The organism is Leisingera aquimarina DSM 24565 (genome assembly GCF_000473165.1).
Taxonomy (GTDB): domain Bacteria; phylum Pseudomonadota; class Alphaproteobacteria; order Rhodobacterales; family Rhodobacteraceae; genus Leisingera; species Leisingera aquimarina.
Genome location: NZ_KI421504.1, coordinates 1,850,055 through 1,959,491, shown reverse-complemented (window position 1 = coordinate 1,959,491; position 109,437 = coordinate 1,850,055). Strand labels below are relative to the sequence as shown.

The window sequence follows — 109,437 nt, the reverse complement described above, 5'->3', positions numbered from 1 at the left end:
CAGATAGCTCAGCCGTTCAAAGGCAGCCACGGCATTGATCCACGCCTGCCGGGTCTGCCCGGCCAGCGCCAGGGTGTCATTCACCGCAGTCAGCTGGGCCTGCTGGAACTGCGCCTCAGCCACGGCGATGCGCTGCTTGCGGGTTTTCACATCCAGAAGATTGACCGCGATGGTGGATTCCAGCGCCCGGTACAGGCCCAGTTCCGGAGCGCCGATCCCCAACAAGCCGATCGACACCACGGGGTTCTCCGGCGTCATCTGCTGCCAGGCCTCCGCTGCCGACAGCCCGACTGCGGCATAAGACGCCTGCAATCCCTTGTTGTTCAAAAGCGCCGCCTGCACCGCGGTATCAGCGGAGATTGTCCTGCCCTGCACAAGGCTGCGGACTTCCTTGGACAAGGCCTCGTTTTCCGCCTGGGTCTGTGCAAAGGCCGTTCGCTTGCCGATAGCTGCCGAGGTCTGGTTGACAACCTCCTGGAACCCGGCCTTGGGGCCGGTGTATTTCTCCGGCACCGCAGCCGAGCAGGCGGCAAGCACCACGGGCGACGCCAGCACGGCGCGCCAAATTCTAGCTGTCATCAGTGGTTCTCCTGCTGCTCATCGTTGACGCCGCGCCAAGAGCCGGGGTCGCTGGGCTCTTGGGCTTCAAAGCCACTAAAGGGAGGTTGATAATTCAGTTTTCGGTAGGGGCCGGATTGCGCGGCGGTACGCTCCAGCGCTGCGATTTCGGGCAGCGCCGCAGGCGTGCTGGCGCATGCTCCCAGCAGCAGGGCTGCTGCCCCGGCCAGAAAAAGTGGTTTCATCTGTTTTTTCCTGAGAATAATCTGCTCGGATCCCGCACAGGGGTGCGGGACGGTGCCTGGGACCGTTACAACGGTTTCAGAAACTCAGGTTCTCGGGGGACGCAGCAGCGCAAGCCTGGGATGGGAGGGCAGCTGAGCATGCGCCAGCTTCCAACGGACAGGGCGCTTCAGGACAAACTCACCCGGCTGCAAAGACAGCACGGCAAGCGCCATGCAGGCACCTGCGCAGCAATTCCCTGCATCGGCGGCGCTCCCGGGGTCGCCCGGGGAATCGTGTGCGCTGGTCTGGGAAGCGCCATGCGCTGCGTCTGAGATGGCAGCATCGGCATGGCCGTGCCCATTCTGCGAAACCGCAGCATTGCCGTGATGGTCAGCGAGGGAATGCGCAGCGGATGGCAATGAAAATCCCAGCGCAAGGATCACTGCAAATACAGCAGCCACCCTGATCAGCCGGAAGATATGTGCCAAACACGCCATGCGGATATTTCTCATCGCGGGAACGGCGCGCGTCAAGACGGAAATGATGCATCCACTGCATAAATTTACTTGGTTCTGAGGAAATTCTGAATTTTGCGCAGCATTCCGCCGAAGCATGCATTGCTTCCAGCAAACCTTCCCGCACGGGAGGGATGACCAAAACCGGAAGCATTTGAGAATCAACAGTTAAGTGAAAGGCACGTGAAATGGCCCGTAGATACCCGCCAATTCCTGGAAACAGTGCGCTCCAAAAAACATCGGCTCTAATGTCGCTCGTAATTTGGCCAAACCCGGCTTGTTTCAAGTTGGCTCCCGGGTGGTAAGCCTTGTCTGCCAGCGACTGGAAGCAAGGCCGGTTATAATTGCTAGGCTACAGAAAATCAGCCGGAGTGTGCTGCGCAGCAAAATCGACAAGCATTTCGAGGCCTAGATGTTTGATCCCATGGTTTGATGGTGCGATCTGTTCTTTGGAATGGAAGGAAGCACTATGGGACAAGTTCGTCACGGGAGCGCCACGACCACGCACGCTGTCAGAGCAGCAATACAGCGATCGCAAGCTTCGATCGCGGCGCTGAGCAAGGAACTCGGGATCAACCCGAAGACTGTTGCCAAGTGGCGAAAGCGCGAGACCGTTGAGGATCGCAAAACAGGGCCGAAAGAGCCTCGCTCAACCATTCTCAGTCAAGCCGAGGAGGCCATGATCGTCGCATTTCGGCGGCATACGCTACTGCCGTTGGATGATTGCCTCTATGCGCTCCAGCCCTCGATCCCGCATCTGACGCGGTCAGCGCTGCATCGGTGCCTTCAGCGACATGGCATCTCGCGCTTGCCGGATGTCGAGGGCGACAAGCCTAAGCGGCAGAAGTTCAAGCGCTACCCCATCGGCTTTTTTCATATCGATATTGCCGAGGTGCAGACTGCGGAGGGCAAGCTGTATCTTTTCGTCGGCATTGACCGGACCAGCAAGTTTGCAGTCACCCGCCTCGTCGACAAGGCAGATCGCAAGACCGCCTGGGAGTTCCTCGAACATTTGCTCAAGGCGGTCCCTTATCGCATCCATACGATCCTGACCGATAACGGTATCCAGTTCGCCGAACAGCCCCGAAACCGGAACAGAGTATACTCCCGGCAGATGCGCTTCGACATGATCTGTGAGGCCAACGGGATCGAGCATCGCCTGACCAAACCGAACCATCCGTGGACCAATGGCCAAGTCGAGCGGATGAACCGCACGATCAAAGAGGCGACAGTGAAGCGGTACCACTACGACAGCCACGATCAGTTGCGAACACATCTCGGCGACTTCATGGCTGCCTACAACTTTGCCCGCAGACTCAAAAATCTCAGCGGCCTCACGCCCTACGAATACATCTGCAAAATCTGGACTTCAGAGCCAGATCGATTCATCATCAATCCGATCCACCAGATGCCGGGACTGAACACCTAATGCCGGATGTACCCGAGGCTAGCTTGATTGCGACGGCAGGACCGAAGTAATTTCTACACTGAACACAGGCCTAAGACCGTTAGGCGGTAGCCTGGCGGATGACAGGCTTTTATACCATTGCGGCCCTGTGGCCCCTTCCCTCATGCCCGCGGTTTAGCGCGGGGCGCCCTTTGATTTTGTTCATGAGTTGTGAGCGGGGCCGTTGCTGAGCGTTTCCGGGATCGGGCGATCGCCGATGGTCGCCAGAGTATTCCTCAACAAGGTACCTGAGCGTGTCACGCATGGCTTTCAGACCTGATATTCTTGCGTCGTTCTCTTGCAGATTTTGTTCCGCAACGCACTTTACTTCGACGTTGGCGCGGGACTTGTCATCATAAAGCGCCAATAGGTCCGGCAGTCCTCAATCGTGAACCCAAGTGACCGGGCCCGACCGGCAAAGGCCAGACGGTGCAGCTCGCTCTCTTCGATTTTGCGACATCCGTTGCGACCGCGCTTGGGTTTGATGAATCCGATATCCTCGTAACATCGGATGGTTTTGGCCGGCACGCCCGACCGTTCTGCAACATCCCCGATATTCATGCTATTTCTCCCTTCGGTCAGCCTCATTCAGCTGGCGCGGACTGCAATGCGGCCTTCGGTCTTCTGATGGCAGCCTCGTGCGTTCCTGCCGCTGGTTTGATCCAGCGCAGGCGCAACGCATTGGTCAGAACAAATACGCTGGACAGTGCCATAGCGCCTGCTGCTAGCACCGGTGACAACAACGGCCCACCGAATGGGTATAGCACCCCCGCTGCGACAGGGATCAGCAGAGTATTGTAGCCGAACGCCCAGAACAGGTTTTCCCGGATGTTGCGCATGGTGCGCTGGCTTACTGCAAAGGCGTTGACAACTCCGTTGAGGTCACCAGACATCAGCACCACATCCGCAGTCTCAATGGCCACATCGGTTCCTGTGCCGATAGCGATACCTACATCCGCAGCGGCAAGGGCCGGTGCATCATTGATACCGTCCCCGACAAAGGCCAGCTTGCCGCCATCCGCACGCAGGTTGTCAAGCGCCGCAACCTTCCCTTCGGGCAGCACTTCGGCAACCACATGGTCAATCCCCAGATCGCTTGCGATTGCTTGAGCCGTCACGGCGTTATCGCCGGTGATCATGGCAACCTTGAGGCCCAGCCTGTGCAGCGCGTCAATGGCACCAGGCGTTGTCGGCTTGACCGGGTCGGCCACGGCAATCACGGCGGCAATCCGTCCGTCAATAGCAGCGTAAAGCGGTGTCTTGCCCTTGCTGGCCAGCGCATCGCTTTGTCCGGCCAGCGCATCAAGATCCACGCCTTCGCGTTCCATAAACCGGTCCGCGCCGATCAGCACCTGACGGCCTCCGACCGATGCCTGGACGCCAAAGCCGGTGATCGAGTCAAAGCTGTCGGCGTCCGGCAGCTTGATCCCTCGCGCTTCCGCTGCCGCAACGATAGCCTTGGCAATTGGATGCTCCGAACTTTTTTCTACGGCGGCGACCAGCCGCAGCACCTCATCTTCGACCTGGCCGCCGGCCAGGATCAGGTCGGTCAGCTCCGGCCGGCCAGCGGTAAGTGTGCCGGTCTTGTCGAGCGCAACCACAGTGCTTTCCTGCAGCAGCTGCAGCGCGTCCCCCTTGCGGAACAGAACCCCCATTTCGGCGGCACGGCCGGTCCCGACCATGATCGAGGTCGGTGTTGCAAGACCCATGGCACAGGGGCAGGCAATGATCAGTACAGCTACCCCTGCGACCAGAGCGAGGCTGAGCGCGGGATCCGGGCCGAACAGAAACCAGACAGCAACCGTCAGCACTGCAACCGCCATCACGGCGGGCACGAACCAGGCGGTAATCCGGTCCACCAGCCCCTGGATCGGGAGCTTTGCGCCTTGCGCCTGCTCGACCATCCGGATGATCTGCGCCAGCATGGTGTCGCTGCCCACTTTCGCCGCCTGGAAGGTCAAGGCGCCGGTGCCGTTCACAGTGGCACCCACGACCTCGGAGCCTGCGGATTTCTGCACTGGGACGGGCTCACCTGTGATCATGCTTTCATCGACATAAGAGGAGCCGCTCAGAACCACCCCATCGACCGCGATTTTTTCGCCCGGCCGCACGTGGATGATATCACCCACCACGATGTCCTCGACCGCGCGCTCCGCAATTTCGCCGCCACGCTCAACCCGCGCGGTTTTCGCCTGCAGCCCGACAAGTTTGCGGATCGCCTCGCCCGTGCGGCCCTTGGCCCGGGCTTCCAGCAGCCGGCCCAGCAGAATCAGAACGACGATCACCGCGGCGGCCTCGTAATAGACATTGGCCGTCCCCGCAGGCAGCAAAGAGGGCGCGAAGGTCGACACCAGCGAGAACCCGTAGGCCGCCGATGTGCCCAGTGCCACCAGCGAATTCATGTCAGGCGCGCCTTTGAGGAGAGCCGGAAAGCCCTTGGTGTAGAATTGCAGGCCCGGCCCGAACAGGACGAACGTGGTCAGCAGGAATTGCAGGAAATAGCTGGTCTGCATCCCGACCGCGCCCGCTACGAATTCATGCATGCCTGGAATCACATGGCTGCCCATCTCGATCAGGAACACCGGCAGGGCAAGAACGGCTGCAAAGAGCGTCCGCCGAGCCAGCTGCCGGGCTTCCTCCACTTTGCGCTCTTCTGCGTTGTTCTGCACACTGGATTTCGGCTGCGCGGGATACCCAGCTGCCGTAGCCAGCGCTGCAAGTTCGGCAGGTGTTGTGGCGCCCGCTGCAAACCGCACCGTCGCGGTTTCTGTAGCCAGGTTGACGGCGGCGTCCAAAACCCCCGCTCCCGCCTTGAGCGCCCGTTCCACACGGCCGACGCAAGAGGCGCAGGTCATGTTTTGGACTTCCAGTGTGGCTTCATCGGTCACAGCGGGATACCCGGCCTCCTTCAGCACTGCAGCCAGGCCAGCGGCAGAGAGCGACCCGTCGTGGCTGACCTGCGCAGTCTCGTTCGCGAGATTGACCGTGGCACCGGTGACTTCGGGCAAGGCCTGCAGCGCGCGTTCCACGCGTCCCACGCAGGATGCGCAGCTCATGCCTTCAACTTGGAACCGGACTGTTTCGTTCTGTGTCATTTCATCACCAAAGTTGGTTGTTTGCAGCTATATGGGGCTTCCAGTGACTGGAAGGTCAATGATAATTCCCCTGCCTGCTTGCAAAAATTTCATCCGGTGATTGACAGTGCATTGCCCGCTTGACCTTCCCGTGCGGTAATCCGGTAGCGGCTGGCATGGAACCAAGGAGAACCAAGCATGATCACATTCAAGATCAACGACATGAGCTGCGGCCATTGCAAAGCGGCAATTGAGAAAGCAGTCACCAACCTGGACAGCAGCGCGACACTGGAGTTTGATATGGGTGCGCGGAAAGTCCGGATCGAAAGCAAAGCTGCTCGTGAGAGCATCCAGGCAGCGCTCAAGGAGGAAGGCTACGCTTCCGAAGTTTGCTGACACTGTTCAAGGGTGCCGCTAACTGCGGCACCCTTGTTTTTGGCTAGGGATACATTTCTTCCGCGTTCTCTCTGCCGGACAAGCTGCCGGACAAGCCATGGGTTCGCCAGTGGCTTCCGGATCGCCATCAGACCTTCGGCGGTTCCGTTACCATTCGTGCAACCGGCAAAAGCACCCCACCAGAATTACGTGGCGTGCATTGCCGCACTGCCTTGAGGATACGTCCACAAGACTGCCCCCATCAAAGCCGCCTGCACACCGGCCGTGGCTTCCTCGGCATCAGCCGATCTTCACCAGCGTGTCGGTAACAAATTCGTAAGGCGGCACATCCAGGTTGCGCGGAGCCGGGCCCTTACGGATACGGCCGGAAGTATCATAGTGCGAGCCGTGACAGGGGCAAAACCATCCCCCGTATCCGCCAGTCGGATCGCCACTTCCCTGGCCTAACGGGATACAGCCCAAGTGAGTACACACGCCGACCACTATCAGCCACTCGGGCTTCTGTACCCGCTTGGCGTCCAATTCCGGATCTATCAGCGTCTCTGCGTCATCCGCGCGCGCCTGAGCAATCCGGACTTCGGTCCGGTGGTCGATGAAGACGGGTTTGCCTTTCCATTTCAACGTGATCCGGCTGCCTGGCTCGACACCCTCAAGGTCGACCTGCACAACCGAAAGTGCCGAAACATCTGCGCTCGGGTTCATGCTGTCGATCAGTGGCCAAATGGCGGCTCCAGCGGCCACGGCTGCGGCACCTCCCGTAGCATAGTAGAGGATGTCTCGCCGGGTCTCAGGTCCAGCATTTTCTTGATAGGCATTGGTCTGTATCATGGTCAATCTCCCTTCCCGGGAATTGCAGCAGGGTAACTTTAGGCGGCCTCGCCCAACAGCCCTAGTGATCGTCATCAGCTTCATCAGCGTGGTGATCGGCTTCGCCCTGGTGATGCATCATGCTCATCACATGATTGGGTATGGCATCCTGCGAAAAATGCTTCTGTTCCTCGGCATGATGTACAAAGGCGATAATATCGGCCAATTCCTGGCCTGAGAGCTCAATCTGGCCGCCTAGCTCCTCCTCCTGCAGCGTGATCATCGCTGGCGCCCCGCGCCACATACGGGCGGCGAATTCAAAGGGGTTCATTTTTTCCTTCATGGTATCAGCATCCAGCGCTCGAGCATCAGTTCCACCGACCCCATTGACTGAGTGGCACACGACACAACCCTTCTCGGCAAAGAGTTCCCGCCCTCGCGCCGCATTCATCTCGGGCATCATCAGACCATTCGCCAACATGGACTGCGGCTCCAAGGCGGGCTTGTTATTGTTCCCTGCCAGTGCGGAAGACGCCGCCGCCACCGCGGCATAAAGCAGAACTGCAAAACTGCGAGTTTTCATGATCCTCTCCTTTCTTGATAGGGTCTTGATACTGTTACGAACTTACTCCGTTTCTGTTGGCGTCCTGTTGCCTGCCTTCCAGCGATACAGCCACCAGCCTAAAAGCCAGCCGCCAAGGAAGGGCGGCAACAAGCCGGAAGCGAGGAAAAGAACCCGGTTGCCGGATCCGCCGAAATAGTTGAACCGGGCATCGAGGACGCTGCACATGACAGCGCAATAGCTGCCAACAATCACGACAATGGCTGCTGCACGCCACAACGCGGAGCGGCTGTTGCGCAGGGGTTCGGCCCACAACAGAATCCCTGCGCCAATCGCCGCGCCCATCGCAACAGCACATGTGAGCGTCCAAACAACCTTCCCCATCCAGCTGCCATCCGGGAACAGCCAGAAGCCCCAGACGACCAGATAAACTAGTTCAGCCAGTGTGGTTAGCAGAAGCGAGCTGCCAAAAATCCGGCTGATGCGATGCTCTGAAACGGCAGTCACGATGGGCCGCCTGACCCATCCGCACTCTCTCCATCATTTTCCTGCCTCCCGGCAGCCCGGTGGCCACGGTGCATCAAGAAATGCATTGCCAGGCAGGCAACCAAAAGTGAGGCCGGCGACCAGATAAGCGGCAATACGAACTCACGGTATTCCCATCCCAGTACAAGTGCGCCAAGGGCAAGTGACCCAGCCAATGGCCCCCATTTGCGCCAGGTGGATGGCTTCGGAGTGTTTCGAACGATGCTTTCCTGTGCGGTTTCGCTACTCATTGCAGGTTCCTTTCTTTCTTATGTTCAGATGGCTGGGGGTGCTGGCTGTGTGTGCCGGCTGCATTGTCGCGCTGCCCGTTGCGGGCAAGAAACAACCGCTCAGCCAGCAGCACCAAGGCGATGGCCGCCAGGGCAATCACCACAATCAATGGATCCGATTGCCACTTGATCGCCGAAAATGCCGCCAGAACCGCCGCGTCGAGAGCCAATGCAGTCAGCAGGATCCAGCCGCGCACTTCGATCTTGTCCCGCAGGTTCCGCCAGACGCCCCAATGCACCGCCATATCCATGACCAGATAGAAGAACGCCCCAAGCGAGGCGATGCGCCCCAGGTCAAACAGAACGGTCAATGCACCGGCAACAAACACGGTATAAATCAGCATATGGGAACGGATGGAGCCGGACATGCCGAAATGGCTGTGCGGGATCATCTTCATGTCGGTCAGCATAGTGAGCATGCGGGAAACGGCGAATATGCTGGCGATCAGCCCCGACGCGGTTGCCACCAGCGCCAGCGCCACGGTCAGATAGAATCCAACCTGCCCGAGCACCGGGCCCGCCGCTTCCGCAAGGGCATAATCCTGCGCTGCGCGGATCTGTTCCGTGCTGAGGCTGGTGGCGACGGCCAAGGCCACCAGCAGATATACAGCGGTACAGATCGCGATTGAGATCAGGATGGTCTTGCCGACATTGCGGTGCGGATCGGTGATTTCCGCGCCGCTGTTGGTTATCGTGGTGAAACCTTTGAACGCCAGGATCGACAGGGCCACAGAGCCGGCAAAGCCCAGCGCGCCGGTCTCTGCACCGCCGTTCCCGGATTGCCATTCCCCGCCGCTGGCCCAGAGTGCCGCAATACCGAACAACGCGATGCCCGCGATCTTTACGGCGGACATCACGATCGACCAGCGCCCGACCGAGCGGTTTCCGGAAACATTGACCATGTAGGCGAAGATGATCAGCGCCACGCCGATCAGCGGCACCAACGGTCCGCCATCGATACCGAAAGGCCGAAGCGCATAAGTCGCAAAGGTACGCGCCACCAGGCTCTCATTGATCACCATCGACAGCGCCATGAGAACCGAGGCCGCAGCCGCCACCGTGCCCGGACCATATGCCTTGGTCAGGATCATCGCGATCCCGCCGGCAGAAGGCCAGGCATTGGACATCGCGATATAACTGTAGGCGCTGAACAACGTGACCAGGGCACCTGCGGCAAACGACAGAGGGAACCAGGGTCCTGCCAGTCCAGCAATCTGCCCCGTCAGCGCAAAGATACCGGCCCCGATCATCACGCCGGTGCCCATGGCGACAGCCCCGGTCAGGGAGATCGAGCCGGACTTGTACTCCGCAGCCTGGGTGCGTCCTTCACTTTCCTCGCTCATCGCGGGCTCCTATGAACTAATTGCCTGGTTTCTGTGCTGTTTGCTGTGGCGTCTGCGATCCGGCGCGGGCCTGCTCGACGTCCTGCACCGACACGCTCTCCGCTCGCGGCCCGGCCCCGGTTTTTCACTTGCCGAGTGCTACAACAACTGCCGGCGGCCGTCTGGCCCTGAACACAGCGGCCACGTCCGGCAGCGCCTTTAACGCCGGGGAGAGAGGCGCGGGAAATGAGAATATGTCCGGTCATATCTTCACCCCACGCAGGCGCAGGGAATTGAGCACCACGGAAACTGATGACGCGCTCATTGCAAAAGCGGCGAACATCGGACTGATCAGAATGCCGAAGACCGGAAACAGTATCCCCGCCGCGACCGGCACCCCGGAAGCGTTGTAGATCAAGGCGAAGAACAGGTTCTGCCGGATGTTGCGCATGGTGGCCCGCGCCAGCCGGCGGGCCCGCACGATGCCGTCCAGGTTGCCCTGAACCAGCGTGAAACCCGCACTTTCGATGGCCACATCGGCGCCGGTGCCCATGGCAATACCGACATCCGCCTGCGCCAGCGCGGGCGCATCATTTACGCCGTCTCCGGCCATGGCGACGCTGCGCCCCTGTTCCTGCAACTCGCGGATGATGCGGGCTTTGTCCTGCGGCAGCACATCGGCGCGAATCTCGTCGATGCCCAGCTTCCCGGCCACGGCGCGGGCCGTGCGTTCATTGTCGCCGGTGGCCATGATGATGCGGAAGCCCAGGTCATGCAGCGCCTTCAGCGCGGCGGGGGTGGTTTCCTTCACCGGATCGGCAACGGCCACCAGGCCGGCCACGGCGCCATCCAGCACCACGAACATTACGGTTTCACCCTGATCCCGGCGGGCATCAGCCGTGGCCGTCAGACCGGCAGCCTCCAGCCCCAGGTCCGCCACCAGGCGCAGGTTGCCGAGCGCCACAGCATGACCGTCCACACGCCCTTGCACCCCCTTCCCGGTGACTGCATCAAATTCCGTGGTATCACCAAGTCCGATACCCCGCTCCAGCGCGCCGGTCACGATGGCCTCGGCCAAAGGATGTTCCGAGCCTTTCTCCAGCGTCGCCGCCAGCCGCAGCACTTCCGCTTCGTCATGGCCCGGCTCCGGCAGAACCGCGATCAGCCGCGGCTTGCCCTCGGTCAGGGTGCCGGTCTTGTCGACGATCAGCGTGTCCACCTTTTCGAACCGCTCAAGCGCCTCGGCGTTCTTGATCAGCACCCCGGCCTGTGCCCCCCGGCCGGTCGCAGTCATGATCGACATCGGCGTTGCCAAGCCAAGCGCACAGGGACAGGCGATGATCAGCACGGCAACCGCGGCGATCAGCCCATAGCTCAGCGCAGGAGCCGGGCCCCAGATCGCCCATCCAGCAAAAGCCAGAACCGCAACAGCAATCACGGCCGGCACAAACCAGCCTGCCACCTTGTCGGCATATTTCTGGATGGGTGCGCGGCTTTTCTGGGCCTTGGCGACCATATCGACGATCTGGGACAGCATCGTGTCGGCCCCTACCCTCGTCGCTTCAATTACCAATGACCCGGTGCCATTGATCGTCGCACCGGTAACACTGGAGCTCTCGACCTTCTCGACCGGGACAGGCTCTCCGGAAATCATGCTTTCGTCGACCGAGGAGCGTCCCTCCAACACCGTGCCGTCCACTGGCACCTTGTCTCCCGGCCTCACCCTCAGCCGGTCTCCCACCTGCACCTCATCCAGGGGGATCTCTTCTTCCTGTCCGCCGATGCGGATCACCCGTGCGGTCTTGGGCGCCATATCCAGCAGCGCGCGGATCGCCCGCCCGGTACCTTCCCGGGCCCGCAATTCCATTACCTGCCCCAACAGAACAAGCGTGACAATCACTGCCGCAGCCTCGAAATAGACGCCCACATGCCCTTCGGCGTCACGGAAGCCGTCAGGGAACATGCCCGGTGCAAGCACTGCTGCAACGCTGAACAGCCAAGCCGCCGCCACCCCCATGCTGATCAAGCTGAACATATTGAGGTTCATGGTGCGGAAAGAGTTCCAGCCGCGAACAAGAAACGGCCAGCCGCTCCACCAGACAACCGGCGTGCCAAGCAGAAGCTCGATCCACAGCGTGGTGCGTTCCCCGAATATTTCCCGGACACCTGCCAGGCCGGTATAAGGCCCCATGGTTAGAACCAGCAGCGGAGCGGTCAACATTGCACCGACCCAGAACCGCCGGGTGAAATCGGCCAGCTCGGGGTTGACGCCCTCTTCCGCCACCGATCCGGCCTCAAGCTCCAGCCCCATCCCGCAAAGAGGGCATGCCCCAGGTTCGGTTTGCCGCACCTCCGGATGCATCGGGCAGGTATACACAGGGTCGGCCCAGCCCGCTGGCACCTTGTCAAAAACCCCGCCCGGAGCGGCTTCACCGTGCCCTGAGGCTGCGTGCCCATGATGGTCAGATTGCCCGGTGACTTCCTTGCCAGCCTCTGGAACAAGGTGCATCCCGCAAACCGGGCAGTCCCCGGCTTCGGCATTCCGGATGTGCGGATGCATCGGGCAAACGAACATCGCTTCCTGTGCTGAATCAGAGGCCATCTTGGTAGAGAGTTCACTCATCTCATTGCTCTTCCATTTGGGAAATGCCGTCTGTGTTATCCTTCTGGCGACCAGAGGGCCCCGTATCGGCGGGCGCAGGGTCGTGCCGATGGCGTTGACCCCGAGCGGATCGCCTCGGTAGTACGATCTGGCGCACCCCGGCGGCTAGGCTTCCAGCGTGGGCTTGCACGGCAAAAGCCGCGTGGCTCACAGCCAGCAAGAAGCCCATAGCCCAGTCCGTGAGGCGTGACGCTCAATTGGACTGGACGTGCAGTTCAGAAAAATTTCGGAGGGTGCGGAGGTGGCGAAAAGGCAATACCGCTCAGGATCAGCCAGCGTCCGGGGGCGGCAACAGATGCTGCCGGCTCCCACTCCGGCATCCGGAAGAATGGGAACGTTGCTAAGGCGTGACAGATGCTATGCGGCCCGCAGTCGCCGATTGGTGCAGGCACTCCTACTGTGTTCCGCTGGTCCTGAACGCTCGCGCTCTGCCAGTGATCCCAACCGGTCGCCAGAACGTGTTCCTCAGCAGGAATGGTCAGTTCCGGTTCAACCGTTCGGTCAACCAGCACAGTGATCACCAGAATTACAGTCAGCAGCAAGACAAGAGACAGGCGCAGCGCCGAGCGCAGCTGCCGCAGCCCAATTCTCTTATATGTTGCCCCAGCAACGACCACGATCAGGTTCTCCAAATGACTACTCAAGTCTACACTTTTTTCGATTGGCGGTCTTGATCTGCCTCAACCGGTTTCTTCTCGCTTCCAAGCAGCCCAAAGAACGGGAACTCCGGTCAGCAGCCCTAACCCCAGTACTGCCCAAATGGCTCCAGGCCCCTCGGAGTTGGCCAGCTCACTGCCAAGATGCGCGAGGATGAAACTCGCTGGCAGAATGCCAGCCGCGGTTGCGAGTGCGAAGCGCCAGAACCGCAATGCTGTCAGCCCTGCCGCATAGCTGATCAGGTCGAATGAAACGAAGGGCAAAAGGCGGCTGCCAAACACGGTCAGCATCAGTGCATTCTGCGATCCCAAGAGGCCTATCTCAAGCTTGGCGCCCAGATGGCGCTGGATAGCCGAGCGCCCCAACCGCCGGGCAATCAGAAAAGCAATGACCGCTCCCAACTCGGCCCCCAGTGCAACAAGACCGGTGCCCAGCACATGCCCGTAGGCCGCCCCGGCTGCCACCGCTACGGGAGCAGAGGGCAAAGGGCTGGCAACAATCGCCAAAGTCATGAGCGCTACGATCACCAGCGGCCCCCAGAAGCCCGCCGCATTGACCCAGGCGGCTATGTTTTCACGCGTCATTGCAGGCGGTAAAGCACCAGCCGTCCAAAGAACAAGCAACAGCAACAGAGCAACGGCCAGAACGGCTAGTACCGCCCTGTGGCGGCGACGGATTTCCGGCGATGTTCCTGTGCGCAGCATGTGCCTTCCTTGCCGAAATAGTTGGCTGCTCTTATTGATGTATCGCCACTTTCCACACATTAGGACATTCAGCCTTGACTGATCCACCTTGCCCGGATGGGCAAGTGTATCGCTCGGTCGTAACGGTACGCATTGCGACAGTTGGATACAAATTGTGTGAGCTTTCCTAGCAGAATTGCACCGAGCCTGATTGCTGTTAACGGCAAAAGAGCAATGGCATCACTCCGCAGCTTTGCGTGCCTGGTTTACTAATTCGTGCAGTTGCGGTTGCTCGACAAAACCGGGAACTAAATTGCCGCCAATCACGAAAGATGGCGTGCCGTTGAAGCCCAATTGGCGCGACAACTCCATCGACGTTGCGATATGCTCCTCCACCTCTGGTGCGTCCATGTCCCGGCGCAGCCGCTCCACGTCCAGCCCGGTTTCACGCGCGATACGGATGACCGACGCCTCCGTGGCCTTGCCCTGCATTCCCATCAGTGCCCAATGAAATTCTTCGTACTTGCCTTGTTTGCGCGAAGCCAGAGCGGCACGTGCTGCAAAGACGGACCCGTCGCCCAGGATCGGCCATTCGCGGTAGACCAGCCGCACATTGTCATCATCCTTCAGCAGCCCCTGCACCGGAGCCATCGCACGGCGGCAATAGGGGCAGTTGTAGTCGAAGAATTCGACAACCGTCACATCCCCTTCGGGATTGCCCAGAACCGGGGCGTTGAGATCGCGTTCCAGCGTGGCGCGGTTGTTGTCAAGAACCGCCTGAGCAGCTTCAGCTTTGGCGGCGTCCTGGTCACGCTGCAGCATTTCGACCGCCTGCATAATGATTTCGGGCCGCTCCAGGATAGCCTCATAAACCAGCTTCTTGATCTCCGCCTCTGTCAATTCTTCGGCCAGACCGGGCAAAGGCAAAACAGCAAGGCAAAGGGCCAGCATTATACGTTTCGGAGGGATCATTGGCTTTTTCCTTCTTGCTGGGCTTCTACTTCTGTTCTTTCTGCTTGGTACCGCTGCTCGCGCTCGGGCCAAGCTGATTTTATGAAATGCAGGATACCGCGAATTTGCGCATCACTAAGCTGGCTGCCAAAGCCTGGCATACCGCTGTCCAAGGCGACTCCGCTGTTTGCTAGCGCAGCCTGCCCCCCCAATTTGGTATATTCGAACAGCATTCGGTCAGAATGGTGCCAAGTGTGGCCCGTCTCATCATGCGGAGGCGCCGGCAGGCGGCCATCCTCCCCTGGGCTGCGCCAATTTGGTTGGCCCTCCAGATTTGCCCCGTGGCAGGACGCGCAATACTCCGCATAAAGCGCCTTTCCCTGTGCAATGGGCACAGCTTCCGTTTCCGCGGGCGGAGCCGTCGGGCTACCCGCCCGCATAACCCACGCCGCCCCCATCCCGGCGACAGCCAGCACCGCAGCTGCACTGATGGCCGCCCGTGTCATGCTTGCACCCGGATCCAGGTCATCATGCCAGAGGCTGCATGCGAAAGCATGTGACAGTGGAAAGCCCAGTCGCCGGGGTTATCGGCAACAAAAGCAATCTCGTGGCTTTCGCCCGCAAAGCTGAGAAGCGTGTCGCGCAGATGGCCCATCGAGCCATCGGCATGGACGGTGCGGAAATGCATCCCATGCAGATGCATAGCGTGCGGGAACGCTGTGTCGTTGGACACTGTGACCCGGACAGTCTCGCCCCGTGCCACCGTGGCCAGCGGAGTCTGCGTCATGCCAACAGTACCGTTGAAGGCCCAGAATTGATTGGCCTCCGCCATCTGCCGGAAGCCTGCCTTCCGCCCTTGGAGCACAGCACTGCGCAGCGACCCCATCGCCCCGCCAGCCATGTCCAGCCGCAGCTGATTCGCGGTCTCCAGACCCGTCACCTCCATCGCCGGGTTCGGCGGGAGCGGCTCCGGGGTGCCACGCCGGGAAGTGCTGGACACGCCCCGCACCGGGAAGACAGCCTGGGCATAGCCCCGGTTGCCGTCGATCCGCGCGAGAAACGCCTCTTCGCCTTCTCCGGCAGTAACATCAACAATGAGATCAGCACGCTGACCAGGGCCAAGCAGCAATTCTTCCGTAACAGCCTTGGGGGCTGGCAGCGGCATCCCGTCCAGTGCCATCACCCAGCCCTCGAAGTTGACCAGCGCCAGTATGAAAATCCTGGCGTTGGAGGCATTGATCAGCCGGAGCCGAAGCCGCTCGTGCCGCTTCACCGTCTGGGTCCAAGCTGACTGTCCGTTGGTCGAAATGAAATTGCCCAACCGGCCAGCATGTGACCGGTCGTGGCGCGTCTCGAAGTCTGGAAATAGCTGCCCACCATCCGGCTCCAGCAGCCAGTCATCGAGTACCAATGTGACATCCCGGTCAATATCCGGAGGTGCCTTTTCGTCAACAATGAGCGAGCCGTGCAGCCCGCGCGCCACCTGCTCGGCCGACCGGTTGTGCGCGTGATACCAATAGGTGCCTGCATCCCGAACGGTGAAATCATAATCGAAGCTGCCACCCGGCGGTACCGGCGCCTGGGTCAGCCCTGCCACCCCATCCATCGAATTCGCCGCACGGATGCCGTGCCAATGGACTGTGCTTGCTTGCGGCAGGCCGTTGACAAATCGTCGCTGCACCCGGCCGCCTTGGGGCACCCGGACTTCCGGCCCCGGCGTGCCGCCTGCATAGCCCCAAATCTGTGTTTTCGGGTAGTCCGGTGGCAGTAGCTGCACCGCCTTGACGGTGGCGTGCAATTCCATCAGATCCGGTTCCAGAGCATCCCCCCGGACCGGCAGTTCCGCCAGGATACCAGCAGCGCCCGCTGCTGTGAGAAACCTTCGTCGTGAGAACATTTCTATTTCCTCTTAGGCAGGCGAACTACAAGGGGCGGTTCACTGATGTACGGATTACCGCAATAGTCAAACCATTCGGTCAGTTGGCAGAAGGCTGATTATGGCGTTTATAAGTTTGGCGAAATGGCGCAGCAGCACTCACCTGCGCGCCTCCAACCAGGACTTGCTTGCCATGCCTGCCTCCAAACCGTTTTTTATTTGGCTTTGAACTGCCACCTTCCAGCATGGGAAGGTCAATACCCGCTCACAGTCGATATTGTATCCGAATGTATCCTTGGCGTGATCGCGCAGCTTCACAGAGCGGCCACAAGTGCCTGTATTTTCAATTTTGATTTACCGAATGCCCGCACCGCATCCGGGCCGAAGGTTTGGTGCGCTCAGAAAGAGGAATTGAGACGCGTTATTCTGCAATACCATCTTGAACTTACCGTCTTGAATTTCGACGCCCGCAAAAGCTGCTGTTGCAGCAAACAGAAGATCCTGAGCGCCACCTCAGGCAGGCAGGTCCACCACTGGGTGAAGCACAACCCGGGTGTCCAACGGCACCCTATCGTAGAGGTCGATCATCTGATCGTTCACAAGCCTTGCACAACCATTCGACACGCGCCGTCCAATTGTATCCGGTTCGTTGGTGCCGTGAACACGCAGAAATGTATCCCCGCGCCCCGGCTGAAACAGGTAGAGCGCACGTGCGCCAAGAGGATTGCCGAGACCGCCAGGCATGCCATCGGCAAACCTGGCATAGCGGTGCGGTTCGCGCCGTATCATATCCGGGGTCGGCGTCCAGCTGGGCCACACCTTTTTCGCGCCGACATAGAATTCACCCGCCTCATATAGGCCAGGCCGGCCAATTCCGACTGCATAACGGATCGCGCGCCCCTCAGGCAGCGTCCAGTACAGCGCGAACTGTCCTGGATCCACATGCAACACGTATGGCGCGAGATCGTTCTGGATGCGCACCTCGCGCGGTAAGAACTCTTCGGGCATGTTGTACACCGGAAGCGTTGGCGTATGCGCGCTGCCCTGTGAGCCCAGCACAGTCAACGCTCCTGCTCCAGCAATAAAATCCCGTCGGTGCATATCTCCTCCGATTGTTTTCTCCGGTGCCGTATCGCCCGCTTCGCCTCTGCCAGAGTCTAATACTAGCTTTGCTCCATGGATAATCACTGCTTGGGCTACTTTTCATTTTGCCAAGGGCTGCGGTCCCTGGTCAGCCCTTGGCCGGTAGATTAGACTTCTGAGCAAAAAGATCATTCGTCGAGGGCAGCCTTGCGGCGCTTGAATTCCTCCTCGTCGATTTCGCCGCTGGCAAATCTGCTGCGCAGAACCTGCAGCGCGTCGCTGGAGGCGTCGGGGCTTGCCTGGCCTTTGTCGGTCAGCCATCGCACCCCCACCACGACCAGCGCGATAAGGCCTCCCCAAAACAACAGCATCATCAGAGCTCCGAGCATGCCGAAGCCACCTGACCACATCATGTGGCCATATCCCCCGTCCCAGTCGCCATTGGTGTCAGCCCAAGCCAATGCGGCGGACATGGGCAAAATCGCAATCGCCAATGGTGCAATCAGTCGTTTCATATCGGTCTCCGTCTCAAGTTTCTACTGTGTGCCCCCGCCGGAAAGCGGGATTACTAGGGTGGCCAGCAGCCCTCCGTCTGCCCGATTTGCAAGGGTGATGTCACCGCCATGAGCCCGCAGGATCGTGCGGGCGATGGACAGCCCCAACCCGTAGCCGCCGGTCTCCAGCGAGCGGGATGTCTCCAGCCGCAGGAACGGATCGAAGACCCGCTCCAAGTCTTCTTCCGGGATACCGGGTCCCGTATCCGCCACGGTGATCAATGCGTGTTGATTGTCATGGCCGTATCCGACCCGGGCCCAGCCACCATAGCGCAGCGCGTTCTCAATGATGTTGCGCAAAGCCCGCCGCATTGCGTTTGGCCGCAAGCGAACATCTGTAGGAGCGCCGGGATGCAGATCAAACCGTTCCAACATGTCGGCGCGCAACTGTTCGAGGAAACTGCCCAGTTCACACATTTCAAGCGGCTCGGATACTGCCAGCCCGCCGGCAAAAGCCAATGCCGAGTCAACCATACTCTGCATTTCCTCGATCGAGGAAATGAGACTGTCCCGGGTTTCATCCTCGTCGACGAACTCCGCCCTGACCCGCATGGCTGTCAAAGGCGAGCGAAGGTCGTGGCTCAAGGCCGCCAGCAGCCGTGTGCGGTCTGCAACGAAACGTGTCAGCCGCTCTTGCATCCGGTTGAACGCGCCGGTCAGATCCTGCATTTCACATGGCCCTACTGCAGGCAGTGTGGCCACATTTTCTCCCCTGCCCAACCGGTCAGCAGCAACCGAAAGCCTGCGCAGCGGTCCAGTTACCCGGCTCATCAGGAACCAGAATACAACAATCAGAATGAAGCCGGCGCTGAGTGCAAAAGTCAGTGTCGAATAAAGCGGCCATTGCAGGGGGGGCCGTTCGAACCGGGTCCCGACATTCAGCCATTGGCTGCCAGACAAAGCGATGGACAGCTTCAATTCAATCGCCGACATGTGACCGCGCATCATTTCCCGGTGCATGGCGGCCATTTCCTGATCGAGATGCGGCAGCGGCAGCTCTGCGCCATCAACCTCATGCAGCTCAACCCGGATCTCCCGGCCGTAATTGCCGTCCAGCAGTGCGCGCACGCGCTCTTCGACAATCCCGTTTCCGTTATGCGACGTATGTTTGACTTCGGGCTCCGGTGCGATTCCGAATCGTACCAGCGGCGAATTCGCAGCCCGCAGGATCGAGGCGTGCAAACTCGCAGGCGCTTCTTCGATCAGCCTGGCCACATTAGCCGCACGCCCGGCAGTTTCCGCTCCGAGAGCCGCGCGTACCGCCAAACCGCGCTCGTCGACAAAAAGCCACAGACTGACCGCCTGGGCGGCGGCCAGCGCCAGGATCACCAGCAGCACCAGCTGGCCGCGCAGACTGTTGAGGACATGCCTCATCCGTCCGTCACCTCCACATCTGCCGCCAGGCTGTAGCCGCCGTTGCGAACAGTGACGATCAGGCGCGGCTGCATGGGGTCCTGCTCAATCTTGCGGCGCAAGCGGCTGATCTGGTTATCTATCGTCCGGTCCAGCGGCGGCGCCCGCCGGCCCGCGGTTAGATCCATAAGCTGATCCCGGCTCAGAACCAGGCGCGCACGCTCCAGCAAAACCGTCAGCAGCTTGAAGTCGGCACCGGTCAGGGCAGTTTCCTGCCCGGTGCCGTCAATGAGAACACGACGATCACTGTCCAGTACCCACTGGGCAAACCGGACCTTTTTGCCGGCCAAGCGGCCTGCCAGCGGTTCGGAGCGGCCGGCTCGTCGCAAGATCGCTTTGATGCGTGCCAAAAGCTCGCGCGGATTGAAAGGCTTTGGCAAATAGTCGTCGGCACCGATCTCAAGGCCGACTATCCGGTCGGTATCCTGCCCAAGGGCCGTCAGCATCAGGATTGGAGTACCGCCTTCGCCAGACAATCTCCTGCAGACCGACAATCCGTCCTCGCCCGGCATCATCACGTCCAGAACGATCAGATCGAAATGGCCGGTTGCCAGTTTCGCATCCATCTCTGCTGCGTCTTGCGCTGCAGTTGCGCGCATGCCGTTCTTTTCCAGGTAGCGTGTTACCGCGGCCCGGATTTCACGGTGATCGTCAACGACGAGAATATGCGGCATTTCATTCATTTGCACCAATTATAGGTTATTGCTGCAAGTGGTCCTGCAGAGTTTTGTCGCGGAATGTATCAACTGCTTCGGCTGTGACAGAGCGATACACTTCCCGGGGCCCGGAACACTGGCAAGACCACCCCTGACATCCCAGATTGGCTGCATCCAAACATCCCTTGGAAAGGTCTGGACATGACGAACTTGAAACTTCTTGCGCTCACTCTCACGGTATCCGGCACAATGGCGGGTGCGGCACTGGCAGAGGCCAGCCACGGCCACGGCGGCAAATCCGGCGCCAATACATCAGGCATGATGCAACAAAATGCAGATTCGCAGATGTTGGGCCGCGGTATGATGCCTGACATGAAGCGAATGCATGACATGATGATGCAGATGCACGGGCGGCACGCCATGGGCAGCGCCATGATGGACCGCCAGATGTTAGGCATGGGCAAACCCGGCATGTTGGCGGAAAAACTTCAATCCGCTCTGAAGGAGTACGACACGGACAGCAATGGCACGCTTTCGATCGATGAGTTCGAAACCTTCCACAGCGCTATGATCCGCGAACAAATGGTGGACCGATTTCAACATCTCGATGCGGACGGTAACGGCGCGGTGACTGAGGAAGAAATCTCAACCCAGACGGCACGCATGAAGCAGAAGATGGAAGGGTCCGGCATGGGCAATGGCGGCCAGCCAACCAAAAGCAATCAGCCTGGTGATGGCATGATGGACCAGCCACAAGATAATTGATCCTCAAGGTACCTGTCTGGATGCCACCTGGCACCGCCTGATGGCATCCTTTCCAGGGGCCAGTATCTCGAGCTACTCCCCAATCGCTGGACAGTTTCCGGCGTAGATTGAGCTACTCTCTGCCCCTGCTGACCGGGTTGGGTTTCGTCTTTTCTCAGCCAATGGACCACGGCTGGCGGTCTGCTGCCAAGGGCGGAATGCGGGCGCTTCCGATTGTAGAATTCCACCCACTTTCCGACGCCCGCCCTTGCCTCAGATCCGGTTTCCCAAGCCTGCAGGTAGACGCATTCTGTGAACTCACGGTGAAGTGCAGTTTCTGATATTCTGTTTTATTCCAATTGGTTCTGAATTTCTATCAGGTGGTATTCAAACACCTCCGCGGGGGTCCGGCATCCGATGCATTTGCGCGGCGTGGAATTGAGGCGGTGGCAAATCGACCTTAAATATCGATTTGTCAGCGCCGTCGGTTCGGTTGATCGGGGCAGGTATCTTCGCAGCCTGTTGTTGGTGTTCTCGACGGTGCCTTTCTGCCAAGGCGCCTGTGGGTCGCAGAACGGTGTTTCCAGGAACTGCTCATCGACTTGCCGCATCAGCATCAGGTTCAGAGCCGTTTCGCCCTTGGGCGTGCAATAGAACGACGGCCGCGGGATCGACAGCAGCCTGCATTGCTTGCCGGTAGACAGCTCAGGATTGGCAGGTTCGACCATTTTGCGTCTCACTTGCCGATCCGCGGCTTGCGCTTTCGTGGCAAAAAATCGTTAGCAACTGCCAGCTCCCCGATCTTGGCGTGCAGTTCTTTACCCTGCTCTTCGTCGATCTCCGGGCCTTTCTTGCGGCCACGCTCGAACACACCGGATGCCCCTCCAGTAGCGCCCGCTTCCAGCTGTGGATCATCGTTGGGTGAACGCCAAACTGGCTTGCCAGCTCAGCGACAGTCCGTTCGCCTTTCAAAGCCTCAAGCGCGACCTTGGCCTTAAACTCAGGCGAATGGTGCTTCCGTTTCGACATCTCTGATCTCCTCTTCGTCGAAGTTCAGCAGACAGCAAATCGTAGCTCACGTCAGTGTCCGAAATTCGGGGGTAGCTCAGATCCCTTTTCTCGCCCCATAGCTGTACCTATGTCGGTTAAGCAAATAATGCAGTCGCGCCGATTCCGCCCACAGGCAAACACGCAGCTGCTGTGCGTGCTCCCGGTGGACCTCGGAGCAGATTACCAGCCGCCACGTCTTTTCGGATGGCTCAGCCGCACTGCCGGCGCAACAGCTCCGAAAGTACTCCGTTTGTTGAGCAATCTGGCACCTACCTGCGGCATCTGGCTCCAGCGCGGGCGCACGTGAAATAGGAATAGCTCCTTAAGTTTCGAATTTATGAATCGTGCGCAGCGGCAGTTTGTGCTATTGTTGCCATGAGGCGAGCGCTGCGGGAGTTTGGATATGTATATCCTTCCAATAGTGGTTGGCCTTCTTCTTGTTGCTGCGCCTAGTGCGGCCCAACAGATAATCTTCCACACTGCCAGTTTCCCGGACGCCACCATGGTTCGATTGAGCGCGACCCAGTATCAGGTCGCCAGAGAGGAAGATTTCGACTTTGAAGTGGTCATCAAACTGGTTGAAACAGATGCGAACGGAACAGTTCTCTACAACGACACCGGGAAACACCCGGTTCGGGTCAAATGTCGAGAACCAGCTTATGTCGACACAGGTCTGAAAAGATACATGATCAACACAGCTACACCCAACGGCGATTGGCAGCACGACCTTTGGTATATGTTCTGCACATCAGCAACATCCTGAATGCCAGTAAAGCATCAGCTCAGCCCTGAAATTGGCTCGAAAACTCTGTCTCTAGCCATACTAAAGCACCTAGGCTTCGGCACAGAGCGACGAAATCAACCCGCGCTTTTTCTTGACGACCACCTTTGGCATGGTAATCCCCCCATTTTTGCGGGGGCTTGGTCATAGAATTTTACGCGGCCAATCTTAGTTTCTGTGCAGGTGTCATCCCTCCGTTGCCCATGTTGGGGCGTTCGTTGTTGCAGGACCACAGCCACTCGGTGGCAATCTGCCGCACCTCCTCGATGCTTTCGAAGATGTAGAGACCAAGCCATTCGTGCCGGACCGTCCGGTTGCAGCGCTCGACATAGGCGTTGTGCTGGGGCTTGCCAGGCTGGATATAGGCCAGGGTGATGCCCCTGTTCTCAGCCCACTCCATGAGCGTTCCGCTGACATGCTCCGGGCCGTTATCGACTCGAATTGTCCTGGGTGCGCCGCGCCATTCGATGAACTGGTTCAGCGCGCGTATCCAATTCACAGGTTGGGCTCTCGTCGGCATTCTCCGTGCAAGAGACGAACGACAGCTCTACAGAAATCACCTGGACAAAGAGCGTTCCGATATCTGAGGTCTTCACGCTCCTTGCCCAGGCTCAAGGTGTGCAAGGTATTGACCGAAGCAACACGGTAGATATTTGCAGCCAGAAGAAGCAGGCTTCTTTCTGGTTTCAAATACTCTGGGGGTGAGCGCCCAAGGCGCGAGGGGGCGAAGCCCCATTCCTTCCTGCTCTAGATCTGCCCCGACCACCTCATCCAGCTCTCCTGGCTGCCGCGGAAGGTATTGAGGTCCACGTCGCCCGCAACCCCCGGCACCTCTCCGGTGCCGGAGTATTGCCAGAAACTCCAGTTTTCGCCCGGGTAGACCTTGCGCGGATGGCTCGCCACGGAGCGCAGCCAGAATTCGGTGCCGCTGAGACGGCCGATGCCGGTGTCGCGGTAGAAATCCACCGTCGTATAGACCACCGGGCGCTTGCCATAATAGCGCTCCAGGATGTTCAGGAACTTGCGTGCCTCGGCCCGCACCTTAGCGCCGTCAGGGCGCAGCTTGCAGGTGCGGGAGCGGTGATTCCACTCCATGTCCAGCACCGGCGGCAGCGCGTTCGGATCCCTTGGCACATTGCGGATGAACCAGCGGGCCTGCTCCGCTGCCGGGCGGCAGAAGTAATAGTAATGATAGGCGCCGCGTTTGAGCCCCGCTGCAAGTGCCCCGCGCCAGTTATCTCGGAACCTGGCGTCCGTATGATCGCCGCCTTCGGTTGCCTTGATATAGACAAAGGACACCCCTGACCGGCGCACCTTGCGCCAGTCGATCTCTCCCTGATAGCGCGAGACATCGATGCCGTGAACAGGATAAGACCAAGGCTTGCGCCCCTCCCAATCATGCGGATCACGGTCGCCGAACCGGGGGTAGGTCCGCACCCCGGACAACCGCGCATTGGCAGGCTCAGTGCGGGTGACTTCGGGCGTGCTGACGGCCCTGTCCGGCGGGCGCCCGCACCCTGTTGCCAGTGCCAGTGCCAATACCCCCAGAACCAGTCTGCGCATGTGATGTGCTCCCTGCCGCGATGTGTTGTCAACTGCTCTTGTTTCTTGCCTGTTGCCTTTCACTCTAGCGCAGGCGGGTGCAAAGTCGCGTCCAGCGGCAGCGGATCAGCATAAATCCGCCGACAAAAAATGCGCCACTGTTGGGGGGGCTGCGCGTTCAGAGTGTCACGTTTGCGGGCTGTTCAGACCCATTTGGCCAAGGGCGGCAAGCTCATCAGCACCGCGTTGGCGTCGTGGCCGGTCTCCAGGCCGAATTTGGTGCCGCGGTCATAGACCAGATTGTATTCCGCATAGAGGCCCCGGTGGATCAGCTGGGCGTCCTTGTCGGCCTCATCGAAGTTTTGCACCCGGCGTTTTTCGACCAGCGGCACAAAGGCCGGCAGGAAGGCACGGCCGATATCCTGAGTCAGAGCAAAATCCGCAGCCCAGTCGCCGGAGTTGCGGTCATCCATGAAGATGCCACCCACCCCGCGGGCGCGCTTGCGGTGCGGGATGTAGAAATACTCATCCGCCCATTCTTTCAGCCGCGGGTACTGGTCTTCCCCATGCGGATCCAGATGCTGCTTCTGAGTTCGGTGAAAATGCGCAGTGTCCTCATCGTACTCAATACAAGGGTTCAGGTCGGAACCGCCGCCGAACCACCAGGCGTGCGGGGTCCAAAACATGCGGGTGTTCATATGCACCGCAGGCACATGCGGATTGCGCATATGCGCCACCAGCGAAATGCCCGAGGCCCAGAACCGCGGATCATCTTTCATCCCCGGAATGCCCTTGCGCGCCGCCATCGCGTTTTGCGCACGTTCGCCCAGGGTGCCGTAAACCACGGAGATATTGACCCCGACCTTTTCGAACACCCGGCCGCCGCGCATCACGCTCATCAGCCCGCCGCCTGCATCCGAGCCGTCATCCGAGCTGCGCGCGGTCTCTGTCACCTCGAACCGGCCCGGCGCCATGTCCGAAAACGGGCCGTCGCTGTGGCCGTCCTCCAGGCCCTCGAACGCCGCAACGATCTGGTTGCGCAGGTCCCGGAACCAGGCGGCAGCCTGGGCCTTCTCAGTCTTCATCTCAGCAGTCATGCGGGGTCTTTCTGATCAGTGGACCGGTGCCGCCACCGGGTCCAGCAGCGTGCGGCCACCGTCCAGCGTCAGAACCTGGCCGGTCATGAAACCGGAGGCGTCGGAAGCCAGATACTGTGCCGTCTCGGTCAGTTCAGTGGGCGAGGCAATACGGCCCAGCGGCGTGTGCGCCTCGATGTCATGGCGATAGCTGCGGTTGTCCTTGAGGGTGGTCCGCATGGACGCGCTCATCACCGAGCCGAAGGCAATCGAGTTCACCCGGATCTTGTGCGGCGCCAGCGCCACAGACAAGGACCGGGTGGCCTGATCCAGCGCGGCGGATGCAACCGAATAGGCCATCAGCTCGGGGTGGGTGCGGCGCGCGGCAATGGAGGACAGATTGATGATGCTGCCCAGCGGGCCGCTGCTGTCCTCGTCTTCCTCACCCTGCCGGATCATCCGTTTGGCCACCTGCTGCGACAGGCGCACGGCGGGCAGCAGGCTTTGCATCAGCAGCTGGTCCAGGGTGTCATCGGCGGGATCCAGCGGATCGGTTGCCACCATTTGGCGCGCACCGTTTACCAGGATGTCCACCCCGTCAAAGGCGTCAATGGTAGCAGACAGCAGATTGGCAATGGTCAGCCGCTCGCGCAGATCGCCTGCGAAATAGCGGATATTGCTTTCCTCGGCCTGTTCGCCCAGCTCGGCAACCAGCTGCGCCTCCTGGGTGTCGGCAAACATCACATTGGCACCGGCATCGGCAAACTGCTTGCCGATCGCCAGGCCGATGCCGCTGGAGGCACCGGTCACGATGGCGGTTTTACCGGAGATCGAAAAGGACATGTAAGGGCACTCCCTTGTGGCAGTCTGGCCTGTGGCAATCTGGACCGCACGTTAGACCGCGCCCGCCGGTTTGGAAACCGGCATTGCACCTGTCCGCGGTTACTTGCGCCGGCGCTTTGGCCGGGACGCATGCAGGATCTTAAAGCGGTTGTCGCCGCCCTCCTCACGCACCTGGGCAAAGCGTTCGCCCAGCGCCACCTCATAAGGAAGATGCCGGTTGGCCACCATCCACAGGCTGCCCGACGGCGCCAGCATTGCCGCCGCCGCACCGATGAACGCCTGCCCCAGCGACGGTTCCGCCGTGCGGCCGGTGTGGAACGGCGGGTTCATCACCACGGTGTTCACGGTGCCCGGCGCCTTCCATGTCCGGGCGTCTGCCCAATGAAACTGCGCCCGGCTGTCCGCAACATTCTGCCGCGCGCAGGCCAGCGCGTTGTAATCGGCCTCGGCCAGATGCAGCTCCTCGACGCTTTCGCGTTTCAGAACCTCCGCCGACAGATACCCCCAGCCCGCACCCAGATCGGCGACGCTACGGCCCAGCTTCTGCGGCAGCGCCGCTGCCAGCATCCGGGAAGCCGGGTCGATACCATCCGCCGAAAACACGCCCGGCGCTGTGGTGAAGCCTTCAACCTGCTGCGGCTGCGCGGGCAGCCACTCGGACAGATCGGTGCCGCCGTCGATCCAGAACACCTTGCCATGCGCCTTGGAGACCGGCGCCGAGGGCTCACAGCGCTTGCGCAGGTCCTTCAGAACCGAATCAATGCCCTCGACCTTGGCGCCATCAATCAGCACCTGCCCCTGCGTTGCCGCCGCTGCCTGTGCGATCAGCATCCGTGCCAGCGCCTTGGCCCGCGGGATGAACACGACGGCAGCGGCCAGCGCCTCATCTGCCTGCAGTACCGGGGTGCAGGCATAACCCTGTGCGGAAAAGTGATCGTGGTCAGGGCGCAGCGGCTGGACGATCAGCAGCTGATCCTTGGGCAGCGCCGAAAGATCGTGATCGGCGCGCGGATGGAACACGGCAATGCGGCCCTCTGACGGAACAGCAAAGCCGCCCGATTGGGCGGCCAATGACAGGCGAACGGACATCTAAGGGCCTCTTTATTCTTCTTTTTCCATGGTGCATTGCAGCGGGTGCTGCTGGCGGCGGGCGAAGTCCATCACTTGTCCCACCTTGGTCTCAGCCACCTCATGGCTGAACACGCCAACCACGGCAACGCCTTTCTTATGCACTGTCAGCATGATCTCAAACGCCTGCGCGTGGGTCATGCCAAAGAACCGTTCCAGCACCATCACCACGAATTCCATCGGCGTGTAGTCGTCATTCAGCAGCAGCACCTTATAGCGCGGCGGACGTTTGGTTTTCGGCCGCGTCTTGGTCAGGACGCCAGATTCGATATCGTCGTCTGAATGGTCGGTCATCATGATGTGCTGCAGCGGCATAAGCAATTTGATCCGTTGATACGTGGAATTTCCTGTGAGGCTTATATAGCCTCTATACAGTTTAGGAAAAGAGACTGAGACCCGCAGATTGATACGTAATTTGACAACAATCGGCTTTGATGCCGACGATACCCTTTGGCACAACGAACGGTTCTTCCGCGTCACCCAGGAAAGATTCGCCGAATTGCTGATGGATCACACCCCTGCCGACATCGGTCCGGAGCAGCTGGAACGGCTGCTGCTGGACGCCGAAAAGCGCAATCTGGGGCGCTATGGCTACGGGGTGAAGGGGTTCACGCTCTCGATGATTGAAACCGCGATCGAGGTGACACAAGAACAGGTTCCTGCCTCTGTGATCAAGGAACTGATCACTGCAGGCCAGATGATGCTGTCGTATCCCATCGAACTGCTGCCCCATGCGCGCGAAGCGGTAGAGGCGGTGGCGGGCCGATACAAGGTCGTGCTGATCACCAAGGGGGATCTTCTGGACCAGGAACGCAAGCTGGCGCAATCGGGCCTGGGCGATTTGTTCGACGGCGTCGAGGTTGTCTCCGAGAAAACACCAGAAGTCTATCTGGACATCTTCACCCGCCACGGCGACGGTGCTGTGCGCGCGATGATGGTCGGCAACTCGATGCGCTCGGACGTGGTTCCGGTGATCGAGGCCGGCGGCTGGGGCACCTATGTGCCGCACGGGCTGGTCTGGGAGGTCGAACACGCCGAAGCCCCTGAGCACAGCCCCCGCTATACCGAGATTCCCGATCTGAGCGGACTGGCAGATTTGGTGAACAGTCTTTGCTGACAGTCGAGGGCATTGGATGCTGGACGGGCCTGCCCCGGCCAGCTATCGCTTTGCCGACCCAAAGCGGAGACGCCGGAAGATGCCGCATGCCGAACTGAAATACTCCAGCGATCTGGACATCGACGCCAAATCCATCCTGGCCGAGATCGAAGCCGTGATCCTGGACCACGACAGCGGTGCCGGCGCCTGCAAGGGCCGGGCCTATCCGGTGGCACAGTTCCATCACAGCCACATTGCCATCACTGTCGCCCTGCTGACCAAGCCGCACCGGGACGAGGCATTTTCCCGCGCCTTGCTTGCGGACCTCGAATCCCGCATCAAGGCGCGGCTCGGCCAACCTTGCGAATTCTCGCTCGGCCTCAGCTATTCCACACCCTTCTACGTGACCAATTTTCACGCGGGTTAACGGTCCGAACCCGCTCTATGCGGCCTGCAGGGCTGGAAATCAGCTGCACAGCGATCTGGAAAACACAACTTTTTCCGGTAACCTTCTGTTAGCATTTACCGCATCTAGAGGGGCCGCCGGACATCCCCACAAGATGCCGGCAGAATGGCGCACATAGCGCCTAACACCCCTTTTCGCCGCGGTTTATTCCTTATCAACCCTGTGTTAGGCTTTTGCTCACAGGCAAAAACGTCAGCCGGAAAACCGGCGGCATGAGGCAAACATGGCAGTGATCACGCAGGTCAATCCGGCGTCAGGCCGGGATTCTTGTACCCGGTTCCTGAGGGCAGCCGCGGTATTTCTTATCGCAGCAATTGTGCTGGCGCTCCAGCCGCACCGGGCCGCTGCGGCGCCCTATGCTGCGATGGTCATCGATTCCCGCACCGGCGAGGTACTGCATTCGCGCAATGCCGACACCCGGCTGCACCCGGCCTCCCTGACCAAGATGATGACCCTCTACATCGCATTTGAGGCGGTGCGGAACGGAGAAATCTCGCTTGAGACCAAGGTCAAGATCAGCCGCAATGCTGCTGCCGAGCCGCCCTCGAAACTGGGGCTGCGCTCCGGCCAGCGGATTGCTTTTCGCTACCTGATCCGAGCCGCAGCTGTAAAATCCGCCAATGACGCGGCCACCGCCATCGGCGAGACGCTGTCTGGCTCCGAGGCTGCCTTTGCCCGGCGGATGAACCGCACCGCCAAAGCACTGGGGATGAGCCGCACAACCTTCAAGAATGCCCATGGCCTGACGGCCAGCGGGCATCTGTCGACGGCGCGCGATATGACCACCCTGGGCCGCCATCTGCTCTATGACTACCCGGAATACTACAACCTGTTCTCTCGCCGCACGACCCATGCCGGCGTGCGCGAAGTGCCCAACACCAACCGCCGCCTGCTGGCCAGTTACCGCGGCGCCGACGGCATCAAGACCGGCTATACCCGTGCTGCAGGCTCCAACCTGGTGGCCTCGGCCAAGCGCGGCAATGAACGCATCATCGCCACGGTGTTCGGCGGAAAATCCTCTACCGCACGCAATGCCAAGGTGGCGGAACTGCTGGATCTCGGCTTCCGCCGCGCCCCTTCGCGTGCCGCCCTGCGCAAACCGCGCCGGCCCGCGTACCAAGGCGCCGGCGTCGTGATAGCGGACGCCGGGGACAGCGGCGGCAGCGCAGGTGCTGCCGGCAAGACCATCCGGGTCAGCGGCCAGGTGAACACCAGCCTGCGGCCCAAAACGCGCCCCGGCCGCAGCGAGTCGCCGGTGCTGGTGGCCGCACTTGAGGAAGCACTGCAGACACCGCCCGCCGAAGCTGTTGAGGACACTGCACAAACCGCACCGCCAGCGGAGCAGATCGAAAATGTCCAGTCCGTCAGTGCCGAAGGTGCGCTGCGGGGGGATGCCATCCGCAACAGCATAGCCGTCGCCCTCGCCGAAGCCGAGGCGGAACCCGCGCCGGCAGCACAGACCGCAACAGCCACGGTCATCGCTGCAGTGCAAAAGGTGCCCTTCACCGGCCTGCGGCCCGTTGCCCGCCCGGCCAGCCTGGCCCTTGCAAACGCTTCACCCGAACCGGAACCAGTGGTTGTGACCCGGCTTTCCACTTCCGGCGGGCGTTATTGGGGAGTCAATGTCGGCCTCTACACCAGCCGTTACCAGGCCGAAAAGGTTCTGTTGCGCACGGCCTTGTCTGAGCTGGAAACGCTGGACGGCTCCTTGCGCAAGGTGGCCAAGACCCGGCGCGGGTTCGAAGCCAATTTCCTCGGTATGAGCCAAGATCAGGCGGAACTGGCCTGCCGCCGCCTGAACGCCCGCAACGTGACCTGCAAGCCGATCGGCCCATCCTGAGCCAAGTGTTTTCCGAACCAGAACAAGAGGCGCCCCAGCGGCGCCTTTTTCATGACCGCCTCCAGGACCCGGCCAGGACCCGGCCAGGACCCGATCAAACGCTCCCGCCCGTCGTCAGCCTTTTCTGCGAAAAGACTTCCTTCCGTTGGGCGTGGCACCGCGCTTTGCGCGGTGCCACGCCCAACGCTGCCAAGGGGCTCTGGCGCCAGCCAGGGCAACTGCAGGGGCGGGAGGGATAGGCATTTTCACACAGGCGCAGGCCGCCCGCATCACGGCTTGGGCTTGTCGTCCCACTCATCGCTCAGGATCCGGCGGGAATCGCCTTCCGGGTCGTCGTACTGGTTGCTGCGCAGCGTATAGAAAAACGCCGCCAGTCCGACCGAGCCGAGGATCAGTGAAATCGGGATCAGATAGGCAAGGACACTCATGGCTTCAGGTCCGGTGTGGCTGGCGCCGGCTTATCGCAGCCGCAGCGCGTTGAGGGAGACTGTGATGGAAGAGGTAGACATCGCCAGCGCCGCAATCAAGGGCGTCGCCAGCCCGGCTATCGCCAGGGGCACCGCGATCACGTTGTACAGCGTGGCAATGCGGAAGTTTTCGCGGATCCGGCGGGTTGCCTTCTGCGCCACGGCACAGGCCTCTGCAATCGGGGAAAGATCTTGCCCCAGCAGCACGATATCCGAGGCCACCCGCGCGGCATCCAGCGCCGAGGCTGGTGAGATTGACACATGCGCCGCTGCCAGCGCCGCTGTGTCATTGAGGCCATCACCGACCATCAGAACCTTTTTGCCTTGCTCCGTCAGCATCTGCACCCGGGCGGATTTGTCCGCTGGCAGCGCCTCGGCCACCCACTTGGCGATGCCCAGCCGTCCGGCCAGATCCTCCACCGCGCCAGTGCTGTCGCCGGAGATCAACAGCACATCCTTGCCTGCGTCCTTCAGCGCCTGCACCGCTTCCGCAGCACCGGGACGCAAGGCATCGGTGAACAGGAACGCCTGCGCCTCCCCCGACCCGCTGTCCAGCCAAGCGGCTGTCTGGCTGTCCTGCTCGGCGCCGACCCAGGCTGCACGTCCCAGCCGCACCCGCTGGCCGCGGAACAGTCCTTCTGCGCCATAACCCGGCACCTCGGTGATGTCCTGCACGCCGGCCGGTTTGACCCCGGCTGTGCGCGCGGCGCGTGTCAGCGCCACTGACAACGGATGCGAAGACCCTTCGGCCAGCGCCAGTGCAATCTCCAAATCGCCCCGGGCATGATCCCCCAGGTTGGTCACCTGCGGCGCGCCGGCAGTCAGCGTGCCGGTTTTGTCGAACACCACGGTATCGACCTCCGCCAGACGCTCCAGCGCAGTGGCATGTTTGATCAGCATACCGCGTTTGAACAGCCTGCCTGAGGCCGCGGTGGTCACCGCAGGCACCGCAAGGCCCAGCGCGCAGGGACAGGTGATGATCAACACCGCCGCGGCGATGTTCAGCGCCATGCGGAGGTCGAAAGTGTAAAGATACCAGCCCGCGAATGCGAGAGCCGACAAGATATGAACGCCGGGCGCATAAAGCTTGGCAGCGCTGTCTGCCAGCGAGGTGTAGCGGGAGCGGCCGGATTCGGCGATGGCGACCAGATCGGTCATCCGGTGCAGCGAGGTATCCTCCCCCACCGCAGTCGCCCGGATGGTGAGCGGGCCGGTCAGGTTCACTTCGCCGGCTGACACCGCCAGGCCGGGTTCCGCAAACACCGGCAGCGTCTCGCCGGTCAGCAGCGACCGGTCCAGTTCCGACCGCCCCTCAATAATCTCGCCGTCCACCGGCATCCGTCCGCCGGGGCGCACAAGGATCAGGTCGCCAATCGCCAGATCCGCCACCGGCACTTCGTACTCATCCCCGTCCAGCAACCGGATCGCGCGAGGCACCTCCAGTGCGGCCAGCTCCTCGGCGGCGGAACGCGCCACAGCGCGGGTGCGGTAGTCCAGATAACGGCCTGCCAGCAGGAAAAAGGTCAGCGTCAGCGCGGCATCAAAATAGGCGTGCTCACCCGACAGCGAGGTCTCCCATAGCGAGGTGGCCAGCGCCAACACAAGCGCCAGCACAATCGGCACATCCATGTTCAGGCGCCCGACCCGCAACGCCGTCCAGGCATTGGCAAAAAACGGCTGTGCCGCAAAGATGATCGCGGGGAAGGTGATCGCGGCAGAAATCCAGTGGAACATGTCCCGTGTCGCATCCGATGCCCCGGACCAGACGGAAACCGACAGCAGCATCACATTCATGGAGGCAAAGAAAGCCACCGCCAGCCGCATCAAGAGATCGCGTCCCGCCTTGTCGTTCTGGGTGGCAGCCAGCGCTGCCAGATCCAGTTCGTGCGCCTCGTAGCCAATGCTTTCCAGCACCGGGATCAGATCGGCAGCGCGCAAATCCGGCTCCGCCTCGATCAACGCCCGCTTAAGTGTCAGATTGACCCGTGCGGAATGAATGCCGGGATGTGCGCTCAGCTCGCGCTCCACCGCTGAAATACAGGCCTGGCAGTGAATGCCCGGCAAGGACAGCGCCAGCCGTGCCTCTGTCGGGGCCTGTTCAGCGCTGTCATGCGGGGCTGCGACACAGGCCGGGCAAGCCGCAAGCGAAGGGCGGAGCTGGGCAGTCATGGCAATCAGCCTTTCACATGCAGGATCACGCGCTGGGTGAATTCGGTGCCGTCCTTGGCCCGCGCAACCATGCGGATGTTCCAATTGCCCGGCCCCAGCTCGGCCGGCGCCACATAGGCCTGGCCGTCAAAGGTGAACTCCGGCTGCTGGTCATCCTGCACATGGGTGGCCCGGCCCAGCGTTGCGCTCAACTTGGCGACCTCCACCGGGGCGCCGCCGGCATCGGTGATCTCCAGCTTGACCTGATCACCCTGCGAAGACGCATAGACCGACCAGCCCAAGGCCTCCTGCGCAGAACGGCGCAGATCGAACTCCTGGCTGGCAACATAGGAGTTCTTCACCTCCAGCCCTGGAAAGGTCTTCACCGCATTGACCGCCAGGGCGATGTTCACCCCGATGATCACCGCAAAGGCGCCGCAGAACAGCATCAAGGCATGCTTACCGGTGAATTCGCGTTCGCGCTTGGCCATGGCTCAGTTCCCCTTGCCGTTAAAGCTGGTGTCCTTATGGGCCCGTTCCCCGTTTATCAGATCCTCGGCCCAGATGCGAACCGGGCTGGAGGCGGCCTGCGACGGTGCCGACCCCTTGGCAGAGACGATATAAACCCGCTGCAGCAGCGCGGTATCGGCAGGCACATTGACTGAGTGATACACCGTGCCTTCCAGTTGCAGCCGCATCGCCGGGTCGCCCTTGATTGACAGTTTGAACACCCGGTCCTCGCCGTGCTTGTTACGCAGCCGCACGTCATAAGTGTTGCGGATGGCGCCATCGGACAGTGTCACAAAGGTCGGGTTGCGTTCGGGCGCGACGGTCAATTCGATGTCCGAGCGGATGAACAGGGCAAACAGCAGCCCCACACCGACCAGCGACCACAGGCTGGTGTACATGATGGTGCGCGGCCGCAGGATATGCTTCCAGATGTTCTTGGGCGGTTTGCCTGCACGCTCCTCTGCCTCATCCGACAGCGCCATATAGTCGATCAGCCCGCGCGGCTTGCCGATCTTGGCCATCACGTCGTCGCAGGCGTCGATGCACAGCGCACAGGTGATGCATTCCATCTGCTGTCCGTCACGGATATCAATCCCCATCGGGCAGACGTTGACACAGGCCATGCAGTCGATGCAGTCGCCATGCACGGTCCCCGGTTCGTCGGTCTTGCGCGGTTTGCCGCGCGGCTCGCCCCGCCACTCGCGGTAACCGACGGTCAGCGTGTCCTCGTCCATCATTGCCGCCTGAATGCGCGGCCAGGGGCAGGCGTAGATGCAGATCTGCTCGCGTGCGAAACCGCCGAACAGAAAGGTCGTGCCGGTCAGCACCAGCATGGTGGTATAGGCAACGGGATGCGCGTTCAATGTCACCAGATCATAGGCCAGCGTCGGCGCATCGGCGAAATAGAACACCCAGGCGCCGCCGGTCGCCAGGCCGATCAGGAACCAGGACACCCATTTGGTCAGCCGCAGCCGCGCCTTGCGGAAATCCATCTTTTTCTGCCGGTGCAGGCGCAGACGCGCGTTGCGGTCGCCCTCGATCCAGCGCTCCACCAGGATGAACAGGTCGGTCCAGACCGTCTGCGGACAGGTATAGCCGCACCAGACCCGGCCCAAGGCAGAGGTGAACAGGAACAGCCCCAGCCCGGCCATGATCAGCAATCCGGCCACGAAGTAAAACTCATGCGGCCAGATTTCGATCCAGAAGAAATAGAACCGCCGTCCTGCCAGATCCAAAAGCACCGCCTGATCCGGCAATGACGGCCCGCGGTCCCAGCGGATCCACGGCGTCAGATAGTAGATCCCCAGCGTCACCACCATGATGTACCATTTCAGGTTCCGGAACGGGCCGGACACGCGCCGCGGATAAATCGGCTCCCGGGCGGCGTACAGGCTGGGGGCTGGGTTGGAATCGCTCACGGACTCTCTCCGTCTTGTGGCTGTCTCGCGCCGTTGTCACAGATGCATAGTGCAAGAACATTGACGTGGATCAAAAAGCGCATCGCACAATCATGTTTTTAGGCACCGTCTCCGCGCATTGTGAAGGCAAAACGCCAACTATGCCTGCCCGCCCAACGCCGCCAGAGGCAAGTTGCCGCAGCGCAGCGATTGCGGCGCTGCAAAGATGAACTCTGTCAGAAAGCCAGCGGCTTCACCGCTCCTTCTGCTGCTGCCGCAGCAGCCAGCCAATCAGCTTGCGTGCCTCCGGACGCAGCACGCCGGGGCGGGTCACGATGTGATATCCCCGGTCTGCGCCTTCGGTGAACAATTCCAGCAACCGCCCGCTGTGCAGATCCTCGACAACAAATTCCCGCACGCTGACGGCCACCCCCTGGCCTGCCCGCACCGCTTGCATCAGCAAATTTCCAGGCAGCCGGGTGCGCGGCCCGCGCAAAGCCTCGGTGACACCGCGCGATTCCAGCCAGCGCGAGGCCTCCGAGGTGCCCAGTTCCTCCAGCCAGGGCAGATCCAGCAGGTCCTCCGGGACCGTCACCTGCCGCCCGTCCAGAAGACTGCCGGCCGCGATGACCACCATCGGCGACTGAAGCAGCATCCCGGTCTCCAGGCCCGGCCAGTTGCCGTCTCCGTACCGGATGGCGATATCCACACCGCCCGGCTTCAGCTCGACAATCTCGCCCCGCGGGTCCAGAACCAGATCAATCTCCGGATGCTCCGCCTGAAACCCGGCCAGCCGCGGCATCAGCCAGTGCGCGGCAAACATCGGCGTACAGGTCACATGCAGCGGCCGGGTGGCACCTGCAGCAGATATCTCCTGCACCGCCGCCTCGATCGCCCCGAACCCCAGCTGCAGTGCTCGGGCCAGATGTTCGCCGTCCGCAGTCAGGGCCAGCGCCCTGCCGCTGCGGTCCAGCAATGCCGCGCCCAGATGCGCTTCCAGTGCGCGCAGCTGCTGGCTGATGGCAGCGTGGCTGACATTCAAAGCCGCCCCCGCCTGCACTACATTTCCTGCCTCAGCAAAGGCACTAAACGCCCTCAGCGCGGCAAGCGGCGGCATGTGCAACCAATCCATATGTAACCCTGCCTTACATAGTGTCATTCGTATTAACTCGCAGGAATCACCGTTTCAGGCAAGCATCGGTATCAGACGCCAGGATAGGAGGCACTGAAATGCTGATTGATATCTATGCCCGATCGATGATGACCGCCACGCGGCAGGACTGTTTAAGGCTGCGGGATCTGCCCACACCCAAGCCCTTGCCACGCCCTGCAGGCAGGTTCACCCGGCTGCTGCGCTGGCTGGCTTCTAAGCCGCCGAAAACGCGCTGCATTCATCCGCAGAACATCTGACCTGAGACCCTGACATTGGGGAAGAAAGAAAAAGCGCCGGTTTTCCAGGAAACGCGCGAACAGATCGGAAAACCGGCGCATGACCCGTTCAGCCTGCACGTCGGCCTTGCGGGATATCATGCTGCCCAGGAGGGCTGTTAAGCCAAGCAGCAATCTCTTTCACCTGCGGTTTTACCCGGTTTGCGGCCCTCAGAGTTTGACACGGATCAAAAAGGCGCAAATTAATTGCCCGGTCCCGGGAAAAAATCTACGCTCGTTTTTATGGCAAAAAACGAGACCGAGCAGACAGCCGCCAAAGACCGCGCACCGTTGACGGCAGCCGAAATCGGCGCACTGGCGCATTTGTACAGGGGCGAGATCTACCGCAGCACCGTCTGGCGCACCCGGCTGGACACCACCACCAACTGGTCGGTAGTCACGCTGGGCGTGGCACTGTCGATTTCCTTTTCCTCGCCCGGCGCCTCGCCCCTGCCGCTGATCCTGGTGGGGGTGCTGATCATTTTCTTCCTGATGCTTGAGGCACGCCGCTACCGGTATTTCAACGTGTTTCGCGCCCGCGCCCGTTGGATGGAGACGCATTTTTACACCCCCATGCTGAAAGAGGGCGACCTGCATCTGGAGGAACACTGGCAGGATGTGCTGGCCGCCGACTATTTGCGGCCGGAGTACCATGTCGGCGTGATGACCGCGATCGGGCGGCGGATCCGGCGAAACTACTTTTGGATCCTGCTGATCCAATCCCTCGCCTATGCGGGCAAGATCGCGGTGCACCCCACTGGCGTCACCTCATTGCAGCAAGCGGTCGCCCGCGCCGACATCGGCCCGTTCCCGGGCGAGCTGGTGCTTGGAACCGGTCTTTTCTATGTGCTGCTTTGGGGCGGCATCGCCTGGTGGAGCACCAGAACCGACGCCGCCCGCGCCCGCAAACGCAGTTCGATGACTTCGATGGGTTAGGGTCAGGTGGAAAATGACCACAACAGCCGATTTTGCGCAGGAAGCTGAGCCTCACGAGGCGGCAGGGTTTCAGAACCCCGGGCCAGCAGCCGCACCCTTCGCTTTCTTGCGTTCCTGTTCTTCTTTGTTCCGCAGGCGGCTGGCACTCTTCGCCAGATCCACAGCTGTTTGAAGAAAGATCTCAACCAGCTGTAGCCGCTCACCCTTGTTTTCCCAGAGATCAATGGTGGCCCAAAGCACCCCGAGCGTCGTCTTGGAGAGCTCGCGGAGATTGTACGTCATGTCGTCGGGACCAGTCAGGTAGCCTTCACCGGTTGCATACATCAGTATGTTTCGTCCGTTAGCCATATCTTGAAGATATCTGAGTGCCGCGCCCTCATTTGCATAGTTCGCATAAATGTCTTCGACGAACGACTTGGTCCGTTCACCGTCTGCATTTTTCATATTCAGAAGTTTCAAGGACGCAGGTGCGTAATTAGTTTTGCCTTCGTCAACAAATCGGGCAATGATCTGATCATGGTCCTTGGAGTACGTCAGTGCGAGTGCGAATTCGTCACTTACTAGATTGGTAATCTCCGTTATTACCCAGCTCAGTGCGGACTTGTATCTGTGGTTGCCGATGCTGAATTTGTCGGTGAGGCTTTTGTATTCACCAACGGACGCGCAGCCAACAAATGCCACCACCGCCTCTTCGAGCGCATGTGACAGGCAGAACGTGGCCGGAACGCTGAACCTGTATTTTCTATCCAATGAAGAGTGGAGCGTCGAAATGCCGCCCGCCCAATACAACGCACTCAAAGCGTTGTTTGCACGAAACTTAGCTTCATCTGGCAGGTCGCCGATCCTGGCCCGTATCCACAATGCCATCTCGCCCTCCAAGATGCGAAGCAGTTCATGGTGAATATTCTCGGACATTGTGCCGGCCTTCTGAATTTGGAACTCCGGCGCCATCGTCCAAGAACACAGCGGCATCAATGCTGTGAAACGGACAAATTCAACTCTGTCCCCGAAAGCCAGACTAGTACCAGCCAAGCACTTTCTACAATAATGCACTCTTCGCCTGCAGGCACGGCCAGCCAAGTCGGGAGTGTTCAACCGCCGAACAACACAACCAGCCGTTCTTGCAGTTTCATCGCCTAGGAACCGCTGTAAATCTGCTTCTTCTCCAGTCTTGTCTAGGACCCCGAGTACGGCACCTTTGCAACCGACAGAAACTGGCTAGGTTTTAGCGAACGATGCTCCTAGCTTGAGGAGCGGCTTCGGGCTAGCTCCCCCCTCATCCGCAAAAAAGGGCCGCCCGAGGGCAGCCCTTTCGCTATTCTTGCAAAACCGGATCCGGCTTATTCGCCGCCGCCAAGCTGGTGAACATAGGACGAAACCGCCCGGATCTGCGCCTCGGTGAGGCGGGTGTTCCAGGCCGGCATCACACCATAGCGCGAGTTGGTCACGGTCTCGCTCAGGGTGGCGTAGTCGCCGCCGTAAAGCCAGATTGCATCCGCCAGGTTCGGCGCGCCTTGTTCACGGTCGCCGGTGCCGTCCTCGGCGTGGCAGGAAGCGCAGTTGTCAGCAAAGACAACCGATCCGGCCTCAACCTTCGACGCATCCTGCGCCTCGCCCGACAGCGACATCACGTAGTTGACCACCTGGGAAATCTCTTCTTTCTCAAGCAGCTCGTCGCGGCCGAATGCAGGCATCTCGGAATAGCGCGCATCATCGCTGTCCTCATTGCGGATGCCGTGGGCGACGGTGGCGTGGATATCCTCCACCGAGCCGCCCCACAGCCAATCGTCATCCAACAGGTTCGGATAGCCCTTGGCGCCCGCAGCACCAGAGCCGTGGCACTGGGCGCACCAGGTCTTGAACACCGCGGACCCGGCGGACACCGCGTAGGAGTTCAGCTCAGGATCTGCCGCAATGGCGGTCAGCTCGGTTGCCTCCAGCTTGGCGTTGACCGGCGCGTTGGCTTCTTCCACCGCGGTGATCTCAGCCGCCACATCGGCGCGGGTCGACCAGCCCAGCACCCCGGCAGTGGCGCCGTTGATCAACGGCCAGGCCGGATAGGCGATGGTATAGAGCACGCCCCAGATGATGGTGGCGTAGAAGGTCCACAGCCACCAGCGCGGCATAGGGTTGTCGAATTCCTCGATCCCGTCCCACTCATGGCCGGTGGTGTTCGGATCGCCTTCGAACTTTTGCGATTTTTTGCTCATGCCCTCGCCTCCTTGGTCTCGGCGGGTTCGTCAGCACCTGCGGCAGGCGCCGGTGCATCATCATGCCGGAACGGGATGTCTGCGGTATCCTTGTAAACCTTGGTGCTGCCCGGGCGGAACGCCCAGACCACAACACCGATGAAGAAGGTGAACAGGAACAGCAGCATCCAGCTGTCCGCGAATTGCCTGAGGAGCGTGTAGAATTCCATCTTTCCCTCCTTAACGGCTTGCGTCCGGGGTGAAGGTCGAGAAGTCGACCAGCGTGCCCATCATCTGCAAGTAGGCGATCAGCGCATCGGCCTCGGACACACCCGGCTGGCCGTCGAAGTTGCGCACATTGACCTTCTCGCCGTAACGCTCCAGCAGCCCGTCAAAGTCGCTGTCGGGATCTGCCTGGGCGCGGAAGTCGGCCTGCGCGGCCTCGATCATCCCGTCCGTATAGGGGGTGCCCAGCATCGCATTGGTGGCCATCACGTCGCCGATGTATTTGCCATCGACCCGCTTCTCCTCGAGGAAGCCGTATTTCGGCATCACCGATTCCGGCACCACGGCCTGCGGGTTGCGCAAGTGATCGACGTGCCACTCGTCCGAGTAGCGGCCGCCAACACGGGCCAGATCCGGCCCGGTCCGCTTGGAGCCCCACTGGAACGGACGGTCGTACATCGACTCTGCCGCCAGCGAGTAGTGGCCGTAGCGTTCGACCTCATCGCGCATCGGGCGGATCATCTGGCTGTGGCAGACATAGCAACCCTCACGGATGTAGATATCCCGGCCCGCCAGTTCGAGAGGGGTGTAAGGGCGCATGCCCTCCACCTTCTCAATGGTGTTTTCCAGGTAGAACAGCGGTGCGATCTGCACCAGGCCGCCGATGGTCACGACCAGGAAGCTGCACACCAGCAAAAGGGTCGCGTTGGTCTCGAGGATCTTATGTTTGTCGAGAATGGACATAGCTGCCTGGCTCCTTATTCAGCCGGGACCGGAACCGTCAGGCTGGCTTCTTTTGCCGGGGCCTTACGGACAGTCATCCACAGGTTGTAGCACATGACAAGCGCACCAGCGAGGAACATGACCCCACCCAGACCGCGCACCACATACATCGGGAACTTCGCTGCCACGGTGTCGGCAAAGGAGTTCACCAGGAAGCCGTTGGCGTCCACTTCGCGCCACATCAGGCCTTCCATGATACCGGTCACCCACATCGACGCGGCATAGAGAACGATGCCGATGGTGGCGAGCCAGAAATGCCAGGAGACCAGCGACAGCGAATACAGACGCTCACGCTTCCACAGCACCGGTACCAGATAATAGAGGGCGCCAAAGGTGATCATGCCGTTCCAGCCGAGTGCGCCGGAGTGCACGTGGCCAATGGTCCAGTCGGTGTAATGCGACAGCGAGTTCACCGCGCGGATCGACATCATCGGACCCTCGAATGTGGACATGCCGTAAAAGCCGACCGAGATCACCATCATCCGGATCACCGGATCGGTGCGCAGCTTGTCCCAGGCGCCCGAGAGCGTCATCAGACCGTTGATCATGCCGCCCCAGCTGGGCATCCACAGGATGATCGACATCACCATGCCCAGGGTCGATGCCCAATCCGGCAGCGCGGTGTAATGCAGGTGGTGCGGACCGGCCCAGATATAGAGGAAGATCAGCGCCCAGAAGTGGATGATCGACAGCTTGTAGGAGAACACTGGACGCTCAGCCTGCTTTGGAATGAAGTAGTACATCATCCCAAGGAAGCCCGCAGTCAGGAAGAAGCCCACGGCGTTATGGCCGTACCACCACTGGATCATCGCATCCTGCACACCCGGCCAGACGATCACCGACTTGGAGCCCCAGATGGAGACCGGAATGGTCATGTTGTTGACCAGGTGCAGCATCGCCACGGTGACGATGAACGCCAGGTAGAACCAGTTGGCCACATAGATATGCGGCTCCTTGCGCTTGATCACAGTGCCCAGGAACACGGCCAGATAAGCCACCCAGACCACCGTCAGCCACAGATCGACGTGCCATTCGGGTTCCGCATATTCCTTGGACTGGGTCGAGCCGAACAGATAGCCGGTCGCCGCCAGCACGATGAACAGCTGATAGCCCCAGAACACGAACCACGCCAGGTTGCCGCCCCACAACCGCGCCGCGGAAGTCCGCTGCACCACATAAAAGGAGGTTGCGATCAGCGCGTTGCCGCCAAAGGCAAAGATCACTGCCGAGGTGTGCAGCGGGCGCAGGCGGCCGAAATTGGCAAACCCTTGCGCCCACTCGAAATTCAACGCCGGAAAGGCCAGCTGGAACGCAATGAAAGTCCCCGCCAGAAATCCGACCACGCCCCAAAAGGCGGTTGCAATTGTGCCAGCGCGCACGACGCTGTCGAAATACTCATTTTCCAGACCAACAACTGCCGGTTTCGGCTCGTTGGTGTGGCGCAAAGTATAAAGGAACAGGCCGCCAGCCACGATCATCACGATGATCGCATGCACCTGGTAAGCCAGATCCCGCGCGTAATTGGAACCGATCATCGCAAACAGCGTGACCAGACCAAGCGCTATCAGCTTGATATAGTTAGACATCTTGCGTCCCTTTGCCATGCCCCCGCGAATCCTGCGAATACGGGGACGTTATTAGACCGCGCCCTTCATGCAAAAGGCGCATCTTTGCTGCCTTGATCTGCATCAAGACATTTCCAAGCAACATGTGACACTTCTGCCCGTGTCACGAAATTCTTCGCACCGCAGCTATCCGGGCTGCGCCGCATCATCCGCCGAGAGGTGCCAATGTCCTACAAGTCCTTGCTTACGATTCTCACAGCTGCAGAAACCGCAGCGGCGCCTTTGGCGCAGATTACGGCCCTGGCCGAAGACTTTGGCGCCCACGCCAATGCGCTCTGCCTGGGTGTCGACCGCACCCAGACTGGATACTACTATGCCGGCGCCAATGCGATGGTGCTGCAGGAAACCCTGGCCCGCGCCCAGGAAGAAGCAGAACAGGTCGAAGCCCTGGCCGAAACCGCGCTGCAGCAGGCCGGCGTGCCGTTTGCCACCGACAGCGGTGTTGCCCAGATCGCGGACCTCGGCCGCCATGTGGCGCGTCAGGCACGGTTTTCGGACTTGGTGGTGCTGGGCAAACCTTATGGCCCGGGCACTCGCGCCGAAGCCGAACCGATTGTCGAAGCCGCGCTGTTCGAGGGCCGTGCGCCGGTGCTGGTCGTGCCCGGCAAGGCCGCGCCGATGCGCCAGCCCAAAACCGTTCTGGTGGCCTGGAACGAAAGCATCGAGGCAATGACCGCGATTCGCAGGGCACTGCCGTTTATGAAGGGCGCCGACCTGGTGCGCATCGCGGTGATCGACCCGCCGCAGCACGGGCCGGAGCGTTCGGATCCCGGCGGATTGCTGGCACAGATGCTGTCCCGGCACGGCGTGACCTGCGAAATCGATGTGCTCAGCAAGACGCTGACCCGGGTGTCGGATGTGCTGAACCGCCATGCCGCCGATACCGCCGCCGATCTGATCGTGATGGGCGCCTACGGGCATTCCCGCTTCCGCGAAGCAATCCTTGGCGGTGCCACCCGCAACATGCTGGAGCAAGCCAAAGTGCCGGTGCTGATGGCGCATTGACAACCCGGTCAGGCAGCAACTCTGCCGGATAGTAAAAAGGGCGCCCAGCAAGGCGCCTTTTTCGTGTCTTGCTCTGTGCCCTATCCCGCCTTGCGGATCAGGCCGATCAGGAACAGCAGGATCACCGCACCGATAGTGGCGTGGATCAGCGACCAGAAGAAGCCTCCGCCCGCAGCAAAGCCCAGCGCCGGAAAGATTGTTCCGGCCAGAAAGGCGCCAACCACGCCGACGATGATATTGCCGAGGATGCCGAAGCCGCGCCCCTGCATGATCTTGCCTGACAGCCAACCCGCCAGCGCCCCGACGATCAGCATCCCGATCAAGCTTCCAAACTGCATTCCAGCCTCCGAGTGTTATTGTTGCGCCAGTAGACCACAACCGCCGCACGGGGTCACCCGCAAGCCCCGCGGGGTCACCCGCAAGCCCCGCGGGACCTGACGGCGAGCATTGCAAACCGGCGCCGCTCCCGCCCGTCGTCCACCCTTCTTGCAGAAGGGCATCCTCCCGTTGGGCGTGGCACCGCTTTGCGGTGCCACGCCCAAGTCTGCCAGCGGGTCCGGCCCAGCCGGGCACGCGCTGGCGCGGGAGAGCGCCGCCCCTGCTTTCCACTCTTAAATCTGGCGGACGTAGTGCATCCCTTGGAAAGCTGCGCGGAATTCTGCGGTTTCCGCCGCCAGCTCCGCCGGGTCCTCTGCCCGCAGGCCACGAGCAATCAGCTCTGCAAGCCGCGGTGCGTGCTTAGGCTCCACCCCGCGGCGCACCAGCTCCGGGGTTCCGATGCGCAGCCCGTTCATGTCGCCAGGCACCTGCGCGAGCGGCAGGCCGATGCCGCAAGCCAGAAACCCGGCCTTGCGCAGATGTTTTGAGGCCGCCTGACCGCCGCCGAACGCTGCCGCCTCCAGCGCGAACTGATGCGATTGTGTCATGCCGTGCTCAGCTGCAAAGACAGGCAGGCCCAGCCTTGCCAGTTCCTGCGCCAGCACCAGCGAAAGCTCCGCCATCGCGCGGGCATACTGCGCGCCGTGCTCCACCCAGTCCAGCAGGCTCGATGCCAGCGCTGCCGATTTGGCGGCGTCGAAATTCGCCGTCATGCCGGGAAAGGCAATGGCATCCAGCCGCTCGGCAATCTCCGCGTCATTGGTGACGATCAGCCCGCCTGCGGGGCCGCCCAGGCTTTTGTAGGTGCTCATCGTCATCAGATGCGCGCCCTGCTGCAGCGGGTTGGCCCAATGCCCGCCCGCGATCATGCCGCATTGGTGGGCGGCATCGAACAGCACCTTGGCACCAACCCCATCGGCAATTTCCCGGATTTCCGGCACCGGATGCGGGAACAGGTTGAGGCTGCCGCCAATGGTGATCAGTTTGGGACGCACCTCCTGCGCCAATGCACGAAGCGCGCCTAGATCCACCGTATAGCCATCCGCATCAACTGGCGCCGCGTGGGTCTGCAGCCCATAAAGCCCGGCACAGCCATCCGCGTGATGGGTGACATGGCCGCCCACCGCGGCGGGCGGCGCGATGATCGCATCGCCCGGCCTAGTCAGCGCCATGAAACCATAAAGGTTGGCCAGCGCGCCGGACCCGACCCGGATCTCGGCATAACGTGCTTTGAACACCTGCGCGGCCAGCTCGGCGGCGATGACCTCGATCTCTTCGATTGCTTCCAGCCCCATCTCGTATTTATCACCAGGATAGCCCAGCGACGGACGGCTGCCGAGGCCGCTTGCCATCAGCGCTTCCGCCGCCGGGTTCATAACATTGGTGGCGGGGTTCAGGTTGAAGCAGTCGCGGTCGTGGATCTCTGTATTGCGTGCAGCCAGCGCGCTCAGCCGTGCGGCGGTCTCTGCGCTGCTGGCAGCGGCGGTTTCGGCGGCCACCGTTTGCACGTAATCCTCGCAAGCGGCGGGCACCCAATTGCGGCGGGCAAGCTCTGTCATCTCTGTCTCCTTCACGCTGAGGCGGGTTTCTCTGCCCTATCAAAGCGTCCCTGCCCCCTTGCCCGCAAATCAGTTTTACAGAAAACTAGGGCTAGAAAAATTGAGGCTAAGCCATGGCAGTTTCCCCGCCCCCCGCCAAATCCCTGCCGCCGACCGCCTTGCGCGCCTTTGAGGCCGCCGCGCGTCTGGGCGGATTTGCCGCCGCCGCGCAGGAGCTGGGCGTGACGCCCGGCGCGGTCTCGGCCCATGTCAAGGCGCTGGAAGACGCGCTGCAGGCGCCACTGTTCGACCGCCGCCCCAAGCAGGTAGCACTCACGGCCCTGGGCGCGCGGGTGCTGCCGGAGTTCACGGATGCCTTTGACCAGCTCAACGCCGCTGTCCGCCACCTGCGGGCAGAGGCACAGCCCGGCACCGTGCATATCGCCACCCTGCCCGCAATTGCGCAGTTCTGGCTGTCCCCGCGGCTGCCCGCCCTGCGCGCCGCGATACCGGATATGGCAGTATCGGTCACCGCCCTTGAGGCCCCCCCGAACCTTAAACGCACGCCTTATGACCTCTGTCTGTTCTATGGCGGTGATCAGGGGACGGTGATCGAACAGGATACAATCTTCCCGGTTTGTGCGCCCGCAGTAGCCGAGAAGCTGCACTCCCCCGCGGATTTGCTGAACGTGCCCTGCCTGTCAGATGCAGTCTGGTCGCAGGACTGGGGTACGTGGCTGCAGGCAGCCTGCCCGGGCAAACCCCCGCACATTAGGGGTCCGGAATATTCGCTCTACTCCTTGGCGGTAGAAGAGGCCGTCAATGGCGCCGGAGTGCTGATCGGCCATCAGGCTTTGGTGGCTCCGCTACTGGCCAGCCGCAAGCTGGTGGCGCCGTTTGACATCCGGGCCAACCTGCCGCGGGACCTGCGGCTGTGGAGTCTGCGCGCCTCCGGCCCCCGCAGCCCTGCGGCGCGGGTCGCACGCTGGTTGGTTGAAAACGGTTAGACGATTTCGGGAAAGCGGCCTCAGCCCAGGAAGCCGCCGTCACTGTCGTCGCCTGCCTCTTCCATCAGCAGGCGCATGTCGGGCACGGTCACATGCCGCTTGCCTTCCAGTTCAATGATGCCGTCCTTCCGCAGCGCGGAAATCTGACGGCTCACAGTTTCCAGTGTCAGGCCAAGATAGTCCGCCATCGCCTCGCGGGTCAGCGGCAGGTCAAACACCATCCGGTTGGTGGCGCCGCCCGGTGTCAGCGTGGCGTCACGGCGTGCAATTATGGCCAGCAGGCTGGCAATTTTTTCGCGCGCGGTCTTGCGGCCCAGCACCAGCATCCATTCGCGGGCCGCGTCCAGCTCGTCCAGGGTCATTTCCAGCAGGCGGTGCGCGATATGCGGGGTGCGCTCCATCAGCTCTTCAAACGGTTTCTTGCGAAAACAGCACATCACCACATCCGTGGTCGCTGCCACATCATAGGCTGCCCCTTCACGCCCCGGACGGCCGACAAAGTCGCTGGGCAGCAAAAGCCCCACCATCTGGGTGCGCCCGTCCTCCATCGTCTGGGTCAGCGAGGCGATGCCCGATACAACCGAACCGACAAAGGTCATCACATCGCCGGACCAGATGATCGGCTGGCCCGCCTCATAGGTGCGGTAGTATTTGATACCGTCCAGCTCATCCAACTCATCCGCGTTGCACCGCGCGCAGACGGCGCGGTGGCGGATCGGGCAGTCGCCGCATCTGGACTGTGACGTTACTGGAGCATTCATCAGGGGATCCCGGTTGATCTGGGTCAAGGCTTGCCTAAGCTGGCGTACTTAAAACTAAAGGAATGGATCAGAAACCTCAATTGGCCGAACTCGGATTATTCGACGCCAAAGTGCCGCGCTATACAAGTTACCCGACCGCTCCGCATTTCGGAGACGCGGTGGATCCCGCCCGGTTTTCCAGCTGGGTGTCAAAAGTTGCCCCCGGCAGCAGTATCTCATTGTACGTGCATGTGCCGTTCTGCCGCAGATTGTGCTGGTTCTGCGCCTGCCGCACCCAGGGCACCCATTCGGACGCGCCGGTCGTAGCCTATGTTCAGGTTCTGAAGGCCGAAATTGCGCTGCTGCGGCAGCAGCTGCCTGAGGGCGTGACCCTGTCGCGCCTGCATTGGGGCGGCGGCACCCCGACGATCCTGAGCGCTGCGTTGATCCGCGGTTTGGCCAGCACCATCACAGCGGCCTTTCCGCTGGCGCCCCAGGCAGAGTTTTCGGTTGAAATCGATCCGAACGAGATCGGAGACCGGCGGCTGGAAGCTCTGGCGGAGGCCGGCATGACCCGGGCTTCGATCGGGGTGCAGGATTTCGACACGGCCATTCAGCAGGCGATTGGCCGTATCCAAAGTTTTGAGTCGACCCGGACTGCCATCGAACAGCTGCGCGCCCATGGGATTGCCAGCCTCAGTGCAGATATCCTGTTCGGACTGCCGCATCAGACACCGGCGCAGATGACTGAAAGCGTGCAAAAGCTCGTCTCCCTGACCCCCGACCGGGTGGCGGTCTATGGCTATGCCCATGTGCCTTGGATGGCGGGGCGGCAATGCATGATCCGCTCCGACGCGCTGCCAACGCCCGAGGCACGGCTGGAGCTGTTTGAAACCGCCCGCCGGCTGTTCCTGTGGGACGGCTACCGGGAAATCGGCATCGATCACTTTGCACGGCCTGATGACGGGCTGGCAGCGGCACAGCGGACGGGCCGGCTGCGGCGCACTTTCCAGGGCTGCACCGACGATCCCGCAGAGGTGCTGATCGGCATCGGTGCTTCGGCGGTCTCGCGTTTTCCGCAGGGCTATGCGCAGAATGCGCCGGGCACTTCGGACTATATCCGCAGCATTCGCGAGGGCCGCTTTGCCACCGCCCGCGGCCATGCTTTTGGCGGTGAGGACCTGTTGCGGGCCCGGCTCATTGAGGCGCTGATGTGCGATTTCAGCATCAGCCGGGAGGAGATCCTGTCCCGCTTTGCCGTGACCGATGCAGGGCTGGACAGGATGTTTGCAGAGGCAGAGGCCGCCTTTCCCGGCATGCTGTCGGTCACCGCCAACGGCCTTGCTATCCGCGACGAGGCCCGCCCCCTGGCCCGGATGATTGCCCGCAGTTTCGACACCTATGACCTCAACAAGGCCACCCACAGCACTGCGTTCTGAGCCTTTCTCCTGCCACCGGAAATTCTCCCGCCCGTCGCTGCAGCGCCAAGGCGCGGCGCTCCCGTTGGGCCAGGCTCAGCGCCGTTGGCGCTGAGCCTGGCCCAAGGCCGCCAAGGCCCGTCCGGCATCAGCCGGGCGGGCCTGCGGGCGCGGGAGATTTCCGCCTGTTCCGGGGTGCGTCAGATAGGTCAGCATTTCTGCCGCAATGTTTCGCGCGCGAAACATTTGGTCAAACCTGCTGCCGCAACTTATGGGCGTTGCGCAGGCTGCGCGCGCATAGATGCAGCAAAGTCTGCCAGAGTATTAACCCGCCGCCGCCAGCAGCCTGCGGGTGTAGTCCGCCCGAGGGTTGGTGAATAAGTCCTCGGCCGATCCGGTCTCCACCACATCGCCTTGGTTCATCACAACCACATTGTGCGACATAGCCCGCACCACATTCAGGTCGTGGCTGATGAACAGAAAGGCCAGCCCATAGCGGGTCTGCAGATCGCGCAGCAGCTCGACGATCTGAACCTGCACCGTCATGTCCAGCGCCGAGGTCGGCTCATCCAGCACCACCAGCTTGGGACGCAACACCATGGCGCGGGCAATGGCGATACGCTGACGTTGACCGCCGGAGAACTCATGAGGGTAGCGGTCCATCGCTGCCGGATCCAACCCCACCTCCTGCATCACCTCCGCCACCAGCTCACGCGGCTTGCGGTGCTGGTCGACCTTGTGGATCGCCAGGCCTTCGGAGATGATCTGGGCGCAGGTCATCCGCGGACTGAGCGAGCCGAAGGGATCCTGGAACACGATCTGCATGTCCTTGCGCAGTTTGCGCAGATCACGGGTGGACCATTTGCGCAAATCCTGGCCCTGGAAGGTCACCGCACCCTCGGATGCAATCAGCCGCATGATCGCCAGAGCCAGAGTGGTCTTGCCTGAGCCGCTCTCTCCGACGATGCCAAGCGTCTCGCCTGCGCGCACCGCGACCGACATCGGGTTCACTGCCTTCACATGGCCCACGGTGCGTTTCAAAAGGCCGCGCTGGATCGGGAACCAGACCTTGAGGTCCTTGACCGCCACCAATTCCTGCGCATCCGGGGCAACCGGCTGCGGCTGGCCCGAAGGCTCTGCAGCCAGCAGTTTCTGCGTGTAAGCGTGCTGCGGATTGGCGAAGATCTCTGCCGCCGGGCCTTCCTCGACGATCTCGCCGTCCTTCATCACGCAGACCCGGTCGGCTATGCGGCGCACGATGCCGAGGTCATGTGTGATGAACAGCAGCCCCATGCCCTCGCTTTTCTTCAGGTCCGCCAAAAGGTCGAGGATCTGCGCCTGGATGGTCACATCCAGCGCCGTTGTGGGTTCGTCCGCGATCAGGATGTCGGGCTTGTTGGCCAGCGCCATGGCGATCATCACCCGCTGGCGCTGCCCGCCCGAGAGCTGATGCGGATAGGACGTCAGCCGGTTTTCGGCGTCACGGATGCCAACTTTGTTCAAGAGTTCCAGAATGCGCGCGCGGGCCGCCTTGCCGGCCAGTCCCTGATGTAACGCCAGCGATTCCTCCAGCTGCCGCTCAATGGTGTGCAGCGGATTGAGCGATGTCATCGGCTCCTGAAAGATGAAGCTGATGTCATTGCCGCGCACATCCATCAGGTGCTTCTCATCGGCGCCGACCATTTCGGTGCCGTCATAGGTGACCGAGCCCTCGACCATGGCACTGTCGCCCAGGAGAGACACGGTGGAGAGCGCCGAGACGGATTTGCCGGATCCGCTCTCCCCCACCAGCGCCACGGTTTCGCCGCGGCCGACCGAGAAGGAGACGTCGCGCACGGCTTCGGTGATCTTGCCGTCTTGGCGGAACGAGACGCGGAGGTTCTGGACGTTCAGGAGGGGGGAGGAAATTGTTTTGTTCATTACTCTTTGCCTTCGGTGCCGCAATCAATACCCGGGTCGCTTGCGGCCCGGGTCGCGCCTGCCTGCCCCCCGGCAGGCACGCCCCTCGTTTTCCGCGCGATCATGAAAACGTCTTCCGCGGGTCGAAGGCATCGCGCACGCCTTCGAAGATGAAGACCAGCAGCGACAGCATGATCGCGAAGGTGAAGAAGGCGGTGAAGGCCAGCCAGGGCGCTTCCAGATTCTGCTTGGCCTGCAGGGTCAGCTCTCCCAGTGACGGCGCCGAGGACGGCAGGCCGAAACCGAGGAAATCAAGCCCCGCCAGCGCCGAGATGGTGCCGGTCACGATGAAAGGCAGCATGGTCAGCGTCGCCACCATCGCGTTGGGCAGCATGTGGCGGAACATGATGGTCATATTGCCCACCCCGAGCGCTTTGGCGGCGCGGACGTATTCCAGATTGCGGGCGCGCAGGAATTCGGCCCTGACCACACCCACCAGCGCAGTCCAGCCGAACAGTACCATCAGGAAGACCAAGAGCCAGAAACTGCGGCCCAGGATCGCAAACATGATGATGATCACATAGAGCGTCGGGGTCGAGCTCCAGATCTCGATCACCCGCTGGAACACCAGATCCAGCCAGCCGCCGAAAAAGCCCTGCACGGCGCCGGCCAGGATGCCCAGCACCGTAGCAGCGCCGGTCACGATCAGGGTGAACAGGATCGACAAGCGGAAGCCATGGATCACCCGCGCCAGCACGTCGCGTTTGGTATCGTCGGTGCCCAAGAGGTTCTGCCCGTTGGGCGGCAACGGTGCCGCGCCGGGGCGGTCCACGGTGGTGTTGAAGCTGTAGGGGATCGGCGGCCAGAGGGTCCAGCCCGCCTCGAACCCCTCCGCGGCATAGGTGCCCGCGGCGATCTCCTCCAGGATGGTTTCGGGTTCGTCAAAGCAATCCTCGATGCCGCCGGAGCGGATCAGGCATTCGACCTCCGGATCGCTGTAAATCGCCTCGGTCTGGAAATCGCCGCCGAAACGGGTTTCCGGGTAAAACTTGAACACCGGTGTGTGAAGTTCACCACGGTAGCTCACCAGAATCGGTTTGTCGTTGGCGATGAACTCGGCAAACAGTGACAGTGTGAACAGCACGGTGAAAAGGATCAGCGACCAGAAGGCGCGCTTGTTCTTGCGGAAATTGTTCCAGCGGCGCTGGTTCAGGGGGGAAAGCGCCATCGGTCAGCCCTCCCGCTTTTCAAAGTCGATGCGCGGGTCGACCAGCACATACATCAGGTCCGAGACGATGCCGACAACCAGGCTCATCAGACCAAAAATGAACAGGGTGCCGAAGATCACCGGGTAATCGCGCGCCACCGCGGCCTCAAACCCCAGGCGGCCAAGGCCGTCGAGCGAGAAGATCGTCTCGATGATCAGCGAGCCGGAAAAGAACACGCCAATGAAGACGGAAGGAAAGCCGGCAATCACAATCAGCATCGCGTTGCGGAACACATGGCCGTACAGCACCCGGTTCTCGCTGAGGCCCTTGGCGCGGGCAGTCATCACATATTGCTTCTTGATCTCATCCAGGAAGGAGTTCTTGGTCAAGAGCGTCAGCGTGGCAAAGGCGCCGATCGTCGAGGCCAGCACTGGCAGCGTGATGTGCCAGAAGTAATCGCCAATCTTGCCCAAGAGGCTCAGCTGCTCCCAGTTGTCCGAGGTGAGGCCGCGCAAGGGGAAGATCTGCCAGTAGGAGCCGCCGGCTAACAGCACCAAGAGCATGATGGCAAACAGGAAAGACGGGATCGCATAGGCGGCGATGATGAAACCGCTGGTCCAGGTGTCAAAACGTGAGCCGTCCCGCAGCGCCTTGCGGATGCCCATCGGGATTGAAATCAGATAGGCGATGAGTGTGGACCACAGGCCCAGCGAGATCGAGACAGGCATTTTTTCCAGCACCAGGTCAGTCACGTCGATCTTGCGGAAATAGCTTTCGCCGAAATCAAAGCGCGCGTAGTTGCCGAGCATCGTCAGGAAGCGCTCCAGCGGCGGCTTGTCAAGGCCGAACTGCTGCTGCAATTCCTCGATCAGCTCCGGCGGCAGGCCCTGACGGCCAGCGTAGTTTTCATTGGCGCTGATCGCCTCGGTGCCGGTATCGCCGCCGCCGCCCGCAAAGCCCTCGAACACGTCGCCGCCGCCTTCGAGCTGGGCGATGATCTGCTCCACCGGGCCGCCGGGCACAAACTGCACCAGGGCAAAGTTCACCAGCAGGATGCCGAACAGCGTCGGGATCACCAAAAGCAGGCGTCTGAAGATATAGGCTGCCATGTCTCTGTCTTACCGAAGCGCGCCGGCCGCTTTGAGCTCAGCCTCGCGGGAAGCATCGATCCACCACAGATCCAGCATGCCGGTGTCATAGGGCGGCAGGGTTTCCGGCTGACGGTACATGTCCCAATAGGCGATCCAGCTGACATCCAGATACCAGGCCGGCACCATGAACCGCTTGGCCCGCAGCACCCGGTCCAGTGCGCGGGCATTGGCGCGCAGTTCATCTTGCGTCTTGGCGTTGACGATGTTGCCGATCAGCGCATCCACCGCCGGGTCTGCCAGCCCTGCCGGGTTGAACACCGAATATTCATGCGCCTCGGAGCCAAAATACTGATAGAGGCCGGTCGAAGGCTCCAGCGACATCCGGTAGGCCGAGGAGATCATGTCGAACTCCTTCTCCCGGCGGCGGCTGGTGTATTGGGCGTAATCGACCCGGTTCACCACCGCATCGATGCCCATGGTGCGCAGGTTGGTGACATAGGGCTGCACGATGCGTTCAATGGTCGGGCTGTCGGCCAGAAACTCCAGCTTCAGCACTTCGCCTTGCGCATTGCGGCGCAACCCGTCATCGCCGACAGCCCAGTCGGCCTCATCCAGCAGTTTCATCGCCCGGCGCAGATTTTTGCGGTCGCCGGGACGCGACGCCTTGGATCTATGTGCCATTACCGGTTCCGAGGTCAGCAGCGCGGGGTCGATCAGATCGCCCAGCGCCTCCAGCACCTCTTTCTCGCGGCCCTCGGGCAGGCCCTGCGCGGCCAGCGGCGAATCCTGCCAGAAGGAGGAGCGATGGCGGAACAGCCCGTATTGCAGGCTCTCGTTGGTCCATTCAAAGTTGAAGGCCAGCTGCAGCGCCTCGCGGACACGGATGTCCTGAAATTCGGGCTTCAGCAGGTTCATCACAAAGCCATTGGCAGCGGGCACGTTGCCGTCGGGGATTTCGCCCTTGATCACCTGGCCCTTATCCACCGCGGCAAAGTCATAAGACGTGGCCCAGCTTTTCGAGTTGTTCTCGGGGCGCAGAGTATAGACACCGGCCTTAAACCCCTCCATCGCGGCGATGGCATCGCCGAAATATTCAACCCGGATGCGGTCATAGTTGTGACGGCCGATGTTCACATTCAGGCCCGCGCCCCAGTAATCCGGGTTGCGGCGGTAGGTGATGCGCTGGTTCACCTCGGCACTTTCCAGAACATAAGGGCCGGAGCCGATGCCCGGGTCCAGCCGCGGCTCGTCAAGGCGGCGGTTTTCCGGGTCGGCCTCGAACCAGGCCTTTGAGAACACCGGCGTGCCCCCCACCTGAGTGATCATCGCGCGGCGCGGAAAGTCCGGCGAGAAGTGGAATTTGACCTGGTGCGGGTCCAGTGCCTCGGCCTTGGGGATGCGCTTGCGCACCGCCTCGGCGTAGGACTTCAGTCCCTGATCCAGCAGGATGTTGTGGGAAAATACCACGTCATCAGCGGTGACCGCGCTGCCATCTGAAAACGTCGCTTCCGGCCGCAGGTTGAAGATCACCCAATCCTGGTTTTCGGGATATTCCAGGCTTTCGGCGATCAGCCCGTAATAGGAGCCGGGTTCATCGTAGGATTCCACCAGCAGGCTTTCGAACTGATCCGAGGACAACGCCCCGGCGCGGCCGTTGCGGGTATAGGGGTTCATGCTGTCAAAGGTGCCGACGGCAGAGATCGACAACTCACCGCCCTTGGGCGCGTCCGGATTGACGTAATCGAAATGGGCAAAGCCTTCGGCGTACTTCAACGCCCCGAATTCGGCAAAGCCATGCGCCTTGATGATGGTCTCTTCCGCCCGTGCCAATGTTGCTGCCGCCAGTGCCAGGACCAGCCCCACGGCAAGCGCCGCCGCGGCTTGCAGCGGGTTCACTCTGTCCTTTGCGCGCACGCGCGCCGCAGCTCGAGCGGTGTTCATCTGCCATGACCTCCTTTGTCCGGAATTCGGGCCCGGATTTCTGCTGCCAAGCTAATGGCCGGGGGCGGTAACATTCAAGTTGAGATTAAGTGATTTCAGCGTGTCTCTGGGCACAAAGCAGCCGAAAAGCGCGCATTTTCAAGGCGGCGCTTGCGCGCAATAAAATTGCCTGCCAGCCTCACCTCACAATTGCGTTACCAAGTCAGGAGTCAGCAGATGCCGAAAACCAGAATTCTCGCCGCCCTCGCAATGGCCGGAGCTGCCGCGCTCAGCGCCTGTGCCCAGCAGGAAGAGGAAGTGGTCTACAGCAGCCCGGAAGAGGCCTATTGCGTGCAGACCGGCGGCAGCTACGTGCTGCGCAGCGGCAAGGCCGGCACCATCGGCGTCTGCATCCTGCCCGACGGCACAGAGCGCGATGCGCTGGCCTATTACCGGGAAAACAATCCGGCCTGAGCCGGCATCACGCATGCGAACATCAAAAAGCCGCTGCAATTCGCAGCGGCTTTTCTTTGAATTGCCGGGACAGCGGTCCGGATCAGCCGTCCAGGCTGTCCAGATAGGCGATGAGGTTCACCCGGTCTTTTTGCTTTTTCAGGCCGGAGAACGACATGGTGGTGCCCGACGCATAGGCGGACGGCTTGGCCAGGAAGGCGTCCAGCGCCTCGGCGGTCCAGTCGCCGTCCAGGCCGGTCAGGGCGCCGGAATAGCCAAATCCCGGTGCGGCGGCGATTTCGCGGCCGACAACACCGTAGAGATACGGGCCGGTGGCATTTGCGCCATCTTCCAGCTTGTGGCAGGCGGAGCATTTCTTGAACACCTTGGCACCTTTGGCGGCGTCAGCGGAGGCCATCAGCTCTTCAAAGCTGACTTCCGGCTCGTCGCTGGCGGCATCTTCGGCGGTGGCAACTTCGATCACATAGGACGCCTCACCCTGGCTGTCCATGTGATACAGTGCTTCTGCGCCCCATTTGCCCAGAAGAAGAACCAGGAACGCGCCGCAAACGCCTGCGGTCGCTTTGGTGAGGGTCATCGTGTCAAACATGATCGCGTGTCCATTTAGCTGTCTGCGTGGGTGTCTAAGGCTTCCCCTTCAAAGTGGCAAGGTATAGACAGCGCGACGAAACGCCCAATTATTGAAGTTTTGCACGGGGAACACACCCATGAGCCGCAAAATCGCCATTCAGGGGGAGCTTGGCTCCTACAGCCACGAAGCCTGCCGCAGTGCCCGGCGTGATCTGGAGGTGCTGCCCTGCCGCACCTTCGAGGACGCCATTGCAGCGGTCAAAAGCGGCGAAGCCGAACAGGCGATGCTGCCGGTTGAGAACTCCACCTATGGCCGGGTGGCGGATATTCATAGACTGCTGCCGCACAGCGGGCTGCACATTATCGATGAGGCCTTTGTACGGGTGCATATCAATGTGCTGGGGGTGCCGGGAGCCATGCTGGAGGACATCCGCGAGGCCCGCTCGCATCTGGTGCTGCTGCCGCAGTGCGGAACATTCCTGCAGGAGCATGGCATCACCGGCCGGGTCAGCCCCGACAACGCCCGCGCGGCGCGGGATGTGGCAGAGGCCGGCAACAAGCACGTGGCGGCGCTGGCCAGCGAGCTGGCAGGTGAAATCTACGGGCTGGAGGTGCTGGCCCGCCACATCGAGGACAACGGCGACAACACCACCCGTTTTGTGATCATGTCACCGGAGCCGGACTACCGCCGCCGCGGTGCCCACTGCATGATCACCAGCTTTGTGTTCCAGGTCCGCAACATTCCGGCGGCGCTCTATAAGGCGATGGGTGGCTTTGCCACCAACGGCATCAACATGACCAAGCTGGAAAGCTATATGGTGGACGGCTCCTTCACCGCTACCCAGTTCTATGCGGATATCGAAGGCCACCCGGAAGATCCGAATGTGCAGCTGGCGATGGATGAGCTGAGCTATTTCACCACCAATGTGGAAATCCTCGGCGTTTACCCGGCCAACAACGGGCGGTTCTGAGCGGTTCTGAAAGGCGCCGGAATTCGGCGCGAATTCCGGCCAGGAAAAATCGATTTTTCCTGGCCGTTTTCCTCGTAGGAAAACGGCTGATCACATCGGCATTTGAAGATAAAAGTGAGAGGCTGGACATCGACCCAAGCGGGGCTCGTTGTGGCTGCTTCCTTCCGGACCTGACCAGGTTGGCGAGGCGCCTGCCCGCGCCAACCTCTCGAATCCCGATATAAGCGCCCCCGCCGGGATTGGCAAGTGCCCCGCTAACCCTGCCTTCGATGCTCTAAAGCTCCAGCTCCAACTCCAGAAAGCCGCCGCTGCTGCGGCCTCGCGGCTGAGCCAGCCCGGCAGGCAGTTCCTTCAGGTATCCGACGGCTCCCGGCCCGGTAACGGCAACCGCGCTGGTGCCGGGCATCGGCGCCAGCTGCCAGGGATAAGGTGCCTCTGCCAGCGGATCAGCGGGCAGCCGTCCGGCGATGTAATCGCGGATTGCCTGGCGGATCCGCATCGGAGGCAATGGCAGTTCTTTGGCCTCGCGCAGCATGCTGAAGCTGCCGCCGCCGCTGACCCGGTAGCTGTTGGCCGCAACCGCAAAACGCTGGGCAGGATCCACCGGCCGGCCGTTCCAGCACAGGTTGCGGATCCGCCGGGCGCTGGGATTGATCTGCACGCCCGCGGCCGAGAACCGCGGCGGCTGGGCAGGATCTATCTGATAACTCAGCCCGAAGATCACATCGAAATTATGCCCTGCCCGCTGCGGGTCGGCCAGCAGCTGCCCGGAGCTGCCCGGGGCGATCCGGCTGAACAACCCTGCCGACATTTCCAGCCAGTCCAAAAGCTGTGCACCGGTGACCTCGACCACCCGCAATTCGTTGGGGAAGACCTGCAGATCAGAAATATTGCGGGCACAAAGATCCCCGGCCGCAATGTCGGTATAAAAATGCGGTCCGGAGCGGCCGCCGAATTTGCACGGTGCAACAGCCGACAACAGCGGCAGGCCTTGTCTTCCGGCCCCCTCAAGCAAAGGCCGCACCGCAGCGGCCTGGGCACTGCCCACCAGTGCCAGGCCGCGATCAGGCGCGAAGAAAGTAAAGTACGAATGCATCGCCACCGAACTGTAGCCCGCGGGCTGGCGCATACGTTGCAAAGTGCGGGCGTGGTCTTCTGCCAGTGCCCCCGTAAAGCCAGGTTCCTCCGGCACCAGCAACTGGGCAGCGCCGGCCTCCCGGCACGGGGCCACCGGCTGCAGGCTAGCAGAGCCGCCGGCAGGATGCCAAGCTCCGCTGCGATGCTCCAGATCCAGCCTAAGAACACCCAGATGCGAGCCATGCGCACCGGGCATCACGACGGGCTTGTCAAAGGGGTGCGCGGGATCCGGCAGCGTCAGATGCGTGTGGCCGCCCACAACCGCATCGATCTCCGGGAGCCTCGCAAGCTGCACCAGTTCATTTTCGCCGCGGCCCGCCCCGCCCTTGCCGTCAATTCCGGTATGGGCCAGCGCCAGCACCAGATCACAGCCCTGCGCCTTCAGCCGCCTGGCTTGGGCCGCGGCGGTTTCAACGATGGCGCCTGCGGCCAGTTGCGCCTGCAGCGCCTTGCCGCACCAAATCAGGGTTTGCGGCGGCAGCACCGAAAACAGCCCGATCCGGACCGGCGGCAAACCGGGGCAGCCAGGCACCGCCCGCTCCAGCACCGCCGAGGGCACGAAGGGCAGCCGAAGATCAGGCTGCCGCGCCGTCAGGCTTGAGCACAGCACTGGACATGCCACGTCTTTCAGAACGCCTGCCAGCGCCTCCAGGCCGAAATCGAAGTCATGATTGCCAAGACCAACGGCATCATATTTCAAAAACCGGAATGCGCGCGCCAGAGGATGGGGGCCTTTGGCACCCGGTACGATGTCCCCCAGCGGCGCCCCCTGGAAGCCATCGCCATTGTCGACCAGCAGACAGGCCGCGCCCAATCGGTCAGCCTCTGCGCGCGCACGGGTGATCAAAGTGGCAGCCCGGGACAGGCCGATGGCCCCGCCGGGGCGATCGGCATAGTAGTCGTGGCTCAGCAGATTGCAGTGCAGGTCCGTAGTGGCCAGCACGTGCAATTGCCCGATTGTGGTCCGGGATTGCGAGACCCGCGCCCCGCTTGTCATGTCCGAAATTCCGCTGACACCGACTGCCGCTGCTCCTTTCGCACCATTCGGTGCCGTTCTTGTTTTGCGGCTATTTGAATCAGCGTTTTAACGATTTGCAAAGAACCCTTTTTGCTGCATTTGATTTTTTCCTGCTGCCGAGGCTGCAAAGGGGCAGGCGCACCCTATCCAGCAGTGAAAAGCCGCAATTCCCGCCCGGCAGGTGTGGCGGTGCAGTGACAGGCAAGCGCAGATCGATGCCGATTGCTGGCAACGCCTGCGGCACACTGCCATGGATGGCGCTATTCCATCCATGACACCCAATGAAACCGCAGCCAGCCAGAGGAGAGCCGCAATGAAACACGCAGAACAAGTGACATTCGGCGGCGGCGGGCTGGAGCGAGCGGCCCATCTGCGCACGGATACCGCAGCGTTGGAAGCGGCCTGGAACAGTGCGGAGGCCCAGGTGCTGCTGATGTGGCGCGGCAAGCCGCTGACCCGGCGCGGCGCGGCGGCGGATCTGCCTTGCGGGCTGGGCTGGACCGGTCCGGTGCATCCGCTGGCCGCTGATTGCAAGGATGCCGCACTGTTTCTTGGCCTGGCACCCGGCGGCGCGCCGTGCTTTGCCTGTGATATCAGCGGCTGGCAGCCCGAAGGCCTGGATCAGGAGGCGCTCAACAGTTTTGCCGATGCCAGCGAGCAGCAGCATCCGGACCTGCCCGCTTCCCATGCCTTTGCCGAGCTGCGCCGGGTGATGACCCGCCTCACGCCGCTGGAAGCGGAACTGGCCGCCACCGCCAAGGCGCTGCTGGCCTGGCACCGCAGCCATCAGTATTGCGCAGCTTGCGGCGCCCCCAGCGATTTGGCGCAGGCCGGCTGGCAGCGGATCTGCCCCGCCTGCAAGACACCGCATTTCCCGCGCACCGACCCGGTGGTGATCATGCTGATCACCCATGACGATGCTGTGCTGATGGGGCGCTCGCCCGGCTGGCCCGAGGGGATGTATTCGCTGCTCGCAGGTTTTGTCGAACCGGGTGAGACGCTGGAAGCAGCCGTGCGCCGCGAAACATTTGAAGAAACCGGTGTGCAGGTCGGGCCCGTCAGCTACCTGTCCAGCCAGCCCTGGGCCTTTCCGATGTCGCTGATGTTCGGCTGCGCAGGCGAGGCGCTGAGCACGGAGATCACCATCGACCCGGCTGAGATCGAAGACGCGCTGTGGGTCAGCCGCCAGGACATGATGACGGTCTTTGCCGGTGAACACCCGATCCTAAAGCCGTCACGTCAGGGGGCAATTGCGCATTTTCTACTCAAGAACTGGCTTGCGGACACCCTGGACTAAATCGCATATTGCCGAAAACGGCGCGCCGGCACGGCAGCGCAACCAAGGCAGGCGCGCATGGAATTTCAAAGCAAAGAAGATATCGAAGCCCCGATTGCCGACGTCTTTGGCGCGATCTCTGATTTCGGCCTGCTGGAGCGCTCGGCCCTGCGGCGCGGCATCGACGTGCAGCGGACCGGCGATACCGCCCACCCGGAAAACGGCCTGGCCTGGGATATCGGCTTTCGGTTTCGCGGCAAACAGCGCGACATCCGGCTGACGCTGGCGTCCTACACCCCGGTCACCGGGCTGGCGCTGACGGGCGGCGGCAGCGGCCTGGACGGCCAGCTGGAGGTTGAGCTGCTGGCGCTGTCGCCGCGGCGGACCCGGATGTCGGTGCAACTGAAACTGGCCCCCACCACCCTGACCGGCCGGCTGCTAGTGCAGTCGCTGAAACTGGCCCGCAGCAACCTCACCCGCCGGTTCAAGCTGCGGCTGGCCGACTATGCCCGGATCACCGAGGAACGGCTGAACCGCACCGCCTGACCCCAAGATTTGGCGGGGCGCGCTATTGCTGCGGCAGAAGCCGCGGCCACAGGGCTGCATTGGCGCGGGCAAAGGCGCCCAGGTGGCCGATTTTCTGCACACCAGCCTCCTGCGGTACCAGCACCGTCCGACGCTGCCTGCTGCCGCCAAAGACGTCTCCCAAACGCCAAACGGCCGCTGGCGGCACAACATCGTCATCCGCCATCGCAAACAGATCCACCGGCGCACCGGTATCTTCCCATTTGGGCAACGGCAAGGCCGAGCCGGTTTCCGGCAGGTAGCTGCCGGGCGTGGTGCACCAGCGCCGCCATTGCCAGTAAACCCCGGCGGGCAAATCGGCCCCGAACCCCACCGCGCGCCCGGGCAGATAGCCCAAGGCACGGACCAATGGCGGCACATGGCCGAACCAGAAAGCCAGCGCCAGCGCGCGGTAGGGCCAGGGATGATCGTGGTGATGCACCAAGCCGCCCGCAACCACGATCATGCGGGCGACGTCCTTCAGGCCATCCTGCAGGGGCATCAGCATTGCCCCCAGCGAGTGGCCGATAACCCACAACGGCACGCCCGCATAGTGCCGCTGCATTTCAACCCGGGCAGCTGGCTGATCTTCCAGCGCCCATTGGGCCATTGTCGCATCGGAATGGCGCGGATGCCTCTGCGCCGAGTCTCCGAAATCCCGGCAGTCATAGGTCAGGCAGGCCACCTGTTGCTCTGCTGCCAGCCAGCGCGCGAAATACCGGTAATAGCGCTGCGGCACGCCGGTTGCGCCATTCAGCACCACCGCCGCCCGCGCCTGCCCCGCCGGATGATACAGCCGCCCCGCAAGCATGTGGCCGCCCGAGGCGAACCGCAGGGCTTCCTCGCGGAAAACCGCGGTATGTTCTGCACTTTTGTCCAGCATGGCAGCCTCCTAGACCGATTGGTCCAGCCCACATCTGGACCAATCGGTCTAATGCTGTCAAGCTGCCGCCATGACTGACGTGACGACAGCTGAGACAGGCGGGACCAGCCCGCCGCCCACCCGCGAGCGGCTGATCCGCGCCGCTGCCCGCCTGTTCCGCAACAAGGGCTACAGCGGCACCGGGCTGGCGGAACTGCTGGCAGAGGCAGGGGCCCCCAAGGGCTCGCTTTATCACCATTTCCCAAACGGCAAATCCGACCTTGCGCTGGCCGCGGCGGATTGGGCGTCAGCGCAGATGCTGCTGCTGATAGAGGCGTCTTTCGCCCCGGCGCCAACCTTCCGGGATGGTGCCAAGACGGTCTGCTACAAACTGGCCAAGCTGTTTGACAAACAGGGTAAATGGAGCGGCTGCCCGGTTTCGGCTACCTTGTTCGAAGGGCCGGAGAACGAGGCGTTCCACCAGCACGCCGCGCATCTGTTCGAGGGCTGGATTACTGAAACCACCCGCCATGGCCAGCGCTTGGGCCTGGTAGAAAACGAAGCCCGCGCGGCGGCGGAGAATTTCTATATCCTGCTGCAGGGCGGCTGGCAGCTGGCGCGGGTGCGGCGGAATTCGGATGTGATCCGGGGGCTGTATTTGCAGATGCAGAAAAACAATTGACGACTCGGGCACCCAGCCGCTACGGCTTGTGTCGATGGTTCCCGAGCCACAGAATCTTGTGTCCGGGATGAAAAGGGAACACGGTGCGGCCTGCGCATAAACAGGCCAATTCCGCGGCTGCCCCCGCAACTGTAAGCGGCGAGCGACCCCGATAGAGCCACTGGCCCAACAAGAGGCCGGGAAGGATCGGGAGAGCGACGACCCGCAAGTCAGGAGACCTGCCATCAGACGTGTAACTCGAACCCGGGCGGGGTGTCCGGACAGGGTCTGATGGCTGCGGCGGCTGTGATCCGTCTTTCATCCGAACTCTTGTCCCCTAAACCCCCGCGCCACGCGCGGAGGGCGCAAATATGATGTGGACGGACCAGACGCATTTCTATGCGGCAACAGATTGCAAACATTTGGGGCGCCCCTGCCCCGCGGCGGAACGGATGATCACCAAACTGGCCGAGGCGATGACCAAGGCCAAACCGCTGACCCAGGAGGATTTCGAGATCACCGGCACCACCGCTCTGGACGGCTGCCCGCGCAGCTGCCCGGCGCAGTTTGCCGCCGGTCATGACCGGATCCGGCTGTATTGCGGCGTGGGTGAAGAGGCGCCGCGCGACGGGCTGGACCGCTTTGCCGATGCCATCCTCAGCCGTGACGGCACCGGTTTTGCCGCCTCCAAGCTGGACACCCGCCCCTGCGCGCTGATGGAAGCGCTGCCGAAAACCGCCGAGGCGCAGCAGACGGAGCATATGCTGGCGCTTTGAACTGAATACCTAAAGAATGCTGCCCGGCTTATCGCCGGGCAGTGCAGTATCTCGTTGTGTTGCGCCCCTGGTGGCCGCTCTACAGTGAACAGGCCCAGTCCATCTGCGCCTCGGTCTCCACGGCACAAGGCCGTACTGCCCGCAGCCGCGCCAGCGCCTGCGCCGGTGCTTCGCCGCATTCGATCATCAGCCGCAGCACCGCCATGCCGGAACGCCCGCAGCCGCCCTTGCAATGCACCAGCACCCGGCCGCCGCCTGCCAGCGCCTGCCGTGCGGACCGGCTGGCCGCCGCCCATTTCGCCGCCACAGTGGGCGGCGGCACCTGGAAATCCGGCACCGGCAGGTGCAGCCAGCGGCAAGCCATGCTTTGAAGATCAATCCCCAGCCGCGGCACGCCTGCGGCTGCGTGCTCTGCCTCCGTGGTCATCGAGATGACCAGCCCCGGCTTCCATTGATAGATCTGGATCAGGTCACCGCGGTAATCGCCGCCCGCCCCGGGCAGCGGGCATAGCGCCAGAATGCCGCCGCCTGCTGACAGCGCGTGGATAATAAGACCTGCCGGCGCTGCACCGTCCTGCGCCGCAGGTTCCGGGATGTCTTCAGATCGCATACCGCCTCCTTAGCCGCTGCGTTCCTGCCTTTCCCCCGCAGTCCCCTGCCTCCGCAGCCTAGCGGCTAAGCAGGCAATCCCAAAGCCCTTTTGCGGCCCTCGGCCGGCCCATCACCGGTGGACGAATGCAGCGCGCTTCAATACCCTGCGCGGAACGCGGACGCCCCGCATCCCGAATCCGGCACGAGACATCATGAACGATACCCCCAGCGGCACCCCCGGCGCATCCGGCCAATCCCAATACCAGGTTCTGGCCCGCAAATACCGGCCCGAAACCTTTGCCGATCTGGTGGGGCAGGACGCCATGGTGCGGACGCTGAAAAACGCCTTTGCCGCCGACCGCATCGCCCAGGCCTTTATCATGACCGGCATCCGCGGCACCGGTAAAACCACCACCGCGCGGATCATCGCAAAGGGCATGAACTGCATCGGCGCCGACGGCCAGGGCGGCCCCACCACCGACCCTTGCGGCACATGCGAGCATTGTACTGCGATCATGGAAGGCCGCCATGTCGACGTGATGGAAATGGACGCGGCCTCGCGCACTGGTGTGAACGACATCCGCGAGATTATCGATAGCGTGCAGTACCGCGCCGCTTCGGCCCGCTACAAGATCTACATCATCGACGAAGTCCACATGCTGTCGACCAGCGCCTTCAACGCGCTGTTGAAGACGCTGGAGGAGCCGCCCGCGCATGTGAAGTTCATCTTTGCCACCACCGAAATCCGCAAGGTGCCAGTGACGGTTCTGTCACGCTGCCAGCGGTTTGATCTGCGCCGGATTGAACCCGAAGTGATGATCGCTCTGCTGCAAAAGATTGCCGGCGCCGAAAATGCCCAGATCGCCGAGGACGCGCTGGCGCTGATCACCCGGGCCGCCGAAGGCTCGGCGCGGGATGCAACCTCGCTGCTGGATCAGGCGATTTCCCATGGCGCCGGCGAAACCTCTGCCGATCAGGTCCGCGCCATGCTGGGGCTGGCCGACCGGGGCCGGGTTCTGGATCTGATGGACATGATCCTGCGCGGAGATGCGGCGGCTGCACTGACTGAGCTGAGCGGCCAGTATGCTGAAGGCGCCGACCCGCTGGCGGTGCTGCGCGATCTGGCCGAGATCACCCATTGGGTTTCGGTGGTGAAGATCACGCCGGATGCGGCCGAGGACCCGACCGTCAGCCCGGATGAGCGCGCCCGCGGCCAGGCTATGGCCGGCAACCTGCCGATGCGGGTGCTCACCCGGATGTGGCAGATGCTGCTGAAAGCGCTGGAGGAAGTCGCCGCAGCACCAAACGCAATGATGGCCGCCGAGATGGCGGTGATCCGGCTCACCCATGTGGCCGATCTGCCCAGCCCGGAGGAGCTGATCCGCAAGCTGCAGGACACGCCCCCGCCGCCGTCCCCCGGCCCCGGCGGGCCAGGCGGCGGTGTGGCGATGCAGGGCATGGGCGGCCAGGCGCTCGGCGGCAGCGCGCCCGCTGGCGCCCAAGGCGGCCCCGCTGGCAGCGCGCCTGTAGCCCATGGCGGCGGCGGCACGGTGACAGCCCTGGCACCGCAGGTCAGCTCCGCGCTGGCCCGCTTTCCGACATTTGAGCATGTGATCGAACTGATCCGCACCAACCGCGACGTGAAACTGCTGGTCGAGGTCGAAGGCGGCGTGCGTTTGGTGTCCTACCAGCCAGGCCGCATCGAATTCACCCCGTCATCGCAGGCGCCGCGCGATCTGGCGGCCCGGCTCGGCTCGGCGCTGCAGAACTGGACCGGTGCGCGCTGGGTGGTCTCCATCGCACCCGACGGCGACGCAGCGACCATTGCCGAGGTCCGCGACGCGGCGGAAAACGCCCTGCGCGAAAAAGCCACCGCGCACCCCCTGGTGCAGGCAGTGCTGGAGAGCTTCCCCAAGGCGAAGATCACCCGCATCCGCACAGCTGAGGAACTGGCGGCGGAGGTCGCCGCCGAGGCTCTGCCCGAGGTGGAGGACGAATGGGATCCGTTTGAGGACGGGTAAGTACACGCAGAAGGCCGTGCTCGAGCCTGGGAGGGCAACCGCCAACTCTAATTTTGCCACCGCAGCCGCCCGGAAAGCTCCGGCGCTGCTGGTCGTAACCTTGCAATGCAATCTCCCGAGGAGGAGGGTCTGGCGCGGCCCGGCCTGCCGGCCGGGCAGAAGTGTGCTAAACTCTTGCGCCGAAGCAATCCTCCCCTTGTTTCACGCCCTCGCGACCCGTATCTGTGCCTCAAACCGGAATCTCAGGAGATGACAGATGCTCAAAGGCCTCGGCGGTCTTGGCGATATGGCCAAGATGATGAAATCGGCACAGGAACTGCAGGGCAAAATGGCCCAGATGCAGGAAGAGCTGCACAATGTGATGGTGACCGGCGAGGCCGGCGCCGGCCTGGTCAAGGCCACCGCGTCCGCCAAAGGCGACCTCAAAGGCCTGGACATCGATCCTTCAATCTTCAACGGCGACGACAAGGAAGTGGTCGAAGACCTGATCCTGGCCGCCATCAAGGACGCCCAGGCCAAGGCCGCGGAAAAGGCGCAGGAAGAGATGGCCAAGCTGACCGAAAGCATGGGCCTGCCGAAGGATATCAAGCTGCCGTTCTAAGCGCTGTCAGCTCTGCAAGTCAGAAGGCGGCCCGTCAGGAGCCGCCTTTTTCTTCGCGCCTCAGCTGCTTTTCCTGCCTCAGCACGTCTCCAGCCGGAACTTCAGAAAGCGCTGACCGCCGCACAGTGCCTCACCCGCCTGTACCGCGCCCAACCGCGCCAGCGGGCGCAGATGGCGCCGCTTCGGCGGCAGCAGGAAAGTCACATAAGGGATACGCGGATCGCTGCGGGCAAACTCCAGCGCCTGCCGCGCAAGGGCCGGACCAAGGCCAAAGCAACCGGGCCTCAGAACAAGCCCGAAATCCCACTCGCTCCCCTCTTTCTGAAACCCTCCCCAGCCGAGATAGCGGTCCTGCCGCACAAACGCCCAATGGCCCAGCCCGTCCTTGTGCCAGCATCTCTCCTTGGCGGCGACAAAGGCCCTTGCGGCCTCTTCGTCCCAGGCACCTGTCAGCAATGGCATGTGCTCTGCCATCCGCGGATCTGACATGTGGCGGGCAATCTCCAGCGGCGCGATCTCGGTCAGCCGGACGAAGCGTACTGAGTTTTGGGTTTTGCCCTGCCGTTCCATTGCCGCCCCTTTTCTTTCCCGCGCAAGATGTGCCCGCGCAGGATGTGCTGCTACAGATACGCCCTGCCGTCCGTCAGCTCAATTGCCCATACCCTGGCAGTTGCCGCTGCAAAACAAACCCCGAACATTTTGCTGCCCTGCCCTTGCGCTTTCCTGCTGCAATCAGCCTATATAGCACGGCACACAAAGGCCCGAGCCATGATCAGAAACTCCACCAGCGATATCGAAGACCTGATTGCCCTGATGGCCAAGCTGCCGGGGCTGGGGCCGCGGTCTGCCCGCCGCGCAGTGCTGCATCTGATCCGCAAGCGGGCGCTGCTGCTGACGCCCCTGGCCGATGTGATGACCGAGGTCGCCGCAACCGCGCGCGAGTGCCTCAACTGCGGCAATATCGGCACCAGCGAGATCTGCCCGCTTTGCACCGACCCCGAGCGCGCCAATGGCGAGCTGTGCGTGGTTGAGGATGTCGCCGACCTCTGGGCTATGGAACGGGCGGCGGTGTTCAAGGGCCGCTACCATGTGCTGGGCGGCACCCTGTCGGCGCTGGATGCGGTGGGTCCGGAAGATCTGCGCATTCCCCGGCTCGTGGACCGGGTGGCAACCGAAAGTGTCAGCGAGGTGATCCTGGCGCTGAACGCCACCATCGACGGCCAGACAACTGCCCATTACATCGCCGACCAGCTGCAGGGGCAGGTCAGGCTCACCTCGCTGGCACAGGGCGTGCCGATCGGCGGCGAGCTGGACTATCTGGATGACGGCACCATTTCTGCGGCGCTCAGGGCGCGGAAGGACATCTGACGGCGCATCCGGGCGCATAAAATTCTTCGAAGAATTTTGGCCGGAAAATTCGAATTTTCCGGGACCGCGCCCGCCACGGGCAGGCGCGGCCTGCCTCTGCATGTCAGCCGTAGAAGCTTTTCAGCCCCTGGACCGCGCGGTCCAAAGCATCGTCACCGACGTCCTTGTGCAGCACCATGCGGATCGCGCCGGAACTGCCGCCGCCAATCACCACACCCTCTGCTGCCAGATGCCTGCGCAATTCATCATTGCACCCGTCCTCCGGTGTGAAGAACACCATATTTGTGGCCTGGCTCACCTCGCCCGTCCCCAGGCTGTGCAGCACCCCGGCCAACTCCGCGGCCCGCGCGTGATCCTCCGCCAGCCGCGCCACGTTATGCTCCAGCGCATAAAGCCCAGCCGCGGCCAGCACCCCGGCCTGCCGCATGCCGCCGCCCAGCATCTTGCGCCAGCGCCGCGCCTTGGCAATCAGATCCCCCGGCCCTGCAAGAACGGACCCCGCTGACGCTCCCAGCCCTTTGGACAAGCAGATTGAGACGCTGTCCGCCAGACCGGCCAGATCCATTTCGGAGCACCCCAGCGCCGTGGTTGCATTGAAGAACCGCGCGCCATCCAGATGCACCGACAGCCCGGCATCCCGCCCGGCCTGCGCTGCTGCCGCCATATCGGTCAGCGGCACCGCCAGTCCGTTATGGGTGTTCTCCAGCGACAGCAACCGGCTGACCGCCAGATGGCTGTCATCCTCCTTAACGGCCCCGGCAATCGCCGCAGGATCCAGCGCGCCATCCCTCCGCACCGGCACCGGACACAGCGCAATGCCGCCCAGAACCGAGGCGCCGGCAGCCTCATAGGCATAGATGTGATAATCCGCGCCCACGATGATCTCCTCGCCGCGCTGGCAATAGGCCAGCAGACCGGCGAGGTTGCTCATCGTGCCGGTCGGCAGGAACAGCGCGGCCTCCTTGCCCAGCCGCTCTGCCAGAACCGCTTCCAACCTGTTTACCTGCGGGTCTTCGCCATAGACATCATCGCCCAGCTCCGCTGTCTGGATCGCCCGCATCATGCCCGCATCGGGCCGCGTCACCGTATCGCTGCGCAGGTCGCATTGGGCGGCATTGCTGCCTGCGCCTGCAAGCCCTGAGTATTGGCTCATTCCGTCACCTGATCATAGGCCAGCGCCGCCACGACATGAACGCGCCGGGTTTCTCCGCCGTTCAATGCGGTGTGGTAACCGCGGGTGTCGGTGAAATAGACCGAACCATCCGCGGGCAAATGCGTGACGTGATGATTCACGATAAACAATGAGCCGGGGTTGGAGACCACCGGAATATGCAGCCGCGGCTCCGGATCCCGGTGCCAGGAGTTGCAATTGTACAGCCCCTTGGACAGCACCCGGGTGCGCCCGATCGGGAAACGCTTGGACAGTTCTTTATGCACATGCTCGAAATAGGTGCCTGCGAACTTCGGATTGAATTCTGAAAAGTCCACCTCCGGCACAAGATCCTCGCGCGGTTCTTCGACATAGCGGCCGTCGGCGCGCAGCCAGTAGCGGCCCGACAGGTCATTGGCAGTCCATTCGGTCTGACCCGGCCGCTGGGTCAGCGGCAGCGCGGCAAAGCCCTGGTCCTGCAAGCCGCCCATGAAGGCCTCGCGCTTCAGGCACTCCTCCAGCGCCTCCTGCAGCGCTTCGATGTCGAATTTCAGCTCCAGCCGCTGGATGCCTGGCCCGGGCACAAACTCTGCAACCCTGGCTGAATCCGGCATGCTGCCCATGGCCTGGACAACAGCCTGCACATCGGCGTCGTTGATTTGCGGTTCAAAACTCATGTCGCGCGCTCCCATTCTTTGTGCTGATCGCGAGGGGTGATGCTTTGAATGCGATGCTGACAGGCAAGGAGGCCAGGAAAAAGCCGGGCTTTTGCAATCTTTATTGCAAAAATTGCAACATATGGCAGGGTGCAGGCCATGCGCCGCAAGATCCCGCCCACCTCTGCCCTCCTGTGTTTCGAGTCCGCCGCCCGGGCCGGCAGCTTTGCCGGAGGAGCGCGGGAGATGAACCTGTCGCAAAGCGCCTTCAGCCGGCAGATCCAAAGCCTGGAGGCGCTGACTGGCCAAACCCTGTTCAAGCGCGAGCGCCAGCGGGTGCAGCTCAGCGGCGCAGGACGGATGCTGCTGGAGGAGCTGGCGCCGCAACTGGAAGCGCTGGAGGCCACCTTTTACCGATTGCGCACCCGCGATAACCCTTATGGCGCGCTGAATATCGGCACCTACCCAACACTGGGCAGCCGCTGGCTGATGCCGCGGCTGGCAGACCTGGCCCAGGCGCAGCCGCGGCTGACGGTCAACACCATAACCTATCTGGACAATGCCCAGGTGGATGCCAGCCTGGTCGATCTGGCTATCGTGCAAGGCGATCCGCCCTGGCCGGGCTTTCGCGCGGATCTGCTGATGCCGGAAACCCTGATCGCCGTGGCTGCCCGCGGCCTGCTGGATGCCCCCATGCCGTCAGCAGCCGGTCTGTTGGACCTCCCGGCCCTGCAGCACTCCACCCGGCTGCTCAGCTGGCAGATCTGGTTCGAGGATCTGGGTGAAACCCTGCCTGCCCGTCCCACCGGGCCGCTGTTCAGCCAGTTCGAGATGCTGATCGACGCCGTGAAATACGGCCATGGCGTTGCCATTCTGCCGGAACTTCTGGTGCGCCGGGAGCTGGCCGAGGGAACGCTGATTCAGGCCCATCCACACCGCTGCACACCGGCCAGCGCCTATTACCTGCTGACACCGCAGGCCAAGGCGGGCACCAGCCGGATCGAACGGGTCCGCCGCTGGCTCCTGCGTGACGCCAGCGGCCAGAGTGGCGGCTGACCAGCTTTTGCCCGCAATAAAATGTTGGGTTTCATCCGGGTGCACCGCGCCGCGCGCCAGCACGGCGCCGGGCCCAAGGCGGCCAATGGGCCCCGTCGGGGGCACATGCGGGCACGGGAGCCTTCCGGCAGCGCCAATGCCCCGCCCTTAGGTGAAAACCGCCTTGTACAGTTTTTCCTTGGTGAACGGCTTATCCAGCACTTGAACCTCGGACAGGTCAGGAAATCCCGCCTCAACCGCGCTGATGGCAAACCCGCTCATCATCACCGCATTCAGCCCGGGCTGGATCTTGCGCAGACCCGCCAGAGTCTCCCATCCGCCGCGGCCCGGCATGCTCATGTCGATCACCGCACCATCAAACGGCCCCTCCGCCTGCAACTGCGCCAGCGCCGCGTCATAACCATCAGCCTGCAGCACTTCGCAGCCGCGCAGCTGCAACAGCCCCGCCACCGCCCGACGCACGGTTTCCTCGTCATCCACCACCAGGATCCGCCGGATCTCCGCACCGCGCCGCTGCGCCGGCGGCGCTGCCGCGCACGCTTCCGCCACCGGCGCAGCGGCGCAGACAGGAAAGTAGAAGCGGAAGGCACTGCCTTCGCCTTCGCGGCTTTCCACCGCCAGACCGCCCTGATGGCGGCTGATGATCCCCAGCGCCGCTGCCATACCGAGACCGCGGCCGCCAGGCTTGGTGGTAAAGAAGGGGTCAAAGATCCGGGTCACGGTTTCGCGGCCCATGCCGCTGCCGGTATCGCGCACCTCCAGCAGCAGGCAGGCGCCGGCCGGCATGTTCCGCCCTTTCAGCAGCTTGCGCCGCTCAGCATCGGTAAGGCTGGTCCTCCGGGTGGTCACCGTGACAGTGCCCGCACCCGGTCCGATCGCCTCTGCCGCATTGAAGACCAGGTTCAGCAAAAGCTGGCTCACCTGCGACGGATCCATCTGCGCCGTCAGCGCCGCCTCCTCCAGGTCAAGCACCACATGCTTGCCGGTTTTGCGCGCCACCGGGACCAGCGCCATGGTCTCTTGCACGATCCCGTTCAAATCGCACGGCACCTGCTCCCGGCTGCCGCCGCCCTTGGCATAATTCAGCAGCTGCCGCACCAGCAAGGCAGAGGCTTGCAGCCCCTGTTCCACCACTTGCAGATGCTCTTCTGCCGGATGCGCGGTTTCAAGATGCGCCAGCGCCAGTTCGGCGCGGCCCTGCATTGAGGCCAGGAGGTTGTTGAAATCATGCGCGATGGTGCCCGCCAGCAGCCCCAGGCTCTCGGTCTTGCGCTTGATCAGCAGCGCCTCTTCCGCCCGCGCACGGCGCCTCTCTGCCTTGCGGCGGCGCAGCTCCAGCCCGATCCGTGCGGCAAACAACGCGATCAGATCGGTCTCCAGCTTGCGCTGTTTGATTTCCCGGTCGTGCTGCAGTGCAAAATGGCCAATCACAGCGCCCTCCGCGTCGGTCAGAGGGATGCCCAAATAGGAGTGCAGGTTCCGGGTCCGGAAATGAGCCTGCTCCGGAAATGCCTCCTGCAACCCCTCCGGCACCAGGAATTTCTCCCGGCCTTTCAAAAACGCGCAAGGGGTGCCGTCATAAGGGACCTCCGCGTCTTCGGCCTCCTCCATCTGCCGCCCTTCAAAGCAACAGGCCAGCACCCGGAAACATTCCGGTTTGCCGTCCACGCATTCGGCAATAAAGGCCGAGCGCACCTTAAGCGCGACCTGCAGCTGCCCGGACAGCTGCCGGAAAGTCTCGCGCGGTGAAATACCGCCCGGGCCCTCGGCCAGCACCGCCAGGGTTGTCAGCGTCTGCAGTCCGGCGATCTCCGCCCCGAGCCGGGGCGCGAAATGTTGCATGACATTCGCGATATGCTGCGCCAGTGCGTCGTCGATGTCATAACGCCAAGAAGCCTGGACCAGGCCGATCGCCTCGCCATCGGCGTTTTTCAGGGCAATGCCAACGTAGCTTTGGATGCCCTCCTCGATGAACATCTCGTCATCCGGATACAGCTCCTGCACCCGGCAGGGAAAGACATGCGGATCGCCGCTCAACACCACATCATGGCACGGCGTCACGCAAGACTCGTATTCGAAATCCCCCAGTTGCAGCCCGTCAAACCAGCTTGCCAGCACTTTGATGCGCTCGGTCTCCATGACCTTCAGCTCACCCACTGTGACCAGATCGGCCCCATAGGCCTGCGCCAGCTGATCCACAAATTCCTGGCAGAACTCCAGACCGCTGAAACGGGCCAGTGCCTCCAGATCCAAACGGCTGCTTTCCCCAAGCGCCGCGGCCCCTGCTGCGTCCATTGCTTGTACTCCTGCCAACCCTGTGCGGACAGGCCTGCAAGGCCGGACCGCTGGCAAAACTCTGTAACTCCCCGTTCCTTACACTTTGGAAAACCACCCTGAAACAAAAGGCATTTCCCGCACCCCGGTCTTTGCGGGCAATCTGGAACACAACTGCCCCGCAACATCATGCTGCGCAAATCAGGGGCACATAGTCAATATATTGTAACGTAGAGAGTCAATTCTATCAGAAAAAGCCGCAAATCCGGAGTGTCGGATCTGCGGCTTTTTAATTAATTCCTTTAATCACACGCACCGGGCGGGACGGGATCAGAAGCGGGGATCTTCGTCTTCGTCCTCGTCATCCCCGCCTGTGGGCAGGTTGAAGAAGCTGTCCGCGTCGGGGATTTCCTCTTCCTTTTTCTCGTCTTCGCCGCTCAAGCCACCGCCCAGGGTAAAGGTTTCCAGCCCTTCGATCGCGCTTGGGATCTTCGGCTCGGCGTCCATCTCCAGCGATTGTTCGGTGGAAACCAGCTTGCGGCGCTCGTCATCGCTCATCACGCCGCCTTCGGCGGCTTTCTTGGCCGCGGCCTTCTGCACGACGGCATCCAGCTCGGACTGCCGGCACAGGCCCAGCGCCACCGGGTCGATCGGCTGCATGCTGGAGATGTTCCAATGGGTGCGCTCGCGGATCGACTGAATGGTTGGCTTGGTGGTGCCGACCAGCTTGGCGATCTGGCCATCGCTGAGTTCCGGGTGGAACTTGACCAGCCACAGGATCGAATTCGGACGGTCCTGGCGTTTGGACAGCGGCGTGTAGCGCGGGCCGCGGCGCTTTTCCTCGCCCGCCGCAGCCGGGTTGAACTTGAGCTTCAGCTTGTGCAGCGGATTGGCTTGCGCCTTGTCGATCTCATCCTGGGTCAGCTGGTTGTTAGCCATCGGGTCGAACCCTTTGACTCCCGCGGCCACTTCGCCATCGGCGATGCCCTGGATTTCCAGCTCGTGCATGCCGACGAAATCGGCGATCTGCTTGAAGCTGATCGTGGTATTGTCCACCAGCCACACGGCGGTTGCCTTGGCCATCAACGGTTTTGCCATGCGCTCATCTCCTTAAAACACATCTTCCCCGCCGCCTGGATCAAGGCTGCCCCGCATTCGGGGTCTGGTTTCCGTTGTCGGGGAACTTCAGGTCTATATAGTCGGCTTCATTGCATAAGGAAAGAGGCCAATGCGCAAGTTGTTGCTGGGGTTTGCGGCTGTATTGACCTGTTGGGCCGCCTTTGCCGCGGCAGAGGGCGAGCCGGCCGGGGAATTCGACTATTACATGCTGGCGCTTAGCTGGTCGCCGAACTGGTGCGAGCAGGAAGGCGACGCGCGCGGCGCAGAGCAATGTGCGGCGCGCCAGGATCACGGCTGGACTCTGCATGGGCTGTGGCCGCAGTTCCACCGCGGCTGGCCCAGTTATTGCCGCACCACCGCGGCATCGCCCAGCCGCCGCATGAGCCGGGACATGGCGGATATCATGGGCAGCCCTGGCCTGGCCTGGCATCAGTGGAAGAAACACGGCACCTGTTCCGGTCTCAGCGCGCGCGCCTATTACGGGCTGATGCGCGAAGCCTATTGGCGCGTGACCCGTCCCGCCGTTTTCCGCAAGCTGGACAAGCCCGTCACCCTGCCCGCTGCGCTGGTGGAAGAGGCCTTCCTGAAGGAAAACCCATCATTGTCGCGCAATTCGCTGACCATAACCTGCCGGGACGGCGCCATCCAGGAAGCCCGCATCTGCCTGTCGAAAACACTGCAACCGGTGCCCTGCGGACAGGATGCGATCCGGGACTGCACGTTGAAAAACGCCCGCCTCGCGCCGGTACGCTGAGGCGGAGACTGGCGCAGGAGCGCTGCACCGCGGGTTGAAGAAGAGAAGGGGCGCTGCCCCTCTTGGCCTCACGGCCAATTCACCCCGGGGTATTTCGGACCAGAAAGAAGCCATTGGCGCGCAATTGTCAGCCCCTGTGAGCCCGGGGCCGGCCTCTTCTTCCTCTTCCTCAAACAAACCTGCCTGCGGCCGCAGCCGCAGGGCGCATTGCTGCTCACGCGGCAATAAATGGCCTGTGACGCACACTTCGCCAGGATTTGTGCTAGTATTATGTTACGTGCCGCACCCGGCCCTGCCTGAACGGCACTTCCGGTATGGTCAGCGAGGAGGAGGAAGCGCATGGCAAAAACAATAGGCAACCCGCTGAGCTGGCTTCTGCAAAGCGCAGAGACAACCGGTCAGCATATCGGCCAGACGGTCGAAGAGATGGGCAGCGACGGCGTCAAGGAACTGCCGAAAGCACGCACGCTCACCATGGACGACATCATTCATTCATTGGCTGCCGGACTGGAGGATTTTGCCGCCTGCCGCAGCGATGCCATGTTTCTGGTGCTGTTTTATCCGCTGATCGGCATCACGCTGATAGTGATGAGTCTGTCAATGAATCTGTTGCCCCTGATCGTGCCCATGATCATGGGGTTTGCGATCCTTGGCCCGGTGGCCGCGGTCGGGCTCTATGAAATGTCTTCGCGCCGTGAAGCCGGGTTCGAGCCGCGCTGGATGGATGCATTCGGCGTCATCCGCTCGCCTGCCTTTGGCGGCATTCTGGTGCTGGGGCTGTACCTGGCGGTGCTGTTCATTATCTGGCTGGTGGCGGCTGACATGATCTACAGCCGCACACTGGGGCCGGAGCCGCCGGCTTCGATGCTGGGCTTTGCTGCGGAAGTAGTGACCACCCGCGAGGGCTGGATCATGGCCATCAGCGGCGGCATCGTGGGCGCGGTCTTTGCCTTTGCCGCGCTGGCAATGAGCCTGGTGTCCTTCCCACTCTTGCTGGACCGCCATGTAGGTCTGCCAGTAGCGGTGGCCACCTCGATCAAGGTGCTGCGCAAAAACCCGGTGATTTGCATGACCTGGGGAGTGATCGTCGGCACCGCGCTGGTGGTTGGTGCAATTCCCTTCCTGGCCGGGCTGATCATCGTGGTGCCGGTGCTGGGGCACGCCACCTGGCATCTGTACCGGCGCGCCGTCGATTAATTCGGACACTGAGCAACAAAAAGGGGCCGGCAATAGCGCCGGCCCTTCTGTGTGCCCCCCCAAAAAACGTCAGCCCACCTTCAGGACAATCTTGCCGATATGGCCAGAGCTTTCCATCCGGGCATGCGCTGCTGCCGCGTCCTCCAGTGCAAACTCGCTGTCCATCACCGGCGCCACCTTGCCCGCCTCGATCAAGGGCCAGACCGCTTCGCGCAGGTCCTGGGCGATCTGCGCTTTGGCCAGGTCGCTCTGCGGGCGCAGGGTCGAGCCGGTCAGCGTCAGCCGCTTGACCATCATCAGGGCAAAATTCAGCTCCACCTTCGGCCCTTGCAAAAAGGCGATCTGCACCAGGCGGCCGTCCTCGGCCATCGCCTTGACGTTGCGCGGGATGTAATCGCCACCGACCATGTCCAGCACCAGATCCGCGCCGCCCTCTTCGCGCAGCACCTTCACGAAATCCTCATCGCGGTAGTTGATAGCCCGCTCGGCGCCCAGATCCAGGCAGGCCTGGCATTTCGCGTCCGACCCGGCCGTGGCAAATACCCGCGCTCCAAACGCCTTGGCCAGCTGGATGGCCGTGGTGCCGATGCCCGACGAGCCGCCATGCACCAGGAACCGCTCCCCCGCTTTCAAGCCGCCGCGGGTAAAGACATTGGACCAAACGGTAAAGAATGTCTCCGGCAGGCAGGCCGCCTGTTTCAGGTCCAAGCCCGCGGGAACCGGCAGGCAGTGTGCTGCCGGGGTAGCCACATATTCCGCGTAACCGCCGCCGGGCAGCAGCGCGCAAACCTGATCGCCCGCGCTGATGCCGCTGACGCCTGCGCCCACTGCCACCACCTCGCCCGAGGCCTCCAGACCCGGCAGGTCGCTGGCGCCCTTGGGCGGATCATAGGCGCCCGCACGCTGCAGCGCATCGGGCCGGTTCACCCCGGCATAGGCCACCTTGATCACCACCTCACCGTGACCCGGTTGCGGCACCGGGCGCTGGCAAAGCTGCAGCACCTCCGGCCCGCCGGGTTTGCTGATCTCCACCGCGCGCATCATCTCTGTCATGGGAATATCTCCTCCTGATCCTTGCCCCTTGCCTAGCACCCGTCCGGATGAGCGCAAACAGCAAAGGCGCCGCAGTCTGGCGCCTTTGCGGAGCACCGCCGCCCCGAAGTTCAGTCCTGGCTTGTTTTAGCGGCGCGGGTTCGGCGTGCCTGGCAGGTCATCGCGGCCTTTCGGCGGCTTGATTTGCCCGGCCAGCCAGTTCGGCCCCACGAGGAACGGTTTCAGCAGGGGATTTTTCTGCAGACCCGCCTTCAGCTTCTCAAAATCCATCACATTGCCGATGCGCCGATCGAGAAACTCCCAGGTCGCCTGATGCTCAAGACTGTCGTCACCCAGCCAAAACAGCACCGTGGCGGAGTAGACCCCGGCCAGAGAGGCGCGTTTTGTATACCAGTTCAGATCATCCGAGCCGTCGCCCAGCGCCTCCCAGATCAGATCGCAAGTGCCCCAAATCGCCTTGACGCCGTCGCCTGCATATTGCGGCAGCGTCAGCAGCGTTGTGCCGCGGCGCACCGCTTCCTTGTCGTCCACGGCTTCCAGCCGGAACCGCACCGCTGCTGCCACTTTGTCGCGGAACCGCAAGCCGGACAGATCCTCGGCTTCCAGCCGCGCCAGCATCCGCGAATCGCCACGCGCATGATAGGCTAGAGCCAGATCCACCCCGCCGCGCGGGCAAACCGCATGGGCCAGCACTTCGGGCACATCCGCATCCTGGCAGGCGGCGCGGAATGTCACCTCGGACCAACCGTCAAAGGGCACGTGATTCAACGCCGCATCCAGCAGCTTTTCCTTGATATCGTCCTGCGCGTGATCCTGGTTTTCGGTCATGTCACCCTCCCGCTTTCAGCGTCCTGATACCCTACTAGACAAAATAGACGGCCTTTGCTATACGGCCACTTCCTGCAATTTCCTTGCAACTCAAACTTAGAAAGGTGGTGAAAACCACATGCAGGTTAGTGTTCGCGACAACAACGTCGATCAGGCGCTTCGTGCCCTGAAGAAAAAGCTGCAGCGTGAAGGCGTATTCCGCGAAATGAAGCTCAAGCAACATTTCGAGAAACCGTCCGAGAAAAAAGCGCGCGAGAAAGCTGAAGCGATCCGCCGTGCCCGTAAACTGGCACGTAAGAAGCTCCAGCGCGAAGGTTTGCTCTAAGCGGCAGGCCGTCCAGCTTTGGACAGCACTGGGCCGGTCTTGCGACCAGCCGGAACTTAAGTTCAGACGACCCCCGCGGCCCCGCCCCGGGGGTTTGTCATTTCTACCCCCAAGGGAAAACCCCGTTTCTTAAGGGGATGCACAGAAATACCGCAACTTTGCCTGAATTACATCTTTAGGATGTATTTATTGGATTTCTTCTGCTATACAGAGAGTGCGGCAGGGCAAATCCGATGCGTTTCCCTAAACACTGCCCCGCCGTCCGGGATTGGAACACCCGGTTCATTGAAATCCGGGGCAGGCCGCGTCTCCCCCCAAACGACTCCGGCGCCTGTCTTGGTCCCTGCAAACAAGGCATAGCCTCTCCGGGTTTTCAATATTGCCGGGCGCCGACAGCCCCCCCCGACGGCGCCCGGCCTGCTCTCCCCTTCCTCGGATGATTCTGCGGTGCAAACCTGTCTCCTGCCGGCAGCTGCCCCCGAATCCTGCGCCGCCCGGCCCGTTGCCCCGCAGCGGGATTGCGCCGGTGCCCTGCCGGGAGTTGCACAGCACTGTCCGCGGCCGCCGCGCGCGCAGGAATCCGCGTATCCGCTCCCATGCTACGGGCAGAGCTTTGCCGCATTTCCGCTGCTGCACCGTCTGGCCCTTTCGGCGCCTTAAATTTCCGTTAACCGAGGGGAGCACCGCCGCACAACCGGCACACTCACGGAGCAGTTACTGATGTCACAGGCAAGCCAACTCGAGCGCCAGATGCTCGACCTGATCAACGCCGAGCGTACGTCGCGCGGTCTCAACCCGGTCCAGCTGGAGCTGCGCCTGAACGATTCGGCAGAAGACCATAGCGAATGGATGCTGCAGCAGGATGTCTTCTCCCACACCGGCTCCGGCGGCTCCAGTGCCGGCGACCGGATGAAAGATGCCGGCTTTCAGTTCTCCGGCAGCTGGACCTGGGCCGAGAACATCGCCTGGCAAAGCGAACGCGGCGCCGCCGGGCTGGCCGACGACGTCGTCAACCTGCACGAATCGCTGATGAACAGCCCCGGCCACCGCGCCAACATCCTCAACGCCAATGTCGAAGTGATCGGCATCGGCATCGAGCAGGGCAACTTCAACGGCTGGGATGCGGTGATGGTCACCCAGAACTTTGCCAGGACCAGCGCAGACTTGCAGCTGGACTCCGGGTCCGGAGGCGGCAATGGCGGAGGCTCCGGCGGCAATACCGGTATCGGCGCCACCTCCGGGAATGACGCCCTGACCCTTGCCAGCGCGGGCAGCCTGGACGGTCTCGGCGGCAATGACACGCTGACCGGCAGCAGCGGCCAGGACCGCCTCGACGGCAGCGAAGGCCGGGATAAGCTGCACGGCAAGGCCGGCGGCGACGAGTTGAATGGCGGCTCCGGCAACGACACGCTGCGCGGCAACAACGGCGCGGATGAGCTGAATGGCGGCGGCGGCAACGACAAGCTGTTCGGCGGCCGCGGCAAAGACACCCTGGACGGCGGCAGCGGCAACGACAAGCTGGCCGGCAAGGGCGGCGGCGACCTCTTCATCTTCAGCGGCGGCGATGACACCGTGAGTGATTTCAACCCGGATGCCAGCGGCGAGCGCATTGATCTGAGCGCGGCGACAGGCATCACTGGCTTCAGCGACCTGATGAACAATCACACCAGCCAGACCAATGCCGGCCTGCTGATCAGCGACAGCGATGGCGACAGCCTGCTGCTCAGCGGTATCACAGAGCAAGAGCTTCAGGCCAGCGACTTCCTGTTCTGACCCTCACCGGACAACCGTGGAAAGGGCGCGCCTTGGCGCGCCCCTTCGCAATTTCAATACCGGGAGCCAGGCCCTGCGCAGACCTCAATAAACTTTGGGCACATACAATTCGTCCGGCAGCACCTGGCGCTCGTAGTCGGGGTTGTACTTGCGATCCGGCAGATCCACTTTCTCGTGCTGCACCTCGTCATACGGGATCTTGGTCAGCAAGTGCTCGATGCAATTCAGCCGTTCACGCTTTTTATCATTGCCTTCAACGATGTACCATGGCGCCTCTGGAATATTTGTGCGCTTGAACATCTGCTCCTTGGCTTTGGTGTACTGCTCCCAGCGGATCCGGCTTTCCAGATCCATCGGCGACAGTTTCCACTGCTTCATCGGATCGTGAATGCGCATCATGAACCGCAGCTGCTGTTCCTCGTCGGTGATCGAGAACCAGTATTTCAGCAGGATGATTCCCGACCGCACCAGCATCCGTTCAAATTCCGGAACGTCCTGGAAGAACTGATCGACCTGATCGTCGCTGGCAAAGCCCATCACCCGCTCGACGCCCGCGCGGTTGTACCAGGAGCGGTCAAACAGCACGATCTCGCCCCCCGCCGGCAGATGCGGTACATAGCGCTGGAAATACCATTGGCTTTGCTCGCGGCGGTTCGGTGCCGGCAGTGCCACCACCCGCGCCACCCGCGGGTCCAGCCGCTGGGTGATCCGCTTGATCACCCCACCCTTGCCCGCCGCATCGCGGCCCTCGAACAGGATGCAAACCTTGGCGCCGGAATTCTGCACCCAGTCCTGCACCTTGATCAGCTCCGCCTGCAGTCGCAGAAGATTGCGGAAATAGATCTGCCGGTCGAGCATTTCCGGATGCTGCTCGCGGTAAATCTTGCGGATCTCCTGGCTCAGCATCGGCTCCGAGAATTCAATCTCGATATCCTCGTCCAGCGTGTCCTGCAGCTCCGCTTCCAGCCAGTCCAGGGATGCGGTCTCAAATTCGCGGGTCACGGGCAGGGTTCCTTCCTTGTCAGGTCGTGCAAACGCCGCCTTATACGGGCGGCATGTGACTGTTTGATGTCACTGCGCCGAGGCAGCAGCTAGCAGCCGCTGCAGCATGGGGTCCATCCTGCGGCCCTGGCTGCATCTTCCCCCAAGGCAACCGGAATTTCCAGCGTGGTTCAAGAGTAAAAGCCCCCGGCCCGGCGATAAGCATCAGAGCCGCATCAAACCGGCAGCGCCGTGGTCTTGAACACGGTGCGCAGCGCAAAACTCGACTGCATCTGCGCCACCCCCGGCAGCCGCGCCAGATGCTGGCGGTGGATGCGGGCGAAATCCTCGGTGTTCTCCGCCACCACCTTAAGGATGTAATCCGCTGTGCCCGCCATCAGGTGGCACTCCAGCACATCCGGGATCCGCGACACCGCTTTTTCAAACGCGTCCAGCACTTCATCCGCCTGACCTGACAGAGTGATCTCGACAAACACCGTGGTCGGCACGTTCATCTTGCGCGCGTCCAGCAGCGCGACATAATCACGGATGTACCCGTCCGCCTCCAGCCGCTGCACCCGGCGGTGGCAGGCCGAGGCCGACAGGTTCACCCGCTCCGACAGGTCGGCGTTGGAGATGCGGCCCTGCTTTTGCAACACCGAGAGAATGCGACGATCTGTTTCGTCCAGCGACATTTTGCGAAGATCCTTGCTGTGCTTCACCTGTATACGCGAAGAATCTTCGAAAGGCATGTTTTTCTTCCGCCCAAAAAAGAAGCACATTTTGCAGCGGCTGCGGCAAAATGCCCGCAGAGAGTTTTGAGGAGATACTCACATGAAAATCGGCTGCCCCACCGAGATTAAACCCCAGGAATTCCGTGTTGGCATGACCCCGGATGCTGCCCGCGAAGCTGTGTTCCACGGCCACGGCGTTGTGATCCAGAAAGGCGCCGGCCTGGGCGCCGGCTTCACCGACGAGGACTATGTGTCCGCCGGTGCCGAGATTCTCGACACCGCCGAGGAAATCTTTGCCACCGCTGACATGATCGTCAAGGTTAAGGAGCCCCAGGCGGTTGAGCGCAAGATGCTGCGCGAAGGCCAGCTGCTGTTCACCTACCTGCACCTTGCCCCCGATCCGGAGCAGACCCATGACCTGCTGGCGTCCGGCTGTACCGCAATCGCTTACGAGACCGTGACCGACGACCGCGGCGGCTTGCCGCTGCTGGCACCGATGTCCGAAGTGGCCGGCCGTCTGGCGCCGCAAGTGGGCGCCTACACCCTGCAAAAGGCCAACGGCGGCCGCGGTGTGCTGATGGGCGGCGTGCCCGGCGTGGCCCCGGCCAAGGTAGTGGTGATCGGCGGCGGTGTCGTCGGCACTCACGCGGCCAAGATTGCGGCCGGCATGGGCGCGGATGTCACCATCCTCGACCGTTCGCTGACCCGCCTGAAGTATTTGGACGACGTGTTCGGCCGCACCTTCAAGAACCAGTACTCCACCGCCGGCGCCACCGCCGAACTGGTGCGCGACGCCGACATGGTGATCGGCGCTGTTCTGATCCCCGGTGCTGCAGCGCCGAAACTGATCTCCCGTGCCCAGCTGTCTGAGATGAAACCCGGCGCGGTGCTGGTGGACGTCGCCATCGACCAAGGCGGCTGCTTTGAAACCTCCAAAGCCACCACCCACGCCGACCCGATCTATGAAGTTGACGGCATCATGCACTACTGCGTGGCCAACATGCCCGGCGCCGTGGCCCGCACTTCAACCCAGGCCCTGGGCAACGCGACCCTGCCCTTCATGCTGAACCTGGCCAACAAGGGCTGGCGCAAGGCCTGCGAGGACGACCCGCACCTGCTGAACGGCCTGAACGTGCACGCAGGCCAGCTGACCTATTACGCGGTTGGCGAAGCTCTGGGTCTCGATGTGCTGTCACCGAAACTGGCGCTGAAGCAGTAAGCAAAGCACTCCCAGAAGAATGACTTGAGGAAGGCCCCGCCAGATTGGCGGGGCTTTTCCAATGCCACAAACGGCTTCCCTCATCATTGCTGGGCCAGTCAGGTGACCAAGCGTCAACTCCGAAACATGCGGCACGGGCGCGGCTTGAACGCACCGCAACCAGTGGTGTAGGCCCCCTTCTCAATACCCTCTTCGGCCACAGACAGGCGAAACTTCTCAAAGGTTAAATCCATGCCGACTATGACCGTGACAGGTTCCCTGACGACTCAGATGACCGGGCTTATTCAAACCTTCAATGGGGCCCAGCTGACCAATAAATACGACACCGAAACATTCTTGCTGATTTACAACTATCCAGAATCAGTGAGTCTCAACGGCCATGATCTGCGGGTTCCTGGCTCCGGCAGCTATTTTGTCACCGGCGACATCACAAAATTCCAGTATGCCGAGATTTCCTTGACCCCTTCTTTCCATACCATCGAAAAGCTGGTGCTGGACGGTGTCGATGTAAGCGCTGAGGGCATCTTTGACCTGACCAGCCGCTCGGCCACCTCTGCAACGGGAAAGCTCAATCTTGGAACGTTCAAGTCCTTCGTGAACGGAGAAGACTGGACCATCAAAGGCTCGCGCGAAGACGATGACATAAGGCCCGGCGCCTTTTTCACAATGTCCGGAAGCGAGACCATCAGAGCCGGGCAAGGCGCAGATACTGTCGCAGGCGGAACCGGTGCCGATTCCATCTCCGGCGGCAGCGGCAAGGATGTTCTAAAGGGACAGAATGGCAGAGATACGCTCGATGGCGGCGGCGGAAGTGACAAGCTGCTGGGTGGCCGCGGAAATGACAAATTGCTGGGTGGCGGAGGCAATGACATCCTTCTTGGCGGCGGCGGCAAGGATGTTTTGCGCGGCAACAAGGGCAGAGACACGCTGGATGGCGGCGACGGCGCTGACCTGTTTATCTTCAAAAGGGGCGACGACCACGATACGATCCGCAATTTTGACGCCGGCGAAGATCTGATCAAGATCCAACGCGGTGCAACCAAATTCTCCGATCTGGAAATCAGCGATGCCGGCACAGGCGCCGAAATTGCCTTTGCCAACGTTTCGATCACCCTTCGCAACTTTGACGTGGAAGATGTGACTGCTGATTTGTTTGTTTTTTGAATCCAGGGCGGGGCGTTAAACCTCAGCTCCTCCTCTGAGCCGCCTGGCAATTTCCGTGCACGTCCGCACGATCCTACGGCACGAAACCAGCTTTCCCCTTCAGGTTGAGCCTCGACCGCCGGAACTTTCCCCGCTGTGCGCTATTGCCACAGCGCACCGATTCCGGGACATTCGGGCGCATTTAAAGAAACCGGTTGGGACAACGGACATGGAACAAATGATTGAGCAGGCGGGGGCCTATTGGCCGCTGATTGTAAACGGCGCCAAAGCGCTGGTGGTGCTGATCCTGGGCTGGATTGCTGCCGGCTGGATCAGCAGCGCGGTGCGCCGCCGCATCAACAAGACGCCGCAGATCGACCCGACATTGGGCAATTTCGCCGCCAGCGTCGTGCGCTGGGTGCTGCTGCTTGTGGTGCTGGTCGCCGTGCTTGGCATCTTCGGCATCGAGGCCACCAGCCTGGTCGCAATGCTGGGTGCGGCGACCCTGGCGATCGGTCTGGCGCTGCAGGGCACGCTCAGCGATCTGGCTGCTGGATTTATGCTGATCCTGTTCCGCCCCTACAAAATCGGCCAGTTTGTTGATATCGGCGGCACCTCCGGTACGGTGAAGGATCTGAACCTGTTCATTACTGAACTGGCCACGCCGGACAACGTGCAAATCATCGTACCGAACGGCCAGGCCTGGGGCGCGATCATCACCAATTTTTCGCATCACGACACCCGCCGTGTCGACATGGTGTTCGGCATCGATTACGGCGACAGCGCTGATACTGCCAAGTCGATTATACTCGAACAGGCCAGCACCGACGCGCGGGTGCTGCAAGATCCGGAACCTTGGGTGCGGGTGACCAATCTGGGGGACAGTTCCGTCGATCTGACGGCCCGTGTCTGGTGTGAAGCGGCGGATTACTGGGAAGTGAAATTTGCCCTGACACAGGGTGTGAAAGAGGCTTTCGACGCCAAGGGCATTTCTATTCCCTATCCGCATTCTGTGGAAATCAAGAAGACGGGCTGAGGCCCTCCCGCCCGTCTTCGGCCCTGACAGGCCTCATCCCGTTGAGCCCGGCGCCCCGCCTCTGGCGGGGCGTTTGTGTGGTGCAGCCCCGTTTGCAGAAGGCCTAGCCGGTCCGCGCCGCCTGCGCAGCCCGTGCCGCGGCCAGTTGGGCCCGCGCGGCGCGGGCGCGGTCCTGCAATCTGTCTTCCGGCTCGGCGGGCGGCCAGCCGCACAGAACAGTATACCCATCGGCATCGGCAAAGGCCCATTGCGCGGCCAGCAGCTGATAGCTCTTGACCTCCCAGCCGGACGCATCGCGATCGAAACGCAGCCGCCAGGTGCCGCGCACCTGGACCGGCAGCCGCAGGCGCCGGATATTGTTCATCGCCTCGTGGCCGTTCATCGCTGTACGCACCCCCTGCACCCGCAGCTTCTTCAATTGCGCCACCAGCCCCGCAGCCTCGCGCATGCGGCGTCCGGCAAAGACCACCTCGATCTCCGCATCCGGCTGAACAATCCCCTTCACCACCAGATCACCGCGGTTGTTCCGGCTGATCACCGGCACCAGCTCCAACGGCACATCCCGCACCTCGCGCTTGAACAGGCCCGCGTCCTCGATCAGCGGGGTGATTTGCAAAACAGATCTGCGACGGTTCGTCATGCGGTCTTCCCAGGCACCGCGCGCGTCCGGCGCGCGGTGCTTTACGTAGAGTCGTCGTGCGTTAAGAGACCAGTTTGGCTGCCCGGCGTTAATGAACCGTTGAGACGCACCGCAATTCGCAAAACCGGCGCAAATAAAATCCAGCAAGGTTCAGCCGGATTCTGCAAAGGACGCTGACACCGGCAGCTCCCGGCCCGCGCCGCGCATCGCGCGGCGCTGTGCCCAACGCTGTAACGCGCTTCCTCTGGTAGCGCCTTCAGGGGCGGGAGCCTGCCGCTGCCCCGCTAAAGCTGCCCAACGGCACGCGCCATCACCAGCGACTTGCCGCCCCGGTACTGCACCTCCTGGCGCAGCTTGTAACCAGCCTTCGCCGCCAGCCTGCGTGACGCGGCATTCTCCGGGTTCAGCAGGCAGACAGTTTCCGTCCAAAGCCCGGCCGCATCCGCCCAGGCATGGGTCCGCAGCACCGCCTCCGCCGCGATCCCCCGGCCCTGTGCCTCCGGCGCCAGCACCCAGCTTGCCTCAACCGCATCGCCCAACAGCGGGTCGCACTGGCGCGGCGTGACGAAAAAACCCGTTTCGCCCAGATACCGCCCGCTGCTGCGCCCGGTGATCACCCAGACCCCGAACCCCATCGCCAGCCAGTGGCCGTGATGAAACATCAGCTTGGCCCAGGCACCCTCCGGCGTCTCGATTGCAGGCTGGATAAACCGCACTGTATCGGGATTGGCCCACAAGGCCGCCACATCGGCAAAATCCTGCACCCGGTGCGGGCGCAGGATCAGCCGTTCCGTCTCCAGAACCGGAGGCGTCATGCAGGCAGTTTTCCGGTCAGCACATAGGTCAGGATTTCAACGACCTGGCGCGGCTCTTCCGCCACCGCCAGCGCCGCTGCGTGGACTTCTTTCAGAGCGTGCTGATGCTCCGGCGGGCTAAGGACAATAACCGACTTGCCAAGCGCTGCGGCATAACCCGCATCAAAGGCCGCATTCCACTGTTTGTATTTATCGCCAAAGCGCACAACCACCACATCGGCATCGGCAATCCCCTTGCGGGTGCGGATCGCGTTGACCATCGCACCCTTGTGGTCATGCCAGTATTTGTTCTCCTCGGCGCCCAGAACCGCCACGCCGCAATCGTCGCTGGCGCCGTGATCTGTGACCGGCGCATTGAAGCTCACTTCCAGCCCTTGTGCGCCTTCGATGATCTGCTCCCGCCAATCGGTGTGAATCTCGCCCGAGAGATAAACCTTCAATGCCACGTTCTGTCCTTTCCTGCGCCAGCCGGCGGGGCCGCGGCCAGTGCGGCCATGACCTCTGCGTCGCTGGTTTGCCTAAAATCCCTGTAATGCACGCCGACGGCCTGGAATTCCTCCGGGCTCAGCAAGCAGATCACAGTATCCACCAGCGGGCGCAATTCGTCCACCGCTTCCGGCGGCGCCACGGGGACAGCCAGGATAACACCGGCAGGATGGCGCTCCTTAAGCCAGATATGCGCCGCCATGAAGGTCGCGCCGGTGGCAATGCCGTCATCCACCACGATCGCCGTGCGCCCCCCCAGCTCAACCGATGCCCGCCCCTTCAGATAGCGTGCGCGGCGGGCGGCGTTCTCCTCCCGCGCCTGCGCAACCTGGGATGCAAAATCCTCCGGCCTCAGGCCCGCAATCTGCAGCAGTGCATTGTTAAATATGGGGTTACTGCCCTCCGCCAGCGCGCCGGCCGCAAGCTCGGGGTTTGACGGCATGCCGATCTTGCGCACCAGAAGCAGGTCCATCGGCGCCTGCAAAGCCTGTGCTACCGGCAGCGCAACAGGTGCCCCGCCGCGCGGCAGCGCCAGCACCACGGGGTCTCTCACTGGCAGTTCAGCCAATTGCCCGGCCAGCTGAAGCCCGGCGGAAATCCGGTCCTCGAACATCAAAGCCTCCGCCCTGTAACTTAGGGCTGGCAGGCAAAAAGCAAAGGCTCAGCGCCGCCGCGCCACAACATAGCGGCCCGGTGTGTCCGCCGGGTAATTGCCGGTCTCAATGATGTCGAACCCGGCCCGCTGCACCGCCGCCTCCAGGGTGCGGATATCGATGAAATCCACATAGCTGGGCGCATATCCCGCCAGCCGCATCAGCGGGATGGCGACCTGAAACATCCGGTATTTCCAGCTGCCGCGCATCTCTCCCAGACAGGGGGTTTTGGAGATGAACAACCCACCGGGCGCCAGCCGCACCACCACACCGTCCAGAACTAACGCCAGATCCGGCAGCAAATGCAGCAGGTTATGCGCCAGAATCGCATCAAACGGGCCTTCCGGCGCTTGACCGGCGCTGCTGCATTGAAACTCCACATTGCCCGCGCCCGCATCCCAGGCCCGCTCGCGGCCCACGTCCAGCATTGCTTCCGACAAGTCCGTTGCAGTGATTTTGGACACACTGCGCGCCAGCTCAATCGCGGTAGATCCGGTGCCGCAGCCCAGTTCAAGCACGCTGTCCTCCGGTTTCAAATAAGACCGGGTCCGCTCCAGTGCATAGCGGTAGGCGTCTTCGTCGCGGATCTCTGATTTGGCGTATTTCGGGGCGATCTTATTCCAAAATCGGGCGTCGGCTGTCATCGCGGATCTCCTTGGTTGCCGGAACCCTACCCATGCAGGAACCACAGATAAATTGCCGAAATCCGCAAGGTTGTTATACGTATTTGCATGGAAAACCCCGACTGGAACCATATCCGCGCCTTTCTGGCCACCGCTGAAACCGGCTCGTTGTCGGCGGCAGCACGCCGGCTGGGCCTCACCCAGCCTACTTTGTCGCGCCAGGTGGCCGCCCTTGAAGGCGAGCTGGGTGTTTTGCTGTTCGAGCGTTTGGGCCGCACCCTGGCTCTGACCGCGGCGGGGCATGAGCTGCTCTCACACAGCCGCAAGATGGGAGCGGCGGCCGATGGGTTGTGTCTGGCCGCCACCAGCCAGGCGCAATCCATCGACGGCACGGTGCGGATCACCGCCTCGGATGTGATGTCCGCCCATGTGCTGCCGCCGGTGCTGCACCAGCTGCACCGGCGCGCGCCCCGGCTCACCATCGACGTGGTCGCCGCCAATGACATCCGCGACCTGATGCGGCGCGAGGCTGATATCGCCATCCGCCACGTCCGCCCCGAACAGCCCGAGCTGATCGCCCGTCTGGTGCAGGAAGCCACCGCCCACTTCTATGCCGCCGCCAGCTATCTGGAACGGCGCGGCCGCCCTGTGTCGCCAGCAGATCTGGCAAACCATGATTTCGTAGGCTTTGCCGATGTGGAACGCTCGATCGCATTCATGGCGCCTCTGGGCATTCCCCTGACGCCTGACAATTTCCGCATCAAGTCCACCAGCGGGCTGGCCTCGTGGGAGCTGGTGAAACAGGGGTTTGGCGTCTGCCCGATGATGGATAGTGTCGCAGCCGCCGCACCGGAGGTAGAGCGCCTGCTGCCTGGCATGGAGCCGATTGTGTTTCCAGTCTGGCTCACGACCCACCGCGAGCTGCACACCAGCCGCCGGATCCGGCTGGTGTTCGATCTGTTGGCCGAGTTTCTCACCCGCAAGTGACGAAGAAAGGCAGCGCCCCAACGGGTGCGCTGCCCAAAAGTTTTCGACAACTTTTGCCAAAACTTTTTCTCAAAAGTCTTGGTCCCGGCGTTAGCCCCGCAAGGTGCCACCAGTGGCCTTGGTCACCTTGGCGATGATTTTGCCGCTCACCGCTTCAATGTCCTTTTCCTTCAGCGTCTTGTCGCTGGGCTGCAGCCGCACAGTGATCGCCAGCGACTTCTTGCCCTCGCCCAGGGAACCGCCGATGAATTCGTCAAAGACGCGCACATCTGCAATCAGCGCTTTATCAGCTCCAGCCGCGGCATTGACCAGGGTCAGCGCCTCAACCTCAGCATCAACAACAAAGGCAAAGTCCCGCTCCACCGCTTGCAGGTCGCTGATGTCCAGCGCCGGGCGGCTGGCGCCGGATTTACGCGGCATAGGGATCTCATCCGGCCAGATGGTAAAACCCACAGCCGCACCTTTGATCCCCATCTCTTTCAGCACCTTGGGATGCAGTTCGCCAAACACGCCAAGCGTCTTCTTCGGCCCCAGGCAGATGCGTCCATGACGGCCCGGATGCCACCAGGACTGCGCCCCGCGCAGGATCTGCACCTTGGCCGGCGCGCCGATGGCAGCCAGAACCGCCTCGATATCAGCCTTGGCATCATAGAGATCAACGGCGCGCGACGCGCCATGCACGTCCTTCGGGCCGGTGCGGCCCACCAGCAGACCCGAAATCAGATTGTGCTGCTCGCCCGGCTCACCGCCGTGGAAGGCCGGACCCGCCTCAAACAGGGCCAGATCCATGTAACCACGCGCCTGATTGCGGGCCGCCGCCTGCAACAGACCCGGCAGCAGCGCCGGGCGCATATGCGACATTTCGGTTGAGATCGGGTTCGCCAGCATGGTCGCATCCCCACCGCCGCCGAACAGCGCAGCCGAGGGTTTGTCGATGAAGGTGTAGCTCACTACCTCATTATAGCCGAGACTGGCGCAAGTGCGGCGCGCCATCTGCTGGCGGCGCTGCTGCGGGGTCATCACCGGTTTCGGAATGCCGTCGGTCAGGCGCGGCAGCGGCTTCCCTTGCAGCTTAGTCAGCGAGGCAATCCGCGCCACCTCTTCCACCAGGTCGGCTTCGCCCTGCACATCCGGGCGCCAGCTCGGCACATGCGCCATGTTGCCCTCCAGGCGGAAGCCCAGGCGGGTCAGGGTCTGGCGCTGGTCGCTTTCCGGGATCTCCATCCCGACCAGCGACTGCACCCGGCCGGAATCCAGCTTGTAGGCCCGCGAATGATCCGGCACGTCACCGGCGATCACCACCTCGGAGGGCTCCCCGCCGCAGAGGTCCAAGATCATCTGGGTCGCCCGGTGCAGGCCTTCGATGGTGTATTCCGGATCCACGCCGCGCTCAAAGCGGTAGCGTGCATCCGAATTGATTTTCAGTGCCCGGCCCGCCATGGCAATCTGCACGTGATCCCAGAACGCGCTCTCCAGGAACACATCCACGGTTTCCTCGGTGCAGCCGGTTTCTTCGCCGCCCATGATGCCGCCGATGCTTTCGGGGCCGTTCGCGTCCGAGATCACCATCTGGCCTGTGCCGAATGTGTATTCCTTCTCGTCCAGCGCCTTCAGGGTCTCGCCGCCAGCCGCGCGGTGAACCCGCAGGTCGCCCGAGACCTTGGCGGCATCAAACACATGCAGCGGGCGGTTCTGATCAAAGGTGAAGAAGTTGGTGATATCCACCAGCGCAGAAATCGGCCGCAAGCCGATCGCCTTCAGCCGGTCCTGCAGCCACTGCGGGCTGGGGCCGTTTTTCACGCCCTTGATCACCCGGCCGGCAAACAGCGGGCAGCCGTCCAGCGTGTCCGCATCGATGGTCACCTTGATCGGGCTTGCAAAATCACCCGGCACCGCCTCAAACGCGCGGGTTTTCAGGGTGCCCAGGCCGCGCGCTGCCAGATCGCGGGCAATGCCGTAAACGCCCAGCGCATCGGGGCGGTTCGGGGTGATCGCAATCTCGATCACCGGGTCCACCTTGGCCGGATCATTCTCTGCCAGCCAATCGATGAACCGGTCGCCAACCGCGCCTGAGGGCAGCTCGATGATGCCGTCATGCTCTTCCGACAGCTGCAGCTCGCGCTCGGAGGCCATCATGCCAAAGCTCTCGACACCGCGGATCTTGCCGACACCGATGGTGATATCCAGCCCCGGGATATACATGCCCGGCTTGCACACCACGACAGTGATGCCTTCCCGCGCGTTGGGCGCGCCGCAGATGATCTGCAGTTCGCCCTCATCCGTGTCCACCTTGCAAACCCGCAGCTTGTCGGCGTCGGGGTGCTTCTCGGCGTGTTTCACATAGCCAAGCTTGAAATCCTTCAGCGCATCGCCCGGATTGACGACCCCTTCAACCTCAAGGCCCAAATCGGTCAGGGCATCAGTGATCTCTTCCACCGAGGCGTCGGTGTCGAGGTGGTCTTTCAGCCAGGAAAGCGTGAATTTCATCGGTCGGGGACCCCTTGGCAGACATGCAGTTTGCCAGAGGCAATGACAAAGAATGCGCCAAGGTTCAAGGGCGCGAGCGTCCTTGCAGTCACGGATAGCTGGGAGTGCGCCCCAAAAGCTCGTCCAATTGCCGCCCGATCCAGCCATGCGGGATGAAATGGCCGCCGGGATGGGTGTCCAGCACTACCTGCCCTCCGGCGCAATCGCGCCATTCGGTGCGGCTGAGTTTCAGGAACTCCACCACCTGCCAGTCGCCTGCAGGCTGCCCGACGCCGCAGTCGAGCCTGGCGCGCCACAGCCCCATCGGCGCGGCCCGCCCGCCCAGCCTGTCATTTGGAAAGGGCATCACCGTGTCGCTCACCCCATGCACGTGCCGCACCTCGCGCGGGGCCTCGGGGCAGGTCTCCCCCGGCGGGAACGCCCCGGCAATACCCAGCAGCGCCGCCACCTGGTTGCCGCTTTGGCAAGCATAGCGCCAGGCCATAGCCGAGCCATAGGAGTAGCCCGAAACATAGATCTTTTGCATATCAACAGGATAGCGTTTGGCGACGTCTTCCAGAACCTGGTTGGTGAAGGCGACGTCTTCCGTCTCCGCAGACCAGAAATCCCAGGTCTTGCGCCGCCCGTTCGGCGTCACCAGCAACACACCGCGGCGCTTGGTGGAGGCGCCAATCCGGCCGCTGCGCTGCGCATTGACCCCGGTCCGCGCCCAGCCATGGAAATGCAGGAGCACCGGCAAGGGCGAGACCCCATCCCAGCCCTGCGGCTCCATCACGTGATAAGAACGTTCGCCCAGCGGGCAGGCGGTTTCGCCATGGCAGTCAGAGGCTTGCGACGGTCCCATCGCCGCAACGGCGGAGGCCCACAGGAGGGCGGCGGAGAAGGAAAGAACTGCTCGGATCATTTGCCCGAGATTAGCCAAGGAAGGCCAAGTGTCACGTCACATGTTTGTGGGATCAACAGGAGCCTGCAAGCCGCGCCATCGCCTGACCGCGGGCTGGCGATCCAACGTTTGTGTTTGGCAGTTTATGCCGGCCAAACCCGTAGAATATCAAGCTTTGCGCTGGCGGCCCCAAATCGCCTGCCCGTGCGGGCGGTCAGGCGATGGCGCGGCGGCCTCTCGGCCTTGATTCCGCGCTGATTCTGAAAAACCTTCACAGCCCTCATATTTCGCACCACAGCGCGGATCAGTGAACTCGCACCTAGCAGAGAAACTGAAGCAAAATCGCAGCAGCAAAAACCAAGACGCTAATTACAAAGCTTCTCCCTGCCCACCTATGCAGAAACTCCATGTTTCCCAGTTTTGCTGCTAGGAAATGCTCCCATTCAGAAATGGTTTTTGCCGGTACCCAGTCTTTCTCCACAACGGTGACTTGAGCCATAGAGGCGGCGAAAAGCGCTATCGCCAAGAGCAAAAACAATGCCGTAATGACGAGGAAACCACCCGATACCTCACCGGTGAAAAACAATGAGTACCCGTCAAGCGCCTCTTCAGCCGGAACTGCCCTCTGAAGTAATTTGAGAACACTCAGCCCCCCAAAAACACTCGTGGCCAGAGTAAGGTTTCTTTTCGAGCGTTCTTGCAATCCGTTTATAACACGAAGAAGTCTCTGAACTGGATTGTAGACTTTGGATGCCTCGTCCCCCGGCGTGCAAATCGGGCATTTGTTCAGATAGCTATCACTAGCGTCACAATACCCGCCATGCTCCTGACAGAGGTAGCGGCCACTGCTAACTTCAGTAAACCCCCACCTCTTTTCGCTCACCGCGACAAACCGCCATGCAGCGCCGGCATGTCCAGGCTCTGGAAGCCGTAGTGGCGCAGCCAGCGCAGGTCGCTGTCAAAGAAGGCGCGCAGGTCGGGGATGCCGTATTTCAGCATCGCCAGGCGGTCGATGCCGATGCCGAAGGCAAAGCCCTGATAGATCTCCGGGTCGATGCCGCCGGCCGCAATCACCTTGGGGTGCACCATGCCGGAGCCGAGGATTTCCATCCAGTCATCGCCCTCGCCGATCTTCAGCGCACCGCCCTCCCAGGAGCAGCGGATGTCGACCTCGGCCGACGGCTCGGTGAAGGGGAAATGCGAGGCGCGAAAGCGCAGCTCGACGTCGTCCACCTCGAAGAAGGATTTGACGAATTCCTCCAGCACCCACTTGAGGTTCGCCATCGAGATGTCCTTGTCCAGCGCCAGGCCTTCGACCTGGTGGAACATCGGCGTGTGGGTCTGGTCGTAATCGGCCCGGTAAACGCCGCCGGGACAGATGATGCGCAGCGGCGCGCCCATCTTCTCCATCGAGCGGATCTGCACCGGCGAGGTATGGGTGCGCAGCACATGCGGCGGGCGGTCGTCGCCTTCCGCGCGGTGCATATAGAACGTGTCCATCTCGGCGCGCGCCGGGTGGTGGCCAGGGATGTTCAGCGCATCGAAGTTGTACCAGTCGGTGTCAATCCGCGGGCCTTCGGCCACGGAAAAGCCCAGCTCGGCAAAGATCGCGGTGATCTCTTCCTGCACCTGGCTGATCGGATGCAGGCTGCCCTGACGCGACGGGCGCGACGGCAGAGTGACGTCCAGCCATTCGGTGCGCAGGCGCTCATCCAGGGCGGCATCTTCCAGCCCGGATTTCTTGGCCGCCAGGGCCGAGTTGATCTCATCCTTCAACGCGTTCAGCGCCGGGCCTGCGACCTGACGTTCTTCCGGGGTCATCTTACCCAGCTCGCGCATCTTCAGCGCCACTTCGCCCTTCTTGCCGACAGCGGCAAGGCGGATCGCTTCCAGTACGGACTCGTCCGCGGCCTCTGCAATCTGACCCAGGTATTTGGCTTTAAGATCGTCCATAACGGCCCCTCGAATTCTGCTTGTGCTCTGCTACCACAAGGGCCGGCGAAAGCAAGAGGGCCAGGACGGATGGCGGGCGGGCGGGTGTGTTTATGATCTCATCTTGCAAAGTGCTAAAGGCCGGACTGCCACAGCGATACCTGCAGACCTCCACCAACACAGGTCTCGGGACCACCCGAACTTTGCCCCAAAGATGCCTGAGGTCGCTTGGATAGTGGCGCCAATTTCTTGGAGACCAAATTTATGACCGCAGTATTCAGCGAAGCCAAGCGCCTCTACTCCAAGGCCAAAGAGGCTTTGGAAACTTTGGAGTATCCTGAAAACTACGAAGAAGCGGAACTTCTTTTTCGTGAGGCCGTCCGGCTAGGCTCTACCCAGCCCACAAGTCCGGAACACGTGGCTCATACCGTCAGCTTTCTGTACCTGCTTTTGGACGTCGACAAGCTTGATGAGGCCCGCAGCATTGCAGCGAAAGTGCAAGCATCGGTGAACGATGCAAGTCCCGCTGTAAAAGCAGCCGCTTGGGAGCTATCAGCTGCTATGGCCCGGATCGAAATGAGGGACGGGCAACTGAACAAAGCCGATGCGCATCTGATCGCAGCAATTGAGACCCATCCCAAAACGGGAGCAGAAAACAATGTGCACAAGCAAAGCCTGATCAGCAGCCTCGAAAACCTTCAGGTTCAAATGGGTAAGGGAGACCCAAAACTTGCAAGGCTCCTGCAACGTCTTGAAGAGTTCCGACCCGCACCTCTCGACCAGCCTGCGCCCTATCATGGAGTATTGGAGCAAATCGCTGCAATCTACATTTCTCAACGAAAACATGAAGCTGCTATGAACATCATCGAAGAAGGGCGCAGGCATCTGGCCACGGATTGGGATACGTCCAGAATTCGCCCACAAAGGGATGCGATGGCGGCAACGGTTGCCCGTAGAAAGCAAAACAACTAACCGCTCTCAGCCCCACCAGGCTTCCTGCGGCAGCTTCAGCAGATGCTGCCGCAGCCATTGCCCGGCCTGCCCCAGCACCCGCTGGGAGGTCCAGACCACGTCCACACCCGCCAGCGCGTTGCTCTGCTGAAAGCCATAGCGCAGCCAACCTGACGGTCACCTCCGTCGTGTCGGTCCACACCTACGGTTTCACGCTTGCCTATGATCGCCAGTTTTCCAAGCACAGCAGCAGCGCCGGGCCGCCCCTGACCCGCTATCCGGCAAAGACGCCGGTTTTATGTTACACTTGCGACGCGCGGCACCGCGCATCCCAGTTGGCAGCAGAACCGGAGGAGACAGTCATGACGCATGTGGATTGGTACATCGAAGGCCGCAGCTTCGGGAACTGTAACTGCAACTACGGCTGCCCCTGCCAGTTCGAGGATCTGCCCACCCATGGCAATTGCACCGGGTTCGAGGTGATCCACATAGACAAGGGCCATTTCGGCGAGATCGACCTCACTGGCACCCGCGCCGCCGTTCTTTACGCTTGGCCAGGCCCGATCTTCGAGGGCAAGGGTGCATTGCAGCTGATTGTCGACGACCGTGCCAGCGACGCTCAGCACGAAGCGCTTTCCACTGTGATGCTCGGCGGCGAAACGGATGAAGAAGCCACCCACTGGTGGGTGTTCCGCGCCATGTGCGACACTGTGCACGAAACGTTGATCAAGCGGATCGACTATCAGGCCGACATCGAAAACCGCACCGCCAAAGTGGACATCGAGAACCTGTTGCACGCGACCGGCCGCCCGATCCAGGCCCCGCATGGCGGCGGCGAGCACCGGGTCCGCATCGACATCCCCGGCGGCATTGAGTTCACCCTGGCCGAGATTGGCAGCGGCTCCACCAAATCCACCGCGGCGATCAAGTTGGAATTGGATGACAGCTATGGCCAATGGGCCATTATCCGCCACGGCCCGCACGGAATTGCCGCCTGAGGCCGAGCGGCGTCAAAACCGCACAAACCGCTTGCACAGGACGCGGCTGCCCTGCCAAGCTTGCTCTGTTCCCCCAACAAACAGAGGCAAGCCATGAAAACCTACTCCGGCAGCTGCCATTGCGGCGCTGTCCGATTTTCCTTTCGTGGGCCGGAAATCACCTGCGCGATGCAATGCGACTGCTCAATTTGCATCCGTAAGACCGCCTATCTGACCCGGTTCAAGGTGGTGCAAGATGACATGGAAATCACCGCGGCTGGCGATGTGCTGAAGACTTACAGGTTCGGCACAATGGCGGCGCAGCACCATTTCTGCGGCATCTGCGGCATCCACACCTTTGTCGAGCCGCGCCTGTCGCCCGGCACTTACCGTATCAACCTGGGGTGCATCGGCGGATCGGATACTTTGCACCTGCCGGTGGAGATTTTTGATGGCAAGAGCCTCTGAAACTCAGCCCTGTCCGCCGCTGTCCTGCCGCTTTTTCCAGCGTTTCCGATTGAACGGATACAGGAACTGCCGCCAGTAGCCGTTTGGCACCGTATCCCCAGCCACCCCGTATTTTGATGGCCAGGCTTCCTCCGGCAGGTGATGGGTGCCGAACAGCCAGTCATAGAGCGGAAAATGAGAGGCATAGTTGATGTCGATCGCCGCCCGCTCGCTGCCGTGATGCCAGTGGTGATAGCGCGGGGTGACCAGGAACCGCTCCAGGGACCCAAGCTTCCAGCCGATATTGGCGTGGATGAAGCTGGAGTAGAAATAGACGATCAGCAGATAGCCCTGGATCGCTTCCGGTTTGAAGCCCAGCGTAAACATCGGCACCGCCGTCAGCCCGCGCAGCACCGCGATTTCGATGAAATGCATCCGTGCGCCGGCCAGCCAGTCCATTTTCTTGGCGGAATGGTGGATGGCATGGAAATGCCACAGCGCCGGAAACGTATGAAAAGCCCGGTGCACCCAGTACTGAACGAAATCCGTTGCCGCCATCACGATCAGCACCTGCACCGCAAACGGCAGATTGGTGATATGGGCGCGGATGCCCTCCAGATCCGCGTTCGCATTGACATAGTTTGCAGGCGCCAGTGTCAGGAAGGTCAGCACCTGCACCAGCATTGAGCTGACAAGATAATAGAACATGTCCTCGCGCCATTCGGTGCGGAAAACCGTCTGCTCGCGCCGCGCTGCAAAGAACCGTTCCAGCGGTACAAACAGAAAGCCGACCAGCAGAACGTTGACGATGAAGTAGTCAAGCCCGAAATAAAGGCTCTGCGGAGTGCCACCTGCGTGCTGCGGTTGCGCCGTCGCCATCAAAGAAGCCACAACTGACAAGCCCAAGGCCGCCCAGCCCAGCGCCTTCTGGCGGCTCAGGATCAGGCTCAGCAAGGACAGAGCGTAACCCGCCAGCAGCACAAAGCGCAGAAAGGCTGTAACATAGCCGCTGGAATGTATAAAACCGAGCTGCGGATACGAGAACGTCTCGGGGTACCAGCGCAGCAGCACCAGCAGCAGCCCTGTGACAGCAGCCAGCAGCGCCATGGTTCCCGACAGCCAGCCGCTGCCCAAGGGCCGCGCCTCGCGCGGGGTTTCCAACTGCGCAATCACATCGCGGATGAATTTCATGGCTGCCTCACTCACCTCAATTCCGGCGCAACCTGCCACATCGCCGCCCGCAGTGCGATTATGGAAATCAATACGGGAAACCGCCGCCCTTCCGGGCAGCGGTTCCATAAAATTCATGCGTGCGGCAGCATCCTGATGCCGCTGCCTTTGCATCAGTAGCTCAGCCTGACCGCAGTGCCGCTGGCAGCCCGGCAACCCCAGCTGAGCGGGCAGATGCCAACGTCGCCGATCTCAGCATTGATCACCGCGTCTGCTCCCAGCTTTGCTGCCTCAATACGCAGCTTCTGCTCCGCATCGGCAACAGTCGGCGCCGGATGGAAGGCGGTTGGCTTGCCCACCGACGTCTTCACCGGACCAAGCACCTGGAAGGTGCCGCCATTGATGCTTGCTCCGCGCTCAAGGAGGATCTGGTCAACCGGGGTGGCGGCGGCCTGCGCTGCCGCCTGCGACTGCTTTTCCAACTGCGACGGGTAGCTGAATTCGTCACCGCAGGCAGCCAGGGCCAGCAAGGGCAACAAAAGGAAAGTCTTTTTCATCATGTAACTCCGTGGATTTCATGCTCAACAGTCCGAATCCGGAGCCGAGCCAAAAATAAACGGCTAGCAGTTGAAACGCGCCAGTTCAGGCTCCGGAAAAGGCCATTCCGGCCCATATCCCGCAAGAGTTGTGAAAAGGCAACCGGCCGGTTCTGCCTACACCAGCCGCCGCATCATCGACTGCAGCGCGTAGCGGCTGGCATAGCCAAGATCGCGGGCGACCCGGTCCATCTCCTCGCCCCGCGCCTGCGCCCGTAAAGCGATCTGGCAACGCAGCCGCTCCCGCCACTGGCCGAAGCTGCGGCCGGTCTGCCGCTGAAATGCCCGGGTAAACGAGCGGCGGCTCATTCCTGCCAGCGCCGCCCAATGGTCAATTGTCTGGACATTGCCGGGATCCGCCATCAGCGCATCGCACACCCGGCGCAGCCGCACGTCAGGCGGGTACGGCAAGGCCAGCGGCGTGTCTGGCGCGGCCCCCAGTTCGATCAGGATCAGCTGGCTCAGGTGATGCGCCCGGGGCGGCAGCGGCCAGGGATTGCCCATCGAGCAAAGCGCCTTGATCAGCCCGGCCAGCAGCGGCGGGACCGTCACCGCGCGGCAAACCGCCATCGCCCCAGCGCCGGTTTCCGCCGGATCAATGTACAAGGATTGCAGCTGCACCTCTCCCACCATCCGAATCTCATGCAGCATGGCCGCAGGCACGATCAGCCCGGCCCCCGCAGGCACCGCCCAGCTGGTGCCATCGGCCTCAGCCATCATCAGCCCGGCCACTGCATAAACCAACTGGTGGCGCGGGTGATCATGCCAGCTGGAGACATAGCCGTCTTTGTAGCAGCGCGCATAAGACGCCACCCCATGCGGCAGCGTCTGCACCGCATCAGACGAAGACCACCCCCGCCGGCGGATATCCGCATTCTGGCCCATTTGAGCCAAAACTGACCCCATTGGCGCAGAAGGGCAAGATATCCTGCACCCAAAAGGAGGCCAGAGCATGCAGAAAATCACCGATACCGAAACACTTGAGCACATCTACGGCACCCCGGTGCCGCGGTCGCTGAGCAAAGTCGCTACCCGCCTGACGCCTCTGTACCAGCGCTGGATTGAGGCCTCCCGCTTCCTGGTGCTGTCCACCCTTGGCCCCGAAGGCACCGACGCCAGCCCGCGCGGAGATGACGGCCCGGTGGTGCATATCGCGGATGAGCAGACCCTGTGGCTGCCGGATTGGCGCGGCAACAACCGGCTTGATTCGCTGCGCAACATCGTGCGCGACCGCCGTGTCAGCCTGATGTTCATGGTGCCAGGCAGCAACAATGTGGTGCGGGTGAACGGCACCGCCTTCCTGACGGCGGATGACACCGCCCGCGCCGCCTTTGAGCGCAAGAGCCTGCGGCCTGCCACGGTGGCGGTGATCACCGTCGAAGAGCTGTACTTTCAATGCGCCAAGGCCATTTTGCGCGCGCGCCTGTGGGATGCGGATGCAGGCCGCCCTGACGTGCCAACCGCAGGCCAGTTCCTGAAAGAGCAGGAAGCAGGGTTCGAAGCCGAGGCCTATGACGCCGGCTATACGGAGTATGCGAAAAGCCGGATATGGTAAGGGGGGCCTGCGGTGCCCAATGCTGATCGTGCTACATGAAGCATGCGAATATCTTGTGTGGATGGTTCCTGCAAAGCAAGTCCTTGCTGAGGCGGCCTGTGCCTTGGTCTGAAGCAGCTGTGTGTCCGGCCTCACATGATGATGTCTCCGTCAATGGTATAATTTCTTCATCGGCGCTCGAAGTGAGCTCTGTTTCGGCGGCCCCCTGTCTGCAAACCCCGCATCCGGCGGGACCAGCCTCCCAACCACTGTCCCGTATTCGGGACCGGAGAACCCTAAAAGAACGGCACCACTCTGCGAAAACGGCATCTATTGTGCCACGCCGGACAACGGCGGCGTTCCCTCGGCCACCAAGCCGCCATGCCGTTGCAATGCAGCCTGATCTCATTAACTGTCAGCCGGCGGGTTCCATGGCCGCTCCCTGCGGGACCACTCCAACAGTGGCAAACCGCCAAAGGGCAATCAGCAGCTTTCGGGCAAGCGCAACGATCATCACCTTACGCACGCGCCGGCCGGTCTGGCCTGTTCGCTCCCGGAACCGGGTAACCTGCGCGGCGCCGGGCTGGCAGCGCAGGCAGAGCCACGCCAGTTCGGCCATCGCCGTTCTAAGCCGCCTGTTTCCGGCTTTCCCGATCCCTTGCTCACGTTCCACTCCGCCGCTGTTGCAGGGCGTCGCCGTAAGGCCTGCATACGATCCCAACGCCTTGCCATTGGCAAAGCGGCGCACGAAAGCTTCGCGCACCAGCACGGTGGCACTCTGCACCCCCATACCGCGCAACCGGCAAAGCTGCTGGATCATTTTTCCGGCCTCATCCGCAGCGGGTTCCTTAACCACGGCATCACGCTCCCGTTCCAGTTGAGCGACCTGGCTGAGTACGAGCTCGAGCCCGCTCAATAGCCGGTCAATCTTTGCAAATGCGTTCGGCGGCAGCGGCTCACCGAGCCCGGTGCGCGAATCCACCAATCGATGCCGGCGGCTCTGGAGGAGCGGATTGCAACCCTCGACGCCTAATGCCGCCAGACGGCGCCGATCCGGCTGGTCAGGCCGATCCGCTCGGAGATCAACTCCGTTCGCTCGCGGACGCATCGCGCCAGCCAGAATCCGCACCATCCAGCTTCATAAATCGCGATCACACGATCGACTCGAGAGCCAGCGGCGGCGGCACGGGTCCGATACCCATCGATTGCCGTTTCAAGGGCCGGCTTGTCAGGTGCGATCATATTTCTGGTCTTAGATTGCGGCAGACCAGGCACTTGTGCCGCCAGGACCCAAAACTTGCTGCTCAACTCGATCGCAAGGACAAGCCTGCGGTCGTATTGAACAGATTTCGGCGTATTGAGTGAGTACGACATGACCAGTTCTCCTATCATTGGCATGGCGCAGCCTACTCCGCTCTGCGCCCCTAGGGTCAGGATGCATTGATTTCCGATTTGCCGTGTGATTCAGAGCTCGAAAACGAGCGGTGTGCATGTCTGATCTTTTCTGGCTGGGCGACGCGCAGATGGCGCGTCTTGAACCCTTCTTTCCCAGGTCCCACGGCAAGCCTCGCGTTGATGACCGGCGCGTTTTGAGCGGGAGTGAGGAGGATCAGAAAACGATCCAGTGAATCATTTTCCCGACGAACCTTCATCAACCGCAATGGATTGCGCTGGCGGGACGCTCCTGCTGAATACGGTCAGCCCGGTGAACGCTTTACAGCCGGTGGAAGCGCTGGAGCGAGAAAGGCATCTTCGCTCGAATGACGGACGGGCCGGCCTCCGGTCACAGGGAAGAGAAGACTGTGATGATCCCCTCTCATCGAAACTGCGTTTCGACTGCCGGGCAGTGGACGCAACTTATCTGAAAGCCCATCGGACAGCGACCGGTACGGGCGTGAAAAAGGGGGGCGTGGACGCCTGATCCCTTGCCCGGCAGGGCATTGCGCAGCAATGTCCCGAGAGGGGCCGGACCAAAGGCGGCATGAACACGAAGCTGCATGCCATCTGCGACCGCCAGGGCCGGCCGCTCAGCCTGTTTATCACCGCCGGGCCCCTTCTCGGCGATGCAAACATCGCCTGTCAGGCGGCGGGTCAGCGACGACATCGGCGCGCGGGCGCTGCTAAGCAGCTTGCCAAAAGCCGGTTGGCTGCTTGGGGACCGCGGCTATGACGCCGGCGGGTTCAGAGAAGCGTTAAAAGACAAAGGAGCGCGGCTGTATCCCCGGTCGAAAGCAGCGCAAGAAGCCTGTGAAATACGGCAAACGCCGCTACAAGCGGCGCAACCGTATCGAGATCATGTCCGGCAGGCTCAAGGACTGGAGGCGCGCCGCAACACGCTGCGACAGGTGCCCCGAGGTATTCCTGTCAGCAATCGCCCGCGCGGCGTTAGTCATTTACTGGTTATGAATCCTGCCCCTAATCATGGGATCTGTTTGCGCGGTATTCGGCCGCTGGCCCTGATGGGTTCCGCAAACCAGGTCCCATTCGGCTTAGCGGGCAAGGACGCCCGAGACATTCGGCGAGGTGTCCTGATTGTTGCGGCTGACCGTTGCACCATCATCTCGCAGGTCTTGCTAACTCGTGTTTCTCAATTGGGTTCAGACAGCCCTTGGCGAATAAGGCTCTTTCCTTGTCAGAACAGCCCGGACGTGAACCGCCCCGGGTTTGCCGGAGGCTGATTTCAGTTAGTTGCGCGGCAATGTCCTCAGTTTCCAGGGCGGCGTAGAAATTGGCCTCTGCTTCTGCCGGCGGAATGTTCCCGATAGGCTCAAGCAGGCGGCGGCTGTTGAACCAGTCCACCCATTCGAGTGTTGCGTATTCCACTGCCTCGAAGTTGCGCCAAGGGCCGCGGCGGTGAACGGCCTCGGCCTTGAACAAGCCGTTGATCGTCTCGGCCAAGGCATTGTCGCAACTGTCTCCGGCGCTGCCGGCAGAGGGCTCGATACCAGCTTCTCCCAACCGCTCTGTGTATTTGATCGACAGGTATTGGCTGACCCACTGCGTGACAGGCGATGCGAGCATCGCCGAGAACGGCGGCCGGAGTGGTGAACAAGCCCCATCGCCTTTGCCGGCCGCCGCTCGTGAACAGCCTGCTCCAGAGCATCGAGAACGAACCCGGCATGCGCCGGGGTGCTGACACGACCCATTGACCGGCAGGCGATTTGGCCATGCCAGATCTGCCGGGAGGGGGCCGGCGATCTTGCGGGCATAGGCATCAATGAGCGAGCCTTTGTCCGCCATTGGTCCGAGGACAATGGCGAGCGCCTTGAATACCCATGCCCTTCATCAGCCGAGCAACCGTGCAGCGGGCGGCGTCAAAGCCTTTCCGCTGCAATTGCCGCCAGACCTTCCGCACGCCATAGACCCGCCAGTTCTCTTCGAAAACCCGCCGGATCTCGGGCCGCAATGCCGCGTCACGCCGGGCACGCTCCGACAACCGGGCCGGACCGGCCCGCTTCGCCAGGTGCTCATAATACCTGGAAGGGGCAATCGGCAGGAATGAGACATGCCGCGCCATTGGTCCGAGCGGCAATGGCGAATGCAGATCGGCTTGCCCCCATGCTCCGCGCGATGCATGCCGGTAAATGACACCATCACTTCGACCGGCGGCCGAGCGCCGCCATCGCAAAATACGCGGAGGCTTTGCGGAGGATCTCGTTCGCCTGGCGCTGCTCGCGGTTCTCCCGCTCCAGCGCCTTCATCTTGCCGGCTGCATCTGTTGGCACGCCCGCCCGCTTGCCGCTGTCGGCTTCTGCCTTCTTAACCCACTCATTCAGCGTATGCGCCGGACAGCCGGTCTTTGCGGAGCTCGACATGATCGCCTGCCAACGGGAACTGTGCTGGCCGTTCGCCATTGGGCGCGAACCAATGGCGCCTCAATGGCTCACTTGTCCAGCACCAGCCGCACCGCACGCTCGCGGACCTCAGGAGAATACTTGTTTGTTGTCTTGCTCATTGTGGCTTCATCCTAATCAGGAGGTGAAGCCTCCGGCAAACCCGGGGCGGTTCAAGGATCCGGGCCGTCTTGTTCGTCATCGCCACGGCCGCCACGCGGGCTGGTTTACGCTCGAGCAGCGCTGTCGGCCACTTGCTGGCACGGTTGGGATGGGACCGTGTCTGCCGGACCAGAGAGGTCATGCCGACAACCAGCAACTGCCGCAGATACTGGCCGCCCATTTTGGTGATCCTGCCCAATCGCTCCTTTCCGCCGCTCGACTTGTTGGCAGGCGTCAGGCCGAGCCACGCGGCGAATTCGCGGCCGTTTCTGAACTGAGGGCCACCACCAATGGCTGCAGCAATCGCCGAAGCCGTCACCGCGACGGCACCCGGGATGGTCTGCAACAACTGAACCCGCGCATCGCGTTTGGCTTCCAGCCGCAGCCCTGCCTCCTGCCTCCTGCCTCCTGCCTCCTGCCAGCGAACCTGGCTATGAAGGGTTCTCAATTGCTGGGACAGGTTACGGATCACGTCCTGCGCGACGGAAGGCAGCCCAAGGTCTGTACCTTCAACCACGCCTTCGGCAAAACTGATCACCCGTGCCAGTCCGCGGGCGATGCAGACGCCGAACTCGGCCAGTAGGCTGCGCAGCGCATTGATCAACTGAGTCCGTTGGCGAACAATCAAGTCTCGCGCACGGTGCAATGACAGGAGCGCCCGTTGATCAGTGGATTTGACTTCGACGAACCGCATGGAGGGCCTGGTCACCGCCTCGCAGATTGCCGCCGCATCGATGGCGTCTGATTTGCCTCGCTTGACGTACGGCTTGACATGCATGGGCGGCATCAGCCGCACATCGTGGCCCAGCCGCGTCAGTTCGCGCGCCCGGCAATGACTGGTGCCGAAAGCTTCGATTCCGATCAGGCATGGCTCCAAACGCTCAAAAAAGGACAGAACCTGCGGGCGCCGATGCGGCCGATTGAAGACTATGTTCCCTTCTGGGGCAATCCCGTGAACCTGAAAGATGTTCTTGGCCAGATCAAGGCCGGCTGTTGCAACCTGCATTGGGCGGCTCCTCTTGCAGCAGGCAACTGCATCATGGCGCATTGCGGCGCCGGTTCGAGCAGGAGCCATCCACCCCATCGGTTTGTTACTGCTTGCTGCCGGTCCTGAACATCAAGAGGAAAATATTGGCGCCGCCGCCAACAGGCGGAGCGGACGGGCGTATTCGCCCGCGTGCTAAACGTTGTCTCTGCACGGCCCAAGGTGTCAGGGCTCTGTTCCAAAGTGCCGGGGGTGTCAGCCCCGGGCGGCCAAAGCGGCCACTGTGAAACGTTCGATCAGCGCGGCGTCCTTCTGCCCTGGCGCGCTTTCAACACCGGAGGAGACATCGACCTGACGCGCACCGGTCATGCGGATCGCTTCGGCGACGTTGTCCGGGGTCAGACCGCCCGCCAGCATCCAGGGTTTCTGCCAGTATTTCCGCCCCGCCAGCAGCCGCCAGTCAAAGGCAAGGCCGTTGCCGCCGGGCAGCGCGGCCTCCTTGGGCGGTTTGGCGTCGATCAGCAGCTGATCGGCCACCTGTTCGTAGAGAGCAATCTGCGACAGATCGGCGGCATCGGCGATGCCCACCGCCTTCATCACCGGCAGGCCATACCGTGCGCGCACCTCGGCCACCCGCTGCGGGCTTTCCTTGCCATGGAGCTGCAACATATCTAGCGGCACCGCGTCTGTGATCGCATCAAGCTCTGCATCTGTGGCGTTTACTGTCAGCGCCACCTTGCACAGGCCGACGGGGGCCTCGACAGCCAAAGCTGCGGCCTGTTCGATGCTGACGTTGCGCGGCGACTTGGGAAAAAACACAAAACCGGCATAAGCCGCCCCTGCCCCGGCCACGGCTACAACATCCTGCGGCGCGCTGAGCCCGCAGATCTTGACCCGGATCTCTGTCATGGCGGTGTCAGCCTGCGTCTTCCAAAAGCGCCAGAACTTCGTCTTTGCCTTCGTTCTTCTGCTTTTTCAGCTTGCTCACTTCGCGGTTCAGCCTCCGCGCCTCGCGCGTCTTCTGTGCGGCTTCGCTGCGGTGCTTGTGCTCGCGCAGCCATTCCCACAGGAAACCGATCACCAGCCCGGCGCCAACCCCGCCCAGCACCACAGCAAACAGCGGCAGCGCAATGGTGAAGTTGAAACCAAACAGCTCAGCCAGTGCCGAGGGCATCAGTTTCAGTTCGACAACAGAGCGGTTTGCAAGGGCAACCGATACCAGCGCAATGGCCAGAGCCCCAAGAACCGCGTAGCGAATGTAACGCATCAGGCTTTCCCGTTCAGGCGGTCCCTCAAGAGCTTGCCAGTCTTGAAGAACGGCACATGTTTTTCCTCGACATGGACCGTTTCACCGGTGCGGGGATTGCGGCCGGTCCGCGAGTCCCGCTTTTTGACCGAAAAGGCGCCAAAGCCGCGCAGCTCTACCCGGTCGCCGCGGGACATCGCATCGGTCACTTCCTCGAACACCGTGTTCACGATCCTCTCCACATCCCGCTGATACAGGTGCGGGTTTTCGTCTGCAATCATCTGAATCAACTCAGAGCGGATCATGTTCTTTTTCCTCCCAGGCTGCCGGTATGTTCTGGCTATTATTTTGAGAGTATAGGAAAAATTCTTGCATGGGGGAACAAAATGCCGCGGGTCCAGCGGGTAAATCGGCGGGAGTTCACCGGAATTTCGACCCTCAGCCTGCCATTTCGGGGCAGTGAACTGCCGCCGCAGTGCGGCATTCCCTGCAGTCGCGTGCGATGCGCCGGTTTGATTCGGGGCGGCAGACAGCCCCCGGGACACACAGGCAGCCGGGCCGGCCCCGCGGCGCGAAAGCTGTGGCAGGACGGTTTTTCTGCGTCGCGGTATCTGGTGGGGCCGGTTGATTCCGGCACCCTGGACGGCTGGAAGCCAGGCCGTTCCCCTGTCCGGCAACGCGGGATGCGTCATGCATCCGCCGCACATGCCGCATATGAAAATTTATTTCCACAAGGTAAAAATTTTTATTGTAAAGTGCCCCGTATGCGCCATCCTTTCCTGGAACCAGACGCGTCAGAGAACCTGACCGGCCTGGTGCGTTTCGAACCGGCATGCTCGGCCCTTTGGCGGCAGCATTTGCCGGACTGTCAAAGCTGGTGGCAAACAACCGGCAGGACGACAAACCAACTTGGAGAAAACTGGAAATGCCATTGGACGTGAGCACGATACACGCTCAGCAAGTTACGCTGAATTCACTGGTGCAGAATATTCTGTACGCTTCTGGGATCGTCGGAGCCATTCTGGTCGTCGTCGGCCTGCTGCTGATCGACGCAGGCACTGCACGGCGCAGAAATCTGTTCAACTCGACGATTGAAAAGACACTGGGGTTCTTCCTGGGGTTCGCGACTTACTACATCATCGGCTTTGGCCTGTGGGCCGGGCAGTATTACATCATGGAAGGCGCGACCATGATGGATTCCATCAAAGATTGGTGGCTGGGCGGCGCCCTGACCAATGCAATGGCGCATCATACGGATCCGGGAACATTTCCGGGGCTGAACACCTTCCAGATCTTCATCTTCTTCCTGGCGGTATTTGCCGGGATCATTAACATCCTGCTGCATTTCGCGGTGTCGGAACGGATGAAGGCCTCGGCCTATTTCATCACCTGCATCGTCGCCGCGGTGGTGTCCTCGGGCCTGAGCTGGGCAACCTGGGGGTCGGTCGGCCCGCTGACCAATGCCGGCTTCCACGATTTCTTCGGCGTCGGTTTCGTTTACCTGTTCCCGGCCGGCATGGCGCTGGTGTTCACGCCCAAGCTGGGGGCGCGCCCCGGCATGATGGCACCGCATCCGCGGATCTCGGCCTATCTGGCGCCAAGCATCGGGTTGTGCGCGCCGGGCCTGTTGCTGATCTTTGCCGGCCTGCCGATGGTGATCCTGTCCTGCCTGTTCTTCTTTGACCCTGAAGCGCTGGCCGTCAGTATCACCATGGCCGACACCAGCGTCGGCATCGCCATCAACAACTATGCGCTGGTCTGGGCCGGCGGTGCGGTGACCGGCCTGCTGATCGCCTATGCCACGGGCAAATACGCCTATACGCTGCTAGGGCCGCTGGCGGGCTATGTCGCCGGCGCCTCTGGCTTTGACGTCTACCTGCCCTGGCAGGCGTTCATTGTCGGGCTTGTGGCACCCTTTGCGGCCTATGCGGTTTATGAGTTCACGCTGAAGCGCGGCATCGACGAGCACAAGCTGTTCCCGCTGTTCCTGGGCTGCGGCACCCTAGGCATGGTTATGCTGGGCCTGTTCAAGGCCGGCACCCCGCGCGGCGGTTACTTCGGGGTTGAGGAAGGCGCCTATGCCTTCCAGCACGGGGAAATCTCGCTGATGATGCAGCTGGCGGGCACGGCTGTCTGCATCGGCACCGGTGTTGTCACCGCGCTGGTTCTGTCCTTCATCCTGGAGCGGACCGTGGGGCTGCGGGTGCCGGAAGACGATCAGATCGATGGGCTGGACGGCAAGATCTGGGACCTGGAGCCGGATGTGGTCACCCACGCGGACAGCGCGCAGCGCGCCTGATCGCGCCTGAATCGAGAGAGAGGCCCTGGCGGGAGCCGGGGCCTTTTTCGTTCCGCGCAGGTCTGAGCAAGAAAGAATCGGTTATAGTCGAACTCACCAACAGAGAGGAGACCACCATGCTTTACCCGCTTGCCTCGCTTGAGGCCGATAAACTGGACGCGATCAAGAGCCTGGAAAAGGACATCGGCAGCCCGGTGGTGGCGCTGGCGGGTGTCGAGGCAAACACCGCAGCCCTGCCCGAAGACCAGCTGAAGAAACTTCAGGAGCTGGAAGATGAACTGGGCGTCTTGCTGGTGGCCATGCGGCCGAACTAGGCGCCAATGGGCGTTGTTGCGTAACTCCCTCCTGAAACGTGACTGCCCCTTTTCCCATTGATGCCAGACGACGCGTTCGATCTCGGCTTGGCCGCGCGCGTTGAAGCGGTTCATGGGTGCAATGCGGATGTGGATTTCGGCGGTTTGGCGGTCGGGGTCTCGCGATGCGGTCCTCTCGCTAAAGGATTTGAGACCGCGCATCTTCGCCTCGACCCGACTTCGGACGCAGCCGCCAGACCACCGCTTCCAAATTGTCCGCCCAAGCCGCCGGGCTGCCCGGAGGATGTCATTGCGGACCATTGCGGCGGCGCAGTCCTCCTTCCAGAGGCGCCTGTTTCTGGATGGGCTGATGGATTTGCACCGCGCAGGCCAGCTCATTTTCTTCAGCGATCTCGATCTCTTGGCACAGGCGAATGCCTTTGCGAAATGGCTCGCCCGGTTCCGCAGCTCCAAATGGGTTGTCTATGCCAAACCGCCCTTCGGCGGGCCGGAGGC

At 61.9% G+C, this 109,437-nt stretch carries 107 protein-coding genes, 1 other RNA gene, 10 pseudogenes, 1 riboswitch and 1 other annotated feature (2 of these 120 running past the window's edge); of the genes and pseudogenes, 38 read left to right on the top strand and 80 right to left on the bottom strand.

All coding sequences use genetic code 11. The features are described from left to right. The 3 genes from AQUI_RS0113765 to AQUI_RS30770 all read right to left on the bottom strand — a co-directional run. Positions 1 to 579, bottom strand: the beginning of a protein-coding gene (locus tag AQUI_RS0113765; protein ID WP_051371903.1) for a TolC family protein. It extends 882 nt beyond the left edge of the window; only the first 579 of its 1,461 coding nucleotides appear in the window; it begins with the start codon at positions 577 to 579; the stop codon falls past the left edge of the window. Continuing rightward, entirely contained in the window at positions 579 to 803 is a 225-nt protein-coding gene (locus tag AQUI_RS0113760) for a hypothetical protein (protein WP_027258024.1), read from the bottom strand. Before AQUI_RS0113760 ends, AQUI_RS0113765 begins: the two co-directional genes overlap by 1 nt. Before the next feature lie 370 nt (positions 804 to 1,173). Next, positions 1,174 to 1,584 (bottom strand): hypothetical protein, encoded by a 411-nt coding sequence (locus AQUI_RS30770; RefSeq protein ID WP_156916831.1) that lies wholly within the window; start codon positions 1,582 to 1,584, stop codon positions 1,174 to 1,176. Positions 1,585 to 1,767: 183 nt separating this feature from the next. Between AQUI_RS30770 and AQUI_RS0113750 the strand changes: the two genes are divergently transcribed. Beyond that, entirely contained in the window at positions 1,768 to 2,727 is a 960-nt protein-coding gene (locus tag AQUI_RS0113750) for an IS481 family transposase (protein ID WP_027258022.1), read from the top strand. 109 nt (positions 2,728 to 2,836) lie between these two features. On the opposite strand, the pseudogene AQUI_RS27985 reads toward AQUI_RS0113750, so the two are convergent. Both AQUI_RS27985 and AQUI_RS0113740 read right to left on the bottom strand, forming a co-directional pair. Continuing rightward, a pseudogene (locus AQUI_RS27985) lies at positions 2,837 to 3,306 on the bottom strand (MerR family DNA-binding protein). Between the two features lie 23 nt (positions 3,307 to 3,329). Further along, positions 3,330 to 5,840: a heavy metal translocating P-type ATPase gene (locus AQUI_RS0113740; protein ID WP_027258021.1), complete on the bottom strand. Its 2,511-nt coding sequence runs from the start codon at positions 5,838 to 5,840 to the stop codon at positions 3,330 to 3,332. A 177-nt stretch (positions 5,841 to 6,017) separates the two neighbouring features. Between AQUI_RS0113740 and AQUI_RS0113735 the strand changes: the two genes are divergently transcribed. Next, positions 6,018 to 6,215, top strand: a complete 198-nt coding sequence (locus AQUI_RS0113735; RefSeq protein WP_027258020.1) for a heavy-metal-associated domain-containing protein — start codon at positions 6,018 to 6,020, stop codon at positions 6,213 to 6,215. Positions 6,216 to 6,494: 279 nt separating this feature from the next. On the opposite strand, the gene petA is transcribed toward AQUI_RS0113735, so the two are convergent. From petA to AQUI_RS0113665, 15 genes are all read right to left on the bottom strand, one after another. After that, positions 6,495 to 7,043 carry a ubiquinol-cytochrome c reductase iron-sulfur subunit gene (gene petA, locus AQUI_RS0113730; RefSeq protein WP_027258019.1) on the bottom strand — a complete coding sequence of 183 codons (549 nt, stop codon included), beginning with the start codon at positions 7,041 to 7,043 and terminating at the stop codon, positions 6,495 to 6,497. Between the two features lie 61 nt (positions 7,044 to 7,104). Continuing rightward, positions 7,105 to 7,605 carry a c-type cytochrome gene (locus tag AQUI_RS27980; protein WP_211236017.1) on the bottom strand — a complete coding sequence of 167 codons (501 nt, stop codon included), beginning with the start codon at positions 7,603 to 7,605 and terminating at the stop codon, positions 7,105 to 7,107. Between the two features lie 42 nt (positions 7,606 to 7,647). Further along, positions 7,648 to 8,091 carry a hypothetical protein gene (locus tag AQUI_RS0113720; protein WP_027258018.1) on the bottom strand — a complete coding sequence of 148 codons (444 nt, stop codon included), beginning with the start codon at positions 8,089 to 8,091 and terminating at the stop codon, positions 7,648 to 7,650. Continuing rightward, positions 8,088 to 8,360: a DUF2933 domain-containing protein gene (locus AQUI_RS32480; protein WP_084294402.1), complete on the bottom strand. Its 273-nt coding sequence runs from the start codon at positions 8,358 to 8,360 to the stop codon at positions 8,088 to 8,090. The genes AQUI_RS0113720 and AQUI_RS32480 overlap by 4 nt, the downstream gene beginning before the upstream one ends. Further along, positions 8,357 to 9,742: an APC family permease gene (locus AQUI_RS27975; RefSeq protein WP_084294400.1), complete on the bottom strand. Its 1,386-nt coding sequence runs from the start codon at positions 9,740 to 9,742 to the stop codon at positions 8,357 to 8,359. Before AQUI_RS27975 ends, AQUI_RS32480 begins: the two co-directional genes overlap by 4 nt. 241 nt (positions 9,743 to 9,983) lie before the next feature. After that, a complete protein-coding gene (locus tag AQUI_RS0113710) occupies positions 9,984 to 12,281 on the bottom strand; it encodes a copper-transporting P-type ATPase (protein WP_425411837.1) in 2,298 nt (765 codons plus the stop codon). A gap of 317 nt (positions 12,282 to 12,598) precedes the next feature. After that, complete coding sequence (locus AQUI_RS0113705; RefSeq protein ID WP_169730792.1) at positions 12,599 to 13,027, bottom strand: hypothetical protein; 429 nt, start codon at positions 13,025 to 13,027, stop codon at positions 12,599 to 12,601. Between the two features lie 36 nt (positions 13,028 to 13,063). After that, positions 13,064 to 13,744 (bottom strand): TVP38/TMEM64 family protein, encoded by a 681-nt coding sequence (locus tag AQUI_RS0113700; RefSeq protein ID WP_051371902.1) that lies wholly within the window; start codon positions 13,742 to 13,744, stop codon positions 13,064 to 13,066. 219 nt (positions 13,745 to 13,963) lie between these two features. Next, positions 13,964 to 14,695 carry a DsbA family protein gene (locus AQUI_RS0113695; RefSeq protein WP_051371901.1) on the bottom strand — a complete coding sequence of 244 codons (732 nt, stop codon included), beginning with the start codon at positions 14,693 to 14,695 and terminating at the stop codon, positions 13,964 to 13,966. Further along, positions 14,692 to 15,114: a c-type cytochrome gene (locus AQUI_RS0113690; protein ID WP_245596986.1), complete on the bottom strand. Its 423-nt coding sequence runs from the start codon at positions 15,112 to 15,114 to the stop codon at positions 14,692 to 14,694. Before AQUI_RS0113690 ends, AQUI_RS0113695 begins: the two co-directional genes overlap by 4 nt. 62 nt (positions 15,115 to 15,176) lie before the next feature. Next, a complete protein-coding gene (locus AQUI_RS0113685) occupies positions 15,177 to 16,571 on the bottom strand; it encodes a multicopper oxidase family protein (RefSeq protein WP_035919968.1) in 1,395 nt (464 codons plus the stop codon). A gap of 492 nt (positions 16,572 to 17,063) precedes the next feature. Further along, positions 17,064 to 17,651: a L,D-transpeptidase gene (locus tag AQUI_RS0113680; protein ID WP_027258011.1), complete on the bottom strand. Its 588-nt coding sequence runs from the start codon at positions 17,649 to 17,651 to the stop codon at positions 17,064 to 17,066. 170 nt (positions 17,652 to 17,821) lie between these two features. Next, positions 17,822 to 18,148, bottom strand: a complete 327-nt coding sequence (locus tag AQUI_RS0113675; protein ID WP_245596921.1) for an SHOCT domain-containing protein — start codon at positions 18,146 to 18,148, stop codon at positions 17,822 to 17,824. Between the two features lie 21 nt (positions 18,149 to 18,169). Next, on the bottom strand, positions 18,170 to 19,561 hold the full coding sequence (locus tag AQUI_RS0113670; RefSeq protein WP_027258009.1) for an ATP-binding protein: 1,392 nt from the start codon (positions 19,559 to 19,561) through the stop codon (positions 18,170 to 18,172). After that, positions 19,558 to 20,283: a response regulator gene (locus AQUI_RS0113665; protein WP_027258008.1), complete on the bottom strand. Its 726-nt coding sequence runs from the start codon at positions 20,281 to 20,283 to the stop codon at positions 19,558 to 19,560. The genes AQUI_RS0113670 and AQUI_RS0113665 overlap by 4 nt, the downstream gene beginning before the upstream one ends. A 174-nt stretch (positions 20,284 to 20,457) precedes the next feature. Here AQUI_RS0113665 and AQUI_RS27970 point away from each other — a divergent pair, with 174 nt between their 5' ends. Continuing rightward, the gene (locus tag AQUI_RS27970; RefSeq protein ID WP_027258007.1) at positions 20,458 to 21,021 is read left to right on the top strand and encodes an EF-hand domain-containing protein; all 564 of its coding nucleotides are present in this window, start codon (positions 20,458 to 20,460) and stop codon (positions 21,019 to 21,021) included. Positions 21,022 to 21,182: 161 nt separating this feature from the next. On the opposite strand, the pseudogene AQUI_RS30765 reads toward AQUI_RS27970, so the two are convergent. The 4 genes and pseudogenes from AQUI_RS30765 to AQUI_RS30760 all read right to left on the bottom strand — a co-directional run. Further along, positions 21,183 to 21,311, bottom strand: a pseudogene (locus AQUI_RS30765) (integrase core domain-containing protein); the annotation flags it as partial. Positions 21,312 to 21,350: 39 nt separating this feature from the next. Next, positions 21,351 to 21,587: pseudogene (locus AQUI_RS30025) on the bottom strand (transposase); the annotation flags it as partial. 149 nt (positions 21,588 to 21,736) lie between these two features. Next, positions 21,737 to 21,871, bottom strand: coding sequence for a hypothetical protein (locus AQUI_RS32240; RefSeq protein ID WP_281172033.1), 135 nt, complete (start codon positions 21,869 to 21,871; stop codon positions 21,737 to 21,739). Positions 21,872 to 21,891: 20 nt separating this feature from the next. Next, positions 21,892 to 22,029: pseudogene (locus AQUI_RS30760) on the bottom strand (transposase); the annotation flags it as partial. Positions 22,030 to 22,453: 424 nt separating this feature from the next. Here AQUI_RS30760 and AQUI_RS0113645 point away from each other — a divergent pair. Beyond that, positions 22,454 to 22,813 (top strand): hypothetical protein, encoded by a 360-nt coding sequence (locus AQUI_RS0113645; RefSeq protein WP_027258006.1) that lies wholly within the window; start codon positions 22,454 to 22,456, stop codon positions 22,811 to 22,813. A gap of 172 nt (positions 22,814 to 22,985) precedes the next feature. On the opposite strand, the pseudogene AQUI_RS27955 reads toward AQUI_RS0113645, so the two are convergent. From AQUI_RS27955 to clpS, 6 genes and pseudogenes are all read right to left on the bottom strand, one after another. Then, positions 22,986 to 23,354, bottom strand: a pseudogene (locus tag AQUI_RS27955) (transposase); the annotation flags it as partial. Between the two features lie 224 nt (positions 23,355 to 23,578). Then, entirely contained in the window at positions 23,579 to 24,394 is an 816-nt protein-coding gene (locus AQUI_RS0113635; protein ID WP_027258004.1) for a glycoside hydrolase family 25 protein, read from the bottom strand. Between the two features lie 182 nt (positions 24,395 to 24,576). Beyond that, complete coding sequence (gene hemF, locus AQUI_RS0113630) at positions 24,577 to 25,470, bottom strand: oxygen-dependent coproporphyrinogen oxidase (protein ID WP_027258003.1); 894 nt, start codon at positions 25,468 to 25,470, stop codon at positions 24,577 to 24,579. A 15-nt stretch (positions 25,471 to 25,485) separates the two neighbouring features. Beyond that, positions 25,486 to 26,292 (bottom strand): SDR family NAD(P)-dependent oxidoreductase, encoded by an 807-nt coding sequence (locus AQUI_RS0113625; protein ID WP_027258002.1) that lies wholly within the window; start codon positions 26,290 to 26,292, stop codon positions 25,486 to 25,488. Between the two features lie 99 nt (positions 26,293 to 26,391). Continuing rightward, positions 26,392 to 27,381 carry a class I SAM-dependent methyltransferase gene (locus AQUI_RS0113620; protein WP_027258001.1) on the bottom strand — a complete coding sequence of 330 codons (990 nt, stop codon included), beginning with the start codon at positions 27,379 to 27,381 and terminating at the stop codon, positions 26,392 to 26,394. 12 nt (positions 27,382 to 27,393) lie between these two features. Continuing rightward, positions 27,394 to 27,717, bottom strand: a complete 324-nt coding sequence (gene clpS / locus AQUI_RS0113615) for an ATP-dependent Clp protease adapter ClpS (protein ID WP_035920320.1) — start codon at positions 27,715 to 27,717, stop codon at positions 27,394 to 27,396. Positions 27,718 to 27,835: 118 nt separating this feature from the next. Here clpS and AQUI_RS0113610 point away from each other — a divergent pair, with 118 nt between their 5' ends. The 3 genes from AQUI_RS0113610 (at position 27,836) to AQUI_RS0113600 (ending at position 30,822) form a co-directional block, all read left to right on the top strand. After that, entirely contained in the window at positions 27,836 to 28,537 is a 702-nt protein-coding gene (locus AQUI_RS0113610; RefSeq protein ID WP_425411815.1) for an HAD family hydrolase, read from the top strand. A 79-nt stretch (positions 28,538 to 28,616) separates the two neighbouring features. Further along, positions 28,617 to 28,943 (top strand): hypothetical protein, encoded by a 327-nt coding sequence (locus AQUI_RS0113605; protein ID WP_027257998.1) that lies wholly within the window; start codon positions 28,617 to 28,619, stop codon positions 28,941 to 28,943. Between the two features lie 262 nt (positions 28,944 to 29,205). Beyond that, entirely contained in the window at positions 29,206 to 30,822 is a 1,617-nt protein-coding gene (locus tag AQUI_RS0113600; protein WP_027257997.1) for a D-alanyl-D-alanine carboxypeptidase family protein, read from the top strand. A gap of 269 nt (positions 30,823 to 31,091) precedes the next feature. Here AQUI_RS0113600 and ccoS read toward each other — a convergent pair whose 3' ends face one another. The 5 genes from ccoS to AQUI_RS0113575 form a co-directional block, all read right to left on the bottom strand. Next, positions 31,092 to 31,250 carry a cbb3-type cytochrome oxidase assembly protein CcoS gene (gene ccoS / locus AQUI_RS0113595; RefSeq protein WP_027257996.1) on the bottom strand — a complete coding sequence of 53 codons (159 nt, stop codon included), beginning with the start codon at positions 31,248 to 31,250 and terminating at the stop codon, positions 31,092 to 31,094. 30 nt (positions 31,251 to 31,280) lie between these two features. Beyond that, a complete protein-coding gene (locus AQUI_RS0113590) occupies positions 31,281 to 33,458 on the bottom strand; it encodes a heavy metal translocating P-type ATPase (protein ID WP_027257995.1) in 2,178 nt (725 codons plus the stop codon). Positions 33,459 to 33,463: 5 nt separating this feature from the next. Further along, complete coding sequence (locus AQUI_RS0113585; protein WP_027257994.1) at positions 33,464 to 33,928, bottom strand: FixH family protein; 465 nt, start codon at positions 33,926 to 33,928, stop codon at positions 33,464 to 33,466. Positions 33,929 to 33,931: 3 nt separating this feature from the next. Beyond that, positions 33,932 to 35,365, bottom strand: coding sequence for a cytochrome c oxidase accessory protein CcoG (gene ccoG / locus AQUI_RS0113580; protein WP_027257993.1), 1,434 nt, complete (start codon positions 35,363 to 35,365; stop codon positions 33,932 to 33,934). A gap of 232 nt (positions 35,366 to 35,597) precedes the next feature. Then, a complete protein-coding gene (locus AQUI_RS0113575) occupies positions 35,598 to 36,476 on the bottom strand; it encodes a LysR family transcriptional regulator (RefSeq protein WP_027257992.1) in 879 nt (292 codons plus the stop codon). A 98-nt stretch (positions 36,477 to 36,574) separates the two neighbouring features. Here AQUI_RS0113575 and AQUI_RS0113570 point away from each other — a divergent pair, with 98 nt between their 5' ends. Continuing rightward, positions 36,575 to 36,754 carry a hypothetical protein gene (locus AQUI_RS0113570; protein ID WP_027257991.1) on the top strand — a complete coding sequence of 60 codons (180 nt, stop codon included), beginning with the start codon at positions 36,575 to 36,577 and terminating at the stop codon, positions 36,752 to 36,754. Positions 36,755 to 37,015: 261 nt separating this feature from the next. Next, on the top strand, positions 37,016 to 37,708 hold the full coding sequence (locus AQUI_RS0113560) for a DUF2270 domain-containing protein (protein ID WP_027257990.1): 693 nt from the start codon (positions 37,016 to 37,018) through the stop codon (positions 37,706 to 37,708). Between the two features lie 69 nt (positions 37,709 to 37,777). On the opposite strand, the gene AQUI_RS0113555 is transcribed toward AQUI_RS0113560, so the two are convergent. The 5 genes from AQUI_RS0113555 to ccoN form a co-directional block, all read right to left on the bottom strand. After that, a complete protein-coding gene (locus AQUI_RS0113555) occupies positions 37,778 to 38,623 on the bottom strand; it encodes a hypothetical protein (RefSeq protein ID WP_156916830.1) in 846 nt (281 codons plus the stop codon). Between the two features lie 425 nt (positions 38,624 to 39,048). Further along, the gene (ccoP, locus tag AQUI_RS0113550) at positions 39,049 to 39,918 is read right to left on the bottom strand and encodes a cytochrome-c oxidase, cbb3-type subunit III (RefSeq protein ID WP_027257988.1); all 870 of its coding nucleotides are present in this window, start codon (positions 39,916 to 39,918) and stop codon (positions 39,049 to 39,051) included. Further along, complete coding sequence (locus tag AQUI_RS0113545) at positions 39,915 to 40,127, bottom strand: CcoQ/FixQ family Cbb3-type cytochrome c oxidase assembly chaperone (protein ID WP_027257987.1); 213 nt, start codon at positions 40,125 to 40,127, stop codon at positions 39,915 to 39,917. The genes ccoP and AQUI_RS0113545 overlap by 4 nt, the downstream gene beginning before the upstream one ends. Positions 40,128 to 40,137: 10 nt before the next feature. Further along, positions 40,138 to 40,866, bottom strand: a complete 729-nt coding sequence (ccoO, locus tag AQUI_RS0113540; protein WP_027257986.1) for a cytochrome-c oxidase, cbb3-type subunit II — start codon at positions 40,864 to 40,866, stop codon at positions 40,138 to 40,140. Between the two features lie 14 nt (positions 40,867 to 40,880). Continuing rightward, positions 40,881 to 42,491: a cytochrome-c oxidase, cbb3-type subunit I gene (ccoN, locus tag AQUI_RS0113535; protein WP_027257985.1), complete on the bottom strand. Its 1,611-nt coding sequence runs from the start codon at positions 42,489 to 42,491 to the stop codon at positions 40,881 to 40,883. A gap of 204 nt (positions 42,492 to 42,695) precedes the next feature. On the opposite strand from ccoN, the gene AQUI_RS0113530 reads away from it, so the two are divergent. Further along, positions 42,696 to 43,535, top strand: a complete 840-nt coding sequence (locus AQUI_RS0113530) for a universal stress protein (protein WP_027257984.1) — start codon at positions 42,696 to 42,698, stop codon at positions 43,533 to 43,535. A gap of 80 nt (positions 43,536 to 43,615) precedes the next feature. On the opposite strand, the gene AQUI_RS0113525 is transcribed toward AQUI_RS0113530, so the two are convergent. Both AQUI_RS0113525 and AQUI_RS0113520 read right to left on the bottom strand, forming a co-directional pair. Further along, positions 43,616 to 43,873: a GlsB/YeaQ/YmgE family stress response membrane protein gene (locus AQUI_RS0113525; RefSeq protein WP_027257983.1), complete on the bottom strand. Its 258-nt coding sequence runs from the start codon at positions 43,871 to 43,873 to the stop codon at positions 43,616 to 43,618. A gap of 273 nt (positions 43,874 to 44,146) precedes the next feature. Next, positions 44,147 to 45,472, bottom strand: coding sequence for a serine hydroxymethyltransferase (locus tag AQUI_RS0113520; protein ID WP_027257982.1), 1,326 nt, complete (start codon positions 45,470 to 45,472; stop codon positions 44,147 to 44,149). 113 nt (positions 45,473 to 45,585) lie between these two features. Between AQUI_RS0113520 and AQUI_RS0113515 the strand changes: the two genes are divergently transcribed. Then, positions 45,586 to 46,458, top strand: coding sequence for a LysR family transcriptional regulator (locus AQUI_RS0113515; RefSeq protein WP_027257981.1), 873 nt, complete (start codon positions 45,586 to 45,588; stop codon positions 46,456 to 46,458). A gap of 20 nt (positions 46,459 to 46,478) precedes the next feature. On the opposite strand, the gene fnrL is transcribed toward AQUI_RS0113515, so the two are convergent. Beyond that, a complete protein-coding gene (gene fnrL / locus AQUI_RS0113510; RefSeq protein ID WP_027257980.1) occupies positions 46,479 to 47,219 on the bottom strand; it encodes a transcriptional regulator FnrL in 741 nt (246 codons plus the stop codon). A 62-nt stretch (positions 47,220 to 47,281) separates the two neighbouring features. Here fnrL and hemN point away from each other — a divergent pair, with 62 nt between their 5' ends. After that, complete coding sequence (hemN, locus tag AQUI_RS0113505; RefSeq protein WP_027257979.1) at positions 47,282 to 48,637, top strand: oxygen-independent coproporphyrinogen III oxidase; 1,356 nt, start codon at positions 47,282 to 47,284, stop codon at positions 48,635 to 48,637. A gap of 303 nt (positions 48,638 to 48,940) precedes the next feature. On the opposite strand, the gene AQUI_RS0113495 is transcribed toward hemN, so the two are convergent. The 4 genes from AQUI_RS0113495 to AQUI_RS0113475 form a co-directional block, all read right to left on the bottom strand. Then, positions 48,941 to 50,536, bottom strand: a complete 1,596-nt coding sequence (locus tag AQUI_RS0113495; RefSeq protein ID WP_027257978.1) for an ABC transporter ATP-binding protein — start codon at positions 50,534 to 50,536, stop codon at positions 48,941 to 48,943. A gap of 100 nt (positions 50,537 to 50,636) precedes the next feature. Further along, positions 50,637 to 51,743, bottom strand: a complete 1,107-nt coding sequence (locus AQUI_RS0113485; protein WP_027257977.1) for an ABC transporter permease — start codon at positions 51,741 to 51,743, stop codon at positions 50,637 to 50,639. Between the two features lie 3 nt (positions 51,744 to 51,746). Further along, a complete protein-coding gene (locus tag AQUI_RS0113480; protein WP_027257976.1) occupies positions 51,747 to 52,832 on the bottom strand; it encodes a microcin C ABC transporter permease YejB in 1,086 nt (361 codons plus the stop codon). 9 nt (positions 52,833 to 52,841) lie between these two features. Continuing rightward, complete coding sequence (locus tag AQUI_RS0113475) at positions 52,842 to 54,755, bottom strand: extracellular solute-binding protein (RefSeq protein WP_027257975.1); 1,914 nt, start codon at positions 54,753 to 54,755, stop codon at positions 52,842 to 52,844. A gap of 216 nt (positions 54,756 to 54,971) precedes the next feature. On the opposite strand from AQUI_RS0113475, the gene AQUI_RS0113470 reads away from it, so the two are divergent. Then, a complete protein-coding gene (locus AQUI_RS0113470; RefSeq protein WP_027257974.1) occupies positions 54,972 to 55,208 on the top strand; it encodes a putative hemolysin in 237 nt (78 codons plus the stop codon). 82 nt (positions 55,209 to 55,290) lie between these two features. Here the strand turns inward: AQUI_RS0113470 and AQUI_RS0113465 are convergent, their stop codons facing one another. Next, on the bottom strand, positions 55,291 to 55,797 hold the full coding sequence (locus AQUI_RS0113465; RefSeq protein ID WP_027257973.1) for a c-type cytochrome: 507 nt from the start codon (positions 55,795 to 55,797) through the stop codon (positions 55,291 to 55,293). 118 nt (positions 55,798 to 55,915) lie between these two features. On the opposite strand from AQUI_RS0113465, the gene AQUI_RS0113460 reads away from it, so the two are divergent. Beyond that, positions 55,916 to 56,749 carry a prephenate dehydratase gene (locus AQUI_RS0113460; protein ID WP_027257972.1) on the top strand — a complete coding sequence of 278 codons (834 nt, stop codon included), beginning with the start codon at positions 55,916 to 55,918 and terminating at the stop codon, positions 56,747 to 56,749. Positions 56,750 to 56,861: 112 nt separating this feature from the next. On the opposite strand, the gene ffs is transcribed toward AQUI_RS0113460, so the two are convergent. Together ffs and AQUI_RS0113455 are read right to left on the bottom strand one after the other, a co-directional pair. After that, an RNA gene (gene ffs, locus AQUI_RS30020) (signal recognition particle sRNA small type) lies at positions 56,862 to 56,960 on the bottom strand. Between the two features lie 63 nt (positions 56,961 to 57,023). After that, positions 57,024 to 58,883, bottom strand: coding sequence for a 5'-nucleotidase C-terminal domain-containing protein (locus AQUI_RS0113455; protein WP_027257971.1), 1,860 nt, complete (start codon positions 58,881 to 58,883; stop codon positions 57,024 to 57,026). A gap of 334 nt (positions 58,884 to 59,217) precedes the next feature. Between AQUI_RS0113455 and nudC the strand changes: the two genes are divergently transcribed. Continuing rightward, positions 59,218 to 60,201: an NAD(+) diphosphatase gene (gene nudC, locus AQUI_RS0113450; protein WP_027257970.1), complete on the top strand. Its 984-nt coding sequence runs from the start codon at positions 59,218 to 59,220 to the stop codon at positions 60,199 to 60,201. A 57-nt stretch (positions 60,202 to 60,258) separates the two neighbouring features. Beyond that, a complete protein-coding gene (locus tag AQUI_RS0113445; protein ID WP_027257969.1) occupies positions 60,259 to 60,726 on the top strand; it encodes an SRPBCC family protein in 468 nt (155 codons plus the stop codon). Positions 60,727 to 60,748: 22 nt separating this feature from the next. Here AQUI_RS0113445 and AQUI_RS0113440 read toward each other — a convergent pair whose 3' ends face one another. After that, positions 60,749 to 61,627, bottom strand: a complete 879-nt coding sequence (locus AQUI_RS0113440; RefSeq protein WP_027257968.1) for an alpha/beta hydrolase family protein — start codon at positions 61,625 to 61,627, stop codon at positions 60,749 to 60,751. 70 nt (positions 61,628 to 61,697) lie between these two features. Between AQUI_RS0113440 and AQUI_RS0113435 the strand changes: the two genes are divergently transcribed. Together AQUI_RS0113435 and AQUI_RS0113430 are read left to right on the top strand one after the other, a co-directional pair. Then, a complete protein-coding gene (locus tag AQUI_RS0113435; RefSeq protein WP_027257967.1) occupies positions 61,698 to 62,288 on the top strand; it encodes a TetR/AcrR family transcriptional regulator in 591 nt (196 codons plus the stop codon). Between the two features lie 18 nt (positions 62,289 to 62,306). After that, positions 62,307 to 62,528: riboswitch (cobalamin riboswitch) on the top strand. A gap of 110 nt (positions 62,529 to 62,638) precedes the next feature. Next, positions 62,639 to 63,043: a hypothetical protein gene (locus AQUI_RS0113430; protein ID WP_051371898.1), complete on the top strand. Its 405-nt coding sequence runs from the start codon at positions 62,639 to 62,641 to the stop codon at positions 63,041 to 63,043. 79 nt (positions 63,044 to 63,122) lie between these two features. On the opposite strand, the gene AQUI_RS0113425 is transcribed toward AQUI_RS0113430, so the two are convergent. Further along, positions 63,123 to 63,653, bottom strand: a complete 531-nt coding sequence (locus AQUI_RS0113425) for a protein-tyrosine phosphatase family protein (protein WP_027257965.1) — start codon at positions 63,651 to 63,653, stop codon at positions 63,123 to 63,125. Between the two features lie 193 nt (positions 63,654 to 63,846). Here AQUI_RS0113425 and AQUI_RS0113420 point away from each other — a divergent pair, with 193 nt between their 5' ends. Further along, positions 63,847 to 65,655, top strand: coding sequence for a DNA polymerase III subunit gamma/tau (locus AQUI_RS0113420; RefSeq protein WP_027257964.1), 1,809 nt, complete (start codon positions 63,847 to 63,849; stop codon positions 65,653 to 65,655). A 256-nt stretch (positions 65,656 to 65,911) separates the two neighbouring features. Next, the gene (locus tag AQUI_RS0113415; protein WP_024088825.1) at positions 65,912 to 66,256 is read left to right on the top strand and encodes a YbaB/EbfC family nucleoid-associated protein; all 345 of its coding nucleotides are present in this window, start codon (positions 65,912 to 65,914) and stop codon (positions 66,254 to 66,256) included. A gap of 78 nt (positions 66,257 to 66,334) precedes the next feature. Here AQUI_RS0113415 and AQUI_RS0113410 read toward each other — a convergent pair whose 3' ends face one another. Beyond that, on the bottom strand, positions 66,335 to 66,826 hold the full coding sequence (locus AQUI_RS0113410) for a GNAT family N-acetyltransferase (protein WP_027257963.1): 492 nt from the start codon (positions 66,824 to 66,826) through the stop codon (positions 66,335 to 66,337). Positions 66,827 to 67,024: 198 nt separating this feature from the next. Between AQUI_RS0113410 and recR the strand changes: the two genes are divergently transcribed. Continuing rightward, positions 67,025 to 67,624, top strand: coding sequence for a recombination mediator RecR (gene recR / locus AQUI_RS0113405; RefSeq protein ID WP_027257962.1), 600 nt, complete (start codon positions 67,025 to 67,027; stop codon positions 67,622 to 67,624). 103 nt (positions 67,625 to 67,727) lie between these two features. On the opposite strand, the gene ltaE is transcribed toward recR, so the two are convergent. Further along, positions 67,728 to 68,777, bottom strand: a complete 1,050-nt coding sequence (ltaE, locus tag AQUI_RS0113400) for a low-specificity L-threonine aldolase (protein ID WP_051371897.1) — start codon at positions 68,775 to 68,777, stop codon at positions 67,728 to 67,730. Beyond that, entirely contained in the window at positions 68,774 to 69,451 is a 678-nt protein-coding gene (locus AQUI_RS0113395; protein WP_035920318.1) for a hypothetical protein, read from the bottom strand. The genes ltaE and AQUI_RS0113395 overlap by 4 nt, the downstream gene beginning before the upstream one ends. Positions 69,452 to 69,589: 138 nt before the next feature. On the opposite strand from AQUI_RS0113395, the gene AQUI_RS0113390 reads away from it, so the two are divergent. Continuing rightward, positions 69,590 to 70,486, top strand: coding sequence for a LysR substrate-binding domain-containing protein (locus tag AQUI_RS0113390; protein ID WP_027257959.1), 897 nt, complete (start codon positions 69,590 to 69,592; stop codon positions 70,484 to 70,486). A 147-nt stretch (positions 70,487 to 70,633) separates the two neighbouring features. On the opposite strand, the gene AQUI_RS0113385 is transcribed toward AQUI_RS0113390, so the two are convergent. After that, positions 70,634 to 72,781 (bottom strand): ATP-binding protein, encoded by a 2,148-nt coding sequence (locus AQUI_RS0113385; RefSeq protein WP_027257958.1) that lies wholly within the window; start codon positions 72,779 to 72,781, stop codon positions 70,634 to 70,636. A gap of 309 nt (positions 72,782 to 73,090) precedes the next feature. Next, on the bottom strand, positions 73,091 to 73,858 hold the full coding sequence (locus AQUI_RS0113380) for a DUF1013 domain-containing protein (protein ID WP_027257957.1): 768 nt from the start codon (positions 73,856 to 73,858) through the stop codon (positions 73,091 to 73,093). A 130-nt stretch (positions 73,859 to 73,988) separates the two neighbouring features. On the opposite strand from AQUI_RS0113380, the gene AQUI_RS0113375 reads away from it, so the two are divergent. Both AQUI_RS0113375 and AQUI_RS0113370 read left to right on the top strand, forming a co-directional pair. Beyond that, positions 73,989 to 74,633, top strand: coding sequence for a ribonuclease T2 family protein (locus AQUI_RS0113375; protein ID WP_027257956.1), 645 nt, complete (start codon positions 73,989 to 73,991; stop codon positions 74,631 to 74,633). A 339-nt stretch (positions 74,634 to 74,972) separates the two neighbouring features. Then, positions 74,973 to 75,830, top strand: coding sequence for a DUF2189 domain-containing protein (locus AQUI_RS0113370; RefSeq protein ID WP_027257955.1), 858 nt, complete (start codon positions 74,973 to 74,975; stop codon positions 75,828 to 75,830). A gap of 69 nt (positions 75,831 to 75,899) precedes the next feature. Here AQUI_RS0113370 and AQUI_RS0113365 read toward each other — a convergent pair whose 3' ends face one another. Further along, a complete protein-coding gene (locus tag AQUI_RS0113365; protein WP_027257954.1) occupies positions 75,900 to 76,883 on the bottom strand; it encodes an NAD(P)H-quinone oxidoreductase in 984 nt (327 codons plus the stop codon). Between the two features lie 126 nt (positions 76,884 to 77,009). Beyond that, a complete protein-coding gene (locus AQUI_RS0113360; RefSeq protein WP_027257953.1) occupies positions 77,010 to 77,711 on the bottom strand; it encodes a COQ9 family protein in 702 nt (233 codons plus the stop codon). 118 nt (positions 77,712 to 77,829) lie between these two features. Between AQUI_RS0113360 and rpsU the strand changes: the two genes are divergently transcribed. Beyond that, positions 77,830 to 78,036, top strand: coding sequence for a 30S ribosomal protein S21 (gene rpsU / locus AQUI_RS0113355; protein ID WP_024088814.1), 207 nt, complete (start codon positions 77,830 to 77,832; stop codon positions 78,034 to 78,036). Positions 78,037 to 78,756: 720 nt separating this feature from the next. Then, the gene (locus AQUI_RS0113350; RefSeq protein ID WP_027257952.1) at positions 78,757 to 79,809 is read left to right on the top strand and encodes a CAP domain-containing protein; all 1,053 of its coding nucleotides are present in this window, start codon (positions 78,757 to 78,759) and stop codon (positions 79,807 to 79,809) included. An 84-nt stretch (positions 79,810 to 79,893) separates the two neighbouring features. Here the strand turns inward: AQUI_RS0113350 and ppk2 are convergent, their stop codons facing one another. Together ppk2 and AQUI_RS0113340 are read right to left on the bottom strand one after the other, a co-directional pair. After that, a complete protein-coding gene (ppk2, locus tag AQUI_RS0113345) occupies positions 79,894 to 80,811 on the bottom strand; it encodes a polyphosphate kinase 2 (RefSeq protein ID WP_027257951.1) in 918 nt (305 codons plus the stop codon). A gap of 215 nt (positions 80,812 to 81,026) precedes the next feature. Then, the gene (locus AQUI_RS0113340) at positions 81,027 to 81,485 is read right to left on the bottom strand and encodes an Lrp/AsnC family transcriptional regulator (RefSeq protein WP_027257950.1); all 459 of its coding nucleotides are present in this window, start codon (positions 81,483 to 81,485) and stop codon (positions 81,027 to 81,029) included. 139 nt (positions 81,486 to 81,624) lie between these two features. On the opposite strand from AQUI_RS0113340, the gene ald reads away from it, so the two are divergent. From ald to AQUI_RS0113325, 3 genes are all read left to right on the top strand, one after another. Beyond that, a complete protein-coding gene (gene ald / locus AQUI_RS0113335) occupies positions 81,625 to 82,743 on the top strand; it encodes an alanine dehydrogenase (RefSeq protein WP_027257949.1) in 1,119 nt (372 codons plus the stop codon). Between the two features lie 231 nt (positions 82,744 to 82,974). Further along, positions 82,975 to 83,907, top strand: a complete 933-nt coding sequence (locus AQUI_RS30755) for a calcium-binding protein (protein ID WP_156916829.1) — start codon at positions 82,975 to 82,977, stop codon at positions 83,905 to 83,907. A gap of 208 nt (positions 83,908 to 84,115) precedes the next feature. Continuing rightward, on the top strand, positions 84,116 to 84,922 hold the full coding sequence (locus tag AQUI_RS0113325) for a mechanosensitive ion channel family protein (protein ID WP_027257948.1): 807 nt from the start codon (positions 84,116 to 84,118) through the stop codon (positions 84,920 to 84,922). A 103-nt stretch (positions 84,923 to 85,025) separates the two neighbouring features. Here AQUI_RS0113325 and AQUI_RS0113320 read toward each other — a convergent pair whose 3' ends face one another. From AQUI_RS0113320 to AQUI_RS0113300, 5 genes are all read right to left on the bottom strand, one after another. Next, positions 85,026 to 85,562 (bottom strand): hypothetical protein, encoded by a 537-nt coding sequence (locus AQUI_RS0113320; protein ID WP_027257947.1) that lies wholly within the window; start codon positions 85,560 to 85,562, stop codon positions 85,026 to 85,028. Positions 85,563 to 85,846: 284 nt separating this feature from the next. Then, complete coding sequence (locus AQUI_RS0113315) at positions 85,847 to 86,377, bottom strand: GNAT family N-acetyltransferase (protein ID WP_027257946.1); 531 nt, start codon at positions 86,375 to 86,377, stop codon at positions 85,847 to 85,849. Continuing rightward, positions 86,374 to 86,823: a YtoQ family protein gene (locus AQUI_RS0113310; protein ID WP_027257945.1), complete on the bottom strand. Its 450-nt coding sequence runs from the start codon at positions 86,821 to 86,823 to the stop codon at positions 86,374 to 86,376. Before AQUI_RS0113310 ends, AQUI_RS0113315 begins: the two co-directional genes overlap by 4 nt. After that, a complete protein-coding gene (locus AQUI_RS27945) occupies positions 86,814 to 87,476 on the bottom strand; it encodes a phosphoribosyltransferase (RefSeq protein WP_035919963.1) in 663 nt (220 codons plus the stop codon). The genes AQUI_RS0113310 and AQUI_RS27945 overlap by 10 nt, the downstream gene beginning before the upstream one ends. Positions 87,477 to 87,524: 48 nt before the next feature. Further along, the gene (locus AQUI_RS0113300; protein ID WP_027257944.1) at positions 87,525 to 88,160 is read right to left on the bottom strand and encodes a class I SAM-dependent methyltransferase; all 636 of its coding nucleotides are present in this window, start codon (positions 88,158 to 88,160) and stop codon (positions 87,525 to 87,527) included. Between the two features lie 87 nt (positions 88,161 to 88,247). Here AQUI_RS0113300 and AQUI_RS0113295 point away from each other — a divergent pair, with 87 nt between their 5' ends. Then, positions 88,248 to 89,126 (top strand): LysR family transcriptional regulator, encoded by an 879-nt coding sequence (locus AQUI_RS0113295; protein ID WP_027257943.1) that lies wholly within the window; start codon positions 88,248 to 88,250, stop codon positions 89,124 to 89,126. A gap of 90 nt (positions 89,127 to 89,216) precedes the next feature. On the opposite strand, the gene pheT is transcribed toward AQUI_RS0113295, so the two are convergent. From pheT to pheS, 4 genes are all read right to left on the bottom strand, one after another. Continuing rightward, positions 89,217 to 91,613 carry a phenylalanine--tRNA ligase subunit beta gene (gene pheT, locus AQUI_RS0113290; RefSeq protein WP_027257942.1) on the bottom strand — a complete coding sequence of 799 codons (2,397 nt, stop codon included), beginning with the start codon at positions 91,611 to 91,613 and terminating at the stop codon, positions 89,217 to 89,219. 88 nt (positions 91,614 to 91,701) lie between these two features. Next, entirely contained in the window at positions 91,702 to 92,517 is an 816-nt protein-coding gene (locus tag AQUI_RS0113285) for a CE1 family esterase (protein ID WP_027257941.1), read from the bottom strand. Between the two features lie 298 nt (positions 92,518 to 92,815). Next, positions 92,816 to 93,379, bottom strand: coding sequence for a hypothetical protein (locus tag AQUI_RS0113280; RefSeq protein WP_156916828.1), 564 nt, complete (start codon positions 93,377 to 93,379; stop codon positions 92,816 to 92,818). Further along, positions 93,376 to 94,449, bottom strand: a complete 1,074-nt coding sequence (gene pheS, locus AQUI_RS0113275; protein ID WP_027257939.1) for a phenylalanine--tRNA ligase subunit alpha — start codon at positions 94,447 to 94,449, stop codon at positions 93,376 to 93,378. Before pheS ends, AQUI_RS0113280 begins: the two co-directional genes overlap by 4 nt. Positions 94,450 to 94,692: 243 nt before the next feature. Here pheS and AQUI_RS0113270 point away from each other — a divergent pair, with 243 nt between their 5' ends. The 3 genes from AQUI_RS0113270 to AQUI_RS0113255 all read left to right on the top strand — a co-directional run bounded on the left by AQUI_RS0113270 (position 94,693) and on the right by AQUI_RS0113255 (position 96,824). Continuing rightward, positions 94,693 to 95,400, top strand: coding sequence for a hypothetical protein (locus tag AQUI_RS0113270; RefSeq protein ID WP_027257938.1), 708 nt, complete (start codon positions 94,693 to 94,695; stop codon positions 95,398 to 95,400). 341 nt (positions 95,401 to 95,741) lie between these two features. After that, positions 95,742 to 96,377 carry a DUF1326 domain-containing protein gene (locus AQUI_RS0113260; protein ID WP_027257937.1) on the top strand — a complete coding sequence of 212 codons (636 nt, stop codon included), beginning with the start codon at positions 95,742 to 95,744 and terminating at the stop codon, positions 96,375 to 96,377. A gap of 93 nt (positions 96,378 to 96,470) precedes the next feature. Further along, entirely contained in the window at positions 96,471 to 96,824 is a 354-nt protein-coding gene (locus tag AQUI_RS0113255; RefSeq protein ID WP_027257936.1) for a GFA family protein, read from the top strand. Positions 96,825 to 96,827: 3 nt separating this feature from the next. Here the strand turns inward: AQUI_RS0113255 and AQUI_RS27940 are convergent, their stop codons facing one another. The 3 genes from AQUI_RS27940 to AQUI_RS0113240 all read right to left on the bottom strand — a co-directional run bounded on the left by AQUI_RS27940 (position 96,828) and on the right by AQUI_RS0113240 (position 99,454). Next, the gene (locus tag AQUI_RS27940; RefSeq protein WP_035920315.1) at positions 96,828 to 97,994 is read right to left on the bottom strand and encodes a sterol desaturase family protein; all 1,167 of its coding nucleotides are present in this window, start codon (positions 97,992 to 97,994) and stop codon (positions 96,828 to 96,830) included. A gap of 152 nt (positions 97,995 to 98,146) precedes the next feature. After that, on the bottom strand, positions 98,147 to 98,530 hold the full coding sequence (locus AQUI_RS0113245; RefSeq protein WP_156916827.1) for a hypothetical protein: 384 nt from the start codon (positions 98,528 to 98,530) through the stop codon (positions 98,147 to 98,149). Positions 98,531 to 98,686: 156 nt separating this feature from the next. Further along, positions 98,687 to 99,454: an AraC family transcriptional regulator gene (locus AQUI_RS0113240; protein WP_051371894.1), complete on the bottom strand. Its 768-nt coding sequence runs from the start codon at positions 99,452 to 99,454 to the stop codon at positions 98,687 to 98,689. A 67-nt stretch (positions 99,455 to 99,521) separates the two neighbouring features. Here AQUI_RS0113240 and AQUI_RS0113235 point away from each other — a divergent pair, with 67 nt between their 5' ends. Then, the gene (locus AQUI_RS0113235; protein WP_027257933.1) at positions 99,522 to 100,124 is read left to right on the top strand and encodes a pyridoxamine 5'-phosphate oxidase family protein; all 603 of its coding nucleotides are present in this window, start codon (positions 99,522 to 99,524) and stop codon (positions 100,122 to 100,124) included. A 394-nt stretch (positions 100,125 to 100,518) separates the two neighbouring features. On the opposite strand, the pseudogene AQUI_RS30005 reads toward AQUI_RS0113235, so the two are convergent. Continuing rightward, a pseudogene (locus AQUI_RS30005) lies at positions 100,519 to 101,477 on the bottom strand (transposase). 116 nt (positions 101,478 to 101,593) lie between these two features. Here AQUI_RS30005 and AQUI_RS30000 point away from each other — a divergent pair. After that, positions 101,594 to 102,509: pseudogene (locus tag AQUI_RS30000) on the top strand (IS5 family transposase). Between the two features lie 285 nt (positions 102,510 to 102,794). Here the strand turns inward: AQUI_RS30000 and AQUI_RS32475 are convergent. The 5 genes and pseudogenes from AQUI_RS32475 to ihfB all read right to left on the bottom strand — a co-directional run. After that, positions 102,795 to 104,058: pseudogene (locus AQUI_RS32475) on the bottom strand (transposase); the annotation flags it as partial. Next, positions 103,585 to 103,739, bottom strand: a sequence feature (AL1L pseudoknot). Its footprint overlaps the pseudogene before it by 155 nt. Beyond that, positions 104,055 to 105,104, bottom strand: a complete 1,050-nt coding sequence (locus AQUI_RS0113205) for an IS110 family RNA-guided transposase (RefSeq protein WP_027257796.1) — start codon at positions 105,102 to 105,104, stop codon at positions 104,055 to 104,057. The gene AQUI_RS0113205 and the pseudogene AQUI_RS32475, both read right to left, overlap by 4 nt. Before the next feature lie 234 nt (positions 105,105 to 105,338). After that, complete coding sequence (locus tag AQUI_RS0113200) at positions 105,339 to 105,992, bottom strand: phosphoribosylanthranilate isomerase (RefSeq protein WP_027257932.1); 654 nt, start codon at positions 105,990 to 105,992, stop codon at positions 105,339 to 105,341. A gap of 7 nt (positions 105,993 to 105,999) precedes the next feature. Next, a complete protein-coding gene (locus tag AQUI_RS0113195; RefSeq protein WP_027257931.1) occupies positions 106,000 to 106,350 on the bottom strand; it encodes a LapA family protein in 351 nt (116 codons plus the stop codon). Next, positions 106,350 to 106,634, bottom strand: coding sequence for an integration host factor subunit beta (ihfB, locus tag AQUI_RS0113190; RefSeq protein ID WP_024091416.1), 285 nt, complete (start codon positions 106,632 to 106,634; stop codon positions 106,350 to 106,352). Before ihfB ends, AQUI_RS0113195 begins: the two co-directional genes overlap by 1 nt. 620 nt (positions 106,635 to 107,254) lie before the next feature. Between ihfB and AQUI_RS0113185 the strand changes: the two genes are divergently transcribed. Continuing rightward, complete coding sequence (locus tag AQUI_RS0113185; protein ID WP_027257930.1) at positions 107,255 to 108,628, top strand: ammonium transporter; 1,374 nt, start codon at positions 107,255 to 107,257, stop codon at positions 108,626 to 108,628. A gap of 116 nt (positions 108,629 to 108,744) precedes the next feature. Next, positions 108,745 to 108,942 carry a hypothetical protein gene (locus tag AQUI_RS0113180; protein WP_027257929.1) on the top strand — a complete coding sequence of 66 codons (198 nt, stop codon included), beginning with the start codon at positions 108,745 to 108,747 and terminating at the stop codon, positions 108,940 to 108,942. 69 nt (positions 108,943 to 109,011) lie between these two features. Here the strand turns inward: AQUI_RS0113180 and AQUI_RS30750 are convergent. Next, a pseudogene (locus AQUI_RS30750) lies at positions 109,012 to 109,281 on the bottom strand (IS5/IS1182 family transposase); the annotation flags it as partial. Here AQUI_RS30750 and AQUI_RS27910 point away from each other — a divergent pair. Next, positions 109,268 to 109,437, top strand: a pseudogene (locus tag AQUI_RS27910) (IS91 family transposase) (its annotated part continues 439 nt past the right edge of the window); the annotation flags it as partial. The pseudogenes AQUI_RS30750 and AQUI_RS27910 overlap by 14 nt on opposite strands.

What these genes read in the sequence shown, in the direction of transcription:
- AQUI_RS0113185 (WP_027257930.1), top strand. Translation starts at nt 107,255, where the DNA reads ATGCCATTGGACGTGAGCACGATACACGCTCAGCAAGTTACGCTGAAT.
- AQUI_RS27975 (WP_084294400.1), bottom strand. Translation starts at nt 9,742, where the DNA reads ATGAGCGAGGAAAGTGAAGGACGCACCCAGGCTGCGGAGTACAAGTCC.
- AQUI_RS27945 (WP_035919963.1), bottom strand. Translation starts at nt 87,476, where the DNA reads ATGTTCGAGGACCGGATTTCCGCCGGGCTTCAGCTGGCCGGGCAATTG.
- AQUI_RS0113645 (WP_027258006.1), top strand. Translation starts at nt 22,454, where the DNA reads ATGTATATCCTTCCAATAGTGGTTGGCCTTCTTCTTGTTGCTGCGCCT.
- nudC (WP_027257970.1), top strand. Translation starts at nt 59,218, where the DNA reads ATGAAACACGCAGAACAAGTGACATTCGGCGGCGGCGGGCTGGAGCGA.
- fnrL (WP_027257980.1), bottom strand. Translation starts at nt 47,219, where the DNA reads ATGAATGCTCCAGTAACGTCACAGTCCAGATGCGGCGACTGCCCGATC.
- AQUI_RS0113410 (WP_027257963.1), bottom strand. Translation starts at nt 66,826, where the DNA reads ATGGAACGGCAGGGCAAAACCCAAAACTCAGTACGCTTCGTCCGGCTG.
- AQUI_RS0113430 (WP_051371898.1), top strand. Translation starts at nt 62,639, where the DNA reads ATGATGTGGACGGACCAGACGCATTTCTATGCGGCAACAGATTGCAAA.
- AQUI_RS0113420 (WP_027257964.1), top strand. Translation starts at nt 63,847, where the DNA reads ATGAACGATACCCCCAGCGGCACCCCCGGCGCATCCGGCCAATCCCAA.
- ihfB (WP_024091416.1), bottom strand. Translation starts at nt 106,634, where the DNA reads ATGATCCGCTCTGAGTTGATTCAGATGATTGCAGACGAAAACCCGCAC.
- AQUI_RS0113625 (WP_027258002.1), bottom strand. Translation starts at nt 26,292, where the DNA reads ATGTCCTTTTCGATCTCCGGTAAAACCGCCATCGTGACCGGTGCCTCC.
- AQUI_RS0113570 (WP_027257991.1), top strand. Translation starts at nt 36,575, where the DNA reads ATGCTGATTGATATCTATGCCCGATCGATGATGACCGCCACGCGGCAG.
- pheT (WP_027257942.1), bottom strand. Translation starts at nt 91,613, where the DNA reads ATGAAATTCACGCTTTCCTGGCTGAAAGACCACCTCGACACCGACGCC.
- AQUI_RS0113380 (WP_027257957.1), bottom strand. Translation starts at nt 73,858, where the DNA reads ATGGCAAAACCGTTGATGGCCAAGGCAACCGCCGTGTGGCTGGTGGAC.
- AQUI_RS27940 (WP_035920315.1), bottom strand. Translation starts at nt 97,994, where the DNA reads ATGAAATTCATCCGCGATGTGATTGCGCAGTTGGAAACCCCGCGCGAG.
- AQUI_RS0113460 (WP_027257972.1), top strand. Translation starts at nt 55,916, where the DNA reads ATGAGCCGCAAAATCGCCATTCAGGGGGAGCTTGGCTCCTACAGCCAC.
- AQUI_RS0113530 (WP_027257984.1), top strand. Translation starts at nt 42,696, where the DNA reads ATGTCCTACAAGTCCTTGCTTACGATTCTCACAGCTGCAGAAACCGCA.
- AQUI_RS0113760 (WP_027258024.1), bottom strand. Translation starts at nt 803, where the DNA reads ATGAAACCACTTTTTCTGGCCGGGGCAGCAGCCCTGCTGCTGGGAGCA.
- AQUI_RS0113590 (WP_027257995.1), bottom strand. Translation starts at nt 33,458, where the DNA reads ATGACTGCCCAGCTCCGCCCTTCGCTTGCGGCTTGCCCGGCCTGTGTC.
- AQUI_RS0113240 (WP_051371894.1), bottom strand. Translation starts at nt 99,454, where the DNA reads ATGGGCCAGAATGCGGATATCCGCCGGCGGGGGTGGTCTTCGTCTGAT.
- ccoS (WP_027257996.1), bottom strand. Translation starts at nt 31,250, where the DNA reads ATGAGTGTCCTTGCCTATCTGATCCCGATTTCACTGATCCTCGGCTCG.
- AQUI_RS0113425 (WP_027257965.1), bottom strand. Translation starts at nt 63,653, where the DNA reads ATGCGATCTGAAGACATCCCGGAACCTGCGGCGCAGGACGGTGCAGCG.
- AQUI_RS0113245 (WP_156916827.1), bottom strand. Translation starts at nt 98,530, where the DNA reads ATGAAAAAGACTTTCCTTTTGTTGCCCTTGCTGGCCCTGGCTGCCTGC.
- clpS (WP_035920320.1), bottom strand. Translation starts at nt 27,717, where the DNA reads ATGATGACCGACCATTCAGACGACGATATCGAATCTGGCGTCCTGACC.
- AQUI_RS0113690 (WP_245596986.1), bottom strand. Translation starts at nt 15,114, where the DNA reads ATGCGGGCGGGTAGCCCGACGGCTCCGCCCGCGGAAACGGAAGCTGTG.
- AQUI_RS0113235 (WP_027257933.1), top strand. Translation starts at nt 99,522, where the DNA reads ATGCAGAAAATCACCGATACCGAAACACTTGAGCACATCTACGGCACC.
- AQUI_RS27970 (WP_027258007.1), top strand. Translation starts at nt 20,458, where the DNA reads ATGACGAACTTGAAACTTCTTGCGCTCACTCTCACGGTATCCGGCACA.
- AQUI_RS0113480 (WP_027257976.1), bottom strand. Translation starts at nt 52,832, where the DNA reads ATGGCAGCCTATATCTTCAGACGCCTGCTTTTGGTGATCCCGACGCTG.
- AQUI_RS0113390 (WP_027257959.1), top strand. Translation starts at nt 69,590, where the DNA reads ATGCGCCGCAAGATCCCGCCCACCTCTGCCCTCCTGTGTTTCGAGTCC.
- ltaE (WP_051371897.1), bottom strand. Translation starts at nt 68,777, where the DNA reads ATGAGCCAATACTCAGGGCTTGCAGGCGCAGGCAGCAATGCCGCCCAA.
- AQUI_RS0113665 (WP_027258008.1), bottom strand. Translation starts at nt 20,283, where the DNA reads ATGAATGAAATGCCGCATATTCTCGTCGTTGACGATCACCGTGAAATC.
- ccoP (WP_027257988.1), bottom strand. Translation starts at nt 39,918, where the DNA reads ATGAGCAAAAAATCGCAAAAGTTCGAAGGCGATCCGAACACCACCGGC.
- AQUI_RS0113365 (WP_027257954.1), bottom strand. Translation starts at nt 76,883, where the DNA reads ATGACAGAGATGATGCGCGCGGTGGAGATCAGCAAACCCGGCGGGCCG.
- AQUI_RS0113750 (WP_027258022.1), top strand. Translation starts at nt 1,768, where the DNA reads ATGGGACAAGTTCGTCACGGGAGCGCCACGACCACGCACGCTGTCAGA.
- AQUI_RS0113370 (WP_027257955.1), top strand. Translation starts at nt 74,973, where the DNA reads ATGGCAAAAACAATAGGCAACCCGCTGAGCTGGCTTCTGCAAAGCGCA.
- ccoO (WP_027257986.1), bottom strand. Translation starts at nt 40,866, where the DNA reads ATGTCCATTCTCGACAAACATAAGATCCTCGAGACCAACGCGACCCTT.
- AQUI_RS30755 (WP_156916829.1), top strand. Translation starts at nt 82,975, where the DNA reads ATGCCGACTATGACCGTGACAGGTTCCCTGACGACTCAGATGACCGGG.
- AQUI_RS32480 (WP_084294402.1), bottom strand. Translation starts at nt 8,360, where the DNA reads ATGAGTAGCGAAACCGCACAGGAAAGCATCGTTCGAAACACTCCGAAG.
- AQUI_RS0113300 (WP_027257944.1), bottom strand. Translation starts at nt 88,160, where the DNA reads ATGACAGCCGACGCCCGATTTTGGAATAAGATCGCCCCGAAATACGCC.
- AQUI_RS0113545 (WP_027257987.1), bottom strand. Translation starts at nt 40,127, where the DNA reads ATGGAATTCTACACGCTCCTCAGGCAATTCGCGGACAGCTGGATGCTG.
- hemN (WP_027257979.1), top strand. Translation starts at nt 47,282, where the DNA reads ATGGATCAGAAACCTCAATTGGCCGAACTCGGATTATTCGACGCCAAA.
- AQUI_RS0113445 (WP_027257969.1), top strand. Translation starts at nt 60,259, where the DNA reads ATGGAATTTCAAAGCAAAGAAGATATCGAAGCCCCGATTGCCGACGTC.
- AQUI_RS0113295 (WP_027257943.1), top strand. Translation starts at nt 88,248, where the DNA reads ATGGAAAACCCCGACTGGAACCATATCCGCGCCTTTCTGGCCACCGCT.
- AQUI_RS0113585 (WP_027257994.1), bottom strand. Translation starts at nt 33,928, where the DNA reads ATGGCCAAGCGCGAACGCGAATTCACCGGTAAGCATGCCTTGATGCTG.
- AQUI_RS0113180 (WP_027257929.1), top strand. Translation starts at nt 108,745, where the DNA reads ATGCTTTACCCGCTTGCCTCGCTTGAGGCCGATAAACTGGACGCGATC.
- AQUI_RS0113520 (WP_027257982.1), bottom strand. Translation starts at nt 45,472, where the DNA reads ATGACAGAGCTTGCCCGCCGCAATTGGGTGCCCGCCGCTTGCGAGGAT.
- AQUI_RS0113710 (WP_425411837.1), bottom strand. Translation starts at nt 12,281, where the DNA reads ATGCATCCGCACATCCGGAATGCCGAAGCCGGGGACTGCCCGGTTTGC.
- AQUI_RS0113525 (WP_027257983.1), bottom strand. Translation starts at nt 43,873, where the DNA reads ATGCAGTTTGGAAGCTTGATCGGGATGCTGATCGTCGGGGCGCTGGCG.
- AQUI_RS0113475 (WP_027257975.1), bottom strand. Translation starts at nt 54,755, where the DNA reads ATGAACACCGCTCGAGCTGCGGCGCGCGTGCGCGCAAAGGACAGAGTG.
- AQUI_RS0113700 (WP_051371902.1), bottom strand. Translation starts at nt 13,744, where the DNA reads ATGCTGCGCACAGGAACATCGCCGGAAATCCGTCGCCGCCACAGGGCG.
- AQUI_RS0113515 (WP_027257981.1), top strand. Translation starts at nt 45,586, where the DNA reads ATGGCAGTTTCCCCGCCCCCCGCCAAATCCCTGCCGCCGACCGCCTTG.
- AQUI_RS0113200 (WP_027257932.1), bottom strand. Translation starts at nt 105,992, where the DNA reads ATGACAGAGATCCGGGTCAAGATCTGCGGGCTCAGCGCGCCGCAGGAT.
- AQUI_RS0113575 (WP_027257992.1), bottom strand. Translation starts at nt 36,476, where the DNA reads ATGGATTGGTTGCACATGCCGCCGCTTGCCGCGCTGAGGGCGTTTAGT.
- AQUI_RS0113435 (WP_027257967.1), top strand. Translation starts at nt 61,698, where the DNA reads ATGACTGACGTGACGACAGCTGAGACAGGCGGGACCAGCCCGCCGCCC.
- AQUI_RS0113675 (WP_245596921.1), bottom strand. Translation starts at nt 18,148, where the DNA reads ATGAAACGACTGATTGCACCATTGGCGATTGCGATTTTGCCCATGTCC.
- pheS (WP_027257939.1), bottom strand. Translation starts at nt 94,449, where the DNA reads ATGGACGATCTTAAAGCCAAATACCTGGGTCAGATTGCAGAGGCCGCG.
- AQUI_RS0113325 (WP_027257948.1), top strand. Translation starts at nt 84,116, where the DNA reads ATGGAACAAATGATTGAGCAGGCGGGGGCCTATTGGCCGCTGATTGTA.
- hemF (WP_027258003.1), bottom strand. Translation starts at nt 25,470, where the DNA reads ATGACTGCTGAGATGAAGACTGAGAAGGCCCAGGCTGCCGCCTGGTTC.
- AQUI_RS0113375 (WP_027257956.1), top strand. Translation starts at nt 73,989, where the DNA reads ATGCGCAAGTTGTTGCTGGGGTTTGCGGCTGTATTGACCTGTTGGGCC.
- AQUI_RS0113695 (WP_051371901.1), bottom strand. Translation starts at nt 14,695, where the DNA reads ATGATCCCTCCGAAACGTATAATGCTGGCCCTTTGCCTTGCTGTTTTG.
- AQUI_RS0113685 (WP_035919968.1), bottom strand. Translation starts at nt 16,571, where the DNA reads ATGTTCTCACGACGAAGGTTTCTCACAGCAGCGGGCGCTGCTGGTATC.
- AQUI_RS0113485 (WP_027257977.1), bottom strand. Translation starts at nt 51,743, where the DNA reads ATGGCGCTTTCCCCCCTGAACCAGCGCCGCTGGAACAATTTCCGCAAG.
- AQUI_RS0113315 (WP_027257946.1), bottom strand. Translation starts at nt 86,377, where the DNA reads ATGACGCCTCCGGTTCTGGAGACGGAACGGCTGATCCTGCGCCCGCAC.
- AQUI_RS0113340 (WP_027257950.1), bottom strand. Translation starts at nt 81,485, where the DNA reads ATGTCGCTGGACGAAACAGATCGTCGCATTCTCTCGGTGTTGCAAAAG.
- AQUI_RS0113440 (WP_027257968.1), bottom strand. Translation starts at nt 61,627, where the DNA reads ATGCTGGACAAAAGTGCAGAACATACCGCGGTTTTCCGCGAGGAAGCC.
- AQUI_RS27980 (WP_211236017.1), bottom strand. Translation starts at nt 7,605, where the DNA reads ATGAAAACTCGCAGTTTTGCAGTTCTGCTTTATGCCGCGGTGGCGGCG.
- rpsU (WP_024088814.1), top strand. Translation starts at nt 77,830, where the DNA reads ATGCAGGTTAGTGTTCGCGACAACAACGTCGATCAGGCGCTTCGTGCC.
- AQUI_RS0113385 (WP_027257958.1), bottom strand. Translation starts at nt 72,781, where the DNA reads ATGGACGCAGCAGGGGCCGCGGCGCTTGGGGAAAGCAGCCGTTTGGAT.
- AQUI_RS0113605 (WP_027257998.1), top strand. Translation starts at nt 28,617, where the DNA reads ATGCCGCATGCCGAACTGAAATACTCCAGCGATCTGGACATCGACGCC.
- recR (WP_027257962.1), top strand. Translation starts at nt 67,025, where the DNA reads ATGATCAGAAACTCCACCAGCGATATCGAAGACCTGATTGCCCTGATG.
- AQUI_RS0113195 (WP_027257931.1), bottom strand. Translation starts at nt 106,350, where the DNA reads ATGCGTTACATTCGCTACGCGGTTCTTGGGGCTCTGGCCATTGCGCTG.
- ccoN (WP_027257985.1), bottom strand. Translation starts at nt 42,491, where the DNA reads ATGTCTAACTATATCAAGCTGATAGCGCTTGGTCTGGTCACGCTGTTT.
- AQUI_RS0113740 (WP_027258021.1), bottom strand. Translation starts at nt 5,840, where the DNA reads ATGACACAGAACGAAACAGTCCGGTTCCAAGTTGAAGGCATGAGCTGC.
- AQUI_RS0113350 (WP_027257952.1), top strand. Translation starts at nt 78,757, where the DNA reads ATGTCACAGGCAAGCCAACTCGAGCGCCAGATGCTCGACCTGATCAAC.
- AQUI_RS0113635 (WP_027258004.1), bottom strand. Translation starts at nt 24,394, where the DNA reads ATGCGCAGACTGGTTCTGGGGGTATTGGCACTGGCACTGGCAACAGGG.
- AQUI_RS0113270 (WP_027257938.1), top strand. Translation starts at nt 94,693, where the DNA reads ATGACCGCAGTATTCAGCGAAGCCAAGCGCCTCTACTCCAAGGCCAAA.
- AQUI_RS0113620 (WP_027258001.1), bottom strand. Translation starts at nt 27,381, where the DNA reads ATGTCCGTTCGCCTGTCATTGGCCGCCCAATCGGGCGGCTTTGCTGTT.
- AQUI_RS0113455 (WP_027257971.1), bottom strand. Translation starts at nt 58,883, where the DNA reads ATGACAAGCGGGGCGCGGGTCTCGCAATCCCGGACCACAATCGGGCAA.
- ald (WP_027257949.1), top strand. Translation starts at nt 81,625, where the DNA reads ATGAAAATCGGCTGCCCCACCGAGATTAAACCCCAGGAATTCCGTGTT.
- AQUI_RS0113470 (WP_027257974.1), top strand. Translation starts at nt 54,972, where the DNA reads ATGCCGAAAACCAGAATTCTCGCCGCCCTCGCAATGGCCGGAGCTGCC.
- AQUI_RS0113555 (WP_156916830.1), bottom strand. Translation starts at nt 38,623, where the DNA reads ATGTCCGAGAATATTCACCATGAACTGCTTCGCATCTTGGAGGGCGAG.
- AQUI_RS0113465 (WP_027257973.1), bottom strand. Translation starts at nt 55,797, where the DNA reads ATGTTTGACACGATGACCCTCACCAAAGCGACCGCAGGCGTTTGCGGC.
- AQUI_RS0113205 (WP_027257796.1), bottom strand. Translation starts at nt 105,104, where the DNA reads ATGCAGGTTGCAACAGCCGGCCTTGATCTGGCCAAGAACATCTTTCAG.
- AQUI_RS0113320 (WP_027257947.1), bottom strand. Translation starts at nt 85,562, where the DNA reads ATGACGAACCGTCGCAGATCTGTTTTGCAAATCACCCCGCTGATCGAG.
- AQUI_RS0113600 (WP_027257997.1), top strand. Translation starts at nt 29,206, where the DNA reads ATGGCAGTGATCACGCAGGTCAATCCGGCGTCAGGCCGGGATTCTTGT.
- AQUI_RS0113255 (WP_027257936.1), top strand. Translation starts at nt 96,471, where the DNA reads ATGAAAACCTACTCCGGCAGCTGCCATTGCGGCGCTGTCCGATTTTCC.
- AQUI_RS0113360 (WP_027257953.1), bottom strand. Translation starts at nt 77,711, where the DNA reads ATGACCGAAAACCAGGATCACGCGCAGGACGATATCAAGGAAAAGCTG.
- AQUI_RS0113495 (WP_027257978.1), bottom strand. Translation starts at nt 50,536, where the DNA reads ATGAACAAAACAATTTCCTCCCCCCTCCTGAACGTCCAGAACCTCCGC.
- petA (WP_027258019.1), bottom strand. Translation starts at nt 7,043, where the DNA reads ATGATACAGACCAATGCCTATCAAGAAAATGCTGGACCTGAGACCCGG.
- AQUI_RS0113735 (WP_027258020.1), top strand. Translation starts at nt 6,018, where the DNA reads ATGATCACATTCAAGATCAACGACATGAGCTGCGGCCATTGCAAAGCG.
- AQUI_RS0113670 (WP_027258009.1), bottom strand. Translation starts at nt 19,561, where the DNA reads ATGAGGCATGTCCTCAACAGTCTGCGCGGCCAGCTGGTGCTGCTGGTG.
- AQUI_RS0113560 (WP_027257990.1), top strand. Translation starts at nt 37,016, where the DNA reads ATGGCAAAAAACGAGACCGAGCAGACAGCCGCCAAAGACCGCGCACCG.
- AQUI_RS0113260 (WP_027257937.1), top strand. Translation starts at nt 95,742, where the DNA reads ATGACGCATGTGGATTGGTACATCGAAGGCCGCAGCTTCGGGAACTGT.
- AQUI_RS0113415 (WP_024088825.1), top strand. Translation starts at nt 65,912, where the DNA reads ATGCTCAAAGGCCTCGGCGGTCTTGGCGATATGGCCAAGATGATGAAA.
- AQUI_RS0113395 (WP_035920318.1), bottom strand. Translation starts at nt 69,451, where the DNA reads ATGAGTTTTGAACCGCAAATCAACGACGCCGATGTGCAGGCTGTTGTC.
- AQUI_RS0113285 (WP_027257941.1), bottom strand. Translation starts at nt 92,517, where the DNA reads ATGATCCGAGCAGTTCTTTCCTTCTCCGCCGCCCTCCTGTGGGCCTCC.
- AQUI_RS0113680 (WP_027258011.1), bottom strand. Translation starts at nt 17,651, where the DNA reads ATGCACCGACGGGATTTTATTGCTGGAGCAGGAGCGTTGACTGTGCTG.